General features: G+C 63.6%; 112 protein-coding genes and 1 riboswitch (2 of these 113 running past the window's edge). Of the genes, 10 read left to right on the forward strand and 102 right to left on the reverse strand.

All coding sequences use genetic code 11. The features are described 5' to 3' along the window. The 59 genes from infB to sucC all read right to left on the reverse strand — a co-directional run. A protein-coding gene (gene infB, locus HGI30_RS12195; protein WP_168907810.1) for a translation initiation factor IF-2 crosses the window boundary here: on the reverse strand, window positions 1-1,153 show its start. It extends 1,655 nt beyond the left edge of the window; the window shows 1,153 of its 2,808 coding nt (coding positions 1-1,153); it begins with the start codon at window positions 1,151-1,153; its stop codon lies off the left edge, out of view. Further along, window positions 1,146-1,472, reverse strand: coding sequence for a L7Ae/L30e/S12e/Gadd45 family ribosomal protein (locus HGI30_RS12200; RefSeq protein WP_407944987.1), 327 nt, complete (start codon window positions 1,470-1,472; stop codon window positions 1,146-1,148). Before HGI30_RS12200 ends, infB begins: the two co-directional genes overlap by 8 nt. After that, complete coding sequence (gene rnpM, locus HGI30_RS12205; protein ID WP_168907812.1) at window positions 1,462-1,779, reverse strand: RNase P modulator RnpM; 318 nt, start codon at window positions 1,777-1,779, stop codon at window positions 1,462-1,464. Before rnpM ends, HGI30_RS12200 begins: the two co-directional genes overlap by 11 nt. Before the next feature lie 23 nt (window positions 1,780-1,802). Continuing rightward, window positions 1,803-2,900, reverse strand: coding sequence for a transcription termination factor NusA (nusA, locus tag HGI30_RS12210; protein WP_168907813.1), 1,098 nt, complete (start codon window positions 2,898-2,900; stop codon window positions 1,803-1,805). A gap of 26 nt (window positions 2,901-2,926) precedes the next feature. Further along, a complete protein-coding gene (rimP, locus tag HGI30_RS12215; protein WP_168907814.1) occupies window positions 2,927-3,388 on the reverse strand; it encodes a ribosome maturation factor RimP in 462 nt (153 codons plus the stop codon). 177 nt (window positions 3,389-3,565) lie between these two features. Beyond that, window positions 3,566-7,870 carry a PolC-type DNA polymerase III gene (locus tag HGI30_RS12220; protein ID WP_168907815.1) on the reverse strand — a complete coding sequence of 1,435 codons (4,305 nt, stop codon included), beginning with the start codon at window positions 7,868-7,870 and terminating at the stop codon, window positions 3,566-3,568. Between the two features lie 166 nt (window positions 7,871-8,036). Beyond that, the gene (proS, locus tag HGI30_RS12225) at window positions 8,037-9,485 is read right to left on the reverse strand and encodes a proline--tRNA ligase (protein ID WP_168907816.1); all 1,449 of its coding nucleotides are present in this window, start codon (window positions 9,483-9,485) and stop codon (window positions 8,037-8,039) included. Between the two features lie 21 nt (window positions 9,486-9,506). Continuing rightward, on the reverse strand, window positions 9,507-10,781 hold the full coding sequence (gene rseP / locus HGI30_RS12230; RefSeq protein WP_168907817.1) for an RIP metalloprotease RseP: 1,275 nt from the start codon (window positions 10,779-10,781) through the stop codon (window positions 9,507-9,509). Window positions 10,782-10,859: 78 nt separating this feature from the next. Next, on the reverse strand, window positions 10,860-11,999 hold the full coding sequence (locus HGI30_RS12235) for a 1-deoxy-D-xylulose-5-phosphate reductoisomerase (RefSeq protein WP_168907818.1): 1,140 nt from the start codon (window positions 11,997-11,999) through the stop codon (window positions 10,860-10,862). Window positions 12,000-12,051: 52 nt separating this feature from the next. Then, on the reverse strand, window positions 12,052-12,846 hold the full coding sequence (locus tag HGI30_RS12240) for a phosphatidate cytidylyltransferase (protein ID WP_168907819.1): 795 nt from the start codon (window positions 12,844-12,846) through the stop codon (window positions 12,052-12,054). A gap of 25 nt (window positions 12,847-12,871) precedes the next feature. Continuing rightward, window positions 12,872-13,639: an undecaprenyl pyrophosphate synthase gene (locus HGI30_RS12245; protein ID WP_168907820.1), complete on the reverse strand. Its 768-nt coding sequence runs from the start codon at window positions 13,637-13,639 to the stop codon at window positions 12,872-12,874. A 56-nt stretch (window positions 13,640-13,695) separates the two neighbouring features. Beyond that, window positions 13,696-14,250, reverse strand: coding sequence for a ribosome recycling factor (gene frr, locus HGI30_RS12250; protein ID WP_168907821.1), 555 nt, complete (start codon window positions 14,248-14,250; stop codon window positions 13,696-13,698). Between the two features lies 1 nt (window position 14,251). After that, window positions 14,252-14,980 (reverse strand): UMP kinase, encoded by a 729-nt coding sequence (pyrH, locus tag HGI30_RS12255; RefSeq protein WP_168907822.1) that lies wholly within the window; start codon window positions 14,978-14,980, stop codon window positions 14,252-14,254. Between the two features lie 190 nt (window positions 14,981-15,170). Next, a complete protein-coding gene (tsf, locus tag HGI30_RS12260; RefSeq protein ID WP_168907823.1) occupies window positions 15,171-15,821 on the reverse strand; it encodes a translation elongation factor Ts in 651 nt (216 codons plus the stop codon). A gap of 153 nt (window positions 15,822-15,974) precedes the next feature. Continuing rightward, complete coding sequence (gene rpsB / locus HGI30_RS12265; RefSeq protein WP_028597406.1) at window positions 15,975-16,673, reverse strand: 30S ribosomal protein S2; 699 nt, start codon at window positions 16,671-16,673, stop codon at window positions 15,975-15,977. Between the two features lie 204 nt (window positions 16,674-16,877). Next, window positions 16,878-17,477 (reverse strand): endolytic transglycosylase MltG, encoded by a 600-nt coding sequence (locus HGI30_RS12270; protein ID WP_168907824.1) that lies wholly within the window; start codon window positions 17,475-17,477, stop codon window positions 16,878-16,880. Beyond that, window positions 17,470-18,063 (reverse strand): DUF6115 domain-containing protein, encoded by a 594-nt coding sequence (locus HGI30_RS12275; protein ID WP_168907825.1) that lies wholly within the window; start codon window positions 18,061-18,063, stop codon window positions 17,470-17,472. Before HGI30_RS12275 ends, HGI30_RS12270 begins: the two co-directional genes overlap by 8 nt. Before the next feature lie 46 nt (window positions 18,064-18,109). Further along, window positions 18,110-18,430 carry a hypothetical protein gene (locus HGI30_RS12280; protein ID WP_168907826.1) on the reverse strand — a complete coding sequence of 107 codons (321 nt, stop codon included), beginning with the start codon at window positions 18,428-18,430 and terminating at the stop codon, window positions 18,110-18,112. 2 nt (window positions 18,431-18,432) lie between these two features. Beyond that, window positions 18,433-19,836 (reverse strand): flagellar assembly protein A, encoded by a 1,404-nt coding sequence (locus tag HGI30_RS12285; protein WP_168907827.1) that lies wholly within the window; start codon window positions 19,834-19,836, stop codon window positions 18,433-18,435. 15 nt (window positions 19,837-19,851) lie between these two features. Beyond that, on the reverse strand, window positions 19,852-20,640 hold the full coding sequence (locus HGI30_RS12290) for a FliA/WhiG family RNA polymerase sigma factor (RefSeq protein WP_168907828.1): 789 nt from the start codon (window positions 20,638-20,640) through the stop codon (window positions 19,852-19,854). A gap of 85 nt (window positions 20,641-20,725) precedes the next feature. Then, entirely contained in the window at window positions 20,726-21,184 is a 459-nt protein-coding gene (locus tag HGI30_RS12295) for a hypothetical protein (protein WP_168907829.1), read from the reverse strand. Between the two features lie 4 nt (window positions 21,185-21,188). After that, window positions 21,189-21,683, reverse strand: a complete 495-nt coding sequence (locus HGI30_RS12300) for a chemotaxis protein CheD (protein ID WP_168907830.1) — start codon at window positions 21,681-21,683, stop codon at window positions 21,189-21,191. Continuing rightward, window positions 21,680-22,300: a chemotaxis protein CheC gene (locus HGI30_RS12305; RefSeq protein WP_168907831.1), complete on the reverse strand. Its 621-nt coding sequence runs from the start codon at window positions 22,298-22,300 to the stop codon at window positions 21,680-21,682. Before HGI30_RS12305 ends, HGI30_RS12300 begins: the two co-directional genes overlap by 4 nt. 5 nt (window positions 22,301-22,305) lie before the next feature. Beyond that, complete coding sequence (locus HGI30_RS12310) at window positions 22,306-22,767, reverse strand: chemotaxis protein CheW (protein ID WP_168907832.1); 462 nt, start codon at window positions 22,765-22,767, stop codon at window positions 22,306-22,308. A 19-nt stretch (window positions 22,768-22,786) separates the two neighbouring features. Then, on the reverse strand, window positions 22,787-24,832 hold the full coding sequence (locus HGI30_RS12315) for a chemotaxis protein CheA (protein ID WP_168907833.1): 2,046 nt from the start codon (window positions 24,830-24,832) through the stop codon (window positions 22,787-22,789). 36 nt (window positions 24,833-24,868) lie between these two features. After that, on the reverse strand, window positions 24,869-26,191 hold the full coding sequence (locus tag HGI30_RS12320; RefSeq protein ID WP_168907834.1) for a protein-glutamate methylesterase/protein-glutamine glutaminase: 1,323 nt from the start codon (window positions 26,189-26,191) through the stop codon (window positions 24,869-24,871). A 25-nt stretch (window positions 26,192-26,216) separates the two neighbouring features. After that, the gene (locus HGI30_RS12325) at window positions 26,217-27,101 is read right to left on the reverse strand and encodes a MinD/ParA family protein (RefSeq protein WP_168907835.1); all 885 of its coding nucleotides are present in this window, start codon (window positions 27,099-27,101) and stop codon (window positions 26,217-26,219) included. Beyond that, window positions 27,094-28,359, reverse strand: coding sequence for a flagellar biosynthesis GTPase FlhF (gene flhF / locus HGI30_RS12330; protein ID WP_168907836.1), 1,266 nt, complete (start codon window positions 28,357-28,359; stop codon window positions 27,094-27,096). The genes HGI30_RS12325 and flhF overlap by 8 nt, the downstream gene beginning before the upstream one ends. Continuing rightward, on the reverse strand, window positions 28,356-30,389 hold the full coding sequence (flhA, locus tag HGI30_RS12335; RefSeq protein WP_168907837.1) for a flagellar biosynthesis protein FlhA: 2,034 nt from the start codon (window positions 30,387-30,389) through the stop codon (window positions 28,356-28,358). The genes flhF and flhA overlap by 4 nt, the downstream gene beginning before the upstream one ends. Before the next feature lie 25 nt (window positions 30,390-30,414). Next, entirely contained in the window at window positions 30,415-31,515 is a 1,101-nt protein-coding gene (gene flhB, locus HGI30_RS12340; protein ID WP_168907838.1) for a flagellar biosynthesis protein FlhB, read from the reverse strand. Between the two features lie 20 nt (window positions 31,516-31,535). Continuing rightward, the gene (gene fliR / locus HGI30_RS12345; RefSeq protein ID WP_168907839.1) at window positions 31,536-32,327 is read right to left on the reverse strand and encodes a flagellar biosynthetic protein FliR; all 792 of its coding nucleotides are present in this window, start codon (window positions 32,325-32,327) and stop codon (window positions 31,536-31,538) included. 7 nt (window positions 32,328-32,334) lie between these two features. After that, on the reverse strand, window positions 32,335-32,604 hold the full coding sequence (gene fliQ / locus HGI30_RS12350; protein WP_168907840.1) for a flagellar biosynthesis protein FliQ: 270 nt from the start codon (window positions 32,602-32,604) through the stop codon (window positions 32,335-32,337). 22 nt (window positions 32,605-32,626) lie between these two features. After that, on the reverse strand, window positions 32,627-33,346 hold the full coding sequence (fliP, locus tag HGI30_RS12355) for a flagellar type III secretion system pore protein FliP (protein ID WP_407945041.1): 720 nt from the start codon (window positions 33,344-33,346) through the stop codon (window positions 32,627-32,629). A gap of 29 nt (window positions 33,347-33,375) precedes the next feature. Further along, a complete protein-coding gene (locus HGI30_RS12360; RefSeq protein ID WP_168907842.1) occupies window positions 33,376-34,017 on the reverse strand; it encodes a FliO/MopB family protein in 642 nt (213 codons plus the stop codon). A 2-nt stretch (window positions 34,018-34,019) separates the two neighbouring features. Beyond that, window positions 34,020-34,382 (reverse strand): response regulator, encoded by a 363-nt coding sequence (locus tag HGI30_RS12365; protein ID WP_028597425.1) that lies wholly within the window; start codon window positions 34,380-34,382, stop codon window positions 34,020-34,022. 24 nt (window positions 34,383-34,406) lie between these two features. Further along, window positions 34,407-35,627: a flagellar motor switch phosphatase FliY gene (gene fliY, locus HGI30_RS12370; RefSeq protein WP_168907843.1), complete on the reverse strand. Its 1,221-nt coding sequence runs from the start codon at window positions 35,625-35,627 to the stop codon at window positions 34,407-34,409. Beyond that, window positions 35,617-36,618, reverse strand: coding sequence for a flagellar motor switch protein FliM (gene fliM / locus HGI30_RS12375; protein WP_168907844.1), 1,002 nt, complete (start codon window positions 36,616-36,618; stop codon window positions 35,617-35,619). Before fliM ends, fliY begins: the two co-directional genes overlap by 11 nt. A gap of 33 nt (window positions 36,619-36,651) precedes the next feature. Beyond that, window positions 36,652-37,122 (reverse strand): flagellar basal body-associated FliL family protein, encoded by a 471-nt coding sequence (locus tag HGI30_RS12380; protein ID WP_168907845.1) that lies wholly within the window; start codon window positions 37,120-37,122, stop codon window positions 36,652-36,654. Window positions 37,123-37,127: 5 nt separating this feature from the next. After that, a complete protein-coding gene (locus HGI30_RS12385) occupies window positions 37,128-37,346 on the reverse strand; it encodes a flagellar FlbD family protein (protein ID WP_168907846.1) in 219 nt (72 codons plus the stop codon). A gap of 81 nt (window positions 37,347-37,427) precedes the next feature. Beyond that, the gene (locus tag HGI30_RS12390; RefSeq protein WP_168907847.1) at window positions 37,428-38,243 is read right to left on the reverse strand and encodes a flagellar hook-basal body complex protein; all 816 of its coding nucleotides are present in this window, start codon (window positions 38,241-38,243) and stop codon (window positions 37,428-37,430) included. A gap of 76 nt (window positions 38,244-38,319) precedes the next feature. Beyond that, complete coding sequence (locus HGI30_RS12395; protein ID WP_168907848.1) at window positions 38,320-38,814, reverse strand: flagellar hook capping FlgD N-terminal domain-containing protein; 495 nt, start codon at window positions 38,812-38,814, stop codon at window positions 38,320-38,322. 21 nt (window positions 38,815-38,835) lie between these two features. Further along, window positions 38,836-40,305 carry a flagellar hook-length control protein FliK gene (locus HGI30_RS12400; protein ID WP_168907849.1) on the reverse strand — a complete coding sequence of 490 codons (1,470 nt, stop codon included), beginning with the start codon at window positions 40,303-40,305 and terminating at the stop codon, window positions 38,836-38,838. Window positions 40,306-40,322: 17 nt separating this feature from the next. Beyond that, a complete protein-coding gene (locus HGI30_RS12405; RefSeq protein WP_168907850.1) occupies window positions 40,323-41,216 on the reverse strand; it encodes a MotE family protein in 894 nt (297 codons plus the stop codon). Window positions 41,217-41,281: 65 nt separating this feature from the next. After that, window positions 41,282-41,731 (reverse strand): flagellar export protein FliJ, encoded by a 450-nt coding sequence (gene fliJ / locus HGI30_RS12410; RefSeq protein ID WP_168907851.1) that lies wholly within the window; start codon window positions 41,729-41,731, stop codon window positions 41,282-41,284. An 8-nt stretch (window positions 41,732-41,739) separates the two neighbouring features. Beyond that, entirely contained in the window at window positions 41,740-43,059 is a 1,320-nt protein-coding gene (gene fliI, locus HGI30_RS12415) for a flagellar protein export ATPase FliI (RefSeq protein ID WP_168907852.1), read from the reverse strand. Beyond that, complete coding sequence (locus HGI30_RS12420; protein ID WP_235680117.1) at window positions 43,056-43,901, reverse strand: FliH/SctL family protein; 846 nt, start codon at window positions 43,899-43,901, stop codon at window positions 43,056-43,058. The genes fliI and HGI30_RS12420 overlap by 4 nt, the downstream gene beginning before the upstream one ends. Further along, a complete protein-coding gene (fliG, locus tag HGI30_RS12425; protein WP_168907854.1) occupies window positions 43,894-44,907 on the reverse strand; it encodes a flagellar motor switch protein FliG in 1,014 nt (337 codons plus the stop codon). The genes HGI30_RS12420 and fliG overlap by 8 nt, the downstream gene beginning before the upstream one ends. A 13-nt stretch (window positions 44,908-44,920) precedes the next feature. Next, window positions 44,921-46,486 (reverse strand): flagellar basal-body MS-ring/collar protein FliF, encoded by a 1,566-nt coding sequence (gene fliF, locus HGI30_RS12430; RefSeq protein ID WP_168907855.1) that lies wholly within the window; start codon window positions 46,484-46,486, stop codon window positions 44,921-44,923. 38 nt (window positions 46,487-46,524) lie between these two features. Next, window positions 46,525-46,833, reverse strand: a complete 309-nt coding sequence (gene fliE / locus HGI30_RS12435) for a flagellar hook-basal body complex protein FliE (protein WP_168907856.1) — start codon at window positions 46,831-46,833, stop codon at window positions 46,525-46,527. Window positions 46,834-46,878: 45 nt separating this feature from the next. Continuing rightward, a complete protein-coding gene (gene flgC / locus HGI30_RS12440; protein WP_168907857.1) occupies window positions 46,879-47,325 on the reverse strand; it encodes a flagellar basal body rod protein FlgC in 447 nt (148 codons plus the stop codon). 3 nt (window positions 47,326-47,328) lie between these two features. Next, window positions 47,329-47,742, reverse strand: a complete 414-nt coding sequence (gene flgB / locus HGI30_RS12445; RefSeq protein WP_168909857.1) for a flagellar basal body rod protein FlgB — start codon at window positions 47,740-47,742, stop codon at window positions 47,329-47,331. Window positions 47,743-47,960: 218 nt separating this feature from the next. Then, window positions 47,961-48,731 (reverse strand): GTP-sensing pleiotropic transcriptional regulator CodY, encoded by a 771-nt coding sequence (gene codY, locus HGI30_RS12450; RefSeq protein ID WP_168907858.1) that lies wholly within the window; start codon window positions 48,729-48,731, stop codon window positions 47,961-47,963. A gap of 33 nt (window positions 48,732-48,764) precedes the next feature. Continuing rightward, the gene (gene hslU, locus HGI30_RS12455; protein ID WP_168909858.1) at window positions 48,765-50,144 is read right to left on the reverse strand and encodes an ATP-dependent protease ATPase subunit HslU; all 1,380 of its coding nucleotides are present in this window, start codon (window positions 50,142-50,144) and stop codon (window positions 48,765-48,767) included. Window positions 50,145-50,211: 67 nt separating this feature from the next. Further along, complete coding sequence (gene hslV, locus HGI30_RS12460; RefSeq protein WP_328805104.1) at window positions 50,212-50,754, reverse strand: ATP-dependent protease subunit HslV; 543 nt, start codon at window positions 50,752-50,754, stop codon at window positions 50,212-50,214. Window positions 50,755-50,781: 27 nt separating this feature from the next. Beyond that, window positions 50,782-52,110 carry an FADH(2)-oxidizing methylenetetrahydrofolate--tRNA-(uracil(54)-C(5))-methyltransferase TrmFO gene (trmFO, locus tag HGI30_RS12465; RefSeq protein WP_168907859.1) on the reverse strand — a complete coding sequence of 443 codons (1,329 nt, stop codon included), beginning with the start codon at window positions 52,108-52,110 and terminating at the stop codon, window positions 50,782-50,784. Window positions 52,111-52,203: 93 nt separating this feature from the next. Then, window positions 52,204-54,300, reverse strand: a complete 2,097-nt coding sequence (gene topA, locus HGI30_RS12470; protein ID WP_168907860.1) for a type I DNA topoisomerase — start codon at window positions 54,298-54,300, stop codon at window positions 52,204-52,206. A 26-nt stretch (window positions 54,301-54,326) separates the two neighbouring features. Beyond that, window positions 54,327-55,454 (reverse strand): DNA-processing protein DprA, encoded by a 1,128-nt coding sequence (gene dprA / locus HGI30_RS12475; RefSeq protein WP_235680118.1) that lies wholly within the window; start codon window positions 55,452-55,454, stop codon window positions 54,327-54,329. 191 nt (window positions 55,455-55,645) lie between these two features. After that, window positions 55,646-56,575, reverse strand: coding sequence for a succinate--CoA ligase subunit alpha (gene sucD, locus HGI30_RS12480; protein ID WP_168907861.1), 930 nt, complete (start codon window positions 56,573-56,575; stop codon window positions 55,646-55,648). 49 nt (window positions 56,576-56,624) lie between these two features. Then, entirely contained in the window at window positions 56,625-57,785 is a 1,161-nt protein-coding gene (gene sucC, locus HGI30_RS12485; RefSeq protein WP_021879141.1) for an ADP-forming succinate--CoA ligase subunit beta, read from the reverse strand. Between the two features lie 267 nt (window positions 57,786-58,052). Between sucC and HGI30_RS12490 the strand changes: the two genes are divergently transcribed. Next, window positions 58,053-59,609, forward strand: coding sequence for a YifB family Mg chelatase-like AAA ATPase (locus HGI30_RS12490; protein ID WP_168907862.1), 1,557 nt, complete (start codon window positions 58,053-58,055; stop codon window positions 59,607-59,609). A 57-nt stretch (window positions 59,610-59,666) separates the two neighbouring features. On the opposite strand, the gene HGI30_RS12495 is transcribed toward HGI30_RS12490, so the two are convergent. The 24 genes from HGI30_RS12495 to HGI30_RS12610 form a co-directional block, all read right to left on the reverse strand. Continuing rightward, window positions 59,667-60,119, reverse strand: a complete 453-nt coding sequence (locus HGI30_RS12495) for a YraN family protein (RefSeq protein ID WP_168907863.1) — start codon at window positions 60,117-60,119, stop codon at window positions 59,667-59,669. After that, window positions 60,116-60,520, reverse strand: coding sequence for an EscU/YscU/HrcU family type III secretion system export apparatus switch protein (locus HGI30_RS12500; protein WP_168907864.1), 405 nt, complete (start codon window positions 60,518-60,520; stop codon window positions 60,116-60,118). Before HGI30_RS12500 ends, HGI30_RS12495 begins: the two co-directional genes overlap by 4 nt. Further along, on the reverse strand, window positions 60,517-62,652 hold the full coding sequence (locus HGI30_RS12505) for a TP0910 N-terminal domain-containing protein (RefSeq protein ID WP_168907865.1): 2,136 nt from the start codon (window positions 62,650-62,652) through the stop codon (window positions 60,517-60,519). The genes HGI30_RS12500 and HGI30_RS12505 overlap by 4 nt, the downstream gene beginning before the upstream one ends. Before the next feature lie 172 nt (window positions 62,653-62,824). Further along, window positions 62,825-63,583 (reverse strand): ribonuclease HII, encoded by a 759-nt coding sequence (locus tag HGI30_RS12510; RefSeq protein WP_168907866.1) that lies wholly within the window; start codon window positions 63,581-63,583, stop codon window positions 62,825-62,827. Then, window positions 63,580-64,458 (reverse strand): ribosome biogenesis GTPase YlqF, encoded by an 879-nt coding sequence (gene ylqF, locus HGI30_RS12515; RefSeq protein ID WP_168907867.1) that lies wholly within the window; start codon window positions 64,456-64,458, stop codon window positions 63,580-63,582. Before ylqF ends, HGI30_RS12510 begins: the two co-directional genes overlap by 4 nt. Window positions 64,459-64,499: 41 nt before the next feature. Further along, window positions 64,500-65,114: a signal peptidase I gene (gene lepB, locus HGI30_RS12520; protein ID WP_168907868.1), complete on the reverse strand. Its 615-nt coding sequence runs from the start codon at window positions 65,112-65,114 to the stop codon at window positions 64,500-64,502. Window positions 65,115-65,264: 150 nt separating this feature from the next. Then, window positions 65,265-65,609: a 50S ribosomal protein L19 gene (gene rplS / locus HGI30_RS12525; protein ID WP_168907869.1), complete on the reverse strand. Its 345-nt coding sequence runs from the start codon at window positions 65,607-65,609 to the stop codon at window positions 65,265-65,267. 157 nt (window positions 65,610-65,766) lie between these two features. Continuing rightward, a complete protein-coding gene (trmD, locus tag HGI30_RS12530) occupies window positions 65,767-66,576 on the reverse strand; it encodes a tRNA (guanosine(37)-N1)-methyltransferase TrmD (RefSeq protein ID WP_168907870.1) in 810 nt (269 codons plus the stop codon). A 4-nt stretch (window positions 66,577-66,580) separates the two neighbouring features. Further along, window positions 66,581-67,099 carry a ribosome maturation factor RimM gene (rimM, locus tag HGI30_RS12535; protein ID WP_168907871.1) on the reverse strand — a complete coding sequence of 173 codons (519 nt, stop codon included), beginning with the start codon at window positions 67,097-67,099 and terminating at the stop codon, window positions 66,581-66,583. A gap of 92 nt (window positions 67,100-67,191) precedes the next feature. Beyond that, the gene (rpsP, locus tag HGI30_RS12540) at window positions 67,192-67,464 is read right to left on the reverse strand and encodes a 30S ribosomal protein S16 (protein WP_028597456.1); all 273 of its coding nucleotides are present in this window, start codon (window positions 67,462-67,464) and stop codon (window positions 67,192-67,194) included. A 44-nt stretch (window positions 67,465-67,508) separates the two neighbouring features. Beyond that, window positions 67,509-68,909 (reverse strand): signal recognition particle protein, encoded by a 1,401-nt coding sequence (gene ffh, locus HGI30_RS12545; RefSeq protein ID WP_168907872.1) that lies wholly within the window; start codon window positions 68,907-68,909, stop codon window positions 67,509-67,511. Between the two features lie 25 nt (window positions 68,910-68,934). Further along, window positions 68,935-69,327 carry a YlxM family DNA-binding protein gene (gene ylxM, locus HGI30_RS12550; protein WP_168907873.1) on the reverse strand — a complete coding sequence of 131 codons (393 nt, stop codon included), beginning with the start codon at window positions 69,325-69,327 and terminating at the stop codon, window positions 68,935-68,937. Between the two features lie 150 nt (window positions 69,328-69,477). After that, window positions 69,478-70,476 carry a signal recognition particle-docking protein FtsY gene (gene ftsY, locus HGI30_RS12555; protein ID WP_168907874.1) on the reverse strand — a complete coding sequence of 333 codons (999 nt, stop codon included), beginning with the start codon at window positions 70,474-70,476 and terminating at the stop codon, window positions 69,478-69,480. A 109-nt stretch (window positions 70,477-70,585) separates the two neighbouring features. Further along, entirely contained in the window at window positions 70,586-74,170 is a 3,585-nt protein-coding gene (smc, locus tag HGI30_RS12560) for a chromosome segregation protein SMC (protein ID WP_168907875.1), read from the reverse strand. 118 nt (window positions 74,171-74,288) lie between these two features. Then, a complete protein-coding gene (rnc, locus tag HGI30_RS12565; RefSeq protein WP_168907876.1) occupies window positions 74,289-74,987 on the reverse strand; it encodes a ribonuclease III in 699 nt (232 codons plus the stop codon). Beyond that, a complete protein-coding gene (gene fabF / locus HGI30_RS12570; protein WP_168907877.1) occupies window positions 74,977-76,218 on the reverse strand; it encodes a beta-ketoacyl-ACP synthase II in 1,242 nt (413 codons plus the stop codon). Before fabF ends, rnc begins: the two co-directional genes overlap by 11 nt. A 244-nt stretch (window positions 76,219-76,462) precedes the next feature. After that, complete coding sequence (acpP, locus tag HGI30_RS12575; RefSeq protein ID WP_021880976.1) at window positions 76,463-76,696, reverse strand: acyl carrier protein; 234 nt, start codon at window positions 76,694-76,696, stop codon at window positions 76,463-76,465. Window positions 76,697-76,814: 118 nt separating this feature from the next. Next, window positions 76,815-77,564 (reverse strand): 3-oxoacyl-[acyl-carrier-protein] reductase, encoded by a 750-nt coding sequence (fabG, locus tag HGI30_RS12580; RefSeq protein ID WP_168907878.1) that lies wholly within the window; start codon window positions 77,562-77,564, stop codon window positions 76,815-76,817. 13 nt (window positions 77,565-77,577) lie between these two features. Continuing rightward, window positions 77,578-78,522 carry an ACP S-malonyltransferase gene (gene fabD, locus HGI30_RS12585; protein ID WP_168907879.1) on the reverse strand — a complete coding sequence of 315 codons (945 nt, stop codon included), beginning with the start codon at window positions 78,520-78,522 and terminating at the stop codon, window positions 77,578-77,580. 60 nt (window positions 78,523-78,582) lie between these two features. Beyond that, complete coding sequence (locus HGI30_RS12590; RefSeq protein WP_328805107.1) at window positions 78,583-79,569, reverse strand: beta-ketoacyl-ACP synthase III; 987 nt, start codon at window positions 79,567-79,569, stop codon at window positions 78,583-78,585. After that, on the reverse strand, window positions 79,566-80,567 hold the full coding sequence (plsX, locus tag HGI30_RS12595) for a phosphate acyltransferase PlsX (protein ID WP_168907880.1): 1,002 nt from the start codon (window positions 80,565-80,567) through the stop codon (window positions 79,566-79,568). The genes HGI30_RS12590 and plsX overlap by 4 nt, the downstream gene beginning before the upstream one ends. Continuing rightward, the gene (fapR, locus tag HGI30_RS12600) at window positions 80,564-81,169 is read right to left on the reverse strand and encodes a transcription factor FapR (protein ID WP_168907881.1); all 606 of its coding nucleotides are present in this window, start codon (window positions 81,167-81,169) and stop codon (window positions 80,564-80,566) included. The genes plsX and fapR overlap by 4 nt, the downstream gene beginning before the upstream one ends. Before the next feature lie 142 nt (window positions 81,170-81,311). After that, window positions 81,312-81,485 (reverse strand): 50S ribosomal protein L32, encoded by a 174-nt coding sequence (gene rpmF / locus HGI30_RS12605; RefSeq protein WP_028597468.1) that lies wholly within the window; start codon window positions 81,483-81,485, stop codon window positions 81,312-81,314. Between the two features lie 50 nt (window positions 81,486-81,535). After that, window positions 81,536-82,024 carry a YceD family protein gene (locus HGI30_RS12610; protein ID WP_168907882.1) on the reverse strand — a complete coding sequence of 163 codons (489 nt, stop codon included), beginning with the start codon at window positions 82,022-82,024 and terminating at the stop codon, window positions 81,536-81,538. 153 nt (window positions 82,025-82,177) lie between these two features. On the opposite strand from HGI30_RS12610, the gene HGI30_RS12615 reads away from it, so the two are divergent. Beyond that, the gene (locus HGI30_RS12615) at window positions 82,178-83,422 is read left to right on the forward strand and encodes a nucleotidyltransferase (RefSeq protein ID WP_168907883.1); all 1,245 of its coding nucleotides are present in this window, start codon (window positions 82,178-82,180) and stop codon (window positions 83,420-83,422) included. 133 nt (window positions 83,423-83,555) lie between these two features. On the opposite strand, the gene HGI30_RS23045 is transcribed toward HGI30_RS12615, so the two are convergent. Continuing rightward, a complete protein-coding gene (locus HGI30_RS23045) occupies window positions 83,556-84,416 on the reverse strand; it encodes a S16 family serine protease (protein WP_206109919.1) in 861 nt (286 codons plus the stop codon). 95 nt (window positions 84,417-84,511) lie between these two features. Between HGI30_RS23045 and HGI30_RS12625 the strand changes: the two genes are divergently transcribed. Next, on the forward strand, window positions 84,512-85,861 hold the full coding sequence (locus HGI30_RS12625) for a nucleoside recognition domain-containing protein (protein WP_168907884.1): 1,350 nt from the start codon (window positions 84,512-84,514) through the stop codon (window positions 85,859-85,861). A gap of 76 nt (window positions 85,862-85,937) precedes the next feature. Here HGI30_RS12625 and coaD read toward each other — a convergent pair whose 3' ends face one another. After that, window positions 85,938-86,441: a pantetheine-phosphate adenylyltransferase gene (coaD, locus tag HGI30_RS12630; RefSeq protein ID WP_168909863.1), complete on the reverse strand. Its 504-nt coding sequence runs from the start codon at window positions 86,439-86,441 to the stop codon at window positions 85,938-85,940. 37 nt (window positions 86,442-86,478) lie between these two features. Continuing rightward, window positions 86,479-87,102, reverse strand: a complete 624-nt coding sequence (gene rsmD / locus HGI30_RS12635) for a 16S rRNA (guanine(966)-N(2))-methyltransferase RsmD (RefSeq protein WP_407945042.1) — start codon at window positions 87,100-87,102, stop codon at window positions 86,479-86,481. Window positions 87,103-87,349: 247 nt separating this feature from the next. On the opposite strand from rsmD, the gene HGI30_RS12640 reads away from it, so the two are divergent. Further along, window positions 87,350-89,188, forward strand: a complete 1,839-nt coding sequence (locus HGI30_RS12640; RefSeq protein WP_328805109.1) for a fibronectin type III domain-containing protein — start codon at window positions 87,350-87,352, stop codon at window positions 89,186-89,188. Between the two features lie 485 nt (window positions 89,189-89,673). Here HGI30_RS12640 and mnmH read toward each other — a convergent pair whose 3' ends face one another. Both mnmH and selD read right to left on the reverse strand, forming a co-directional pair. Next, complete coding sequence (gene mnmH, locus HGI30_RS12645; RefSeq protein ID WP_168907887.1) at window positions 89,674-90,708, reverse strand: tRNA 2-selenouridine(34) synthase MnmH; 1,035 nt, start codon at window positions 90,706-90,708, stop codon at window positions 89,674-89,676. A 28-nt stretch (window positions 90,709-90,736) separates the two neighbouring features. Continuing rightward, window positions 90,737-91,786, reverse strand: coding sequence for a selenide, water dikinase SelD (gene selD, locus HGI30_RS12650; protein WP_168907888.1), 1,050 nt, complete (start codon window positions 91,784-91,786; stop codon window positions 90,737-90,739). A 189-nt stretch (window positions 91,787-91,975) separates the two neighbouring features. Between selD and HGI30_RS12655 the strand changes: the two genes are divergently transcribed. Beyond that, window positions 91,976-93,037, forward strand: a complete 1,062-nt coding sequence (locus tag HGI30_RS12655; RefSeq protein WP_168909864.1) for a permease — start codon at window positions 91,976-91,978, stop codon at window positions 93,035-93,037. Between the two features lie 85 nt (window positions 93,038-93,122). Here the strand turns inward: HGI30_RS12655 and HGI30_RS12660 are convergent, their stop codons facing one another. Further along, complete coding sequence (locus HGI30_RS12660; protein ID WP_168907889.1) at window positions 93,123-93,923, reverse strand: hypothetical protein; 801 nt, start codon at window positions 93,921-93,923, stop codon at window positions 93,123-93,125. Window positions 93,924-94,097: 174 nt separating this feature from the next. Here HGI30_RS12660 and HGI30_RS12665 point away from each other — a divergent pair, with 174 nt between their 5' ends. Further along, the gene (locus tag HGI30_RS12665) at window positions 94,098-94,553 is read left to right on the forward strand and encodes a NucA/NucB deoxyribonuclease domain-containing protein (RefSeq protein ID WP_168907890.1); all 456 of its coding nucleotides are present in this window, start codon (window positions 94,098-94,100) and stop codon (window positions 94,551-94,553) included. 242 nt (window positions 94,554-94,795) lie between these two features. On the opposite strand, the gene HGI30_RS12670 is transcribed toward HGI30_RS12665, so the two are convergent. From HGI30_RS12670 to HGI30_RS12685, 4 genes are all read right to left on the reverse strand, one after another. Next, window positions 94,796-95,524: an amino acid ABC transporter ATP-binding protein gene (locus tag HGI30_RS12670; protein ID WP_168907891.1), complete on the reverse strand. Its 729-nt coding sequence runs from the start codon at window positions 95,522-95,524 to the stop codon at window positions 94,796-94,798. Continuing rightward, window positions 95,517-96,968, reverse strand: coding sequence for an amino acid ABC transporter substrate-binding protein/permease (locus HGI30_RS12675; RefSeq protein ID WP_168907892.1), 1,452 nt, complete (start codon window positions 96,966-96,968; stop codon window positions 95,517-95,519). Before HGI30_RS12675 ends, HGI30_RS12670 begins: the two co-directional genes overlap by 8 nt. 237 nt (window positions 96,969-97,205) lie before the next feature. After that, a complete protein-coding gene (def, locus tag HGI30_RS12680) occupies window positions 97,206-97,736 on the reverse strand; it encodes a peptide deformylase (protein WP_168907893.1) in 531 nt (176 codons plus the stop codon). A 100-nt stretch (window positions 97,737-97,836) separates the two neighbouring features. Then, entirely contained in the window at window positions 97,837-98,937 is a 1,101-nt protein-coding gene (locus tag HGI30_RS12685) for a metallophosphoesterase (protein ID WP_168907894.1), read from the reverse strand. A gap of 148 nt (window positions 98,938-99,085) precedes the next feature. Between HGI30_RS12685 and HGI30_RS12690 the strand changes: the two genes are divergently transcribed. Continuing rightward, window positions 99,086-99,823: an MBL fold metallo-hydrolase gene (locus HGI30_RS12690; protein WP_168907895.1), complete on the forward strand. Its 738-nt coding sequence runs from the start codon at window positions 99,086-99,088 to the stop codon at window positions 99,821-99,823. Next, entirely contained in the window at window positions 99,804-100,370 is a 567-nt protein-coding gene (locus HGI30_RS12695) for a TetR/AcrR family transcriptional regulator (RefSeq protein WP_168907896.1), read from the forward strand. The genes HGI30_RS12690 and HGI30_RS12695 overlap by 20 nt, the downstream gene beginning before the upstream one ends. Before the next feature lie 72 nt (window positions 100,371-100,442). On the opposite strand, the gene HGI30_RS12700 is transcribed toward HGI30_RS12695, so the two are convergent. The 8 genes from HGI30_RS12700 to HGI30_RS12735 all read right to left on the reverse strand — a co-directional run bounded on the left by HGI30_RS12700 (window position 100,443) and on the right by HGI30_RS12735 (window position 109,033). Then, a complete protein-coding gene (locus tag HGI30_RS12700; protein WP_168907897.1) occupies window positions 100,443-101,297 on the reverse strand; it encodes a TatD family hydrolase in 855 nt (284 codons plus the stop codon). A 16-nt stretch (window positions 101,298-101,313) separates the two neighbouring features. Next, window positions 101,314-102,186 (reverse strand): ABC transporter ATP-binding protein, encoded by an 873-nt coding sequence (locus HGI30_RS12705; RefSeq protein WP_235680119.1) that lies wholly within the window; start codon window positions 102,184-102,186, stop codon window positions 101,314-101,316. After that, window positions 102,183-103,064, reverse strand: coding sequence for an ABC transporter permease (locus HGI30_RS12710; protein ID WP_168907898.1), 882 nt, complete (start codon window positions 103,062-103,064; stop codon window positions 102,183-102,185). The genes HGI30_RS12705 and HGI30_RS12710 overlap by 4 nt, the downstream gene beginning before the upstream one ends. Next, window positions 103,054-103,356 (reverse strand): thiamine-binding protein, encoded by a 303-nt coding sequence (locus tag HGI30_RS12715; RefSeq protein WP_168907899.1) that lies wholly within the window; start codon window positions 103,354-103,356, stop codon window positions 103,054-103,056. The genes HGI30_RS12710 and HGI30_RS12715 overlap by 11 nt, the downstream gene beginning before the upstream one ends. A 29-nt stretch (window positions 103,357-103,385) precedes the next feature. Next, window positions 103,386-104,408 (reverse strand): ABC transporter substrate-binding protein, encoded by a 1,023-nt coding sequence (locus HGI30_RS12720; protein WP_168907900.1) that lies wholly within the window; start codon window positions 104,406-104,408, stop codon window positions 103,386-103,388. A 179-nt stretch (window positions 104,409-104,587) separates the two neighbouring features. Continuing rightward, window positions 104,588-104,695: riboswitch (TPP riboswitch) on the reverse strand. Between the two features lie 141 nt (window positions 104,696-104,836). Next, entirely contained in the window at window positions 104,837-105,997 is a 1,161-nt protein-coding gene (locus HGI30_RS12725) for a GerAB/ArcD/ProY family transporter (RefSeq protein ID WP_168907901.1), read from the reverse strand. 7 nt (window positions 105,998-106,004) lie between these two features. Then, window positions 106,005-107,279 carry a Ger(x)C family spore germination protein gene (locus HGI30_RS12730; protein ID WP_168907902.1) on the reverse strand — a complete coding sequence of 425 codons (1,275 nt, stop codon included), beginning with the start codon at window positions 107,277-107,279 and terminating at the stop codon, window positions 106,005-106,007. Continuing rightward, complete coding sequence (locus HGI30_RS12735) at window positions 107,276-109,033, reverse strand: spore germination protein (protein ID WP_235680120.1); 1,758 nt, start codon at window positions 109,031-109,033, stop codon at window positions 107,276-107,278. Before HGI30_RS12735 ends, HGI30_RS12730 begins: the two co-directional genes overlap by 4 nt. Before the next feature lie 243 nt (window positions 109,034-109,276). Between HGI30_RS12735 and HGI30_RS12740 the strand changes: the two genes are divergently transcribed. Together HGI30_RS12740 and HGI30_RS12745 are read left to right on the forward strand one after the other, a co-directional pair. Further along, window positions 109,277-110,023 (forward strand): response regulator transcription factor, encoded by a 747-nt coding sequence (locus HGI30_RS12740; RefSeq protein WP_168907903.1) that lies wholly within the window; start codon window positions 109,277-109,279, stop codon window positions 110,021-110,023. Beyond that, a complete protein-coding gene (locus tag HGI30_RS12745) occupies window positions 110,001-111,404 on the forward strand; it encodes a sensor histidine kinase (RefSeq protein WP_168907904.1) in 1,404 nt (467 codons plus the stop codon). The genes HGI30_RS12740 and HGI30_RS12745 overlap by 23 nt, the downstream gene beginning before the upstream one ends. A gap of 44 nt (window positions 111,405-111,448) precedes the next feature. Here HGI30_RS12745 and HGI30_RS12750 read toward each other — a convergent pair whose 3' ends face one another. Continuing rightward, a protein-coding gene (locus HGI30_RS12750; protein ID WP_235680121.1) for a C39 family peptidase crosses the window boundary here: on the reverse strand, window positions 111,449-112,263 show its 3' portion. It continues 100 nt past the right edge of the window; only the last 815 of its 915 coding nucleotides appear in the window; the start codon falls outside the window, past its right edge; its stop codon occupies window positions 111,449-111,451.

Raw genomic sequence — 112,263 nt, forward strand, 5'->3', positions numbered from 1 at the left:
GGAAGATGAGCTTCTTGATGACCTCGGAAGCGTCCTTATGGAGCAGCTTCGCGAGCTCGCCCACCGTCATGCTGCCGCGGACGATGATCTTTTTCGGCGTGTTGTCGATCTTGTCGCGCTGCGGCTGGCTGCTCTTGCCGCCGCGGCCGTTCTTGCCGCGGCTGCGGAAGTTTCCGCCGCGATCGTCGAAGCGTCCGCCCTGGCCGCCCGGCTTGCCGCCGCCGCGGCGGTTGCCGCCTTGGCCGCCTGGTCCGCCGCTGCGTCCCGCGCCGCCGCTCGGTCCGCTGCGGCTGAAGTCGCGCTGCCCGCCGCCCGCCGGCTTGTTGTCGCCGAACGTGCGCGGAGCCGGAGCGGTGCTGCGGCTCTCGCCGCGGGAAGCCGTGCCTGCGCCTGCGCCTTGACCGGCTGGCCGGCTGCCGCCGTAGCCGCCGCCTTGACCTGCCGGGCGGCCTTGACCGCCGCCTTGGCCGCCCGGACGGTTGCCGCCGTAGCCGCCGCCTTGGCCTGCCGGACGGCCTTGGCCTCCGCCTTGACCTGCCGGTCGGCCTTGGCCTCCGCCTTGACCCGCCGGACGGCCTTGGCCTCCGCCTTGACCCGCCGGACGGCCTTGACCGCCGCCTTGACCCGCCGGACGGCCTTGGCCGCCGCCTTGACCTGCCGGACGACCTTGGCCGCCGCCTTGGCCTTGCGGACGGCCTTGGCCTTGACCGCTGCGATTTTGTCCGCCCTGTCCATTGCGGCTTCCGCCTTGGGACGAGCGCTGCTGAGTGCCGTTGCTGCTTTGGTTGTTGTTCGATGTCGTGTTCATAGTCACCTGTCGATCCTGTTGGTTTGGTTGTTGGGTTTGCTCTTGACGTGGAATAGTATGCACTCCTTGTTGCTCCGGCCGCTTTTCGGTCGGGCGGGCGGAGGACGTGCCGGCCTGCTGGCCGCCCTGCGCCCGCTTCGCCGCGGCGTTCGCTTTGATGTCGCGGAAGAATCCTTCCACCTTGCTGACCATGCCGCTTTCCATGACGCTCATGTGGTTGTTGACCGGCGTATCCAGACGCTTAAGAATCGTAATGATTTCCTTGCTGCTCATGTTAAGGGACTTCGCGTATTCGTAGACGCGAAGCTTCTCTTTGCCTTCTTTACCGTCTTGTGGTTTAGTCAATATTCTCCACCTCCGTATTCTGGCTCAAATGACCCCGAATCATGTCGGCAAATCCCCGATCCGTTATGGCGACGACCACCCTCTCTTCCTTGCCGAGGGCATGCCCGAGCGTATCGCGGGAAAAAGCTTCAGCCATAAATACGCCGTAGGACGAGCATTTGTCACGGTATTTCTTGAGGGTGTTGGCTGAAGCGTCCGCCGCTACGAGCACGAGCGCAGCCTTGCCCTGCCGAACGGCGCGCAGCACCGTATCGTCTCCGGTCAGGACCTTGCCGGCGCGCATCGCCATTCCCAGGCTGGATAAAGCCTTATTCGCCATCCGCGTCATCCTCCCGCGCCTTGGCGGCGAGGAACTGCTCCTCGACGGAGACGAACTCGCGCTCCAGCTGATCGTAGATTTCCAGCGGCACCGTCTGCTTGAGCGCGCGGTCGAGCGCCTTGGTCTTCTTGGCGAGGCGGAAGTTCTCCGCCGTGCCCTTCAGATAGGCGCCTCGGCCGGACTTCTTGCCGGTCAAGTCGATGCCGATCTGGCCGTCCGGCGTGCGGACGACCCGGATCAGCTCTTTTTTAGGCAGCATCTCCTGGCTCGCGACGCACTTGCGCAGAGGGATCTTTCTCGGTCTCATCGGCGAATTCCCTCCTTTCCCGCTCAGTCGATCGTGACGGAGTCCTGATGCATCGCGGCGCCTTGGGTCCGCTCGCGTCCGAACTCCTGCTCGGCCTGCGTCTCGCTCTTGATGTCGATCTTCCAGCCGGTCAGCTTGGCCGCAAGGCGCGCGTTCTGGCCCTTGATGCCGATCGCCAGCGACAGCTGGTAGTCCGGAACGATGACGCGAGCCATCTTCTCCTGCTCGAACACGATGACCTCAAGCACCTTCGACGGGCTGAGCGCGTTGGCCACGTACTCTTCGGTGTTGTCCGACCAGCGCACGATGTCGATCTTCTCTCCCTTGAGCTCGGAGACGATCGTCTGGACGCGCATGCCTTTCTGGCCGACGCAGGAACCGACCGGGTCGACCTCGTCGTTGCGGGAGTGGACCGCGATCTTCGAGCGGAAGCCCGCCTCGCGCGCTACGGAGCGGATCTCGACGACGCCGTCGTAGATTTCCGGCACCTCAAGCTCAAACAGCCGCTTCAGCAGCCCCGGATGCGTGCGGGAAAGAATGATCTGCGGGCCTTTTGTCGTATTCTCCACCTTGGTGATGAACGACTTGACGCGATCGCCATGCTTGAACTTGTCGGTGGGCATCAGCTCGGTCAGCGGCAGCACCGCCTCCACTTTGCCGAGATCGACGAACAAGTGGCGCGTATCCTGGCGCTGCACGATGCCGTTGACGATATCTTCTTCTTTATCGATATAAGCATTATAAATCAGGCCGCGCTCGGCTTCCCGAATACGCTGCGTGACGACCTGCTTGGCCGTCTGGGCGGCGATCCGCCCGAAGTCGCGAGGCGTGACCTCGATTTCGGCCACGTCGTCAAGCTGGTAATGCGGGTTGATCTCGCGCGAAGCCTCGACGCTGATCTCCAGGCGCGGATCGAGCACTTCTTCCACGACATTCTTGCGCGCATAGACCTTGATGACGCCGGTATGGCGGTTGATGTCCACGCGCACGTTCTGGGCAGTGTTGAAGTTGCGCTTGTAGCTGGAGATGAGCGCCGCTTCGATCGCTTCCAGAAGCACGTCCTTGGCGATTCCCTTCTCGCGCTCGATCTCGTTCAGCGCCTCTATAAAATCCATACTCATGAAACCGTCAATCCCCCTTTCGCGAATTAGAAAACGATAGCCAGCCGGGCGCTGGCCACTTTGGCATATGGAATCGAGTAGCTCTTGCGTCCGACCTGGACGGAAACGGTCTCTCCGTCAAAGGCGAGCAGCGGACCCTCGAATTCTTTTAATCCGTCGACCGGCTCGTACGTCGTGACGCACACCTGCTTGCCGACCGCCTTGCTTACGTCCTCGGGCTTCTTGAGCGGACGCTCCGCTCCCGGAGAGGAGACCTCCAGAAAATAAGCGTCTGAGACGGGATCGTTCTCGTCCAGGCGCTCGCTCAGGTATTCGCTGATTCGGCCGCACTCGTCGATGTCGATTCCGCCGTCCTTGTCGACGAACACGCGGAGGAACCAATGGCTGCCTTCCTTGACATAGTCGATGTCGACAAGCTCGAAGCCGTTTTCGTGAAGAAAGGGCGAGATCATCTCTTCGACGACCGCCTTGATTCGGGATGTGCTCAACTCCGATAGACCCCCTGATCCAAACGTAAAAAGTAGTGGACAAAACGTGAAGAGTGGGTTTCCCCACTCTTCAGAAAGTACTTCTATCCTCATGATTACCAAAAAAATTATACCATAACCCCAGATGACTGACAAGAATTGTTTTCCTCTAAAACGTTGGAAGAATCGGCGCCGCCGCTAGAAGAGCGACAGCTGATTGGACTCCGGAAGGCCGCGGAAGCAGCCCATTCCGCCGAGCACCTCGACGATCGTCTTGGTCGCCTTGGAGCGCTGCTGGAAGTCTTCGACCGAAAGGTATTCCCCGCCTTCGCGAGAGGCGGCGATGTTGCGGGCGGCGTTGTCGCCGATGCCGGCTATGGCCGCGAACGGCGGGATGAGGCTGTCGCCGTCGATCGTCCAGCGCGTCGACTCCGAGCGGTACAGGTCGATCGGCTTGAACGAGAAGCCGCGCGCCGTCATCTCGAGCGCCATCTCCAGGATGGAGATCGACGCCTTCTCCTTCGGGGAGGCGGCGAAGGCCTTCTGCTCGATCTCGACGAGCCGCGCCAGGATGGCGTCGTAGCCTTGGCAAAGCAGCTCGAGATCGAAGTCTTCCGCCCGTACGGTGAAATAAGTCGCATAATAGGCGATCGGATGATAGAGCTTGAAGAAGGCGGTGCGCACGGCCGAGATGACGTAGGCGGCGGCGTGGGCCTTGGGGAACATGTACTCGATGCGGAGGCAGGAGTCGATGTACCACTGAGGCACCTTGCAGCGCTTCATCTCCTCGATCCACTCCGGCGTCAGTCCCTTGCCCTTGCGCACGCTCTCGGTGATCTTGAACGCGAGGCCCGCGTCCATGCCGGCCTTGTAGATCAGGTAAAGCATGATCTCGTCGCGGCAGCCGATGACGGTTTTGATCGTGCAGGTGCCTTTCTTGATCAGCTCCTGCGCGTTCCCGAGCCAGACGCCCGTTCCGTGCGAGAGCCCCGAAATCTGCAGCAGGTCGGCGAACGAGCTCGGCTGCGTCTCCTCCAGCATCTGACGGACGAACTTCGTGCCCATCTCGGGCACGCCGTACGTGGCGACGCTCGAGCGGATCTGCTGCGGCGTCACGCCGAGGGCCGTCGTCGAGTTGAACAGGCTCATCACCTTGGGATCGTTCATCGGGATCGTCGTCGGGTCGATGCCGGTCAGATCCTGGAGCATGCGCATCATCGTCGGATCGTCGTGGCCGAGAATATCGAGCTTGAGCAGGTTCGCGTCGAAGGCATGGTAGTCGAAATGGGTCGTCATCCACTCCGCGTTCGTATCGTCCGCCGGATACTGCACCGGCGTGATGTCCTCGACCTCGATATAGTCGGGAACGACGACGATGCCGCCGGGATGCTGTCCGGTGCTCCGCTTGACGCCGGTGCAGCCGGACGCCAAGCGGCTGAGCTCCGCTCCGCGCCATTTGCGGCCCTTTTCCTCTTCATATTTTTTGGCGAAGCCGAACGCCGTCTTCTCCGCCACGGTGCCGATCGTGCCGGCGCGGAACACCGCCTTCTCGCCGAAGAGCACCTTCGTATAGTTATGGGCGATCGGCTGGTACTCGCCGGAGAAGTTGAGGTCGATATCGGGAACCTTGTCGCCCTTGAAGCCGAGGAACGTCTCGAACGGGATGTCCTGGCCTTCTCCGCGCATCATCGCGCCGCACTTGGGACACGCCTTGTCCGGCAGATTGAAGCCCGAGGAGACGCTGCCGTCGAGGATCCAGTCGCTGTGGCAGCAGCCGTCGGTCTTGCACAGGTAATGCGGCGGCAGCGGATTGACCTCCGATATGCCGAGGAACGTCGCCACGACGGAGCTGCCGACCGAGCCGCGGGATCCGACGAGATAGCCGTCCTCGTTGGACTTCTTCACGAGACGCTCCGAGATGAGATAGTTCGCCGAGAAGCCGTACTTGATGATCGGCACGAGCTCCTTTTCGAGCCGGTCGATGACGACCTGCGGCAATTCCTCGCCGTACATGCGCCGGGCCGTCGCGTAGCAGGTATCGCGGATTTCGTCGTCCGCTCCTTCGATGATCGGCGTGTACAGCTTGTCCGGAAACATCTCGTAAGCCTCGAAGCGCTCGGCGAGCTCCACCGTGTTGGTGACGACGACCCGGTAGGCGAGATCCTCCCCGAGGAAGCGGAATTCCTGCAGCATTTCCTCCGTCGTGCGGAAATGCGCGTCCGGCTTGCGCTGGTCCTTGAGCGGGCTGAAGCCGGTGATGCCCATGATGGTGATCTCGCGGTACATTTTGTCCCGGGGATGCAGGTAATGCACGTTGCCGGTGGCGATGACCGGCTTGCCGAGCTTTTCGCCGATCCGGCAAATCCTGCGCATCGCCTCCTCGATCTCGGCGCGGCTGCCGACGAGCCCTTTGTCGACGAGATGCATGTAGAAGTCGACGGGTTGAATCTCCAGCGCGTCGTAGAACTCCGCGACGTCCTCCGCTTCCTCGACCGTCTTGTTGAGCACCGATTCGAAAAACTCGCCCTTCTCGCAGCCGGAAATGACGAGCAGCCCGTCCCTCATCTCCTTGAGCTTGCTCTTGGGAATGCAGGCGACCCGCTTGAAATGCTTCGTATGCGACAGCGAGATCAGCTTGAACAAATTCTTCTTGCCGGCCGCGTTCAGCGCGTAGATGTTGCAGTGGAACGGCCGCGAGTTGGACAGGTCCATGCCGACATAATCGTTGAGCTGGTGCAGCCCCGTGATGCTGCGCTCGGCCGCGTCGCCGATGAGGCCGTACAGCACGCCGGCGAGCGCGACGGAGTCGTCGACGGCGCGGTGATGGCTTTCGAGCGCGATCTTATATTTGTCCGACAGCGTGTTCAGCCGGTGGTTCTTCATCGTCGGATGCAGGAAGCGCGCCAGCTCCAGCGTATCGAGCACCGGATTGTCCAGCTCGGGGATGCCGGTCGCCTTGCAGGCCGCCTGGATGAAGCCCATATCGAAGCGGGCGTTATGGGCGACGAGCACGCAGTCGGAGACGAAGGCGGCGAACTCCTTGAGCTTGGGGGCGAGCTCCGGCGCGCCGCGCACCATGTCGTCGGTAATGTTCGTCAGCTGCTGGATATGATACGGAATCTTCTCGTGCGGATCGATGAACGTGGCGAAGCGTTCGATCTCATGCCCGTCCTTGTACTTGACGCCGGCAAGCTCGATGATCTTGCAGGCCGTGATCGAAAGGCCCGTCGTCTCGATGTCGAATACGACATATGTCGCATCCTTCAGCGATTCCTCGCGCGGATTCAGCACCATCGGCACGGCGTCGTTGACGACGTTCGCCTCTACGCCGAACAGCACCTTCAGGCCGTTCTTCTTGCCGTGCTTGAATGCGTCGGGATAACATTGCACGTTGCCGTGGTCGGTGACGGCGATCGCGCCGTGCCCCCATTTGGCCGCTGTCTTGATGTACGCGTCCACGGGCGTGACCGCGTCCATCGTGCTCATCGTCGTATGGAGATGGAATTCGACGCGCTTGATCTCCGCCGCATCGGTCCGCTCCTTGGGCGGGAGCACCTCGTGCAGGTCATTCGGCATCATGACGAGCTCCGGCTCCTGCATGAACCGGTCGTACTCGACACGGCCGCGCGCCTTGATCCACTTGCCGTTGGACAGCTTGGACAGCACCTTGACGTCTTCCTTCGTCTTGGCGAACATCTTCATCGCCATCGAATCGGTGAAGTCGGTGACGTTGAACGTGAACAGCGTGCTGCCGTTGCGCAGCTCCTTGACGTCCAGGCCGAACACCGTGCCCTGCACGGCGATCTTCTTCTCTTCCTCGACGATGTTCATCATCGGCACCGGCTCGTCGCGGATGTCGTAGCCGACGGCGAGCTTGACGTCGCCGTCCTCCGGCTCCGGCACCGCCTCGGAGGCGACGCTCGTCATGATCTGCTGGACTTGCTCGCTGTTTTCCTGCACGACGCGCTTTTCGAACTGCTCGTACAGCTCGCGCGCGCTTTCGCCTGCAGCGAGCTTCACCCTGAGCGTGCGGCAAAAGCGCTCCTCGTAGAAGCTTACGATCGCCTCGTCGATCTTCTTGCGCTTGGCGAGCTCGAGTCCGGCCCGGTCCATCAGCAGAATCTGCAGCACGCCGCCGCTCGCGGACGGGGCGGCCTTGGCGAGCCAGCCGTTGACCGACGCCATCTCCCGCTGGGCCCATTCGACGAACAGCGGCCAATATTCCAGCGCCAGCTCGTCCGTCGAAATCGCTTCTTCATAAGTAAAGCAAAAGGTCACATCCGCCAGATGGCTGAGCTTCTGCTTGATCGTCTGACAGAATACCTTATAGGAATCCCGCTTCACGAGCTGGCTTTTCGTGATGCAAAACGTCCATTCGCGGTTGCTCGGACTGACGAGCACCTTCTCGATATGGCCGTCCTGAAAATGGGCTCCGATCATCTCCGGCGCCAGCTCCGCCTGCTTCATCAACAGCTCGAAGCGCTGCCGCTTGGCCTCGCTCATGTCATCCCTCCCTGCTTGAACCCTTGCCTTCAACAACCATAACCTCTATTATACCGTCGCAAAAAGGAGAAAGACATAAAAAATTGCTGCACTTTGGCGCACGAAATGCCGCCAAAAAAACGAAGCCAAGCCCCTGGCGGGACTTGGCTTCGGACAAGCCTGGACTTCAGTACGCCCGGGCGAAGACGACCGTATGCTCGGCTTTGTCGCCGCAGCAGAGGCAGGCCGCCTTGCGCTCCGAAGGCTCGAACGGAATGTTGCGGCTCGTCGCGCCCGTCTCTTCCTTTACTTGCTTCTCGCAAGCCTCGGAGCCGCACCAGCCGGCGGTGACGAAGCCGCGCTTCTGCTCGAACAGCGCCTTCATCTCGTCCAGCGTATCGACCGCGAAGGTGTTTTCCGTGCGGAACGAAGCCGCTTTGTCGTACATCTCGCGGTGCACCTGCTCCAGCATGTTCTCGATTTCGACGAGGAGATCGCTCTGGTTGACGACGCGCTTCTCGCCGCTGACGCGGGAAACGAGCACGCAGACGCCGTTGTCCATGTCGCGAGGGCCGAGCTCGAGTCGGATCGGCACCCCGCGCATCTCATACTCGTTGAACTTCCAGCCTGGGCTGACGTCGGAACGGTCGTCGACGCGCACGCGCACGCCGGCCTGCTTGAGCTGGCCGAACAGCTCGTCCACCCGAGCAAGCACCGCATCGCGGGACTTCGGCGGTCCGATCGGAATCATGATGACCTGCGTCGGAGCGACCTTCGGCGGCAGGACAAGGCCGCGGTCATCGCCGTGGACCATGATGAGCGAGCCGATCAGGCGCGTGCTGACGCCCCAGGATGTCGTATGCGCGAACTGCAGCTGGTTCTCGCGGTCGAGATATTTGATGTCGAACGCGACGGCGAACTTGTTGCCGAGATAGTGCGACGTGCCGGCCTGCACCGCGCGACCGTCCTTCATCATCGCTTCGATGGAATAGGTGTCGACAGCGCCGGCGAACCGTTCGGACGGCGTCTTCTCGCCGCTGATGACCGGGATCGCCAGGTAGTCCTCGACGAACGAGCGGTACACGCCCAGCATGCGCATCGTTTCCTCGCGCGCCTCCGTCTCGGTCTCATGCGCCGTGTGGCCTTCCTGCCAGAGGAACTCGCTCGTGCGCAGGAACGGCAGCGTGCGCTTCTCCCAGCGGACGACGTTCGCCCACTGGTTGATGAGCACCGGCAGATCGCGGTACGACTGGATCCATTTGCTGTACATATGGCCGATCATCGTCTCCGACGTCGGGCGGATGGCCAGCCGCTCCTCGAGCGGCTCTCCTCCCGCCTCGGTCACCCACGGCAGCTCGGGATTGAAGCCCTCGACATGCTCCTTTTCCTTTTGGAAGAAGCTCTCCGGGATGAACAGCGGGAAGTAGGCGTTGCGGTGCCCGGTTTCCTTGAAGCGGCGGTCCAGCTCTTCCTTGATATGCTCCCAGATCTCATAGCCCTCGGGACGGAACACGATGCAGCCCCGTACCGGCGAGTAGTCCATGAGCTCGGCTTTTTTGATGACATCGATATACCAGCGGGAGAAGTCCTCCGCTTGCGGCGTAATTTCCGTGACAAACTGCTTTTCTTTCGACATGGCTGAACCGACAGCTCCCCTCTACCCTTTGACAAGTCGCAATATATCGTTGTAGGTCACGGCCAGCATCAGCAGCATGAGCATCATGAAGCCGATGACATGGACCATGCTCTCGCGGGCCGGATCGATCGGCCGGCCGCGAAGCGCCTCGATGCCGATGAACACGAGGCGGCTGCCGTCGAGCGCCGGGATCGGCAGCAGGTTGAAGATCCCCAAGTACAGGCTGAGCAGCGCCGCCCAGCTCGTCAGCTGCGTCAGTCCCTGGCGGGCGATCTGGCCCGTCACTTCGGCCGTGCGGACCGGACCTCCAAGGTCATCCAGCTTGAAGTCGCCGGTAATCAGCTTGCCGAAGCCCTGGAAGATGCTCACCGTCATATCCTTCATCAGCGTAAACGTGCCGGTGAACGTTTCCGCGATCGTCGCCGAGCGGCGCGGCGTGCCGGCCGTGACGCCGACCTTGCCGGTCTTGGTCTCGGCATCGAGCTTAGGGGTCATCCTGAACGACAGCGTCTCTCCGCCCCGCTCGACGACGATGTCGAGCGGCTTGCCGGCCGAAGCGCCGATCATCTCGATCATCCGGTTGAAGTCGACGCCGATGTCCTCGCCTGCCACTTTCTGGATCGTGTCTCCCTTTTGGAGACCAGCCTGCTCCGCCGGCATGCCTTCGACGACGCTGTTCACGATCAGATGCCGCGGATTGTCGACCGGAACGCCGGCCATCTGGATGTAGGCGGCGAAAAGCACGATCGCCAGGATGAAGTTCATGAACGGACCGGCCGCGATCGCCAGCGCGCGCTGCCCGACCGTCTTGCTGCCGAACTGGCGGTCCACCGGCGCGATCTGCGTCTCCCGTCCCTTGGCGATCATGAGCGCTTGAGGATGCACCTCGTAGCGTTCGGATTCGCCCTCGACGAGCAGCTGCACGAACAGCCCGCGCTCCAGGTCGATCGCCTCGACCTCGCCGCGGATGACGCCGCTGCGCTCATCCAGCTTGTCGAGGTAAAGCCGCGTCGTCTTGCCGTTCTTGACGCGGATCGCGATCGTCTGCCCTTCCTGGATCTCGACCAGCTCCGGATCCTCTCCCGCCATGCGGACGAAGCCGCCCGCCGGCACGAGACGGAGCGTGAAGCGGGTCTCGCCCCGTTTGATGGAGAACAGCTTGGGACCGAAGCCGATGGCGAACTCGCGGACGAGGATGCCCGCGCGCTTCGCAAAAAAATAATGTCCCCATTCGTGAATGGTGACAATGACGAAAAACACGAGAACGGTCATGAAGATGACCTGCAATGTACCCATCGATGTCGGTGCCTCCTGTCGCTTTAGGCCTGTACCTTAGATTATCATTATTCTCCAGCCCGGCACAAGAGAACCGACTTAGAGGGCGGCCGCCAGACGGCGGGCCCACCGGTCCGCCTCGGCGATCGATCCGAGATCCGGATCGGATGCAGGATCATGCTTCTCCATCACTTGCTGCAGGATGGACTCGATGGCGAGGAATTCGATCTCGCCGCGCAGGAAGCGCTCGACCGCGATCTCGTTGGCGGCGTTGAACACCGTCGTCGCGGTCCCGCCGATGCGGCCGCACTCGTACGCGAGGGCGAGGCAGCGATAGCGGTCGAAGTCCATCTCCCGGAACGTGAGCCGGCCCAGCTCGGCCAGGCTCAGGCGGCCCGTCGGCGAAGGAAGCCGCTCGGGATAGGACAGCGCGTACTGGATCGGCACGCGCATGTCCGGCAGTCCCAGCTGCGCGACGATGCTGTGGTCGTTGAACTCGACATAGGAGTGGATGATGCTTTCGGGATGGATGAGCACGCCGATGTCGTCGTAGTCGAGTCCGAACAGCCAGCGGGCTTCGATCACTTCAAGCCCCTTGTTGACCATCGTCGCGGAATCGATCGTGATCTTGGCCCCCATCGACCAATTCGGATGGTGGAGGGCCTCCTGCACGGTGACGCCGCGCAGCTGGTCGCGGGTACGGTCACGGAACGACCCGCCCGAGGCCGTCAGCGTGATGGCTTTGACATCCTCGCGACGTTCTCCGTTGAGACATTGGAAGATGGCCGAATGCTCGCTGTCGACCGGCAGGATCGAGACGCCCTTGCGCCTGGCCTCCTCCATGACGAGATGGCCGGCGGTCACGAGCGTCTCCTTGTTGGCGAGCGCGATGTCGCGCCCCGCCTCGATCGCCGCCAAGGTCGCCTGCAGGCCGCGGCTGCCGACGAGCGCGGTGACGACCGTGTCGGCCTTGCCGCCGGCGGCAAGCTCGACCAGCCCCTCCTCGCCTTGCAGCACGTCGATCTCGCGAGGGAGCGCCTCGCGCGCGGCGCGGGCCGCCTCCTCCGTTGCCAGGCAAACGCGCTTCGGCCGGAAGCGGAGCGCCTGCTCGATCAGGAGCGCGGCGTTCGATCCCGCTGCAAGGCCGTCCAGCGCGTACCGGTCCGGGTGATGCGCGACGATGTCCAAGGTTTGCGTTCCGATCGAGCCGGTCGATCCGAGCACCGTGATTGTTTTCAAAGCGATCGACTCCTTGTGTGGCAAGTATGTACCCGAACGGCGCAGGGCCGTCCTAGAGCGGCAGCAGTCCCGTCAGCACGAGCAGCGGGAAGACGATGATCCAGCTGTCGCAGCGGTCGAGCACGCCGCCATGTCCCGGCAGCAGCTTGCCGCTGTCCTTGACCCCCCGATGCCGCTTGTAAGCCGATTGGATGAGATCGCCGAACTGTCCGGCTACCGCCGCGACCGCTCCGATCGCGACTGCCCGGCCGAAGCCGATCGTTTCCGGCGCGGCAAGCTGGAAGGCGATCGCGACCGCGATCGCCGCGATGATGCCTCCGAGCGAGCCCTCGATCGTCTTGTTCGGGCTGATCGATGGCCACAGCTTGCGCTTGCCGATCGCCTTGCCGATGAAGTAGGCTCCGATATCCGAAGACCAGATGCAGGCAAAGCTGAGGAAGCTCAAGTACAGGCCATGCTGCTCGATGCTTCGGACATCGCCCATCGCGGCGAAGCCGAAGCCGACATAGACGGCGCCGAGCAGCAAGAGAGCGGCCCCGTCGACAGCGAAGCGATTCTTGCTGACGACCGTAACCGACAGCAGCAACAGCAGCAGCAGCCATATCGCCGCGCTGCTGGATGGAACGTCAACGCCCAGCTCTTCCCACGGAACCATAAAAAAAAGCACCCCGGCGAAGCCGAGCAGCCCAGCCGGGTGGAAAGGGGATATGCCGTTCAGGCGCGCGAATTCAAAAAAACCGATCAAGGCGAGCAGAAGCAGCAGCAGCTCGTAAGGCACGCCGCCGATGACGAGCAGCAGCAGGAACAGGGCGCCTGCTCCGAGGCCGGTTAAAATCCGTTGTTTCATCGCAATTTTCCTCGCTTGGAGCGGGCTAGGACAATCCTCCGAACCGTCTGCCCCGCCGCTGGTATTCGATGATGGCCTCCTGGAACTGCTCCTCCGTGAACGAAGGCCAATAGACATCGGTAAAGTAAAGCTCGCTGTAGGCAAGCTGCCAGAGCATGAAATTGCTCAGCCTCAGCTCGCCGCTGGTCCGGATCAGCAGATCCGGATCCGGCAGATCGCTGCTGAGCAGACGGCTTTCGAACAACGACTCGTCGATTCGCTCCGGATCCAGCTTGCCTTCGGCCGCCTCGCGGGCGATGGCCCGGACGGCGTCGGCCATTTCGGCCCTGCTGCCGTAGTTGAGCGCGAAGTTGAGCACGAGGCCGGTATTTTGCCGGGTCTTCTCGATCGCTTCCTCAAGAGCTTCGATCGTATAAGACGGCAAATGCTCCCGGTATCCCATCATGCGCACCTGCACGTTGTTCTCGATCAGCTCTTCCAGCTCCAGCGCGAGAAACTCCTGCGGAAGACGCATCAAAAAATCGACTTCCGTCTTGGGACGCTTCCAGTTTTCCGTGGAGAAAGCGTACAAGGTCAAATACTTCACGCCGGCTCTGTCCGCAGCCATCGTGACTTTTTTGACCGCCTTCATTCCGGTATGATGGCCGGCGATGCGCGGCAAGCCGCGATTCTGGGCCCATCGCCCATTGCCGTCCATAATAATGGCGACATGCTGCGGCACATTTTCCCCGGACGGAAGCTCCGCTTCCTGCGGAGATGCCTTGCCCCGTTTTGACCACAGTCTGTCGATCATCTTCCTTCCTCCCCGCAGGCGTTGAAGCCCGTTCTGCAGCCTGGCTTTCGCCGCAATCAGACTTCCATGATTTCCTTCTCTTTGGCGGCAAGCACCTTATCCACCTCGGCGACGAATTTGTCCGTCGTCTTTTGGATGTCGTCTTGATGGCGCTTGGATTCATCCTCGGAGATGTCCGTCTTCTCCAGCTTTTTGATGGATTCGTTGGCGTCGCGGCGAATGTTCCGGATCGCCACTTTCGCCTCTTCGCCGAATTTCTTCGTCATCTTGACGAGCTCCGTGCGGCGCTCCTCCGTCAGCATCGGCACCTGGATGCGGATCGACGCTCCATCGTTCGATGGCGTCATGCCGAGGTCAGACTTCATGATGGCGCGCTCGATTTCGGCCAGCGACGATTTGTCCCACGGCTGGATGAACAGCGTGCGCGAATCGGGCGTGTTGATGTTCGCCAGCTGGTTGAGAGGCGTCAAAGCGCCATAATACTCGACCGAGATGCGGTCGAGCAGAGCAGGAGTCGCACGGCCGGCACGAAGCGTCGCGAGATCGCGCTTCAGCGCTCCGATCGCTTTCTCCATGCGGTCGGCAGCATCGGTTTTAATCGTTTGCGGCATGTCAGTTGGCACTTCCTTTCACGATGGTTCCGATCTTCTCTCCGAGCACGACCCGCTTAATATTGCCAGGGATCGTAATCGCGAATACGACGAGCGGAATGTTGTTGTCCATGCAGAGCGAGGTGGACGTGGAGTCCATGACGCCGAGATTGCGGTTGAGCACGTCCAGATAGGTCAGCGTTTCGAATTTTTCGGCAGTGGAATCCTTGAACGGATCGGCGGAGTATACGCCGTCCACTTTGTTCTTGGCCATCAGGATGACCTCGGCTTCAATTTCGGCTGCGCGCAGCGCGGCTGTCGTATCCGTCGAGAAGAAAGGATTTCCGGTTCCGGCCGCGAAGATGACGACCCGACCTTTTTCCAGGTGGCGGATCGCGCGGCGGCGAATATAGGGCTCAGCAATCTGCTGCATGGCGATGGAGGTCTGAACGCGCGTCGGAACGTCAATGGATTCCAAGGCGTCCTGGAGGGCGAGCGAGTTCATGACCGTTGCGAGCATGCCCATATAGTCGGCCGTGGCCCGGTCGATGCCTTTTTCCGTGCCGGCAATGCCGCGCCAGATGTTGCCGCCGCCGACGACGATGGCTACCTCTACGCCCAGCTCCACGACTTCCTTGATTTGCTGCGCGATCGACGAGATGATTTCAGCTTCGATGCCGTAGCCGGCCTGACCGGACAGCGATTCTCCGCTCACCTTCAGTACGATGCGCTTATAGACGGGATTCTCCAACGTCAATACCCCCATGTTCAAGACAGATTTCGGTGCAAAAAAAGTTTTGGCAGTGCGGCGCTGGACAAAAGCTTCGCATAAAAAAAACAGGCGGGGGCGGAAGCCCCGCCCCGCCTGTCCTCGCGTTCGGTATCGGTTCGGAGACCGCCGGCCGATAGGACCGGCAGCGTCTCCAGCAATGGATAGTGGCTTACAGCTTCGCTTGCGACATGACTTCTTCAACGAAGTTGTCGACTTTTTTCTCGAGGCCTTCGCCAAGCTCGAACCGAGCGAAGCGACGGATGGAGATGTTCTCGCCGATCGTGCTGATCTTTTCGTTCAGCAGCGTCGTAATCGTCTTGTCCGGATCCTTGATGAAAGGCTGTTCCATCAGGCAGAACTCTTCGTAGTACTTGCTCAGGCGGCCTTCGACCATCTTCTCGACGATGTGGGCCGGCTTGCCTTCGTTGAGCGCTTGAGCTTTCAGAATCTCGCGCTCTTTTTCCAGCTCGTCTGCCGCCACTTCTTCACGGCGAACGTATTTAGGACCTACAGCAGCGATCTGCATGGCGATATCCTTGCAGAATTCGCGGAACTGGTCCGTCTTGGCGACGAAGTCGGTCTCGCAGTTGATCTCGACCAGCACGCCGATGCGTCCGCCGGCATGGATGTAGGATTCTACGACGCCTTCCGTAGCGACGCGGCCGGCTTTGTTCGCTGCCGCGGCGAGGCCCTTCTCACGAAGCAGCTCAGCCGCTTTCGTCAGGTCTCCGCCTGCTTCTTCCAGCGCTTTTTTGCAATCGAGCATGCCTGCTCCCGTTTTTTCACGCAATTCTTTGACTGCACTCGCATTGACTGCCATCTGATGTTCCTCCCGATGCCTGCATGCAGGCCAAGTTGTCCGCTTCGAGCGGGTTGTTTCCTCTATGGTCCCTCAAAAAAAGGGCGGCGAGGAGGCTTTCACCTTCTGACCACCCTTATCGTTCACCGTGTTGGGAATTCCTTCAAAGCCAGCTTAGGCAGTCGTTTGCTCGCCTTGGTTGGCTTCGACGATGGCGTCAGCCATCTTGCCCGTCAGCAGCTTGACTGCGCGAATCGCGTCGTCGTTGCCCGGAATGACGTAGTCGATCTCGTCCGGATCGCAGTTCGTGTCGACGATGCCCACGATCGGGATGCCCAGCTTGCGGGCTTCTGCGACGGCGATGCGCTCTTTGCGCGGATCGATGATGAAGAGGGCGCTAGGCAGCTTGCGCATGCCCTTGATGCCGCCGAGGAACTTCTCGAGACGATCCTTCTCCTTGCGGAGGATGATGACTTCTTTTTTAGGCAGGACGTCGAACGTGCCGTCGCCTTCCCATTTCTCCAGCTGGCGCAGACGATCGATGCGCTTTTGGATCGTGGAGAAGTTGGTCAGCGTGCCGCCGAGCCAGCGTTGGTTGATGTAGAAGTTGCCGCAGCGCTCCGCTTCTTCCTTGACGGAGTCCTGAGCTTGCTTTTTCGTGCCGACGAAGAGGATGGAGCCGCCGTCTTCCGCAATGGAGCGGACGAAGTTGTACGCCTCTTCTACTTTTTTGACCGTCTTTTGCAGGTCGATGATGTAAATGCCGTTACGTTCGGTGAAGATATAGCGATCCATTTTCGGGTTCCAGCGGCGAGTTTGGTGGCCGAAGTGAACACCAGCCTCGAGCAGCTGTTTCATGGAAATCACTGCCATCTTCAACACCTCCTAAGTGGTTTTTATTTGTGTCCTCCGCCGATGTCATCTTCGCCCAAGACTCCCGCTTCCGGAAGCACCCTTGACCAAATTAACCGGCGTGTGTTTTTAACACCGTCAATTACTATAGCATACCGGGCTTGCCAGCGCAACTGTCCGCTCGTCCTAGAAAAGAGGCGTTCTCGCTCGAAAGCGTGCGTCTCTTCACCGCTCTTGCTTGTCCAGCCAGGCCTTGCCTTCGCCGGGATCCATCGGCTGACCGGCCAGGATCGCCTTCAAGTCTCCGAGGCCGGGCTTGCCTTCGATCTTGAAATAGCCGGCGCGTACGAGCGGAACCGGCCTCTGCTTCTCCATGTAGTCCAGAAAGCCTTTCTCGCTTGCGATCAAACCGTGTTTCTTCAATAAAGAAGCCGTATCGGTCAGGCTGCTTCCCGGCTCGATCCGGATGACGACAGCCGCGGTTTTCTTGGACGGCGTCGCGCTCGGCTTAGCCTCCGCTTTTGGAGGAGACGCGGCCGGTGGCGCGGAGGGCGTAAGCTTCGGACTGCCGGAGGGCGGCAAGGAAGGCTCGGGCTCGGCCTGCGGGCCCGAGCTGGCGGCAGCTTCCGCCGCTTCGGCCATCTCCGCCTTGGCCCGCTCGACCGCCGCCTGGACGAGCAGGTCCGCTTCCTCGGCCGTGTAGACCGCGTCTGGCGGCGGATCCGGCAGCGGCTCGCCGGCCTGACCGGCCAGCAGCAGCTGCAGCAGCAGAGCGCCGGCCATGATGCCGAGGCCGAGGCCGGCCCAGAACGGACGGCTAAACATGGCGGGCCTCCTCCTGCTTGGCCAGCTGCTGGATCAGCAGCACCTCGCCTTTGTTCATCCCGAGCCGCTTCGCGATCTGCTCGATGGACAAGCCTTGCTCATGCAAGTCGAAGAGCACCCGGAACCGCTGCCGGATGCTCGAGCTCCCCCCCTGCGCATCGCGAGCAGGCTCGGCGGCGGCACCGGCATCCCGCTTCGCGACTTGGGGCGAAGCATCTGCGCCCAGCCGAGCCGGTCCTTCCTCGGCTTCGGCAGAGGCCGCAGCGGCGATCGACGCCTCTTGCTGCTCGATCGAGCGCTGCAGCCGGGCGCAGCGCTCCTCTAGCTCGGCGATCCGCTCCTCGCGGCGTTTCGCTGCGTCCATGTCCTGTTCCTTGGACGACAGCACGAGGCCGGTCAGATCGCGCTGGCTCTGCTCCATGTTTTCCATGAATTGCTCTAGTGCAAGCTCCATCTGCTGAAGTCCCGCTTCCGAAGCGCCGCGACTCTCCTTCTTTTTCGCGCCGCGTCCGCGCGACAGCAGATTGGACCAGACGAGCACGACCGCTCCGACGAGGACAATATAGTGCCAGGGCTGCATGTTCATCGTCCGTCTTCCTCATTTCCCTTTCTTTTTCGCGATCCCTCGCGCTTTACAAGCGGATGTCCAGACGGCGGCCTTTGTACGGGTGCGCCGGCTGATCCTCCGGCGGCTTCGCGCTCTCCGGCTGCCCGCTCCTATCCCCGTTGTTTGAAGCGCCGGCTCCGCCTTCTCCATGCCGATAGCCGATTTTGGCGTCAGCCCGGCTTTCCAGCTCGGTGCTGCGGCTTCGATCCTGTTCCGTCTTTTTGGCCGCCTGCTCCGCCTGCAGCCGCGCCTCTGCGGCCAAGCGGCTTTGAAGCTGGCTTTGCTGCATGCCCGTTTCCTGCGTCTTCGGCACCGACACCTGAAGATCGACCGGTCGATAAGGCATGGCTAGACGATGGACCCCATCTGGATTTCGCCTTCAAGAAAGCGGAATTGCACGCGGGACGTCGGCTCTTTAATGAAGCGCGTGTAACGTCCGATCATCACTTTCGTGCCTCCGAATACGGTGCCCCGCACCTCGACCTTCGCCGAGCTTGAGTCCTCGAGCGAGCGCTCGATGTCCAGGATGCGCTCCCGCGCCTCATCCATCTCCTGCACCGCCTGCTTTTTCGTCGCGGCCAGCTTGATCCGAAGAGCCAGCTTGTCGGGAGCGATCGTTCCCGCAGCCGCCAACTGATCGAGAAGCGCCAGCGCCTTGTCGGTCTTGTCGAGCGCTTCCGCTTTCGATTTCACGGCGAGGCGCAGCTCCTTGAGCTCCTCGCGCAGCTCCGGCTTGACGCCGACCTCGATCGACGTGGCGGTGGACATCGAATTGCCCGCAGTGCGCACCTGCACCGTTTCTCCGGCCTGCACGACGCCTCCGACCAGCAGCCCTTTGGCGCCGCCGCAGACGACATGCCTTCCAGCCCGCACCTGCGAATGCATGATGCTTTGGCTGACGAGCACGTCTTCCCCGGCGAACACCGTGCCGTCCTGGATGAACGAGCAGCGAACCGCATGTCCCGCCTTCACGGACCCTTTGCCGCCGCCCATGATGCCGCCGGTGATCTCGATCGATCCCTCCGTCTCCAGCTCCGCTCCCTCGACTCCGCCGACGATGCGGATGTCTCCCGCCGCCTTGACCCGGAAGCCCGTCAGCACGTTGCCGCGGATGACGACCGTGCCGACGAAATCGATATGGCCGGTATGGTAATCGACATCTCCGTTGACCTCGTAGACGGGGAACACGTTGATCGTATCGGATCCGGTTATCGTGAACAACCCGTCGATGGCCGCGTAAACGAGAGTCCGATCCGCGTTGCACACGACATTTTTACCCGCTTTGATGCGGGCTTCCTTTCCTCTGCGGCCAGGAACCTCCGTTCCGGTCACCGTCTTGCCGGGCTCGCCATCCGTCGCGGGCAGCCTGCGGGCAATCAGCTGGCCTTTTTGAACGTTGAGCAGTCTCGACGTCTCCTTGTAGTCGACCTTGCCGTTGTCCGATTGTTCGGGCTTCGGCTCCGCGCTGCTCTCGATCGTAAGCTCGATCCTCCCATCCTTGCCCGTCTTCGGCGGGAGGCCCTTGGCGATAGGAGTCTGCTGCAAGCTATACGAGGATGGATCGTTCGAAATCGCATGGAGCAGATCGTATTGGATTCCATATGTAATGCCGCAAGCTCGCAGGAAACGCTCGAGCTCGGCGGCGGTGCAGGCAAAATCCTCTTCGCAGCGAATGAACTGCAGCAGCGCCGTCATCTGGTCGGGAGCGACGTTCACGCTCAGCTGCTGCTGCAAGTCTAGCTGTTCCTTCATCGTTCGAGCCTCCTTCTAGGAGTTCTGCATCAATTGGTCCTTCTGCTTGGAAAGCGCGCCTCTCAGCCGAAGGATCGCCTTGGAGTGCAGCTGGGAGATGCGGGAAGGCGAAAGGGACATGACCTCGGCAATCTCGCTCAGCGACAACTCTTCGTAGTAAAAGAGGGAGACGACGATGCGCTCTTTCTCCGTCAGCTTCTCGATGCCTTTCACCAGCGACTCTTTCAAAAAGAATTCGTGGACCTTATGGTCGGGATTCTTGGCCTTTTCATCCACGAGCAGCGACATGCGGGTCTCGCTCTCTTCCTCCCGGATCGGATCCTCGAGCGAGCAGACCGTCGTGACGGCGATTTCCTGCAGCATGACCGTGAATTCCTTTTCCGACACCTGCAGATAGGTGCTGATTTCCGAATCGCTCACCGATCTGAGGTAGTGCTGCTCCAAATGCTGATAGGCTTCTTCGATCCGCTTCGCCTTCTCGCGGACCGACCTCGGGACCCAGTCTCCTTGCCGAAGGCCGTCGATGATCGCACCGCGAATTCTCCAGGAGGCGTAGGTCTCGAACTGCAGGCCGCGCTTATAATCGAATTTATCGATCGCGTCGATGAGGCCCATGACTCCGTTGCTCGCCAAATCATCCTTCGAGACGTTTTTGGGAAGGCCGATCGCCATCCGGTTCGTGACGTAGTCCACGAGCGGCAGATACTGCTCGATCAACGCTTTTTTCGCGTCGAGATCCTGCTCCTCTTTCCACTTTTCCCACATAGGCATGTTGGATAAATGAGGCGCCTTAGGCTCAATCATCGTCCTCAAGCCTCCTTCGCTTTCGCCATCCGGCAGGTCTGATCGGACCTTGCCTGACTTCGTCTGCTCGGACTCCAGCCGAGCGTCATTTGTCTTCCGAATTCCACTGTCGCACCGCCTGCAGCAGGTCTTGCTCGGCCGGCTGCTCCCGCGCCGCGCTCAGCTGCGGAGGGGACAGCCGCTGGAAGGAACCTGCTTCCTCGCGGACGGCATGGGGCTCCCGCTGGCCATGCACCCGCTCGCCATCGGGCGCCTTCCACCCCTCGCGCAGCAGCTCCTCCAGCTCCTCGCTGCCGGCAGCCTCGAGGTCGAGCGCCGCTCCCCGCCCTGCGTAGGACTCGTCCGCCCCCGCTGCGGACGCCGGATCCGGAAGGGTGAACGTGAGCAGGAAGCGCAGCGCGTATGCGAGCAGCCAGAACGCTGCCGCCGCTGCGAGCGCCCGCACACCGCCGACGTCCCAAGGATTGCGGCCGGCATTCAGCACCAGCGTGAGCAGCGCTCCTCCTGCCGCGATCCAGCCGTTGATTCGCCATGAACCTACCATGCCCTCACAGCTCCTTTGTGCCTTTCTGGGCCGAGCGGACCGTCAGGATGCCCGTCTCCGAGTCCAGCTCGATCGTGCGCCCATAGTTCCCTCCGGTATCCTCGGCGACGACCGGAATGCCGATGCGGGTAAGCAGCTGCGCGCAGCTCTCCACGTTCCGAGGACCGATGCGCAGCGAGTCGTTTTGCGCAAGGGAGGCGAACATCTGGGCTCCGCCTGCCATCTTGGCCGTCAATCGCTCCCGCTTCGCGCCTGCCTTCTCCAGCTCCTCGATGAGCAGCGGAACCGCCGTATCGGCATATTTGGCCCGGTTGAACGGAAACTCGCGGGCTATGGAAGAATCCGGAAGCATGACATGCGCCATGCCTCCGATCTTCCGCTGAGCGTCGTACAGCGTCAATCCGACGCAGGAGCCGAGACCGGTCGTTCGGATGCATTCTCCGCCCGCGGCAACGTTCAGATCGGCCATGGCTACCTTGACGATCGGCTGCTGGATCATGGCACGTCCACTCCGAGCGAGCGGAACAGCGTTGCGAAGGAGTCGGGGTCCGGAATGAGGAAGAACTGTCCATCGATCTCCTCGCCTCCGCCCAGGAAGCGCGTCTCGACCAGCAGGGCCGCGTCTCCCATCTCGCCGTACTGCATGAGTCCGTAAGCGAGCACCGCGCCGGCCATGTCCAGCGCTACCGCCGGCACGCTCGGCGCAAGGTTGAGCCGCGTCAAGTCGGCGAGCGAGGATAGATAAGATCCGGCCAGGATGTTGCCGATCTCGCTCAAGGCGGACAGCTCCATGTCCGAATACTCGAGATCCTCCTCGACCTCCATCGCGGCCAGCCTGCGCAGCAGCCGCTTGGCGGCGACCGGATTCATGATGTAGAACAGGTTGCCGGGAGCGTCGCCGTCTACCCGCAGGAATACGGCTACGACAAGCTCTTCGGCTCCTCCCACCCGCTCGGCCACTTCCTCGAACGGCACCAGGCTCACCTTGGGCACCGCCATGTCGACCGGGCGATCCAGCAGCGTGGACAGGGCGGTCGCCGCATGGCCCGAGCCGATATTGCCGACTTCCTTGAGCACGTCCAGCTCGAACTCGGCGAGCTTGTCGAATGGCTTCACGCCGATCAAGCCTCCATCTGTTCCAGCTGCACGAGCTCCGATTTGTTGAGCACTTCAGACAGGTTGAGCATGACGAGCAGCCGTCCGCCCTCGGTCTTGGCGACGCCGCGAAGGTACTTCGCCTGGATGCCCCCCACGACTTCCGGCGGCAGCTCGATTTGATCGCTGCCGATGTCCGTCACGTCGTTCGCCCGATCGACGATGAAGCCGACCTCCATCTCGCCGGAATTCACGACGATGATTCGGGTCGCTTCCGTCGCTTCCGTCTCCGCCAGCCCGAACCGGCCGCGCAGGTCGATGACCGGAACGACGACGCCGCGCAGGTTGACGACGCCTTTGATGAACGGCGGCGTCTTCGGAACTCGCGTGATCGGCATGAGCCGTTCCACCGTCTTCACTTTTTCGACCTCGATGCCGTACTCTTCTTCCCCGAGCGAAAACACGATCACTTTGATGTCTTCAGCCATAATTCATTTCCTCCTTCGCTTATTTGAAGAGCGCGTTCGGGTCGATAATCAGGGCCACTTGCCCGTCTCCCAATATCGTCGCGCCGGATATGGCCGGCGTCTGTCCGAGATAGGCTCCCGTCGACTTGAGGACGATGTCGCTCTGGCCGATGAAATCGTCGACGATGACGGCGGCCCACTTGTCTCCCTTGCGGATGACGATGTACTCGCTCTCTTCCTCGTCGTCCTCGCAAAAATCGGGTGCGCCCAGCACGCGGCTGAGGGAGACGACCGGAATGACCGCGTTGCGATAGGACATCATCCGATTGCCGTGCACGGTCAGGATCGCCTCCTTCTTCACGATGCCCGTCTCGACGATCGACGTGAGCGGCACCGCGTATTTCTCGGAGCCGAGCTTCACGAGCATCGCGGTAATGATCGACAGCGTGAGCGGCAGCTGGATGCTGAACTTGGAGCCGGCGCCTTCTTTGCTTTCGACGGAGACGTTGCCGCCGAGGGAAAGAATTTTCGAGCGCACGACGTCGAGTCCGACGCCCCGCCCCGAAATATCCGATATCTGGTCGGCCGTGCTGAAGCCCGGCGCGAAGATGAGGTTGTTCACCTCGTCGACCGTGAGCTTCGCCGCCTCGTCGAGCGAAAGCACTCCATTCTCGACCGCTTTGGCCTTCACCTTGGCGGAATTGATGCCGCGTCCGTCCTCTTCCACTTCGATGAACACATGGTTGCCGCTATGGTAGGCGCGCAGCCAGATCGTGCCGGTTTCCGGCTTGCCGGCCTGCAGGCGCCCTTCCGTCGTTTCGAGCCCGTGATCGAGGGAGTTGCGCAGCAGATGCACGAGCGGGTCGCCGATTTCGTCGATGACCGTACGGTCGAGCTCGGTGTCCGCTCCCGTCACGACCAGCTCGACTTTTTTGTCGAGCGAGCGGGCAAGATCGCGGATCATCCGCGGGAAACGGTTGAAGACGGTATCGACGGGCACCATCCTCAGCTTGAGGACGATGCTCTGCAGGTCGCCGCTGATGCGGGATAGATGCTCGACCGTTTCCGTAAGCTCGCCGCGACCGATCTCGGTCGCCAGCTGCTCGAGGCGAGAGCGGTCGATGAGCAGCTCGCTGAACAGGTTCATCAGCGCGTCCAGCCGCTCGATGTCGACGCGGATCGTGCGGGAAGCGGCTGGCGCTCCTCCTGCCGGCTTGCGGGCTTCGCCGGTAGAAGCCGCTTCGGCCGGCTTGCCTGGCTGCGCGGTCGGCGCAGCCGCGGAGGAGGCCGGCTTGGCGGCAGGCTCCGGACGGGCCAGGCTCTCGAGCGTCCCGGCATCCAGCTCCTCGGCGCGAGCGGCCTCGACCTCGGAGATACCGGCTACGGCTTCCTCCAAGCCCTTGGCGTCATGCTCGGTGACGAAGATGACCGTGAACGAGCGGTCGAACTGCTCCTGCTCGAGCTCGGTGACGGAAGGAATCGCTTTGACGACTTCTCCCTTTTCCTCCAGCAGGTTGAACACCATGTACGCTCGCGCGGCCTTGAGCACGCAGCTCTCCTCGAGCGAGACGTCGATGCGGAGCGCTTTGAGGCCGCTGTCCATCGACTGCTTCAGCACGGACAGCTGGAATTCGTCGATCGCAGCCGCAGGCGCGGCCGGCGCTGCGGCCGCGGCTGTCGCCGCCGTCTGAGACCGGGTCAGATAGCTGCCGTCGACGATCGACTTGAGCGCGCCGACGATCGTTCCGACGTCGGCCTTGCCCTGGCCCCCTGCCGTTATGTCGCCGACCATGCTTTCGAGCGCGTCCAAGCCTTTGAACAGCACGTCGAAGATGAACGCATCCATCGCCAGCTTTCCATTGCGGACCAGATCGAGCACATTTTCCATCTCATGGGTGAGCGAGGCGAGATCCTCGAATCCCATCGTCGCGGACATCCCCTTGAGCGTATGCGCCGAGCGGAAGATGACTTGAACGATGCTGAGATCGTTCGGATCGCCTTCGAGCTTGAGCAAGTTCTCGTTGAGGGCTTGCAGGTGATCCTGGGATTCATCGATAAACATGGAGAGATAAGCGTTCATATCCATAATCGGGTCCACACCTCCTGTAAGTTGACGGTTCGGTTAGCCGAGGCAGCGGACGGCAAGCTCCTTGGCGATCGACGCGAGCGGCAGCACCGTGTCGCAGCTTCCGTTTTCGACGCAGCTGCGGGGCATGCCGTACACGACGCAGCTTTCCTCGGATTCGGCGATCGTGCTGACGGCTCCGCTATCCTTCAGCTCCAGCATGCCTTTGGCTCCATCGCTACCCATGCCGGTCAGGATGACGCCATGGCGCTTCAGCGCGCCATGCGGAACGAGGGAGCGATACAGCACGTCGACCGAAGGCCGGTGCCCGCTTACCGGCTCGTCCTGGGACAGCCGGATGACGAATCCCTGCTCGTCCCGGTCGAGGCGCATATGATTGCCGCCCGGCGCAAGGTACACATGGCCGGCCCGCACCGGCTGGCCGTCGACGGCCTCGTGGACCGCAAGCGGACCGGCTGCGTCCAGCCGCTTCGCCAGGGAGGCCGTAAAGCGCGGCGGCATATGCTGCACGATCAGCACCGGCGCCGGCAGATCCTCGGGCAATCCCGCGATCAGCTGCTGCAGCGCGCGCGGTCCGCCCGTCGACGTGCCCACGGCGATGAGATGCTTGAAGGCGCGGCTGCCGGCCTCCGCTCCCTTCGGAGCGGCGGGCGGCTTCGGCGGCCGGGACGGGGCGAGGCCTCGGGCCGGGCGCCCGGCCGCCGCTTCCGACTGCGGCGGTACGGCTTCCCGTCCGGCCGGCTTGTCCAGCTTGGGCGCCGCGCGCTTCGGAGCCGGTGCCGAAGGCGCGCCGGGCGCCGTGCCGCTCCGCTTGGCCGGAGCTTTCGCCCGCTCTGCCTCTCTTGCTCCCCGGTCGGCCGCCGGAGCGGCGGGCTTTTCCGGCTGAGGCGGCACGGCGGCTTTCGCCTGCGCTGCCGCCAGCTCCGCCTCTTTTTGCTGCCGCCTGATTCGCTCGCGGATCAGGACGGCCGTATGCAGCTTCTCCCGAAGCAGCCGGCCGATCGTGCTGATCTCGCCCGGAGGGGAGCTGGCCGCCGGCTTGCGGATGAAGTCGAACGCGCCTTGCTGGAGCGCGGCGATCGTCAGCGAGGCGTGCTCCTCGCTCATTCCCGAAAACATGATGACCGGCAGCGGATTCGAGGCCATGATCGCCTCCAGCGCATCGATTCCGTTCATTTCGGGCATTTCCAAGTCCAGCGTCATGGCATCCGGGTTGAGCCGGGAGGCCGCCTCGACCGCTTCGATGCCGTTGCGGGCCATGCCCGCCACCTCGAAGGCCGGGTCCTCCTCGATCAGATCCTTGATGACGGCTCTCATGAAGGCCGAATCGTCTACGACGAGCACTCGATAGGGGGACATCTGCCGATCTCTCCTTGTCTTGAAGTCAAAGGTTGCGTTTGCGATTGAACCATTGATGAAAGAAGCCTTTGACTGTGCGGGAGGCATCCCCGGCAGGGAGCTCCAGATAGCTTCTGGCCGCCGCCAGCACGTCGCGCGACGCCTTGCAGTCCGGATAAGCCAGCGTGAATGGCGTCTGCCGCCGGACCGCCTTGCCGACATGAGGATCGTCGGCTACGCTTCCTCCGAAAGGAAGGCCGATGCCGAGAAACCTCCGCGCGGCAAGATCCATCTTCTCCGCGGTGTCGCGTCCCTCCCGTTCATCCGCTGCCCGGTTCACGAGCAGCCGGAAGCTGGCGTCCGGGCGGCTGTGCGTCACCATCTTGACGAGCGCATAAGCATCGGTGATGGAAGTGGGCTCCGGAGTCGTCACGATGATGCTCTCGTGGGAAGCGCCGATGAACCGCTCCGCTTCCTTGCTCAGGCCCGCTCCGGTATCGAACAGGATGAAATCGTAGTCCGCCTGCAGCCGCTCGATCTCCCGATCGGCCTGCTGCAGCTGCTCCTCGCTCAGATGGAGCAGCTCGCGGAATCCGGAGCCGCCTGCGATGAAGTGAAGTCCGCCCGGACCGAGCTGGACGATGTCGCGGATCGGCCTCTCGCCGCGGAACAGATGATACAGCGAATACGGAGCCGATACGCCCATCAGCACGTCGAGATTGGCCATGCCGATGTCGGCGTCGAAGAGCAGCACCTTGCGGCCGAGCTTCTGCAGCGACAGCGCGAAGTTCAGGCTGAAATTGGACTTGCCGACCCCGCCTTTGCCGCTTGCTACCGTCACGATGCGCGTCGCTCTTGACGGCTCTGCCGCTTCCGAGGCCGCATGGCGGCGGCGGATGAGGTCGCGAAGCGCCTGCGCCTGGTCAGCCATCCGCGCCGTCTCCGATCAGCAGGGCGGCATAGCGCCGACTGCTGAAGCGCTCCAGATCGTCCGGCACGGTCTGGCCGGAGGCGACATAGAGCGGCTGGAGGTTATGCGACAGCGCCAGATTGAGCAGCGCGCCGTAGACGCGGGTCTCGTCGAGCTTCGTGAAGATCGCCTTGGTCACGCCATGCTCGAGGAACGGCAGCGCGACCGCCTTCATGTCCGATGTCCTCGCCGTCAGGCTGAGCACGAGGCAGGTCTCGCTCGCTCCCCCTGTCCGCAGCATGCTGCTCACTTCGTTGATCTGCAGCTCGCTGCGGTAGTTGCGTCCGGCCGTGTCCATCAGGATGAGATCCTTGTCGGCCAGCTGCTGGTAGGCCCGGGCCGCTTCGGCCGGAGAAAAGACGACCTCGAGCGGAATTCCGAGGATGTCGGCGTAGGTGCGGAGCTGATCGACCGCCGCGATGCGGTACGTATCGGCCGTAATGAGGCCGACCGAGCGCTGCCGCTGCAGCGTCTCGCAGGCGGCCAGCTTGGCGATCGTCGTCGTCTTGCCGACGCCGGTCGGCCCGACGAAATGAATCGTCCTCGCCTCGTCGAGAATGCCGCCCCCAGACTCGAAAGGCGACAACCACCGTTCGATCGCGCCTCGGGCCGCTTCCCGCACTGCTTCGGGCTGCTGGGAAAAGGAATCGAAATCCGGCTCGGCCTGAAGTTCCTGAAGAAGCTTGTCACGCCACTCGGCGGCGACTTCCTGCCGCTCCAGCCGCTCCATGAGCTGGCGGATCGGCCCGCTGCGTCCGTCCGTCTCCTGCTGAAGCCCAAGCTGGCGAATCCAGCTCATGAGGCCGCGCATCTCCTGCAGCAGCTCGTCATTCAACGCTTCGGACGCTGGCGCGGAAGCCGCTGCCGGCGGGCGGACCGGAGGCTTTGCCGCAAGCGGCGGAATCGGAGCCTCCTGCGGCGTGAGCTCTGCACGCGGCTTGCCTGCAGCCGCAGCCAGGTTCGTTTCCCGCGGCGCATCCTCCGCCTGCGCTTCCGCCGCCGGCCTTGCCGGAACAGGCTTGGCAGCGGCTGCCGCTCCTCCGCTGGATCGGCCATCCAGCGCTGCGATGACTTCCATGCGGCGTTTGCCGAACAGGCCGAGAATGCCGCCGGTCTTGATCTCCTTCGTGCTGAGGATGACCGCATCGTGGCCGAGATCGCCGCGGATGAGCGGCAGCGCTTCCGGCAGGGAGGCGACGACATATCGCTTCACCTTCATAGGCTCACCGTCCCTACGCTCTGGACTTCAACCGACGGCTCGAGCTCGCTGTAGGACAGCACCGGCACGTCGCCCATGACCCGCTCGATCATCTGCCGCAAATACATGCGGATGGTAGGCGATGCAAGCACGACCGGCTGATGCCCGGACTGGATCTGGCGGGACACCTGCTCGCTGATGCGGCTGCAGATCTGCTGGGAAGCGACCGGGTCCATCGCGAGGTAGCTGCCTTGCTCCGTCTGCTGCACCGATTCGGCGATGCGCTTCTCGAGCGCCGGACTGACGGTGATGACCTTCATCGACCCTCCGCCGGAGCTGAACTGCTGGGTAATCTGGCGCGACAGCGCCTGTCTCGCGTACTCGGTGAGGATGTCGGGATCTTTGGTGTAGAGGCCGTGGTCGGCCAACGTTTCGAAGATCGTCACCAGATCGCGGATCGAAATTTTTTCTTTCAACAGCTTGGCCAGCACCTTCTGCACGTCTCCGACCGTCATGATCGACGGAATCAGCTCGTCGACGAGCGCCGGATACGCCTCGCGCACGTTGTCGACGAGCGCCTTGGCCTCTTGGCGGCCGAGCAGCTCGTGCGCATGGCGCTTGATGATCTCGGTCAGATGCGTGGCGACGACCGACGGCGGGTCGACGACCGTGTAGCCGGACATCTCCGCGCGCTCCTTCGTCGCTTCGTCGATCCACAGCGCCGGAAGTCCGAACGCCGGCTCCGTCGTCTCGATGCCGATGATCGACTCGTCCTCGAAGCCCGGGCTCATCGCCAGGTAGTGGTTCAGCAGCAGATCGCCGCGCGCCACCTGATTGCCCTTGAGCTTGATGACGTACTCGTTCGGGCGCAGCTGGATGTTGTCGCGGATGCGGATGACGGGCACGACGAGACCGAGCTCGAGCGCGCATTGCCTGCGGATCATGATGATCCGGTCCAGCAGGTCGCCGCCTTGCTGCGTGTCGGCGAGCGGGATGAGTCCGTAGCCGAACTCGAATTCGATCGGATCGACCTGCAGCAGGCTGACGACGCTTTCCGGACTTCGGACCTCCTCGATCTGCTGCTCCTCGACGAGCTGCTCCTGCTCCTGCAGCTGCTTGCTCTGCGCCCCCTGCATCTTCCAGCCGAGGAAGGCGATCAGGATGGCGATCGGGAACGTGCGGACGATGCCGATCGGCGTGAACAGCCCGAGCAGCGCGACCGTGCCTGCCACGACATAAAGCAGCTGCGGGTAGCGCATCATCTGCGAGCTGAGATCATGGGCCAGGTTGCCCTCGGATGCCGCTCTCGTCACGATCAGGCCGGCTGCCGTGGAGATGAGCAGCGCCGGAATCTGGCTGACGAGACCGTCGCCGATCGTCAGGATCGAATAGGTCTGAAGCGCTTCGCCGAAGCCCATTCCCTTGACGGTCATGCCGATGATGAAGCCGCCGAGCAGGTTGATGATGAGGATGATGATGGAGGCGATCGCATCGCCCTTGACGAATTTGCTCGCGCCGTCCATCGATCCGTAGAAGTCCGCCTCGCGCTCGATCTTGGAGCGGCGCGTCCGCGCCTGCTGCTCGTTGATGAGCCCGGCGTTCAGGTCGGCATCGATGCTCATCTGCTTGCCGGGCATCGCATCGAGGGTGAACCTCGCGGCGACCTCGGCGACGCGTTCGGAGCCTTTGGTGATGACGATGAACTGGACGACGACGAGGATGAGGAAGACGACGAAGCCGATGGCGACCTGGCCGCCGGCGACCCAGTTCCCGAAGGTCATGACCACTTCGCCCGCATGGGCATGCACGAGAATGTTGCGCGTGGTCGATACGTTCAGGGCAAGCCTGAACAGCGTCGTAATCAGCAGCAGCGCGGGGAAGATCGAGAAGTCCAGCGCCTCTTTCGTGTTCATCGCTATTAAGAGAATGATGAGCGCGACCGATATGTTGATTACGAGCAGGACGTCCATCAGGAAAGTAGGCACAGGGATGACCATCATCATGACGATGCCGATAACCCCCACCAAGACTGCCAGGTCCCTCAGTTTCATGACGAATGCCTCCGGTTCACTCAAGTTAAGATGATTTGCTGCGGCCCTTCAGCTTGTACACGTAGGCCAATACTTCCGCGACCGCTTGGAACAAGTCCGCGGGAATCGTATCCCCGATCTCGGCCCGATCGTACAACGCTCTTGCCAGCGGCCGGTTTTCCATGGTCATGACCCCGTTCTCCTTGGCGATTTCCTTGATCCTCAGAGCGACGTAGTCCATTCCCTTCGCCAGTATGACCGGAGCCTCCATCTTCCCGCCCTCGTACTTGATCGCGATCGCGAAGTGCGTCGGGTTGGTGATGACGACATCGGCTTTCGGCACCTCCTGCATCATCCGCTGCAGCGCCATCCGGCGCTGGCGCTCCTTGATCTTGCCTTTGATGAGCGGGTTGCCTTCCGTCTTGACGTATTCGTCCTTGACGTCCTGCTTGGACATGCGCAGGCTTTTCTCGTGCTCGTAGCGCTGATAGAAGTAGTCCAGCACCGCGATGACGATCAGCAGAGCGCCGAACTGCAGGCCGAGCTTGAGCACGAGCCCGGCGGTAAAGGAAAAGATCTGCTCCACCGGCACATGGGCGAGCAGCAGGATCCGGTCCCATTCTCCCCAGATCGCCGAGAAGACGAGAACGCCGACGACCGTAAGCTTGAGGATGCTCTTGAGGAACTCGACCAAGGATCGGGCGGAAAAGATGTTCTTGAACCCCTTGATCGGATCGAGCTTCTTGAAGTCCGGCTTGAGCGGCTCTCCGGTGAACAGGAAGCCGATCTGAACGTAGTTCACGACCAGGCCCGCAAGGAACACGAGCCCCAGGATCGGCGCGATCAGGATGAGGATCTGAATCATGATGTCGTAAAACAACGACATCGTGTTCGCCTCGGTCAGCGGCATGTAGAGCCAGTCGTTGAACAGACTCCCGAACAGCCGGTACATCCTTTCCTTGTAGAAGCCGCCAAGCATGTAGAAGCTTCCGAAGACGAACAGGATGATGAACGCTCCGCCAAGCTCCTGCGTACGGGCTACCTGTCCCTTGTCCCGAGCCTCCTGCTTCTTTTTCGGCGTGGCGTCTTCGGTCTTTTCTCCGTTGAACAGCTGGAGGTCGACCTGAAAGCGCAGCCTGCGGTCCATAGGCTCCCTCCTTTCGCCGATCACGGCGGCGCTCCGCCTTGTATCTCTCCGAACAGCTCGCCGATAAAATCGAACACGACGGAGAAAATGTGGCCGAACAGCACGCCCAGCGAAGGCATGAGCAGCACGAGAAGCAGCACGCCGAGCAGGATCTTGAGCGGCGCTCCGATGACGAATACGTTGTACTGCGGAGCCGTCTTGGCCAGAAATCCGAGTCCAACGTCGGTCAAGAACATCGCGACGATGATCGGCGCCGATATCTGCAGGGCGAGCAGGAAGGACTGGGAGAAGCCCCGGATCAGGAACTCGCTGATCGTTCCGTCTGCGATCGCCGCGTACAGGTGCAAGTCGAGCGGCATCCAGCGATAGCTGTTCATGAGCGCTTGGAGCATGTACAGATGGCCGTTCATCGTCAGGAACAGAAGCAGCAGCACCATGTACTTGAAATTGCCTGTAATCGGAGCCGATACGCCGGTCAGCGGATCGACGACGTTCGCCATCGCGAATCCGACCTGCAAGTCGATGAACGCTCCCGCCGTCTGGACGAGCGTGAAGAACAGGTAGACGATGAAGCCGAGCAGCAGTCCGACAAGGATCTCCTGCAGGACGGTCAGCACGTAGACGGCGTTCGGCACGACTTCCTGTCCGGTGCCGTAGGTCAGGAACACCAGGTAAGAGACGAACAAGCCGAGCCCGATCTTGATTCTCGCCGGTACCGTGCGGGAGGCGAACACAGGCGCGACGACAAAAAAAGAAGTGATTCGACAAAAAATCAGCAGAAAGACAGGGAATCCTTTCAGGAATACGTCCATCTCTCGCCTACCCGACGTATTGATGCAGGTTGTTCAGCAAGTTGTACGTGAAATCAACCAGCGTGCTGAGAATCCAAGGTCCGAACAGGAGCAGCGCCGCGAACACCGCCACGATCTTGGGCACGAAGGCGAGCGTCTGCTCCTGGATTTGCGTCGTCGCCTGGAAGATGCTGATGACGAGACCGACCACGAGGCCGAGAATGAGCATCGGCGCGCTGGCCTTCAGGACGACGAGAACGGCTTGCCCGGCCAAGCCGATGATAAAGTCTGAATTCATGCCTTATTCCCTCCTGCTGATCTCATGAGGTTCCGAAGCTGAGCAGCAGCGACTTCACGATCAGATACCAGCCGTCCACAAGCACGAACAAGAGGATCTTGAACGGGAGCGAGATCATGACCGGCGGCAGCATCATCATGCCCATCGCCATCAGCGTGCTGGAGACGACCATATCGATGATGAGAAACGGAATGAAGATCATGAAGCCCATCTGAAACGCGGTTTTCAGCTCGCTGATCGCATAGGCCGGCACGAGCACGGTCATCGGGATGTCCTCGTACGTCTCCGGTTTTTCCGCTTGGGAATAGTTCAGAAACAGCAGCAGGTCCTTCTCTCGCGTATGCTTGAACATGAACTCCTTCATCGGAACCGATGCTTCTTCCAGCGCTTCGGTCTGCGTCAGCTCGCCCTTCAGATAGGGCTGCAGCGCGGTCTCGTTCACCTGCGACAGCGTCGGCGACATGATGAACAGCGTCAGGAACAGCGCGAGTCCGATCAGCACCTGGTTGGGAGGCATCTGCTGCGTTCCGAGCGAGGTGCGCACGAACCCGAGCACGATGACGATGCGCGTGAAGCTCGTCATCAGGATCAGGAACGACGGGGCAAGCGTCAGGACCGTAATCATCAGGACCAGCGAGATCGCGCTCGACCCTCCTGATTCTCCTCCGCCGATGCTGATATCGATGCCCGGCAAAGGCTCGGCAAAAGCCGTAGCGGCTGCGGCTGCCGATAAGGCGAGCATGGCGGGCAGCGACAGCATCCATTTCCTTTTCATTCTTCTCTCAACCGTTCCCTGTCCGTAGATTGCTGCAGCAGCCGCTCGAGTTGCTCTTGCTGGCTGGACTGCTGCTCCAGCTTTTGTTGAAGCATCCGTTCGAACCGCTTGGCCTCGTCGGTCTCCTCCGGAACTTGTCCGTCCTTGCGGCCGGCCCGCCTCTCCTGCAGCCCTTTCAGCCAGTCGCCGATCGGGCTTTTCCCCATCCCCTGCTCGACGAGCTTTTCTTTGAGCGCCGACACCTGGTCCGAATCGACGATGACATCCAGCACCGCGACGTCGTCTCCTACGCCCAGCACGTAGATTTTCCCTCCCGCCTCCACCAGCTGCATCGATTTGTTGGGCGCGAGCGTAAGGCCGCCCAGCGACTGCAGCGTTCGCCCTCCGTTCCAGAGCTGGTTGCGTCTCGACAGGAAGCGGATCAGCAGGACGATGAGGCCGATGACGAGCGCAAGCGCGACGATCATCCAGACCAGGCTCCCTGTCACGCTTCCGGCCGTGAACTGAGGGGCTGCGTCGAGCTGGCCGGCGGGAGAAGGGAAGAGCAGGCTGCTTTCCGGCTTGGGAGAAGGGCTCGCCGCCGCGGCTCCGGACGCGGCCGGGGCCGCCTGCAGCGAGGCGATGATTCCGCTGTTCACGTTCAGCCCAGCGTTTTCTTGATCGCCTCGATGACCCGATCGGCTTGGAAAGGCTTCACGATGAAGTCTTTGGCGCCGGCCTGGATCGCATCGATGACCATGGCTTGCTGGCCCATCGCCGAGCACATGATGACCTTGACATTGGCATCCATCTTTTTGATTTCCTTCAGGGCGGCGATGCCGTCCATTTCGGGCATCGTGATGTCCATCGTGATGAGGTCCGGCTTGAGCTCCTTGTATTTTTCGATCGCCTGCGAGCCGTCCTGCGCCTCTCCTACGACCTCGTAGCCGTTTTTGGTCAGGATATCGCGAATCATCATTCGCATGAAGGCTGCATCATCCACGATAAGAATACGGTTTGCCATTGTCATTTCCTCCCAGGATGTAAGTTACTGTATTTTCGCGATGCGGTCCCACTGGCTGACGATGTCGGTCACGCGGACGCCGAAGTTCTCATCGATGACGACGACTTCGCCTTTTGCGATCAGCTTGTTGTTGACCAGGATGTCAACCGGCTCGCCGGCGAGCTTGTCCAGCTCGATGATCGAGCCTTGGGACAGCTCGAGAATATCCTTGATCTGCTTCTGCGTGCGTCCGAGCTCGACCGTCACCTTGAGCGGGATGTCGAGCAGCAGGCCCAGGTTCGTCTCTTCCGGCTGGGCGAAGCCTCCTTGCTGGAAGCCGCCGAACTGGACCGGCTGCACGCTGACGTTGCGGCCGGCAGGCGTGCCGAGCGTCTGCGGACCTGCCGCTGCGGCCGGCATCATCGGGTCCGGGTAAGGAGCCGAATACGCTTGCTGCGGAGCAGGCGACGGCGCGTGGGCGGCTGGCGCGGCTTGCGGCGATTCCATCATCGGCGCTGGCGTCGGGGCTGGAGCCGATGGCGCTGGCGCTGCGGCTGGAGCCGCTTCCTCCACGCCGGAGCCGCCCATCAAGGAGTCGACCATCTGCTTGGCGAAATTGACCGGAAGCAGCTGCATGATCGTGGAATCGATCAAGTCGCCGATCATGAGGCGGAAGCTGATCTTGATGAACACGTCGTCGGGAGGCAGCTGCTGCATCCCTCCGCCCTGCTCCACATCGAGAATGTCGATGCCTGGCGGGGAGATGTTCACCATGCGGTTGAAGATCGTCGACATCGACGTCGCGGAGGAGCCCATCATCTGGTTCATCGCTTCCTGAACCGCGCTGATATGGATGTCGTTCAGCTCCTGCTGGCCGACTTCCCCTTCCCCTCCAAGCATCAGATCGGCGATGACGCCTGCGTCTCTCGTCTTGATGACGAGGGAATTGATGCCCTCGAAGCCTTCGACATAGCTGACCGACACGGCGACATGCGGCTTCGGAAATGCGTCCCCGAGCTCCGAGCGCCGAATGAGGGCCACCTGCGGCGTCGTAATGTCGACCTTGCGGCCGAGCAGCGTAGACAGAGCCGTGGCCGCGCTGCCGAACGTGATGTTGCCGATCTCGCCGAGCGCGTCCTGCTCGATGCCGGTCAGGTAATCCTCGATCCGGTCGCTGCCGCCGGACGGTGCTTGCTCCGCTTCGCCGGAGCTCTGCCGGAGCAGCGCGTCGATCTCTTCCTGCGACAGGTAATCCTTACTCGTCATAATCTTCTTCCGCTCCTTCACGTACGATCTCCTCGACCTGAACCGCGAGCCGGTCGCGGACCGATCCCGGGCTGCCGATGAACTTCAGCTTTTCTCCTACCTTGATATGCAGCCCTTCGCCAGCCGACTTGTTGAGGGAGATGACGTCCCCGACCGCCAGGCTCATGAACTCGCTGACCGTGATCGAGGACTCGCCCAGCTCGGCGATGATCGGAAGCTTCGCTTTATGCACCCTCTGCTCCAGCATCTCGACTTCTTCCGGAACTCTGGATTTTTTCTGCGAGACGAACCAGTGATGCACCGAAAGCCTCGGCATGATCGGCTCGATGACGACATGAGGGATGCACAGGTTGATCATCCCCGTCGTGTCGCCGATTTTCGTGCTCAGCGAGATGAGAGCGATCGTCTCGTTCGGGGATACGATCTGCATGAATTGCGGATTCGTCTCGAGCGAATCCAGACGAGGAGAGATATCGATGACCGTCTTCCACGCTTCCTGAAGGCTTTCAAAAGCACGGCTGAAAATCTTCTCCATGATCATCGTCTCGATTTCCGTCAGCGCCCCGATTTTCGAAGGCGCGGTCCCGGCACCGCCAAGGAGCCGGTCCACCATCGCGAAGGCCACGTTCGGATGCACCTCGAGCACCATCCGTCCTTCGAGCGGCTCCGCCTCGAAAATGTTCAGAATCGTCATTTTCGGAATCGAACGGATGAACTCGTCATAAGGCAGCTGCTCGACCTGCACGACGTTGATCTGCACGAATGTGCGGAGCTGCGCGGAGAAATACGTCGTCAGGAACCGCGCAAAGTTCTCGTGAATGCGCGTGAGGCTGCGAATATGGTCCTTCGAGAACCGCACCGCGCGCTTGAAGTCGTACGAGCGGATTTTGCGCTGGCTCTCTTCCTTCTTGAGCTCTTCCGCATCCATCTCGCCGGACGAAAGAGCGGCCAGCAGCGCGTCAATCTCATTTTGGGACAGAACATCTACCAATCTCTCTCACCTCCTTGCCTGATGCTCCGGGCCTCAAATGTCCGTGAGAAGATAGTCGGTTATCGAAACCTTGACCAGCTTGCCCTCCGGCAGAATCTTGTTGACTTCGTTGAGCAGCTTCGCTTCAAGCGCGTCCTGGCCGGCCGAGCCTTGAAGATCCGCGGCTGCCGTATCGGCCAGGATGCGGTTGATGATCGGCTTGACCGCGATGTCCTTGATCTGGTCCAGCTCTTCTTTGGCCGCTTTTTTGTCCAGTTGGAACGCGAAGCTGATGATGACGAGCTTGTTCTCGTCCTTCAAGTTCCGCTTGATGTCCTTCAGCTCGAGCGTCACGCCGAGACGCTCCTCCGCCGACATCGGCTTGGCCGCGGCGGCGACAGGCTTGCCTTCGCCTTCGGCCGTCTTCGGATCGCCGAGGACCGAATTCCACAGAAACACCGCCACGACGGCAATCAGAGATATGGCCAGCAAGGTCGTAATCAACCAGGGAAGCATTTTTTTCATCGCGGTTATTCCTCCGTCACTGCGCCCTTCACGGAAGCGGCCAGCAAGCCGATGGACCGTTGATACTCGACGATCCGGGCTGTCAGCACCTCGGCCGATTCCTGAATGACCATTTTTTTGCCGGTGGTCAGCGTAAGGAGCGTATCCGGCGTTTCTTCGATCAGCTCGATCAGCAGCGCGTTGATGGTGAGGCGGCTGCCGTTCAGCCTCGTTACTTGTACCATGGGACTCCCTTCTCGATGAACGGCCCCGCGTCGCCGCCGGCTCTGCCGGCGATGCAGGCGCGAGGCCCGAAGCTTCATCCGTTAGCGCTTGAGATTGACCAGCTCCTGCAGAATCTCATCGGAAGTCGTAATGATGCGGGAGTTCGACTGGAAGCCGCGCTGGGCCACGATCATCTCGGTGAACTCGCTCGTCAGGTCCACGTTGGACATTTCCAGCTGTCCGGCCACGATCGTGCCGGTGCCGGTCTCGGCGTCACCCGGCACGCCGATCGCCAGCTCCTCCACGTTGGAGTTCACGGTCGAGCGGTACAGGTTGGCGCCCATCTTCTCGAGTCCGTTCGGGTTCTGCACCTGCACGACGCCGATCGTCGCGATCTCGTCGCCGGTCGTGCCGTCGGCGTTGATGCCGACGATCGTGCCGCTCTTGCCGATCGAATACGCGCTTATGCCGGCGAGCGAGATCGGCTCTCCGTCGGAGCTGAGCACGAGGCCGCCGTCGGCCGTCACGAGCTGTCCTGCCGCGTCGACGGAGAAGTTGCCGGCGCGGGTCAGGTAGAAGCCGTCTTCCATGCCGGCCGGACGGACGGCGAAAAATCCGTCGCCGTCAATGCGCAGGTCGGTCGGAACGTTCGTCGTCATCGCGCTGCCCGCCGTGTGGAGCGTGTCGACCGAAGCGACCGTGACGCCGAGTCCGATCTGCTGCGCGTTCTTGCCCCCGCGCACGCCGTCTTCCGACTGGCTCGCCCCGGAGACCGTCTGGCTGAGGATGTCCTGGAACATGACGCGTCCGGCTTTGAAGCCGACCGTATTGACGTTGGCGATGTTGTTGCCGATGACATCGAGCTTCGTCTGGAAGCCGCGCATGCCGGAGACGCCGGAGTACATCGATCTAAGCATTTGAAAACCCTCCTGAATGAGTGATGTTGTTGACCTGCTTGCATGGATTCATCGCGATCCCCCAAGGATCGTCCGTTCAAGCCTCAGCCGAGTCCGCCGCTGCGGGCTCCGTCTCGGAACCGTCCGGCTCCGCTTCCGCCTCCGCGCCGTCGACCTGCTTGACGGCATCGAGCGGGATGCTCGAGCCGGCAGAGATGATATATTGCATGCCGTCCTTCAAAATGATCGACTCCACGATTCCGCTTTCCGTCACCAGCTTGCCGGCCGCGTCATACACGTCCCACTGGACGGTTCGTCCGATCAGGTCCGATGTCAGGCCGAGATTCTGCCCCTGCAGATTGAGCTGGCCGGAGATGTTGGACAGCTGCTCGACCGACGAGAACTGGGCGAGCTGAGCGATATAGGTCGTATTGTCCGCCGGCTTGAGCGGGTCCTGATATTTCAGCTGCGCGACGAGCAGTTGAAGGAACGCGTCCTTGCCCATCGTCGAGTTGTCCATGCTCGTCGCCGCTGCGGAAGCGTTTTTCTGGCTGATGTAAGGATAGATCGCGTTTACAGAGCCTTGAGCCATGCTGTCATTCCTCCGTTCGGCCTAAGCCGTCTCATTGACCGATCGCCCGACCCCGAGCTCCCGAATCGCCGTTTGCGTCGCGAAATCGGCTTCTCGCAGCGCCGCCGACGGCTCCGTCGAGCGGCCGCCGTCTCCAAAGTTCTGTCCCCGGCCGCCGCTTCCGCCTTGCTGCTGGCCGAAGGAAAGGCTCGTCTGCAGCTCGCCGCTTCCGACCTCCATCCGATCGACCTGGATCCCTTGAAGCTGCAGCGACTGCCGAAGCTGGGCCAGCTGATTCTCGATCGCTTCGCGCGCTGCGGGAGAGTCTGCGAGGAAAATGGCGGTCAGCTGGCCTTGATGCAGCTGAAGCTTGATGTCGACCTGTCCCAGATGCTCGGGGTTGAGCAGGATCCGCGCTTCGCTCGTCTGTCCGCTTGCCGTGATGTCGAGCTTTTGGAGCATGACGTCCGCCATTTCCTCGGCGAACCGTCTCATCGATACGACCGGCATCGCGGCTGCCTGCGGCCCGGATGAAGCCGCCTGCGGCTGAACCGCTGCGGCAGGAGCGTTCGTCGGCGGCGCTTGCTCCGCCGAAGCGGAAGCCGGAGCCGCGGCCGGCGAGGCATCGGCGGCAGAAGTCGCTTCCGCGGCCGGAGCTGCCGACGGCTTCGCTTCCAGCGCGGCCCGGACTTGGGCCGAAGAGGCGCTGAGCCGCTCCAGGAAAGCGGCCGGTGCCGTCTTCACGGTGATGGCTGCCTGTCCGTCATCGGCAGCTTCGGCGGAGGCTCCGGAGGAGGACCGCTCCGATCCGTCCAGCAGCTCGCCGAGCTTGGCGAGCTGCTGCCGAACGAGCGCGGAGGCGTCGAAAGCTCCGAGCTTGAGCGGCTTGCCGTCCTGCAGCGCTTGATGCAGCACGAGCAGCGATTCCAGCACGAGCGCCTTGCCCGCCGATGCCCCTTGCACCGGTTCTGCCGAGCCGGCCTGTTCCGTGCCGGCGGATGCCGGCTGAACCTGCGGGACGGGAAGGCCGAGCAGCGCCAGCAGCGCTCCAAGCTCCGAAGCGGCTGCGTCCATCGCCTCGTCCGAGAGCGGGGCGTCCGCCTGCTGCTGCTCGGCCAGCTGGTCGAGCAGCTCGTCCAACCGGCCGAGCAGCGCGCTTGGCGCCGTTTCGCCGGCTTCGCCGCCCGCTGCCGCATCCAGCGTCTCAGCCCCGGTCGCTTGCGTCGCGTCGGCTGCTGCGGCTTCTGCCGAGCCGGGCATCATCCCGGCCAGCTGCGCGATCGCCGCCTGCAGCAGAGACGCCGCATCTCCTTGCCCAGCAAAGGCTGCCGCGCTGACGGCACCGGCTTGTCCCGCCGCAGAGGCGGATGGTCCGCCGAGCTGCACCGAGCCGATCAGCTGCTGAAACGAAGTTCCGGCGGCCGAGCCTGATCCCGGCTTTGCCGCGGCGGCTCCGCCCGTCGCCGTTGTGCCGGCTGTCGGAACCGCTGTCGGCGTCATCGCCATTTCCATGCGTCATCCCTCCTCGATCATTTCCCGGCCATCAGCTTGGAGACCAGCTGGGAGGTGAGTTCATTGTTCGTCTTGGACATCTCCGCTACGATCGCAGACCGGGTCGCATCGCTCACCGAGCTGAGGATGCGCAGCACCTTGCTCGCGCTCACGTCGGCCATCTTGAGCAGAAGCGGCGCAGCCTGGGCGGCGTTCATGCTCTCGAACGTCTTGGTGAGCTGCTCCTGGTTCAAGACGGCCGAAGCCGTCGCCGTCGAGGTCGCCTCCAGTTGAAGACGCGACTGCAGCGCGGCGATCTGCTGATCCTTGACCGGTTCGCTGTCCTTCATGCGAGCGGCGGTTTGAGCCGCACGCTTTGGATCCATCTTCGCCAGGATCGCTCCCTGCGCCCGGCTGTCCATCGTGCCGAGCACGAGCACCGATTCCTCCAGCGTCATGTTCTCGAGGATCGGGGCCGCCTTGCTGGCCGTCATCGAGGCGAACATGCCGGCGAGCTCGCCGATTTTGCTTTGATACTGTTCGGCGCTGAGCTTCTCGGCGTCGCTCGTTGCGATCAGGCCGTCGATCTGCTGCTGCAGCGACTTCACCTGAGCTTCAAGGCCGATCTTCTCGGAATCCGCCGCTTCAAGCTTCGTCTTGGCAGCGGCCAATTCCGCCTGCAAGCTCGACAGCTTCTTCTCGTCCTGCGCCTGCTCCAAGGCAGAGCCTTCCTCGCTGGAAGCATCCCCGGGCAGCAGCGCTCCGACGACCGGAACGTCCCTCCCGGCATCGAGCAGCCTATCCCTCAGCGACGGATTGAAGACGACGAACAGCACCATTACGAGCACTAGCGTAAAGAGAAGCGGCGTAACGAAGAACAGCATTCGTTCGATTCCGCTGTAGCCTTGCTTTTCCATCTCATCTTTTGCCACTTGTCATCCCCCCCGGGGGCGCTGCGCTTCCCCGTCTTCCTGCGCCCGAGCGCTTCTGGCACCTGTCAGGACTGAGCCATGCGGGCATGCCGCTGGACCGCGATCTCGTCCAGCTCGGCCTGCTCTCCGGCCAGCAGGGCGCTTTTGAATTTCTGCCACGCCTTTTCCTTGGACCTCATCCAGATCTTCTCCTGGACCTTCCGCTCCGACAAGATTGTCCGGGACTGATCGACTTCCTTCTCCGCCTCCTGGACCTTCTTCTCCTTGAGGCAGATCGTCTTGTCCAGATGGCGGATGAAATGCTGGATCTGCTGCAGCTCGTCCAGCGTGCTTCCACGCTCTCCCTGCCGGATCAGCTTCTCCTCCCATCGCCTGCGCTCGCTTCTCAGCTCCTCAAGGGACATCTCTTCCGCTTTCAGCTGGCCGAGAGCGGCGCTGAGTCCCCATTCGGCTTGCGTCGTTTCGCTTTGCTTGAGATTGACGATGCTTTGATAGGCATATCGGAATGCCGCCATAGGTTCGTTCAGCTCCTAGTGAAGTGATCCGTCAGCTGTCGGACGGTCTCATCGAAGTCGTCCTTTTCGTCTGTCCGCTGCCGGGTGAAGCTCTGGATGAAGTCCATCTGCGCGACCGCCTCGTCGATATCGGCGTTGGACCCGCTCTGGTACGCCCCGATATGGATGAGGTCCTCCGAATCTCTATAGACAGCGAGCATGCGCTTGAGCGCCGTCGCCGCCTGCTTGTGGCGCTCGACGACGATCTCGTTCATGACGCGGCTCACCGAACTCAGCACGTCGATCGCCGGAAAATGTCCTTTGTGCGCGAGATCCCGGCTCAGCACGATATGTCCGTCCAATATGCCCCGCACCGCATCCGCCACCGGCTCGTTCATGTCGTCCCCGTCCACGAGCACCGTATAAAAAGCGGTGATCGACCCGCTCGGCCCCGTGCCGGCTCGCTCCAGCAGCTTCGGCAGACCTGCGAACACGGATGGCGTATAGCCTCTCGTCGCAGGCGGCTCGCCGATGGCCAGCCCGACTTCACGCTGCGCCATCGCATATCGCGTCACCGAGTCCATCATGAGCATGACGTTCAAGCCGCGGTCTCGGAAGTATTCGGCGATCGTCGTCGCGATGACGGCGCCCTTGATCCGGATCAGCGCCGGCTGATCCGATGTCGCGACGATGACGACCGAGCGGGCAAGCCCTTCGGGACCGAGATCCTTCTCGATGAACTCGAGCACCTCCCGGCCCCGTTCGCCGATGAGCGCGATGACGTTCACGTCGGCCGCCGTATTGCGGGCGATCATGCCGAGCAGCGTGCTCTTGCCGACGCCCGATCCGGCGAAGATGCCGACCCGCTGGCCTTGTCCGACCGTCAGCAGCCCGTCGATCGCCCGAATCCCGATGCCTAGCGGCTCCTTCACGCGCGGACGGAACAGCGGGTTGCTCGGCGGTGCCGTCGTCGGGTAGCGCACCATCCGGCTGGGGATGAAGCTCCCGTCCAGCGGCCGGCCCAGGCCGTCAAGCACCTTGCCCAGCAGCTCCGAGCCGACCTGCACCGTAAGCGGCTTGCCGGTCCCGACGACGTCGCAGCCGGGGCCGATGGCGTTGAGCTCGCCAAGCGGCATGAGCACGAGACGGTTGTCGCGGAAGCCGACGACCTCGGCCAGCAGCGGCGGCGCTCCCTTACCCGGATAGATTTGACAGACGTCTCCGATGCTCGCATCCGGCCCTTCGCTCTCGATCGTCAGTCCGATCACTTGCGTCACTTTGCCGTTGACCCGCACCGGATCGATGCCGCCGAGATGCTCGATATAGCGGGATGCCTCAAGCTTGCTCATGAAGCCGCCTCCTGGCTCTCCCGCTGCTGCGCCAGCTGCACGAGCTCGCGCTTGATCTCGGCAAGCTGCGTATCGATCCGGGCATCGATGCTGCCGAAAGCGGAGCGGATGACGCAGCCGTGATCTTTTACGCTGGCATCGGGCAGTATCTGCAGCTCGGCCTGCGAATCGATCGACAGCTCGAGCTCGTCCCGCGCCGCCTGGACGGCAGCCAGCTGCGCCGGCGCGACGCAGAGCACGATGACGCCGTGCTCCTTGCGGCGGGAGAGCGCCTTTTTGACAAGCTCCGCCGCCCAGTCGGGCTCAAGCGTCAGCTGCCTGCCGACAAGCTTCTCGGCGATCGCGCAGCTCAGCTCGATGAGAAAGGGCTCCGCTTCCTGGATGATCTGCTCTCTCATGGCGTAGGATGATTCCAAAATGCTCGACGCCTCCTGGATGCGCTGCTCCCACTCTTCGCGCAGCTGCTTCTCGGCTTCGTCGCGGCCTGACTGAAATCCGGCTTCGTAGGCTGCCGCTCGAACCTCTTCGACCAGACGGTCGTCGTCCGCTCGTCTCGCATGCCACCATTCATCCAGTTCGCGCTGGGCCTGATCCAGCACCTCGGCTGATTTTCGCGCCGCATCCGCGATGGTGTCGTCGGCAACGCTGCGGGCGTCGTCCAGCACCTGCCTTCGCAGCCGATCCGTCGCCTCGTCGAGGGTAGGCTGCGGCAGAAGCGCTTCGCCCGCCTCGCCGTCGCCCGTTGGGAGAGGCGCCGACAGGCCGGCACGGACATAGAATCGGTCGAGCGGCTGAATGCCGCCCTTGGGCCGGACATAGGAAGATTTGATGAGATTAGACAATGATGTCATCTCCTCCGCCGCGGGCGATGATGATGTCTCCGGCTTCTTCCAGCCTGCGGATCGTCGCTACGATGCGGGTCTGAGCTTCTTCGACGTCACGCAGCCGCACCGGACCCATGAATTCCATCTCTTCCTTGAACGTCTCGGCCATCCGCTTGGACATGTTGCGGAAGATCGCTTCTCTGACCTCCTCGCTCGCGACCTTGAGCGCGAGCTGCAGGTCCGCGTTCTCGATGTCGCGGATGATGCGCTGGATCGAGCGGTTGTCGATGCTGACGATGTCCTCGAAGACGAACATCCGCTTCTTGATCTCCTCCGCAAGCTCCGGGTCCTGGATCTCGAGCGAGTCGAGGATCGTCCGCTCGGTGCCGCGATCGACGCCATTCAGGATCTGCACGATCGAATCGATGCCGCCGGCATTCGTGTAATCCTGCGTGACCGTCGCCGAAAGCTTCTGCTCGAGCACGCGCTCGACCTGGGCGATGACGTCCGGCGAGGTGCTGTCCATCAAGGCGACCCTGCGGGCGACATCCGCCTGCTTGTCCTGCGGCAGCGAGGAAAGGATGTGCGACGCTTGATCCGGCTGCAGATAGGACAGCACGAGCGCGATCGTCTGCGGATTCTCGTTCTGGATGAAGTTGAGGATCTGCGTCGGCTCCGCCTTGCGGGCGAAGTCGAACGGCCGAACCTGCAGCGTCGCTGTCAGGCGGCTCAGCACTTCCTGTGCTTTCTGCGAGCCGAGCGCTTTTTCGAGAATGTCCTTCGCGTAAGCGATGCCGCCTTGAGAGATATACTCCTGAGCCAGGCAAATCTGGTAAAACTCGCTCATGATCTGGTCGCGCTCCGAGCTGTCGACCTTGCGGACGTTCGCGATCTCTAGCGTCAGCTGCTCGATCTCTTCCTCTCTCAAATTCTTGAAGATCTGAGCGGACACCTCAGGGCCGAGCGTAATGAGGAGAATGGCTGCTTTTTGTCGCCCGGTCAGGGCCTGCATCGATTTTGACATCGCATGAGCCCTCCTATTCTTCTACAAGCCACGTGCGGAGCAGATTGACGAATTCATCCGGCTTACGCTTGGCGAGAGTTTCCAGATTTTTGCGCACCTGACTGTCGTTGTTGACGCTGTCCAGATTGATCGAAGGATACTCGACTCGCGGTGGCAGCTCCTCGATCATTTCTGCGGCCGCATTCTGCCGTCTTTTGCGGATCGCGAAGATGATGCCTGCCGCGAGCGCCGCTGCCGCGACTCCGATCGCTGCCCACCAGGCTCCGGACAGCCCTGCCGCGCCGGACGGCGAAGCCGCTTCGGCGAAGTTCTGGCCGATGACCGCAACTTTTTTGGAGATCAGCTCGTCATTGGTTACATCCTGGCCGGAATCGATCAATTGCGACCGGACGAAAGAAGTCAGATACTGGGTGATTTGATCCTGCGTTTCCTGGTTTAATAAGGTAGTGGGCAGCCCTACGCTGATGCTGAGATCCTTTACCGCATAAGGACCGCCGACGACGGTATTCTTGATGCGGTTCACGTCGTAGTTGGTCGTGCGGTCGCTTCTTTCGGAGGTGCTTGACCCCGTCGAGGACGAGGAGTAGTTCGGCACATCCGTCTCGCCCGTGCCCGCGATGCCTCCAGGCTGTCCCGACGAGCCTTCGGAGCTTTCGGTCGTTTCCTGCTGGCTGATGATGATTCCGTTGTTGCCGTTGTCGTCCAGCGGCTTGACGAGATCCTCGACCCGATTCGTTTGGTCGAAGTTCAGGCTGCTGGTGACGCTGACGACGAGGTTCTCGCTCCCGAGCATCGGCCCGAGGAATTGTTCGATCGTGCGTTTCAGCTCCGCCTCATATTTCTTCTTGATCTGGAAGAGCGAATCCGCGCTTCCCGAATTGCCGAGGACGCCGCCCGCTTTGTCGGAGGGGGCGAGCTCGCCTTGCGGGCTCGTGATCGTGATGTTCTCTGCCATCAGGTTAGGCACGGAGGTTTTGACCAGATTGAAGTACCCGTCGATCTCATCCTGACTCGGGCGGAAGCCCGGCTTGAATTTCATGACGACGGAGGCGCTTGCTCCGGACTCATCTTCGGTTTGCGCGAAGACGCTCTCCTTCGGCAGATTCACGACCACTTTCGTGGAGGAGACGCCTTGCATCGCGTTCAGGAGCTGCTGGATTTCGCCGTTAAGCGCGTTTTTATAGCGGACATTGAACTCGTTGTCCGTCATGCCGAATTGCGACGAGCTTGCACTGAATGCCTCGAAGCCGATCGAGCCGTTTTGGACGAGGCCTTGCGATCCCGCTCCTACGCGGACCCGATCCGCCTCGCTGCTCGGCACCGCGATCGAGCTGCCGCCGTTTTCGAGCTTGTAGGCGACACTGCTGCTGTCCAGATAATTCATGATGGCTTGCGCATCCGTCGTATCCAGCTCGTTGAATACCGTCTCGTATTGCGTCTTGCTCAAGATCGACGTCAGCAGGATTATGGTGATGACCAGCACGCCGAGCGTGGCGCCGAGCCAGATTTTCTGCCTTTTCCCCATCGCGCCCCAATAATTCTTCACCGATGCGCTATATCGGGCTATCGTTTCATTCACGTTTTCACCCCGCAGATTGCTGTACCCTCAGGCAGATCCTAGATTTGCATGCGCATGATTTCCTGATAAGCCTCCACCGCTTTGTTCCGGACCTGCGTGACGAGCTGCAGGTTCAGCTGCGCTTGCTGCGAGACGATCATGACCTGCGAGATGTCCGTTTGGCCAATCAAATACTCATTGTTGACCTTATGTACGGCATTCTCCTGCGCGCTTGCTCCGTCGATCGCGTTTTTGAGCATGCTTGCAAAGCTTTCGGTAAGCTCGCTCGGACTTCCGGCCGCAGGCTTGGACGCCTGGGCGATCGATGCCGGCTGGTTCACCTGCGAGAGGGCGATCGGCTGAATCATCGTACGTTTCCTCCTCCATCCTGTTTCGACGGGATCATGCCCGGCTTACTTTCCGATTTCAAGCGCCTTGACAAACATGGCCTTCGTCGCGTTCAGCGCCGTCACGTTTGCCTCGTAAGCTCTCGAAGCCGAGATCATATCGACCATTTCTTTCATGACGTCGACGTTGGGCATCCTGACATAACCGCTCGCGTCCGCATCCGGATGGCTCGGGTTATAGACAAGCTTCTCCGGCGACTGGTCCTCCACGATCCGTGTCGCTTTCACGCCTTTGCCCGCCTCGCCCATCTCGCTGCGCAGCATGGAGTCGAAGCTTCCGTTTTTCATCGGCTCCAGCACGACCATCTTGCGCTTGTAAGGCTGGAACTGCCCGTCGACGAAAGAGCCGCGCGTCGTCTCGGCATTGGCGATATTGGAGGAGATGACATCCATCCTCAGCCGCTGGGCCGTCAGCGCGGAGGCGCTGATATCGAATCCGTTGCTCAGCTTCATCGCTTATCCCCTCCCGTCCATGGCAGTCCGCATCATCGCAATCTCATGATTGATCTGCTGGACGTAGGAATTGTATTTCAACTGGTTTTTGGCCTGCAGCGCCATTTCCCTTTCCACATCGACATTGCTGCCGTTGTTGTTCATGACGGAAGTTTCATCCGTCACGAGAAGCGGAGTCGGAATATGGGTCCCGAGGCCTGCCGGAAGATGTCTCTCATTGATTTTTTTTAGGTCTAAAGTCCTTCTTTCTGACGTCCCAAGCTGGTCTGCCAGCAACTCTTCGAACACGAGCTCCGAGCGTTTGAAAAACGGAGTTTCCGCATTGGAAATGTTGTTTGAAATCACCTGCTGTCTGGATTCGGCAGCCCGCATCGCGCCGACCAGCCTGCTGAAATCCGCGCCTCCCAAGACATTCAACGCCTCTTCACCACTTTCTACGACGTTATCTATAACTTGATATTCCACATTTCTTTCGACAATCCTTCTTTCTTCGACATCGAAAATTAAAAAAATGAGAATTCAATGTCGAGATTTGCCGACACGCTTATCTTCCTAAATTTCCATATTTATTACAATGAGAAAAAAGCCCTATCTTTATATGAAGATAGGGCTTTTTTGGGTCTTTCGTCCTGTATTCAATTCTTTAATTTGCTTAATTCTTCCAAAAGTTGATGATTCAGGATGCGGATATAGGTCCCTTTCATCCCAAGCGATCGCGTTTCGATAACTCCGGCGCTTTCAAGTTTGCGTAGCGCGTTTACGATGACGGATCTAGTAATTCCGACCCGGTCTGCGATCTTCGATGCGACGAGCAGGCCTTCCTTCGCCTCGAGCTCGTCGAAAATATGCTCGACCGCCTCCAGCTCGCTGAATGACAGGGAACCCATCGCGACGGCGACGACGGCCCGGCTTCTGGCCTCGAGGGCCAGTTCTTCCGCCCGCTCGCGCAGAATCTCCATTCCGACGATCGTCGATCCGTATTCGGCCAGGATGAGATCGTCGTCATCGAACGCTCCGCTCGGCCGGGAGAGGACGACCGTCCCCAACCGGTCCCCGCCGCCCGTCACCGGTACGACGCTCATGATCTCCTGCGTCCCCATGAACGGAAAGACGGACGAGATGCCTGGATCTGGCTCGACATTGGTCGCCGGCTCGCTCATGATCAGAAACCGGCTGTTGCTGTCGGCGGGAAAGCGCGGTTCATCCGCCGCCATGCTGCGGAACTGCTCATGATCGAATCGATCGACCGCCGCGCAGCCGAGAATTTTGCCCCTGCGGCTGACGACGAATACGTTGGCTTGAATGACCGTGCTTAGCACCTCTGCCATTTCCCTGAAGTTCAGCGCCTTGCCTGCCGCTCGCTGCAGCAGGCGATTGAGCGTCCTTGTCTTGGTCAATAAAGTCATTGGTATGGTTGCCCCCCGAACCCCTCTGCTTCTCTACAGAATGTATTGGCTTAGATCGCGGTTCTGAGCGATCGAGCCGAGCTTCTCTCTGACGTATTCCGGCGTGATGTTCAAGCTCTCGAGCGTCATGTCCGGCGCCTCGAAGCTCAAGTCCTCCAGCAGCTTTTCCAGAATCGTATGAAGGCGCCTTGCGCCGATATTTTCCGTATTGCGGTTCACTTCCGCAGCGATGGACGCCAGCTCGGCGATCGCCTCATCGGAAAACGTGACCTCTATGCCCTCCGTGGACAGCAGCGCCGCATACTGCTTGGTCAGCGCGTTTTTCGGCTCCTTGAGGATCTGGATGAAATCCTCGAGGCTGAGCGAGGTCAGCTCGACGCGGATGGGAAAGCGTCCTTGAAGCTCCGGGATGAGATCCGCCGGCTTGGATACGTGGAACGCGCCTGCCGCGATGAAGAGCATGTAATCCGTTTTGACTGCGCCATACTTGGTCATGATCGTCGAGCCTTCGACGATCGGCAGGATGTCCCGCTGCACACCTTCCCTCGACACGTCCGGGCCGGAGCCTTTGGACGGACTCGCGATCTTGTCGATCTCGTCCAGGAATACGATGCCGGACTGCTCGGCGCGGCTGACCGACTCGGCGATCACGTCGTCCATGTCGATCAGCTTCGCGGCTTCCTCCTGGGTCAGCACCTTGCGCGCGTCCTTGACGGACAGCTTGCGGCGCTTGGTCCGCTTGGGCATGAACTGGCCCATGATCTCCTGCATGTTCATGCCCATCATGTCGTTGCCCTGTCCGCCGAGCATATCCAGCATGTTCGGCGACGTATCCTCCACATCCAGCTCCAGCATTTCCTTCTCGAGCTCGCCGGCCTGCAGCTTGACACGGACCGCTTGCCGCTTGGCCGCCAGCTCCGGCTCGGACGAGCGGTCCTCCGGCTCCGGCTCGCGAGCGCCGCCGAACAGCATCTCCAGCGGATTTTTGCCGTTCTTCGGCTTGGAGCGGGACGGCTCAAGCAGCTCGACGAGCCGCTCGTTCGCCAGCTCCTCCGCTTTGTCCTTGACCTTTTCCATCCGCTCGGCTTTCACCATGCGGATGGACACCTCGACCAGATCGCGAATTATCGCTTCGACGTCGCGGCCGACGTAGCCGACTTCCGTGAACTTCGTCGCCTCGACCTTGACGAACGGGGCTCGGACCAGCTTGGCCAGCCGACGCGCGATTTCCGTCTTGCCGACGCCGGTCGGCCCGATCATGAGGATGTTCTTCGGCACGATCTCGTCTCTCAAGCTCTCCTCGAGGCGGCTGCGCCGATAACGGTTGCGCAGCGCCACAGCGACAGAGCGCTTGGCCTGCTTCTGCCCGACGATATATTTGTCCAGCTCGGCGACGATCTGACGCGGGGTCATGGCTTCCTTCACCCGAGATCACTCCTTTTCGTGTAGGGGACAGCTGCTCCGGCACGACCGGTCAGGCTTAGACTTCTTCGACAATGATGCTATGGTTCGTGAACACGCAAATCTCCGCAGCGGTCTCCAGCGCCGCTTGAGCCATCTCGCGCGCGCTCAGGCTCGGAGCATGCTTCTTGAGCGCCCTGGCCGCAGCCAAGGCAAAGCTGCCTCCCGATCCGATCGCAAGGATGCCGTCGTCCGGCTCGATCACCTCGCCGTTTCCGGAGATGAGCAGCAGTCCGGTGTCGTCCATGACGAGCAGCATCGCCTCCAGGCGACGCAGCACTCGGTCTGATCGCCATTCCTTGGCCAGCTCGACCGCGGAGCGCTGTAGATTGCCGTGATGCTCCTCCAGCTTGCTCTCGAACTTCTCGAACAGCGTGATCGCATCCGCGACCGATCCGGCGAAGCCCGCTACGACCTTGCCGCGGTAGAGGCGCCTGACCTTCTTGGCGGACCCTTTCATAATCATGCTGTTTCCGAAAGTGACCTGCCCGTCGCCCGCGATCGCGCCTTTGCCGTCATGTCGCACCGCGCAGATCGTCGTCGCGTGAAACTGCATCTCCACGTCCAATTCCTCCTTTGGCTTGCCGTGTTAGTGGCCGCCGCCGAGCCGCTCCAGCTTGAACTGCTCCAGGGAGGACAAGGCGCGGCTCGCAATATGCTCGTTTTTCTCCTTCTTGTTGCGGATGCGCTGCTCCGGCGGAGGGAACAAGCCGAAGTTCGCGTTCATCGGTTGGAAGTGGCGGAAGTCGGCCGTCGTGATATAGTGGGCCATGCTGCCGAGAGCCGTCTCTTTCGGCAGCACGAGCGGTTCGAGCCTGCGCGCGAGACGGCCGGCGTTGATGCCGGCAAGCATGCCCGATGCGGCCGACTCCACGTATCCCTCGACCCCGGTCATTTGGCCGGCGAAGAACAGGTTTTCCCGTCCTTTGAATTGATAGGTCGCCTCCAGCAGCTTCGGCGAGTTGATGAACGTATTGCGGTGCATGACGCCATAGCGGACGAATTCGGCGTTCTCCAGTCCGGGGATGAGCGAGAACACCCGCTTCTGCTCGCCCCATTTGAGATGCGTCTGGAAGCCGACCAGGTTGTACAGCGTGCCTGCGGCATTGTCTTGACGCAGCTGGATGACCGCATGCGGCTGCTTGCCCGTGCGCGGATCGACGAGGCCTACCGGCTTCATCGGGCCGAACAGCACCGTCTGCTTGCCGCGCTGGGCCATCACCTCGATCGGCATGCAGCCCTCGAAGTACACTTCCTTCTCGAAGTCCTTGAGCGCGGCCGTCTCCGCCGAGACGAGCGCCTCATGGAAGCGCTCGAACTCTTCCTCGTTCATCGGGCAATTCAGATAGGCGGCTTCCCCCTTATCGTAGCGGGAGGCCAGGAACACCTTATCCATATCTATGGAATCTTTCTCGACGATAGGAGCGGCAGCATCATAAAAATAAAAATATTCCTCGCCCATGAGCTCCTTGATCTGAGCGGACAGGCTCGGCGCAGTGAGCGGTCCTGTCGCGACGACCGTAATGCCGTCCTGCGGAATATCGGCGATCTCCTCGTTGACTACCGTAACGAGGGGATGCTCGCGCAGCGTGCCGGTGATATCGCCGGAAAACCCGTCGCGATCGACGGCGAGCGCTCCGCCGGCCGGCACGGCGTTGCGGTCGGCCGCCGCCAGCACGAGCGAGTTCATTCGGCGCATTTCTTCCTTGAGGACGCCGACTGCGTTGGAAAGTCCGTTCGCCCTCAAGCTGTTGCTGCAGACGAGCTCGGCGAATTTATCGGTATGATGGGCGGGAGTCTGCTTCACCGGACGCATTTCGTAGAGCTTCACTTCGACGCCCTGGGATGCGATCTGCCAAGCGGCCTCGCTCCCTGCAAGTCCGGCTCCGATGACGGTAACTGGGGGAATGGATGACAAGTGCGATTCCTCTCTTTCCTAAAGTCAAAAACGGCCCGAACAACCGCAGGGAAGCGGAAAGCCGATGCCCGCTTTCCGCTTCCCGCTGTTGGATTATCCGAGATCTTGATCCTCCGGCAGCTCTTCGTTGAAGTCGCAGGATGGACATTGATACCTGGCGCCGCTCTTGTTGCGCTTGATGACGAGCATGCTGCCGCATTCCGGGCACGGCTTGCCGGCGGGACGGTCCCACGAGACATAGTCGCAGCCCGGGTATTGGTCGCAGCCGTAGAAGATGCGCCCTTTTTTGCTGCGGCGCTCGATGATCTGGCCTTCCGCGCATTTCGGGCAGGCGACGCCGATGTTCTTGACGATCGGCTTCGTGTTGCGGCAGTCCGGAAAACCGGAGCAAGCGAGGAACTTGCCGAAGCGGCCCATCTTGTACACCATCGGGCTTCCGCATTTCTCGCAGACTTCGTCGGACACCTCGTCCTGAAGCTCGACTTCCTTCATTTCTTCCTCGGCGACCTCGAGCCGCTTCTCGAACGATTCATAGAACTGGGCGAGCACGCGAACCCAGTCCTCCTTGCCCTCTTCGACATGGTCGAGATCGCCTTCCATATGGGCGGTGAACTCCGCATCGAGAATCTCGGGGAAGAACTCCTCCATGAGCTGGATGACAAGCTCTCCAAGCTCGGTCGGGAAGAACTTCTTCTCCTCGATCGCCACGTAGCCGCGCTTCTGGATCGTCTCCAGCGTCGGCGCGTACGTGCTCGGGCGGCCGATGCCCAGCTCCTCGAGCGTGCGCACGAGCCGCGCCTCCGTATAGCGCGGCGGCGGCTGGGTGAAGTGCTGCTTCGGATCGATCGATTCGGCCTTCAAGCTTTCTCCCTCCGCCAATGCGGGCAGGAACTTGTCCTCGTCCGCCGCGGTGCCGTCGTCATTGCCTTCCACATAGACCTTCATGAATCCGGCGAACTTGACTTTGGAGCCCGAAGCGCGGAACATGGCTTCGCCGGCGTTCAGGTCCACCGTCATCGTATCGAGCACGGCCGAGCTCATCTGGCTGGCGACGAAGCGTTCCCAGACGAGCTTGTACAGCCGATACTGGTCGCGGCTCAAGTACTCCTTGACCGCATCCGGCTCCCACTCCATCGATGTCGGACGAATCGCTTCATGCGCATCCTGGGCGTTGGCGTTCTTCTTGAGATAGACGCGCGGCTGCTCCGGGTAGAACTCCGGTCCGTACTTCTCGACGATATAGACCTTCGCTTCTTCTTGGGCGACTGGAGAGATCCGCGTGGAGTCCGTACGCATGTAGGTGATGAGACCGGCCGTGCCTTGCTTGCCGAGATCGACGCCCTCGTACAGCTGCTGGGCGACCGACATCGTCTTGGAAGCGCGGAAGCTGAGCTTGCGCGCCGCTTCCTGCTGCAAGGAGCTCGTGATGAACGGCGGAGCCGGATTCCGCAGCCGCTCCTTTTCCTTTACCTCGGCCACGGTGAAATCGCGGCCCTTGATCGCCGCGAGCACGACGTCGACCTCAGCCTGGCTGCCGAGCTCCGACTTGTCTCCTCGGTAGCTGTGGAACTTCGCTTCGAAGGCCGACTTGCCCTTTTGCAGTCCGGCCGTGATGGACCAATACTCGACCGGCTCGAACGCCTCGATCTCGTTCTCCCGGTCGCTGATGAGCTTGACCGCGACCGACTGGACGCGACCGGCAGACAAGCCCTTCTTGACCTTCTTCCATAACAACGGACTGATCTTGTAGCCGACAAGACGATCCAGGATGCGGCGCGCCTGCTGGGCGTTGACCAGATCCATGTCGATCTTGCGCGGCGTCTTGAACGCGTCCTTGACGGCCTGCTTCGTAATTTCGTTGAAGACGACACGGCAGTCGTCCGTCTCGTCCAAGTCCAGGTAATGCGCCAGATGCCAAGCGATCGCTTCGCCTTCGCGATCCGGGTCAGCCGCGAGATAAACGCGCTTGACCTTTTTGCTGGCATCCTTCAACTCCTTGAGAACAGAGCCTTTGCCGCGGATCGTAATGTATTTGGGATTGAAATCGTTCTCGACTTCGACGCCGATCTGGCTTTTCGGCAAATCGCGGATATGGCCCATCGAGGCTTTCACGATAAATTTGCTTCCCAGGTATTTGCCAATCGTCTTCGCTTTTGCCGGTGATTCGACAATGACAAGTGAATCGGCCATGTTGGCGTCCTCCTTTCGCAAGCTGCTTACAATGCCATATATATGGAACCGTGATGCAGTTCAATCTTACGTTTTAAACATAAATTTATCAGAACTGTTTGCAAAAGTCCAAAAGCGAGTCCGGAAGCCTCGAACAGCTCGTCCGCCGAGCGCGGCTCGTCCCGCAGCAGCATGTAGATGAACTGCTCGTCTGCGCTCAGCTGCGGTTCCTCCGGAAGAGCGGACGCCTGCGGCTTGGCCGGCTGAAGATGGGAGAAGTCGCGCGCGATCGTTTCCGAGCTGTCCGCCAGTTTCGCCCGTCCATCTCGAATCAAGGCGTTGCAGCCGATGCTTTTGGGCGAGTGGATCGGTCCCGGCACCGCAAAAACCTCTCGGTTCATATCCAGCGCTTGATCCGCCGTAATCAGCGAGCCGCTCGCCGCAGCCGCCTCGATGACGATCGTGCCGAGAGACAAGCCGGCTATGATGCGGTTGCGCTGCGGGAACATCCCCGGCTTGACGGGAGTCCCGATCGGAAACTCGGACAGCACGAGACCCTCTCGGCAAAGCCGACGGTACAGCGCTCGGTTGTCCGGAGGATAGGCGGTGTCGACCGGCGTGCCGAGCACGGCGATCGTCGCTCCTCCCGCATCGAGCGCGGCTTCATGGGACAAGCCGTCGATGCCGCGCGCCATGCCGCTGACGATGGCGAAGCCGGCGGCGGCAAGCTCCCTGCTCAGCTTGGCCGCAGCCTGCCTCCCGTAAGCGGTCGGTCCACGCGTGCCTACGACGGCCAGACATGGACGCTCCAGCAGCTCCATTCGGCCGACGGCATACAGCACCCAAGGCGGCTGCGGGATGCGCTGAAGAAGCGGTGGATACTCCGCATCCAAGATCGTCATCCTGCGACCAAGAAGCCCTTGCAAAGCCCCTTCCCCAATCGGCACATGCCGCTCTCTCCAGCGGCGAGCCGCTTCTGCGGCCGGCGCTTGCCGGATGCCCAGCCTGGCCAGCTGGGCGGTCGCCAGCTCCGGCTCCCGCCACAGCTCCGCTTGCATCGCGCGATAGAGCGACTGCCATCCGATGCCAGGCGTTTCATGCATCGAGATCACGAATTCACGCATGCGTTCAAGCTCCGCATCCGTCCATTGCTGTTCCAGCCATTCGTCCATCATCGGCTACCGTCCCTTTCTTCTATTATAAAGGACGGCACCTGCGCCAATCCCTATTGTGCGGCACAAGAATGCAGATTGCAAGCGCGCAGGCGCCGTCAGCGCCGCCAGAGCTCGCCAGGCGGCAACAAAAAAGCAGCCTTCTTCCCCGATATGGAGAAGAAGGCTGCCTGCCTTCCGTTCAAGCGATTCGATTAGTGAGTCTTGCACTTTTCGAGCAGGCCCTTCTCTTCCAGCACGCTCACGAGCGTGGAGCCCATGTCAGACGGAGTCGGAGCAACCTTGATTCCGCAAGCTTCAAGCGTGGAGATTTTCTCCTTCGCCGTGCCTTTGCCTCCGGAGATGATCGCGCCGGCGTGGCCCATGCGCTTCCCTGGAGGAGCCGTAGCGCCGCCGATGAAGCCGACGACCGGCTTCTTCATGTTCGCCTTGACCCACTCGGCGGCTTCTTCTTCCGCCGTGCCGCCGATCTCGCCGATCATGATGACCGCGTACGTGTCCGGATCCTCATTGAACAGGTTCAGGATATCGATGAACTCGGAGCCTTTGACCGGGTCGCCGCCGATGCCGACTGCGGTCGACTGGCCGATGCCGCGGGTCGTCAGCTGATGGACCGCCTCGTAGGTAAGCGTTCCGGAGCGGGATACGACGCCGACATGGCCTTTCCGATGGATATAGCCCGGCATGATGCCGATCTTGATTTCGTCCGGCGTGATGACGCCGGGGCAGTTCGGTCCGATCAGGCGGGTCTTCTTGCCTTCCATGTAGCGCTTCACGCGCACCATGTCGAGCACCGGAATGCCTTCCGTGATGCAGATGACCAGGTCCAGCTCGGCTTCCACCGCTTCCAGGATGGAGTCGGCCGCGAACGCCGGCGGCACGTAGATGACGGACACGGTCGCGCCGGTCTCGTCGATCGCTTCGCGTACGGAGTTGAATACTGGCAGCGATTTCGTCTCGCCGTTCTCCAGCTCGATGTCCACCGTCGTGCCGCCTTTGCCAGGCGTTACGCCGCCGACCATCTGGGTTCCGTATTCAAGGGCGCCCTTCGTATGGAACAGGCCGGTCTGGCCGGTAATGCCCTGGGTGATCACTTTGGTATCCTTGTTGATCAAAATGCTCATCGCACATTCACATCCCCTAACAGAATTCGTCTCTGCAGCCCCGAGGGCGTTATTTTACGAGCGCAACGATTTTTTGGGCGCCGTCGGACATGCTGTCCGCCGCGACCAGGTTCAAGCCCGATTCGTTCAGGATCTTCTTGCCGAGCTCAACGTTCGTGCCTTCGAGGCGCACGACGAGCGGACGCTCGAGTCCGAGCTCACGGGCCGCCGCGACAACGCCTTCTGCGATGACGTCACAGCGCATGATGCCGCCGAAGATGTTGACGAAGATGCCTTTGACGTTGGCGTCCGAGAGCAGGATCTTGAAGGCTTCCGTAACCTTCTCCTTCGTCGCGCCGCCCCCTACGTCGAGGAAGTTGGCCGGGTCGCCGCCATAGTGCTTGATGATGTCCATCGTCGCCATCGCAAGGCCTGCGCCGTTGACCATGCAGCCGATGTTTCCGTCAAGCGCGATGTAGCTGAGGTCATACTTGGACGCTTCGATTTCCTTGGCGTCCTCTTCCTCGAGGTCGCGCAGCGCCAGGATGTCCTTGTGGCGGAACAGGGCGTTGGAGTCGAAGTTCAGCTTGGCGTCGAGCGCCATGACGTTGCCGTCGCCGGTGACGACGAGCGGGTTGATCTCGGCGATCGAGCAGTCCTTGTCCACGAACGCCGTATAAAGGGCCGTCATGAACTGAACCGCCTTGCGGACGAGCTCTTTTGGAATATTGATAGCGTATGCAAGACGTTGGGCTTGGAATGGCAGCAGGCCGACGGCCGGATCGATGACTTCCTTGATGATCTTCTCCGGGGAATGCTCGGCGACTTCCTCGATTTCCGTGCCGCCTTCCTCCGATGCCATCATGACGACGCGGCCCGTAGCGCGATCGACGACGACGCCGACATAATATTCCTTCTTGATGTCGCAGCCTTGCTCGATCAGCAGGCGCTTGACTTCCTTGCCTTCCGGACCCGTCTGATGCGTGACGAGCGTCTTGCCCAGGATCTCGGATGCATAGGCGCGCACCTCGTCGAGGTTTTTCGCCACCTTGACGCCGCCGGCCTTGCCGCGGCCGCCCGCATGGATCTGCGCCTTGACCACAACGACGGAAGTGCCCAGTTCCTTGGCTGCCTCAACAGCCTCGTCCACCGTGAAGGCGACCTTGCCTTCCGGGACTGCGACCCCGTATTGTTTCAAGACTTCTTTGCCCTGATACTCATGAATATTCATTCACGACATCCTCCAATCCTCTGACTCGGGTGGAAACAGCTAGAACTAATCAAACAAACATCTGTCATTATATCACAATCCCTGACTCGCTTCGCGCAAAAAAGCGCCCCGCCCGTAAAATATTTTTTGCGTTTCGGTAAATTTGGAACGGCCTGGAAGAGCGGTTGACAGCTCGGACGGACCTGGATTAATCTATCCTTATCCATATACTTTTCAGGGAAGTAAGGAAGCACCTTCGCCCGTCATTCGGGGAGGGTGCTTTTTGTCATGTCCTACAGTTCGTTCACAAGCGCCAGCGTGCAAGGCGTCGACGGGCGGCTCGTCGCCGTCGAAGTCGATCTTGCCAGCGGCTTGCCGCAGATCGCCGTCGTCGGATTGCCCGACCCGGCCGTACGCGAGTCGGTCGAGCGCGTCCGCGCCGCGCTGCGCAATTGCGGCTTCCAGTTTCCGATGCAGCGCATCACCGTCAATCTGGCCCCGGCCGACATGCGCAAGGAAGGGACCGCGTATGATCTGGCGATCGCCGCCGCCATCCTGTCGGCAAGCGGCCAACTGGAAGGGCGGCCGTTCGAGGAGACGCTCGTCATCGGAGAGCTCGCCCTCAGCGGCGAGCTGCGCTCCGTGCCCGGCGTGCTGCCGATGGCGGCCGAGGCGCGCCGGCTCGGCCTGCGGCGCGTGCTCGTCCCCGCCGCCAATGCGGCCGAGGCGGCGCTTGTCGGCGGACTCGACGTCTACTCGGCGCGCAGCCTCACCGAGCTCGCTGCCGCCTTCCGCAGCGGCGGGGGCTGGGGCGCGCTGCTTCGGGACCGCGAGGAGGAGACGGCTTCGGGAGCATCCGCAGAGCCTGGCCTCGGCGCGGAATTGGACTACGCCGACGTGATCGGCCAGCATGCCGCCAAGCGCGCGCTTGCCATCGCCGCTGCCGGCAGGCACAACCTGCTGCTGTCGGGTCCACCGGGCACGGGCAAGACGATGCTCATCCGCAGGCTGCCCGGCATTTTGCCTCCCATGAGCCGCGAGGAAGCGCTTGAGGTGACGAAAATAGGCAGCGTCGCCGGCAAGCTGCAGAGGCGAGGCGCGCTGATGGACAAGCGTCCGTTCCGCTCCCCGCATCACACGATTTCGGCAGCCGGTCTGATTGGAGGAGGCTCGATTCCGCGGCCGGGCGAAGCGACGCTCGCCCATCGAGGCGTGCTTTTTCTCGATGAGCTGCCGGAATTCCCGCGAGGCGCGCTGGAGGCGCTGCGCCAGCCGCTCGAGGACCGCGAGGTGACGCTTGCGAGGGCGAGAGCCGTTTATCGCTTCCCGGCTTCGTTCCAGCTCGCCGCCTCGATGAATCCTTGCCCCTGCGGCTACCTTGGGGCGCAGGCCGGGTCCTCCGGCCAGCCGGAATGCAGCTGCTCCCAGACGGCGATCGACCGATACCGCGCCCGCATCTCTGGCCCCTTGCTCGACCGGCTCGACCTGCTCGTCGACGTGCAGCGGCCGCCGGCTCTCGACGGCAGCCAGAGCGGCATGGGCAGCGCAGAGATGAGAGGGCTCGTGGCTCGAGCGGTCCAAGCGCAGGAGGGGCGATCGCCCGCTAGCGGCACCGCATGGAACGGCGAGCTGTCCGGCCCGGCGCTGCGCCGGGCCGCGACGCTGGAGCCCGAGGCGGCCCGCCTGCTGCAGCAGGCGTTCGACCGGCTCGGCATCAGCGTCCGTGCTCACGACCGAATACTCAAGCTGGCGCGGACGATCGCCGACATGGAAGGCTTCGAGAGGATCGAGGCGCCGCATGTCGCGGAGGCGATTCATTATCGGCGCCTGCCCGGCTGGAGCTGAAGCCTCTAAAAACGGCTTTAAAAAAAAACGCCTTTTGGAGAAGCGGCCACCGCTTCTTCAAAAGGCGTTTTTGATATGCACGACCTCGACCGCCCGGAGGCCAGAGGCATCCAGCGTGACGGCCGCCGCATCGAAGCGGATCGTCCTGCCGTTCCATCCCCGCTGCTGCAGGTAGACCCCGGCGACCCGGCGAACCTTGAGCTGCTTGCGTCCATGCAAAGCCTCGGCCGCGGTACCGTAGCGGCTGCCTGTCCTCGCCGACCGCACCTCCACGATGACAAGCGTTCCGCCGTCTTCCGCGATCAGGTCGAGCTCGCCCATCCGGCAGCGCCAGTTCCGCTCCAGCAGGCGCATGCCGTGGCGCTCCAGCCAGGCGGCGGCCGCTTCCTCGCCGATCCGTCCGGATTCTCTCCGGCGATCGCTTCCCGGCGAGCCGGCTGGAGTAGCGTCCCCGGACCCGGAACCGCGCTGCCCGCTCCGCCCCGCCTTGCCGATCGGCCGTTCGTTCATCCGAGCGCGCCTCCTTCGGATCCGCGAGGAGCGGCCAGAGCCCCCGAGAGAGCTCCGGCTTTGCGGTCCGTCTGATAAATGAAGCTCAGCAGCTCCGCCACAAGCTCGTACAGCTCCGCCGGAATCTGCTGATTCAGGTCAAGCTTGGACAGCACCTCTACGAGCGAACGGTCCTCCTGGACGGGCACGCCGTTCTCGCGGGCTCGCTGCACGATTTCGTCGGCGAGCTGTCCCTTGCCCTTGGCGACGACCGCAGGGGCGCCGTCCGCCGGGTCGTACCGGAGCGCGACCGCCGCACGCGGAGCGTCATCCCCTTCGGAACGAGGCCGGCGCTCGCCGCTTCTGTCCTCGCCTCCCGATAAGGCATCGGCGCCTGTATCGGCTTGTCCATTCCCGCTCATATCTTCATATCCACCCCTCGATAACGATCCGTCACCCACTCCGGTCTGGTCGGCAGCGACGCTCCCGGATCGGCCCCCCCGCCCCCGGCCTGCGGGCGGCTATCGGCCGCCCGCAGGCCAAGCAGCCGGTAGCCGGCTTGATGCACTTGCTCCGTCAAGCTCTGACGGCCCGCTTCGAGCAACTCCGGAACAGCCGGATGGTCGGCGTAAACGGTCAGCGAGACGACCTTGTCGACGACCGCGACATCGACGAGCGTCGTCCCGAGCTCCCCGAGCTCGAGATCGAACAGCAGGCGGCAATTCGACGCGTCCACTTCGCCCTTGGCTCCTCGGCGCGCCTGCACCTGCACGGTGGCGGTCGCCGCTCCGTCCGCCGTGCGCACCGGCAGCTGCAGCGTCAGCTGGGAAAAGAACGCGCCGCTGCGCTCCGGCGTCAGCAGCAGCTGCTGGCCGGTAATCTGCTGCAGCAGTTGGGTCGCCGCTTCCCGCGCGCCCGGAGGCACGTCCGATGCCGCAAGCAGCTGCAGCAGCGCCGGCTTGAGCGCGGCTTCCTCCGTCCGATCCAGCGCGACGCCAGCCGCAAGCGGCAGCGGCCCGGGGCGGACGGTTGCCAGCGGTTGCTCCAAGCGGATGCTGCCGCGCGAGCCGGCGGCATCCCCTTCCTCCGTGCGGGCCGCTGCGGCTGAGGCGGTCGCGGCAGCCTCCGAGCCGCTTCGAGCCGTTTCGCCGGCAGCAGCCCTTGCCGACGCAGAGGCGTCCGCGTGTCCTGCGGCCGATCCTCGCACGTCTACGGCTCTCGTCGCGGCAGCTTCCCCGTCTGCCGCCCTCGACCCGAGAGGAGATCCGGCCGCTTCCCCGCCGGCTTCCTTGAGGCTGGCGGCCTGCTGATGCTGGACGTCGGCAAAGGCTGGCGAAGGCTGGGAAGAGGAGCGGGCCAGCTGTTGCTCGTGGCCGACTCCCAGCCATTGCAGCAAAGTTTTGACCGCACCTTGAGGCGACGGCTTCGCGGCGGCAGGAGCCTCACCGCCTTCGGAAGCAGGCCCGGCGGCCGGAGCTCCCGCTCCCCCTCCAGCCGGAGACCCGCCCCCCTGCGGAGAAATCAAAGCCACAGCCGAACCGTACGCCGCCGCGCCGCCCCCCTTGGCTCCGGCGGCTGCGGTCGTTCCGTCCGCTCCGGCCGTCGCGCCCTTCCCGGACGGAGCTTCCGCCGGGACGCCGCGAGCCGCTTGCGCTCCCACGGAAGCACCGTCCGCAGCCGGCTCCAGCCAAGGCCCGCTCTGCAGCAGCGCGAGCAAGCGCGCGGCATGGTCCGCCGCCTTAACCGGGACGGCGCCTCCCTTCGCGGCTTCCGCTTGCGGCGCCGCTTCTGCGCCGGACGGATCTGCCGGCGCAGCTGCCGGGACCGCACCCCCTTGCGGCGCGGCTCGTCCGCCCGCAGCCGAGGCTACCGGCGCCTGCCCTGCCGATGCAGCGCCCGAGCCACGCTTCGCGGCGGCATCCGCTTCGGCTGCTTCGCCGGCTTGCGCCGGCTTGGCCACGCCCCTATTCACCAGCTCCTGCTCAAGCCGCTCCAGCAGCTCATGCACCGGGGGACCGGCAAGAGCCTGCCGCAGCGCCAGCAGCGTCTCGCTCGTCAGCGGCATGCCACGCTGCAACGCGCTTGCTGCCGCTCGCAGCCACTCCCCGGGATCGATGCCCGACGGCTTCAGCGCTGCAGCCGTCCGCAGCCCGTCCGCCGTCTCCGCCGACAGCGGCAATCCCGCCGCCCGGATGGCCTTGACGAGCTCGGCCGCTCCTTTGTCGCCCGCGCCGAGGCCGAGCCGTCCGGCCAGCTCTTTCCACTGCGCCGCTTCCGGCTCCGCCGCCGACTTCGTCGCTCTGGCCGCCAGCTGCAGCACGAGCACGCCCTCGTCCGTCTCCCCCTTCACCTGAAGCACGGCCGTCTGTCCCGGCTGAAGCGGCGTCTCCAGCTTCGCGAGCAGCTGGCTCTCTCCGATCTGAAGCAGCGCTCCATCCTTCCCGTGCGCCTCCAGCACCGTCGCGCGCACGGTCTGTCCCGGGCGCAGCTCCAGCGGCCGGCTCGAAGCCGGCTGGAGGTCGCCGACCGCTTTAAGAAACGATCCGATATTCATCTGCTGCCTCCCCGCTCGATGCAATGCTTCCGCCTCGTCCGCATGACTGCGCCGGCAAGGCGGCTAACTCTATCCCGTTATATCGACCGCGGCGCTCCCGTTTGTGAGCCGCCGTCCCGGCCTGCATGCAAAAAAAAGCCCCGCCTGCACGGAATGCAGGCGAGGCCTCAAGCTATCCGAACAGCTGGAGCTGCTGTTCCGGCAAAATCTTGCCGAGAAAGGACCGTCGATGCAGCGCGGTCGGTCCGTACTGCGCCAACGCCTCGCGATGGCGCGCCGTCGCATAGCCTTTATGTATCGCGATGCCGTACTCCGGATAATGCAGGTCCCAAAGCTCCTTGCAAAGCCGATCCCGCGTCACCTTGGCCATGATTGATGCGGCGCCGATCGATTGGCTGAGCGCATCGCCGTGAATGATCCGCGTCTGCGGCAGGTCGAGGTCGACCGTCTCCGCATCGACGAGCAGATGGTCCGGCTTCACGCCCAGCGCCTCGACCGCCCTTTTCATCGCAAGCCGGGAAGCCTGGCGGATGTTGATCCGGTCGATCTCCGCCGCGTCGATGCGGGCGACCGCCCAGGCGACGGCCGACTCCGCGATCGCGTCGTACAGCAGCTCGCGCTTCTTCTCGCTCAGCTTCTTGGAGTCGTGGACGCCGTCCAGCACGAGGCCCGCCGGCAGCACGACCGCCGCCGCGACGACATCGCCGAACAAGCAGCCGCGCCCGACCTCGTCCACGCCGCATACGAGATCGGATCCTTGCATCCAGAGATCCTTCTCGTAAGCAAGCCGGTCCTCGGACTCCTCCAGCGCCGGGCGCTCCGACGGACCACCGGGCCCGGCGTCGTCCGCACCCGCGCAGGCGTCAGCTGCCGCTCCTAGCGCAAGCTGCGCTTCCGGTTCGGCTGCGCCGGAGGCTTTGCGACGGCTCATTCGCGCCCTGCAGGCGGAGCCGCCTCCAGCGTAAGCCGTCCAAGCTTGCCGGCGCGCATCTCCCGCAAGATGATGCCGGATACCTTTTCGAGGTCGACCCTTCCTCCGCTGACCAGACAGCCGCGATTGCGGCCGATCTGCTCCATGACCGCCACGATCTGCATGTTGTCATCCAAGTCGGACGGCGGCTCGCCGAGGCCGAACCGCTCCTGCATCTCCGGCCAGTATCGCTCGGCGAGCACCCGCGCGGCAAAGTAGGCGACGTCCTCGATGTTGAGCACCTGCTCCTTGATCGCGCCGGTCATCGCCAGCTTGTAGCCGACCAGCTGATCCTCGAACTTGGGCCACAGGATGCCCGGCGTATCGAGCAGCTCCATCTCGCTGCCGACCTTGATCCATTGCTGACCCTTCGTCACGCCGGGGCGGTCGCCGGTAGCGGCGATGTGACGGCCGGCAAGGCGGTTCGTCAACGTGGATTTCCCCACGTTCGGAATGCCGACGATAAGCGCCCTCATGGCGCGCGGATTCATGCCGCGGTCCAGCATGCGCTGAATCTTCTCGTGGAGGATCTCCCGCACTTTGACGGGAATCTCGTTCACGCGCGAGCCCGTGGAGGAATCGACGGCGATGCTCGCGAAGCCGCGTGCGGAGAAGTAGGCCATCCAGCGCTCGGTCTCCTTCGGATCCGCCAGATCCGCCTTGTTCAGCAGGATGAGCCGCGGCTTGCCCTTCAGGATGTCGTCGACCATCGGGTTGCGGCTGGACATCGGCACGCGCGCGTCCAGCAGCTCGATCGCGATGTCGATGAGCTTGAGCTTGTCCTCGATCTGCCTGCGCGCCCTTGTCATATGTCCCGGGAACCACTGAATCGTCATACGGACACCTCTTCATGAAAAAATGTAGGGCAGGCTTTCGCCTACCCATGCTTGATGATCTGAATATCGTTCAGCGGCCAGAAAATGACATCGGCCCGTCCAATCAGCTGATCGTACGGAATGTAGCCGATCCGGCGGCTGTCCTCGCTGTTGCTGCGGTTGTCGCCCATGGCCAGGAACGAATCGGCAGGCACCGTGCCTTCCGTCACGAGCTCGTTCGGAAAGTTCGGTCCCGTCTGGTTCCATAGCTCGCCTTTTGCCTGAGCCTCGGCGATCGCCTGCTTCAGATAAGGCTCGTCCTGCTTCTCGTCGTTGACGAACACCTCGTCTCCCTCGACGCGGACCGTGTCGCCCGGAAGGGCGATGACCCGCTTGATGAAGTCTCGGTTCTCCTGAGGGACATGGAACACGACCACCTCGCCGCGCTTCGGCTCGCGCATCTCGTACAGGATCTTGTTGACGATTAGCCGCTCTCCCGTATGGAAGTTCGGCTGCATGGACGGACCGTCCACTGCGAATGGCGCGAACAGGAACCAGCGGATGATCCACACGAGCAGGGCCGCGATCGCAAGCGCCTTGACCCACTCAAATATCTCTTTCCGAGCCTTGTTGCCGCCGGATTCCGGCTGCTGCTCCTGGAGCTGCTCGTCCACCATCTGTGCTCCGCCTTCTTTCTCGGACCCGTGAGGGGTGCTTTCTCTATCTGCTCTCGTTCGTCTTCAGCTGCAAGTAGAGCGGGCTTCGTCTGTACACGAAAAGGGGCTTGTTTTCGGCAAGCCCCTCTTTGCATTTCATCTTGTGGCGGACTAGCGGCGGATCTCTTTGATCCGTGCTGCCTTGCCGCGCAGTTCGCGCAGGTAGTACAGTTTCGCGCGGCGCACTTTACCGCGGCGGGTCACCTCGATGCGATCGATCTTCGGCGAGTTGATCGGGAACGTACGCTCCACGCCAACACCGTAAGAAATCTTGCGGACGGTGAACGTCTCGCTGATTCCGCCGCCGCGGCGCTTGATGACGACGCCCTCGAACAGCTGAATCCGCTCGCGGGATCCCTCGATAACCTTTACGTACACTTTAAGCGTGTCGCCTGGACGGAAGCTCGGGATGTCCTTGCGCAGCTGCTCTTGCGTAATCGCTTGTACAATGTTCATGAGTAGTGCCTCCTTCCACCATAGACGTTCATATAAGCTACCCAGGCTCGCCTTATGAGCCGGATCATTGCCGATAGAGGACCGTCCGAGTTTGCAAACAACATTTCAAATCATAGCATATTCCAGGCTGCATGACAAGAGCCTGGCGTTGGATCGACTACTTTTTCCCATGATCCGCGGCACCCTGCTGCTCCTCGAGCCGCCGCTGCTCCAGCCAGCGGCGCTCCTTGTCGCTGAGCGGCGCTTCCCCCAGCAAATCCGGGCGGCGCCGCAGCGTACGGAGCATCGACTGCTCCCGGCGCCACTGGTCGATCCGGCTGTGATGGCCGGACAGCAGCACTTTCGGCACTTCCCAGCCCCGGAAGCTCGCTGGACGCGTATAGTGAGGGTACTCCAGCAGCCCGGTGCTGTAGGAGTCCGTCACCGCCGACGACTCGTTGCCGAGCACGCCCGGCAGCAGGCGGACGATGCTGTCGATCATCACCATCGCGGGCAGCTCCCCGCCGGTCAGCACGTAGTCGCCGATCGACAGCTCGTCCGTGACGAGATGCTCGCGGATGCGCTCGTCGTAGCCCTCGTAATGGCCGCAGATGAAGATCAGCCGATCTTCCTGCGCCAGCTCCTCGGCCTTGGCCTGGGTGAAAGGCTGTCCTTGCGGACACATCAGGATGACGCGAGGAGGACGAGCCGCTGCAGGGGGAGTAGCTTCTGCCTTCGGCAGCGCTAAATTCGCGCTTGCGCCAAGCAGATCCTCGACTGCGGCGAACACCGGCTCGGCCTTGAGCACCATGCCGCCTCCGCCCCCGTACGGGTAATCGTCCACCGTGTTATGCTTGTTGCCGGAGTAAGCCCGGAAGTTAACCGCCTGCAGCGAGACGATGCCCTTGTCCCTCGCTTTGCCGAGGATGCTCGCGCCGAAGACGCCATCGAACATCTCGGGAAAAAGCGTCAACACATCGATCTGCATGGCGCTACATCAGCCCTTCCAGCAGCCGTACCGTAATCTGACGGGCGCGCACGTTCACCTTGCGGACGACGTCGTCGATGTAGGGCAGCAGCAGCTCCTTGCCGTTCTCCAGCTCGACGACCCAGACGTCGTTCGCGCCGGGGCGCAGAATCTCGGTCACGACGCCGAGACGCTCGCCTTCCTCGGTGACGACCTCGCTCCCGATGATGTCCGAATAGTAGAACTCGCCTTCCTCCAGCGCGTCGCGCTGCTCCGCCGAGATTTTGAGCAGGCTTCCCTTGAACTTCTCGACGTCATTGATGGTGTCGAAGCCCTTCAGCTTGACGATATAGACGTTTTTATGCGATCTCGCATTCTGCACCTCGACCTGAACCCCGCCCGGCTGCCCGTCCTTTTGGACCGAGAGCCTGCTGCCCGGCGCGAACCGCCGCTCCGCGAAGTCCGTATGCGGCACGATCTTGATCTCGCCGCGGATGCCGTGCGTATTGGCGATCTCTCCGACCGTGAACCATTGATCCGCCATCCCATTCACCTCGCCTTGGATGCAAAAGGGGCTAGGATATTCATCCTAACCCGTTTGCGTTGCTTCTATTCGGTTGTCCCGAAAGGGAAACCTTACTTCTGGTGCTTCTGCTCATGGAACTTCGTGAGAACGCCTGCTTTGGAAAGCAGGTTGCGGACGGTGTCGGAAGCTTGCGCTCCCGTTTGCAGCCACTTGAGGGCTTTCTCTTCGTCGATATTCACTTGAGCCGGTTGAGCAACCGGATTATAAGTACCGATTTCTTCGATGAAACGGCCATCGCGCGGGGAACGGGAATCCGATACCACGACGCGGTAGAACGGAGCCTTGTGCGCACCGATGCGTTTCAGACGGATACGTACTGCCATTATACTTCACCTCCTTGAAAGAATCAGAGCAGACCCGGCGGCGCTCAGCCGAACGGGAACTTGCCTTTCTTGCCTCCGCCGAACATGCCTTTCAGGCTGCCCAGGCCGCCCTTGGGCATCTTCGGCCCCTTGCCTCCGGGTCCGCCCATCATCGAGCTGAACTGCTTCATCATCTTGCGCATGTCGTCGAACTGCTTGATGAGACGGTTGACCTCCGCGATCGACGTGCCGCTGCCGGAGGCGATGCGCTTGCGCCGGCTGTGGTTGAGCAGCTCCGGCTTGCGCTTCTCCTCGGTCGTCATCGACTTCACGATCGCTTCGATCCGTCCGACCTGCTTGTCGTCGACCTTCAGGTCCTTCATGCCCTTCATCTTGTTCATGCCGGGCATCATCTCCAGGATCTGATCGAGAGGGCCCATGTTGCGCACCTGCTCCATCTGTTCCAGGAAATCCTCGAAGGTGAACTCCGCATTGCGCATCTTGCGCTCCATCTCGGCCGCCTTGTCGGCATCGATGCCGGCTTGCGCCTTCTCGATGAGCGACAGCATGTCGCCCATGCCGAGAATTCGCGAGGCCATCCGTTCGGGATGGAAAGGCTCGAGCGGCTCGATCTTCTCGCCGGTCGCCGCGAACTTGATCGGGCAGCCGGTGACCGCCTTGACGGACAGCGCGGCGCCGCCGCGCGTATCGCCGTCGAGCTTGGTGAGCACGACGCCGGTCAGCGCCAGCTGCTCGTGGAAGCTCTGGGCGACGTTGACCGCTTCCTGGCCGGTCATGGCGTCGACGACGAGCAGCACCTCGTCCGGCTGCGTCACCTCATGGATCTGCTTGAGCTCTTCCATGAGCGCCTCGTCGATGTGCAGCCGTCCTGCCGTGTCGATGATGACATAGTCAAGGCCGTTGTCCTTGGCGTGCTGCACGCCCTGGCGGGCGATCTCCACCGGCGACGTCTGGTCGCCCAGCGTGAACACCGGCACGTCGATGCCGCTGCCGACGACCTGCAGCTGCTTGATCGCGGCAGGACGGTAAATGTCGCCCGCGACGAGCAGCGGCTTGTGGCCCGACTTCTTGAGCATGAGGGCGAGCTTGCCCGACGTCGTCGTCTTGCCCGCGCCTTGCAGGCCGGCCATCATGATGACGGTCGGAGGCTTGCTGGCCTTGGCCAGCTTGCTCTGAGTGCCGCCCATCAGCTCTGTCAGCTGCTTGTTGACGATGTCGATGATGACCATGCCCGGCGTGAAGCTCTTCTGCAGCTCCTGGCCGAGCGCCTTTTCCTTGACGCTCGCGATGAACTCCTTGACGACCTTGAAGTTGACGTCCGCTTCGAGCAGGGCCAGCCTGACCTCGCGCATGGCGTCGTTCAGATCGTCCTCGGTCACCTTGCCTTTGCCGCGCAGCTTGCCGAACACGTTCTGCAGCCGGCTCGACAATCCTTCAAATGCCATATGCCGCCACCTCCCGTCCTCGTGTCTATCGCTTGTCTCGTTCTTGGTCGATCTCCAGCAGCGTCTCCCGCAGCTTCTGTCCCAGGGCGCGAATCCGCTCTCCGGGACCGGACGGAACGTCCGTCCGGGACGCCTCTGCGTCCAGCTCGTCCAGGAGGCGTCCCGCGGACGTCAGCCGGGCGAGCAGGCCGAGCTTGCTCTCATAGTCCTCGAGCAGCAGGCCGCCGCGCTTCACGTGCTCGTATACGGCCTGCCGGCTGACGCCGAGCTCCGCCGCAATCTCTCCGAGCGAGAAGTCCTCTCGAAAATAAAACGTCAGGATCTCGACCTGCTTGTCCGTGAGCAGCGCTCCATACCGATCGAACAGCTGGTTGATCCGCGTCGTCTTCTCCAGCGAGTCGCGGCTTTCCGTCGCCATCCGAGCAGCTCCTTCATCCGAGGCTTTTCTTCGCGAGACCTATCATACCTCAGCGCGCGGCAAGTGTCAAGGGATGAACCTTGTCACCTGAGACGGCCCTGAAACGGTCCCCTGCACGAAGGCCTCGCCGGATTCGTCCCTCCGCCGCGACTACTCTTCTCCGTCCCGCGTTTCCTGATCGCGGATCAAGCCGGCGAACAGCGCATGCACGAACTGCTCGCTGTCGAACTGCTGCAGATCCTCCATCTTCTCGCCGAGGCCGACGAACTTGACCGGCAGGCTCAGCTCGTGGCGGATCGCGATGACGATGCCGCCCTTGGCGGTGCTGTCGAGCTTCGTCAGCACGAGCCCGGTCACGCCGCTCTTCTCGCCGAACAGCTTGGCCTGGCTGAGCGCGTTCTGCCCGGTGTTGGCGTCGAGCACGAGCAGCACCTCGTGCGGCGCGCCCGGAATCTCCCGCTGGATGACGCGGAAGATCTTGTTCAGCTCCTCCATGAGGTTGTTCTTGTTCTGCAGCCGTCCTGCCGTATCGCAGAGCAGCACGTCGACCTTGCGCTGCTTGGCGGCCTGCACCGCGTCGAACATGACGGCCGCCGGGTCGGAGCCCGACTGCTGGCGGATGACGTCCACGCCGACGCGCTGGCCCCATACCTCGAGCTGCTCGATCGCGCCGGCGCGGAACGTATCGCCCGCCGCCAGCAGCACCGATTTGCCCTCGCTCTTGAAGCGGTGGGCCAGCTTGCCGATCGTCGTCGTCTTGCCGACGCCGTTGACGCCGACGAAGAGGATGACCGTGATGCCCTCCTCGGCCATGCGCAGGCCGTTGTCCTGATCGCCGCCGAGCAGCCCGACCAGCTTTTCCGAGAGCACCGGCTGCAGCTGCGCCGCGTCCTCGATCCGGCGCTTCTTCACCTCGGCGCGCAGGTCGTCGATCAGGTCCATGACTGTATTGACGCCGACATCGGCGCCGATGAGGATCTCCTCGAGCTCCTCATAGAATTCCTCGTCGATCTTCTTGCGGCGCGTAATCAGCTCCTCGACCCGTTCGACGAGCGCGGTGCGCGTCTTGGCGAGCCCTTCCTTGAAGACGTTCGTGACCGATTCCGTCTTGCTCGCGATGCTTTCCTTCAGCTTTTTGAAAAAGCCCATGCCTATCCCTCCGAAGCTCTAGCTTATCCCTCTATGCGGACCTCCGCCGGAGGTCCGTAAACCATCTAGCGCGGCCGTCCGTTGACCGGACCCGCGCCGCCAGCCGTTGTCAAGCCGATACCGACTCGCCGCCGAGCTCGTCCTCGAGACGGACGGAGACGAGCTTGGAGACGCCGCCTTCCTCCATCGTGACGCCGTACAGCACGTCGGCCTCTTCCATCGTTCCTTTGCGGTGGGTGACGACGATGAACTGCGTCAGCTCCGAAAACTCGCGCAGGTATTGCGCGAAGCGGGAGACGTTCGCCTCGTCGAGCGCCGCTTCGACCTCGTCGAGCACGCAGAACGGCACCGGCTTCACCTGCAGGATCGCGAACAGCAGCGCGATCGCCGTCAACGCCCGCTCGCCTCCGGACAGCAGCTGCAGGTTCTGCAGCTTCTTGCCCGGAGGCTGGGCGAGGATGTCGATGCCCGTATCGAGGATGCGCTCGGGATCGGCCAGCGTCAGGTCGGCGCGGCCGCCGCCGAACAGCTTGGCGAAGACGACGACGAAATGCTTGCGGATCTCCTCGAACGTCTGCCGGAACCGCTTGGACATCTCGTCCTCCATCTCGCGGATGACCTCGTACAGCGTCGCCTTGGCTTCCATCAGGTCCTGCCGCTGGCTGTCCAGGAACTCGAAGCGCTCGCGCACCCGCTGATACTCCTCGATCGCGCCGAGATTGACCTCACCCAGTCCGGCGATGCGCCGCTTGAGCTCCCGCACCGCCGTCTGCGCCTCGGCCGGATCGCCATCGAGCGCATAGCGGGCTTTGGCCAGCTCGTAGCTGAGCCCGTATTCCTCGCTCAGCTTGCGCAGCAGGTTGTCGAGCTCGACGTCGAGCCTGTTCACGGCAATCTCCGTCTGCCTCAGCTGCTCCTCCACCCGCTTCAGGCCGCCGCGCTGCTCGCGCGTCTCGCTCTCCATCTGCTCCAGCTCGCGGCTCTTGTCCGCCCGCGCGGAACGGGCAAGCTCGGTCTGCTCCGCCGTCTCCTGCTTGCGCAGGCGCAGCCGGTTGAGCTCCTCGATCTGCGCGACAGACGCCGCCTCCAGCTCCTCCTGCTCCGCGCTCCGCTGCCGCTGCTGCGCCTCCAGCGCAGCCGCCTCGGAGCGGGCGCGGGAGCTCTCCGAACGCAGCCGGGACATCGTGTCCTGCAGCGCGAGCCGCTCCTGGTCGGCCTTGGCGACATGGATCTTGAGGTCGGTAAGCTGCACCTGCAGCTCCTCCTTCTCCGACTCGCTCGCCTTGCGCCGCTCCTCGGCGAGGCGGATCGCCTCCTGCAGCCCCGCCTCGCGGATGCCGAGCTCGTCCAGACGCTCCGCCGCGGCGGCGGCCGACTGGACGAGCTGCCGCTCCTCCTCCTCGAAGCCCGACCGGTCGGCGGTGAACACCGCCCCCTGCTCCTGCAGGCCGGCCAGCTCGCTCTCGGCATGCTGAAGCTCGGCGCGCTGCTGCTGCTCCTGGAGCTTCAGCCGTTCCGCCTGCTCGCGCAGCTCGTCGCGGTTCTGCGCGGCGATGGAGCCCTCCTTGCGCAGGTCGTCCAGCTCCGCGCGGACGCGCGCCAGCTGCCGCTGCAGCTCGGCCGATTCCTCGTCCAGCTGCTCGATCTGCCGCTGCCGGCCGAGCAGGCTCGCGCCTTTTTTCTGCAGGCTGCCTCCGGTCATGGAGCCGCCGGCGTTGACGACGTCTCCCTCCAGCGTCACGACGCGGAAGCGATAGCCGCAGCGGGCGGCGATCCGGTTGGCCGCCTCCAGGTTCTCGGCGAGCAGCACGTTGCCGAGCAGGTTGCCGACGATCGCCTGATAGCGCGGCTCGCTGGTCACGAGCTCGGCGGCGATGCCGACATAGCCCTCCATCGCCGCAACCTGCCGCTTCTCCTGCTCCGGGACGCCGCGGCTCTTGATGACGTCGAGCGGCAGGAACGTCGCCCGTCCGAGCTGACGCTGCTTGAGGAAGGAGATCGCCGCGCGCGCGGAACGCTCGTCCTCCATGACGACATGCTGCATCGCGCCGCCCAGCGCCGTCTCGACGGCGACCTCGATGCGCTGCGGCACCCGCACGAGCTCCGCGACGGCGCCGTGCACGCCGGACAAGCCTCCGGAGCTGCGGCGCGACGCCTTGAGCACCTCGCGGACGCCGTGCATGAAGCCGTCGAGCGCGTCCTGCATCTCCTTCATCGTATCGCGCCGGGAGACGAGCGCCTCCTTGCGCTGCTCCCAGGAGCGCAGCGCGGCCGACGCCTCCTCCTGCCGCTTCTGCAGCTGCTGCGTCCGCTGCGATTCTTCTATGTACTTGCTTCGGATGCGCTCCAGCTCCGCCGACGAGGCGGCCAGCGCCTCGCTCAGCTCCGAGCGGCGCGCGTTCAGCCGGCCGGACTGCTCCTGCCACCTGCCTTCCTCGCCGCCGAGCCGCTCCTTGCGCCGCTGCAGCGCCTCGCGCTGCTGCTCCGCATAACGGATCTCGTTGCGCAGCTGCGCCATCGCGCCGAGCACTTCGAGCAGCTCGCCCTTGAGCGATTCTCCCGCTTCCAGCGACGTGCCGCCCGAGACGCCGCGCAGCCGGTTCTCCTCGCTGCCCATGCGGCTGCGCAGGTCGATCAGCTCGGCCTCGAGCGCGCCGGCCTTCGACCGCGCCTGCTCCTCCTCCGCGGCGAGCTCCGCTTGACGGGCGGCGACCGTCTCCAGCGCCTGCGCCAGCTGCTCGCGGCTGTCCGCCAGGTAGCGGCGGCGCTCCCTCAGCACCTCGCCCTGGCCCTCGCATTTTTCGAATTCCTCGCTGTAGGCGAGCATCTGCCCGTGAAGCTCCTCCAGCCGCTCCTCCAGCCGGCGCAGCTGCAGCCGGTCCTGCTCGAGCGACGCATCATGCCGGCTGACGATCGCCGACAGCTCCAGCTCTTCCTTCTTGAGCGCCTCCATGCGGGCGCTGTTCTCGTTCCAGCTCTTGTGCACGCCCTCGATCTGATGCACGTAAAGCGCGATCTCGCGGTGCTTGAGCTCCTCCCGCAGCGACTTGTACAGCATGGCGCGCTCGGACTGCTCCCGCAGCGGCTCGACCTGGTCCTCGAGCTCCGAGACGAGGTCATGGATGCGCAGCAGGTTGCCCTCGGCGTCGTCGAGCTTGCGCTGCGCCTCGCGCTTGCGCGATTTGTACTTGACGATGCCGGACGCTTCCTCGAAGATGCCGCGGCGGTCCTCCGAGCGCGTGCTCAGAATCTCCTCGATCCGGCCCTGCCCGATGATGGAGTACGCCTCCTTGCCGATGCCGGTGTCCATGAACAGCTCCGTGATGTCCTTGAGCCGGCACGGCTGGCGGTTAATCATGTATTCGCTGTCGCCGCTGCGATGCACCCGCCGCGTCACGGTCACCTCGTCGTGCTCGACGGACAGCGCGCCGTCGGAGTTGTCCAGCGTGAGCGAGACTTCCCCGAAGTTGACGGCCTTGCGCGCGTCGCTGCCGGCGAAGATGATGTCCTCCATCTTGCCGCCGCGCAGGCTTTTGGCGCTCTGCTCGCCGAGCACCCAGCGGATGCCGTCGGATATGTTGCTCTTGCCGCTGCCGTTCGGACCGACGACGGCGGTGATGCCCCTTACGAACTCCATCTCGGTCTTGTCGGCGAACGACTTGAAGCCGGACAGCTCTATGCGTTTCAACAACATCGGTCGATGTCACCTCTTGCGGCTATTGTACCATAAGGACAAAAGCCCCGGCACCTGATGCGGTTCAGGCTGCCGGGGCTTTCGGCCATGCGGTCCGGGCGCCATGCGCCCGTCCTTCCTACTCTTCCTCGCGCGTCTTTTCCCATGCTTCCTCGGCGGCACGCTGCTCGGCTTCTTTTTTGGTGCGGCCGGAGCCTACGCCGAGCACCTGCTCCCCGACGAGCACCTCCACCACGAACTCGCGGTCATGCGCCGGACCTCGCTCCTCGGCCACGCGGTATTCCACCGTGCCGAGCGCCAGGTTCTGCGCCCGTTCCTGGAGCTTGGACTTGTAGTCCTTGCCGGACAAGCCCGGCGTGTCCTCCAGCTTGGGGAACATCTCCCGCCGCAGGAAGTCGCGGACCGCATCGACGCCCGCATCGAGGTACAAGGCGCCCACGAACGCCTCGAACAGGTCGGCGAGCAGCGCCGGGCGCTGGCGCCCGCCGAGCTGCTCTTCGCCTTTGCCCAGCCGGACATAGGAGCCGAAGTCGAGCAGCTCCGCGAACCGGGCGAGCGAGGGCTCGCAGACGATGGCGGCGCGCATCCGGGTCAGCTCGCCCTCCGGCCGATCCGGATGGGTGCCGAACAGATGCTCGGATACGAGCAGCTGCAATACGGCGTCGCCGAGGAACTCCAGCCGTTCGTTGTCCTCCGAGACGCTGCTGCGGTGCTCGTTGACGTACGAGGTATGGGTAAAAGCGAGCCTCAGCAGCTGCGGCTTGCGGAACGGAAGGCCCAGCTGCCGCTGAAGCTCCTGGATTCGATCACGCTTCATGCTTCTTCATGATGATGGTGGCGTTGTGGCCGCCGAAGCCGAACGAGTTCGACAGCGCCACCCGCACGTCCGCCTTGCGGGGCTCGTTGGGCACATAATCGAGATCCAGCTCCGGATCCTGGTTGTCGAGGTTGATCGTCGGCGCGATGACGCCGTTCTCGAGCGTCATCGCGAGGATGACGGCTTCGACGCCGCCTGCGGCTCCGAGCAGATGTCCCGTCATCGACTTGGTCGAGCTGACGGCCAGCTTGTACGCATGGTCGCCGAACGTATTCTTGATCGCCGTCGTCTCCGACTTGTCGCCGACCGGAGTCGACGTGCCGTGCGCGTTGATGTAGTCGACCGCCTGCGGCTCGATGCCGGCATCGCGGATCGCCATGCGCATGCAGCGCGTCGCTCCGTCCGGATCGGGCTCGGTCATGTGGTGCGCGTCGCCGCTCATGCCGTAGCCGATCACCTCAGCGTAGATATGGGCTCCGCGCGCCTGCGCATGCTCCAGAGACTCCAGAATGAGCACGCCGGCTCCCTCACCCATGACGAAGCCGTCGCGGTCGACGTCGAACGGACGGCTGGCCTTATGCGGCTCGTCGTTGCGCACGCTCATCGCGCGCATGCTGCAGAAGCCGGCCATCGCCATCGGACGGATCGTCGACTCGGCTCCGCCGCAGATCATGACGTCGGCGTCGCCGCGCTGAATCATCTTGTACGAGTCGCCGATCGTATGCGTGCCGGTCGCGCACGCCGTCACGACGGTCGTGTTCGGGCCTTTCGCCCCGGTCGCCATGGAGACCTGGCCGGAGGCCATGTTCGCGATCATCATCGGGATGAAGAACGGACTGACGCGCTTAGGGCCCTTTTCGAGGAGGACGCTGTGCTGATCCTCCCAGGTGCCGAGTCCGCCGATGCCGGAGCCGACCATGACGCCGGTGCGCTCCGCGTCGGAGTTCTCGCCGATGCGCAGGCCCGCGTCCTCGACCGCCTTCAGGCTGGCGACGACAGCGAGCTGCACGAAGCGGTCCATGCGGCGGGCTTCCTTCTTGTCCAGGCCGTAAGCCTCAGGCTCGAAGCCCTTGATCTCGGCGGCGATGCGGGTCGTGTACTCGCTTGCGTCGAACGACTCGATGGTCGAGACGCCCGATTTGCCCTCGAGCAGATTGCCCCAGAACTGTTCCTTGCTGTCGCCCAGGCTTGTCAGCACGCCCAGGCCGGTTACTACGACTCTATTTGTCATTGGAAGGGTTTCACCTCGGGAAACGGCAAGATGGACGGCCGGATGCCGGACCGTCTTGAAGCGTCTTGTCATGCGGTGTATGGAATTCCACGCCCGAGACGGGCAGGAAGACGATTCGTGGTCAAAAACGGATGCGCGGTGCGCATGCGGATGAAGCGGGATGATTCCGGGCGGGAAAGGACGAGCGGAAATTCGCCTGACGTAAGAGAGAAGTCCCGTCGTGAAACGGGACTCGGTGTGACAATTACGTATGAGATTGTATGTAATTGACTACTTCTCCCACCGTCGTGATCTTCTCTGCATCTTCATCAGAGATCTCCAGGTCGAATTCATCCTCAAGCTCCATGACCAGCTCGACTACGTCTAGCGAGTCAGCGCCGAGGTCATCCTTGAAGGAAGCTTCGAGGGTCACTTCCGCTTCATCAACGCCAAGGCGATCAACTACGATGCGTTTGACGCGATCCACTACTTCGGACATCCGGTTCACCTCCTCCATCGTATTATACGAGAATCCTATTCAAAATGCCATACGCAAACGGTTCCTCGGAGACGGATCGAAAGCAGGCGGCCGCTATAGAATGGCCGCGCCGCGTCCATTACATGTACATGCCGCCGTCCACATGCACCGTCTGTCCGGTCATGTAAGCGGCCGCATCGGAAGCCAGGAAGCGCACTGCGGCCGCGATGTCCTCCGGCCGGCCGAGACGGGCGAGCGGAATGCCGCCGAGCATCGACTCGCGGGCTTCCGCAGGCAGCTTGTCCGTCATGTCCGTCTCGATGAAGCCTGGCGCGACGCAGTTGACGGTGATGCCGCGCGAGCTGAGCTCACGCGCCGACGATTTGGTGAGCCCGATGACGCCGGCCTTGGCCGCGACATAGTTGGCCTGTCCGGGATTGCCGAGCGCGCCGACGACCGAGGAGATGTTGATGATGCGGCCGGAGCGCTGCTTCATCATCGGACGGCTGACGGCCTTGATGCCGTTGAACACGCCCTTCAGGTTCGTTTCGATGACTTGGTCGAACTCCTCTTCCTTCATTCGCATGATGAGGTTGTCGCGCGTGATGCCGGCATTGTTGACGAGGATGTCGAGCTTGCCCCAGGCGTCGAGCACGCTTTTGACAAGGCCGTCGAAATCGGCCGACTTGCCGACATCGCCCTTGAGCACGAGCGCCTTGCGGCCGAGCGCCTCCACGGCCGCGGCCGTCTCGGCTGCGGCGGCCTCGCCGCCGGCGTAGTTCACCGCGACGTCGGCGCCCGCCTCGGCGAGCGCGATGGCGATCGCGCGGCCGATGCCGCGCGAGGCGCCCGTGACGAGAGCGGTCTTGCCCGTCAGATCTGCAAACATATCCGGTTCCTCCTTATGCTTCGTTGGTCAGCTCCGCGGCTGCCGCCTGCAGCGACTCCACGCTGTTCACGGACAGGACGCGGACGCTGCGGTCCGTCTTCTTGATAAGGCCGGCCAGGACGGCGCCCGAGCCGAGCTCCACGAACGTATCGACGCCTTCTTCGATCAGACGCCGGACGGTATCCTCCCACAGCACCGGGGAATAGACCTGCTCCACGAGCAGGCGGCGGATGTCCTCCGCGCCCGTCGCCGGAGCTGCCGTCACGTTGGCGACGACCGGCACCGACGCGTCCGCGATCGCGACCTCGCCGAGCACGGCGGCCAGCTTGTCCGCCGCCGGCTTCATGAGCGAGGAGTGGAACGGCCCGCTCACCTCCAGCGGAATCGCGCGCTTCGCGCCCGCTTCCTTGATGCGCTCGCCTGCCTGGGCAACGCCATCGGCGCTGCCGGAGATGACGATCTGGCCCGGGCAGTTCACATTGGCCAGCTCCACCGGATGGCCGCCCGCCGATACCGACGCGCACAGCGCCGCCAGCGCATCGCGCTCGGCGCCGAGCACGGCGCTCATCGCGCCTTGTCCGCCCGGCACCGCCTGCTCCATGAACTCGCCGCGGCGGCGCACCGTGCGCACGGCGTCGGCGAAGCCGATCGCGCCCGCAGCCGTGAGCGCGCTGTACTCCCCGAGGCTGTGCCCCGCGACATAATCGGGCTTGATGCCCGTCTCGCGGAACGCTTCGAGGAAGGCGGCGCTCACCGTGAGCAGCGCCGGCTGCGTGTTGGCCGTCTGCTTGAGGGCTTCATCCGGCCCATTGAAAATCAGCTCGCTCAGCGCGAAGCCGAGGGCGGCGTCCGCTTCCGCGAAGACGCCGCGCGCCGCAGGACTGGCGTCGTACAGGTCCTTGCCCATGCCGACCGCCTGGGCGCCTTGGCCCGGAAATACAAATGCGATTTTGCTCATGCTGAAGCCGCCTTTCCTTGCTTGTCGGTTGAATGCCGCTCGAGCGGCTGGAACGTCCGTTTACCAGACGAGGACGGATGCTCCCCAAGTGAGGCCGCCGCCGAAGCCGACGAGCAGCAGCTTGTCGCCTTCGCTCACCTTGCCCTGCTCGACCGCTTCCGCCAGCGCGAGCGGGATCGAGGCGGCCGATACGTTGCCGTACCGGTCGAGGTTGACCATCGCCCGCTCCTCCGGCAGCTCCAGCCGGCTGAGGGCGGACTGGATGATGCGGATGTTCGCCTGGTGCGGGATGAGCAGGTCGATGTCGCTTTTGCCGAAGCCGGCCTTGGACAGCGCCTGCTCTGCGGAGGCGCCCATGACGCGCACCGCGAACTTGAACACGTCGTTGCCCGCCATCTTGAGATAATGCTGCTTGGCCTCGACGCTGTCCGCCGTAGACGGCAGGCGCGAGCCTCCGCCCGGAATCTTGAGCAGCTGGCCCCCGCTGCCGTCGGAGCCGAGCTCGAACGACCGGAATCCTCGGCCCTCCGGCACTTCGCCCAGCACGACCGCGCCTGCGCCGTCGCCGAACAGGATGCAGGTGTTGCGGTCCGTATAGTCGGTGATGCGCGAGAGGCATTCGGCGCCGACAAGCAGCACATGCTTGTACAGGCCCGCCTGGATCATGCTCGAGGCCGTCGCGAGGCCGTAGATGAAGCCCGAGCAGGCCGCCGACAGGTCGAACGCCGCGGCGCGGGACGCGCCGAGCCGGTCTTGCAGCAGGCTCGCCGTAGACGGGAAGAACATGTCCGGCGTAATCGTCGCGACGATGACCAGATCGAGCTGCTCGGCCGTGATGCCGGCGCTCTCCAGCGCCTTCACGCTCGCCTCGTAGGCAAGGTCGGACGTCGCTTGGTCGTCCGCGGCGATGCGCCGCTCGCGGATGCCGGTGCGGGTGACGATCCATTCGTCGTTCGTCTCGACGATCCGCTCCAGGTCTTGGTTCGTAAGCACCTTTTCGGGGACGTACTTGCCGGTGCCGATGATGCCGACCGATATGGGCTTCATGACAGGACCTCTTTTCCTTTGATCTCAGCGGCCACCGTCGGGATGAGCCGGGCCTGCAGAGCGATCCGCGCCTGGCGGACGGCGTTCTTGACCGACTCGGCGTCCGAGGAGCCATGGCACTTGACGACGAGGCCGTTCAGCCCGAGCAGCGGCGCTCCGCCGTACTGGGCGTAGTCCATCTTGTTCTTCAGCCCCTTGAGCCCGGGCATGAGCACGGCGGCGGCCAGCTTCGTCAGCAGGCTGCTCGTGAAGGCGGACTTCAGCTCCTTCATCATCGCTCCGGCCGTGCCTTCCATCGTCTTGAGCAGGATGTTGCCGGCGAAGCCGTCGCAGACGAGCACGTCGCAATTGCGCTGCATGACGTCGCGCGATTCGACGTTGCCGACAAAATCGATCGGCGCCTTCTCCAGCAGCTCGAACGCCGCCTTCGTCAGCTCGCTGCCTTTGCCCGGCTCGGTGCCGACGTTGAGCAGGCCGACGCGCGGACGCGCGATCCCATGTACTTTTTCCCGGTAGATGCTGCCCATGACGGCGTACTGCGCCAGATGCTCCGGCTTCGCGTCCATGTTGGCGCCGAGGTCGAGCGCCAGCACGCCGACGTTGTCGAGCGTCGGCAGCACCGGCGCGAGCGCCGGGCGCTCGATGCCGTCCATGCGGCCGACGACGAGCAGGCCCGTCGTCATGAGCGCGCCCGTATTGCCGGCGGACAGCATCGCGTCCGCCCCGCCCTCGCGGACGAGCCGGCCGGCCACGACCATGGAGGCGTCCTTCTTGCGTCGCACGGCGCGCACCGGCTCGTCGTCCGCTTCGATCTTTTCGCTGGCGGGATGGATGCTCAGGTTGGACGGCCGCGAGCCGTCCAGATGCGCTTCAATCGCCTCCGGGACGCCGACCAGCACGAGCTCCGTATCCGGCCATTCTCGGGCTGCCGCCAGCGCCCCCTTGACGATCTCCGCAGGCGCGCGGTCTCCGCCCATCGCGTCAATCGCGATCTTCAATGCTCGTCTCCTCCTTCTATGCCTGCCGCTTCGCCGCCCGAGCGGTGGATCATGAACTGGCCTTCGAACACCAGCTCGTCCCCCACGTAGGAGAACACCTCCACCTTGGCCTTGCTGCGCTGCCCCGCCCGGCGTACATACGCCTTGGCGATGCATTTCTCCCCGAGGCGGACCGGCCGCAGGAAGCGGATGTCTGCCGTCGCGGTGAGCGCGACCTCGTCGTTGATGACGGCGACGGCAAGCGAGTTCGCTTGCGCGAACAGATGATGTCCCCGCGCGATGCCGCTGCGGGAGAAGGCATGCTCCTCCCCGATCTCGAAAATCGAGATCGCGCTGCGGTCGAGCTGCAGATCGACGATCTCGCCGATCACCTCGTCCGCCTGCAGCGAGCGGACGGGATCGTAGGAGCGCTCCGCCATCAGCTTGAGCCGCTCCCGAAGCTCGGGGATGCCGAGCTCCATCCGATCCAGGCGGACGGTCTGGATGCTTACTTTCAGCAGGCGGGTCAGCTCGCGGTCCGTCATGAAGGGGTTGTCCTCCATATGCTTCAGTAGCTGCTGATGCCGCTGCTTTTTCGGAAGGCGTTCGATGACCTGCACCACCTTTGATCTTATCCCTATGCACGATTCCGAAGTTTAACACCTGGTACCAATTCAGTATAGTAGAATTGCCATCAGCCCGCAAACCAAAAAAACGCCCGCCATGACGGCGGGCGCTTCGTTTCCCTTGCGGGACGGAAGAGGACTATTGGGAAATAACCTCTTTGGTTTTGTAGTATCCGCAAACTTTGCAAACATGGTGAGCCAGCTTGAGCTCTCCGCACTGCTCGCATTTCACCATGCCCGGCACAGTCAGCTTGAAGTGCGTGCGGCGTTTGTCGCGGCGCGTTTTGGACGTTCTGCGTTGTGGTACTGCCATTGTCTAACACCTCCTTCAAAGATCGGCGTTGCCTCAATCATGAGCCGCTTCTACTCCAGCAGCTTTTTAAGCGCCTCGAACCGGGGGTCGATGACATCCCTGGAACAGCCGCATGATTGCTCGTTCAAATTCGTTCCGCAATCCGGGCAAAGCCCCTTGCAGTCGTCGCTGCAAAGCGGCGCCATCGGCAGGTAGATGAGCAGGGTGCCCTCCACGTAAGGCTGAAGGTCGACCTTGTCCTCTTTCACGAGGATGAGATCCTCGTCCGCCTCCGGATCCTTGACCATCGTGGCGAGCGCGAAGCGCTCCTCGATCGGGATGCGCAGATGCTCCTCCACCGGCTCCAGGCAGCGCGAGCAGACCATCGTCACGTCGGCGCGCAGCTCTCCGGCCACCTGCGCCGTGCCCTCGTAGGGCCGCACGTCAAGCTCCACGGACATAGGCTTGGCCGAAACGACGTCCTTGCGGTCCTGCAGCAGCTCGGTCACATCCAGCTTCTCCCGGAAGCTAGGCTCCTGTCCTTTAGACACGACTTCCATGACACGAAATTCCATAAGATCACTCCAAACAAACAAAATTTATTATATCGAGCCTAGAAGCTATTTGTCAACCAAATCTCCTTGTCATTCACCGCTCCGAGCCGGCCATGCTATAGTTAGGAATGAAAACGCTGACCGAATCGAGGTGCCAGGATGCGGACTGTAGGCCTTATCGTCGAGTATAACCCTTTTCACCATGGCCATGCCTATCATCTCCAAAAATCGAAGGAGGCTGCCGGAGCCGACGCAGCCGTCGCCGTCATGAGCGGCAGCTTCCTGCAGCGCGGCGAGCCCGCGCTCATGGACAAGTGGGCCCGAACCCGCACCGCCCTCGAAGGCGGCGTCGATCTCGTGCTCGAGCTGCCGCTCGCCTACGCCGTGCAGCCAGCCGAATGGTTCGCCTACGGCGCGGTCTGGACGCTCGAGGCGGCGGGCGTCGTCGACGCGTTCTGCTTCGGCAGCGAGAGCGGCGAGCTCGGCCCGCTGCGGGCCGCCGCCCGCCTGCTCGCGGAGGAGCCGGATTCGTTCCGCGCGGCGCTCGCATCCGGGTTGGAGCGCGGGCTTCCGTATCCGACCGCTTATTCCGCGGCGGCTGCGGAGCTGCTGCGCCGGGAGGGCGGCGCGGAATTCCCGCCGCTCGCGGCGGAGGAGCTCGCGCAGCCGAACATGACGCTCGGGCTGCATTATCTGCTCGCGCATGAGCGGCTCGGCGGCCGCATGCAGCCGCTCACGATCCGCCGCGAAGGCGCCGGCTACCATGAGGAGGCCGGCAGCGGCTCCATCGCCAGCGCGACCGCGATCCGCCGCATGCTGGAGCAGGCCGGCGGCGCGTCCGGCATCGCGCGCTACGTGCCGGCTTCGACGCTGGGCATCGTGGAGGAGCAGCTTGCCGCCGGAGAGGCGCCTCGGCGATGGGACGACTACTTTCCGCAGCTGCTGCACCGGCTGCTCACGGAGCCGCCTGCCTCGCTGGCAGGCACGCTCGGCTTCGGCGAGGGACTGGAGCGGCGGATCGCCGCGCAGCTCGCCGGGCTGCCGGAGCTCGGCTTCGAGCCGCTGCTCGCCGCCGTCAAGACGAAGCGCTACACGCGCACGAGGCTGCAGCGGGCATTGCTCGGCGTGCTGCTGAACCTGCGCGCCTCCGAGCTCAGCCGCGAGCGTCTGGCCGCCGGTCCCGGCTACCTTCGCGTGCTCGGCTTCACGCCGCGCGGCCGCGAGCTGCTCGCGCGCATGCGTCGCGAGGCTTCGGCGCCGGTGCTGACGAGTGCGGCGCGGGCGGAAGGCCTGCCGCTGCTGGAGCTCGACGTCCGCGGCACGGCGGTCCATGCCGCCGGCGGGGGCTGCCGCGACCCGAAGCGGCTGCTGCGGGACTATTACGAGCCGCCGATCCGCCTCTAGCGGACGGCCAAAGCGGCGCCTGCGCCTCCCGGCAGGCGCAGGCGCCGTCGATGGACGTCCGGCCCGGCCGGCTCGGCGGACCGCCGAGCCGTATCAGCACCGATCGAGACGTGTTTCCTTCTCGCAGGGAACGTCACCTCTGCCGGAGCAGATCGACCGCCTCGCCGAGCGAATCCGCGCCGACGATCATCATGCCCCCTCCGGCTCGACGCGCCGCTTCCGCCGCTTCGCCCGCTTCCGCCTTGGGCGCGACGAACAGGTCGGCGCCGGCCGCGGAGGCCGCCTCCGCCTTGCGGCCCACGCCCCCGACCGCTCCGATGCGGCCCTCCGCGTCCATCGTCCCGGTGCCCGCGATGCGCCTGCCTCCGAGCAGGTCGGCTTCCGGCGTCAGCCGGTCGTACAGCGACAGCGCGGCCATCAGGCCTGCGGACGGACCGCCTGCCCCCGCAGGCCCCAAGCGGATCGGCTCAGACGAGCCGTCCCCGACGACCCGGCCGATCGGCCGCGAGTCCGGCTCCGATCGCGGCGCGCCTCGCTCAGGCTCAGGCGTCTCCTCCCTAATCTCCTCGATCCATCCCCGCTCGGCCTCGCCCGCCGCCGCCCGCGCCGCCTCCAGCAGCGCCTGGCGCATGGCCTCGTCCATGCGCTTGCGGTAGGCGTCCTCCGTCTCGCCGCCGAGCACCGCGCGGACGGCGCGCGCGTCGCCGCGTCCCGTCAGCTCCGCATACGCCGCCTGGAGCAAGCTCGCCCGCTCCAGCTTGACCGCGGTGTACAGCCATGCCGGCCCTTCTCGCGCGGCAGCCTCTCCGGCAGCGCCCGTCCCGGCGGCCGTCCCGACCCGGATGAGCGGCTCGGCGTCGCGCGCGAATCCAGCCGTCTGCACGTAATACGGCTTCGGCAGCACGGCGGCCGCGACGATGCCCGCAAGCGCCAGCGCGGGCAGCCAGCGGGGGAGCGCCCGGCGCGGCGCAAGTTCCGTCCTTTTCCGCAGCATGCTCGTTCCTCCCGCCTTCCTCTTCTTCTAAGCCCGTCCTCCGGCGCGTATACATACAGGAGCCTGCCCGTCCCAGATCGAAGGAGGATCGCCCCATGCTCCGTACCCTAGTGACCGCCTGCGCCGCCATCCTCGTCGTCGCCGCCATCGTCGGCGGCACGTCCGAGGCCTTCCAGGCATCGCTTTCCGGACTTTCGCTGTGGTGGAATTTCGTCTTCCCCGCTTTGCTCCCTTTTCTCGTGCTCGCCGAGCTCATGCTCGCCTTCGGCCTCGTGGACGGCCTCGGCGTCCTGCTCGCGCCGCTCATGCGGCTGCTCCGCCTGCCCGGGGCAGCCGGCTGGGCGCTCGTCCAGGGCTGGACGAACGGCTACCCGGCCGGCTCGAGCGCGGCAGCCGGGCTCGTGCGCTCCGGGCGCCTCACTCCGGCGCAGGGGCAGCGGCTGCTCGCGCTTGTCCATTCGCCGAATCCGCTGTTCGTCATCGTCGTGCTCGGCGCAGGCTTCCTCCAGCAGCCGCTGTTCGGACTGCTGCTGCTGCCGCTCCTCTGGGCCGGCTCGCTGCTCGCCGCCTGGACGACGAGCCTCTTCGCGCCTCGTCCGGCGTCGGAGTCGGAGTCGGCAGCGACGGGCTCGGACGGCGCGCAAGCCCCGGGCGGAGCCGTCGTAACGGACGGCGCGACGGGCGGCGTCCCGCGCGTCGCTCCCGGCACGGAGGGCGCCAGCGGAGCGCTGCCTGGCGGAGCGCCTCCCTCCCGCAGCAAGCCTTCGGCCGCGGTCCGCTTCCTGCACGCGGTCGAGGACGGCCGCCTGCGCGACGGCCGCAGCTTCGGCAAGGCGCTCGGCGACGGCGTGAGCGGCGCCGTCCAGCAGCTCATGGCGACAGGCGGCCTCATCATCCTCGCCTCCGTGCTGCTGCGCCTGCTGCAGCCGCTGCTGCCCGCCGCCATCGCCGGCCCCGGCTTGACCGCCGCGGCCGAGGCGCATCTCGGCGCGGCGGCCCTCGCCAGCTGGCATGCGCCGGAGCCCGCCTCCCTGCTGCAGGCGGCCGCGCTCGCCGCCGCGCTCGGCTGGGGCGGGCTGTGCGCGCTGCTGCAGGCGGGCGCCGCCGCCAGCGACGGCGGCCTGCGCCTGCTCCCGCTCGCCGCCGCGCGCCTGCTCGCCGCCGCCTATTCCGGCGGCCTCGCGCTGCTGCTGTGGCGGCCGCTGTCGGCGCTTGGCGGCGCTGCCGCGCCCGCCTTCGCCGGCGCAGGCGGCGCGCCGGCCGCCGGCTGGCTCGCCGAAGCGCAGCGGCTGCTCCAGGAGCCGGGCGCCTGGAGCGACGTGCTGCGCGGCGCGCTGCTGCTGCAGCTGCCGCTCGCCGCCGCGCTCGCCTCGGCGCTGCTGCTGCTCTCGGCCGCGGCCGCGCTGGCGACCCGCCTGCGCCGTCCCGGCCGGTCCGGCGCCTAAACGCAAGGCGTCTTCGGCGATGCGGCGCCCGTCAGCCGGTCCTCCAGCCGCGCCGCAGGGACGAATAAAACCGGCCTTACAAAGGCCGGTCCGGGTATTTGAGCAGCAGCTCCCTTTCGACCGCAGGCGGCACCAGATCCTTGACGCTGCCTTGGAACCGGGCGATTTCCTTGACGATGCTGGAGCTCAAATAGGAATATTTCGGATTGGTCATCATGAAGATCGTCTCGATCTCCTCGTCGAGCCGATGGTTCATGGAAGCCAGCTGCAGCTCGTACTCGAAGTCCGTCACCGAACGGATGCCCCGCACGATCGTGCGCGCGTCCCGGGAGCGCATGAACCGCACGGTCAGATCGCGGAAGCTGTCGATCTCCACATTGGGGATATCCTTCGTAATCTCCGCCAGCAGCCGCTTCCTCTCCTCCACGGAAAACAGCGGATTCTTGCTCGTGTTGTTGAGCACGGCGACGATCACCGTGTCGAACTGCCTCGCCGACCGCTGGATGATGTCCAGATGGCCGCAGGTGACCGGGTCGAAGCTGCCCGGGTAGACCGCGATGCGCCCCTTTCCCGCCGCCATCGGCGCCGCTTCGTCGCGGCCCGCTTCTTCTTGATGCCTATCGTTCTTGTCCATCTGCAGCCTCCGTATTCCCGTCTTCGCCCCGTCGGTACACCGTGACCGCCGTCTCGCCATACTCTGCCCGCTTGCCTTGCCGCCATGCCCCGATCCGCTCCGGATAGGCATGGGAAGCGTCGTGCTCCACGACGACGACCGCATCGTCCGCCAGCAGCTCCCGTTCCTGGAGGTCGGCGATCAGCTCGTCCATATGCGTCAGCCGGTAGGGCGGATCGAGAAAGACGGCCGAAAACCGCTGCCCCCGCTTCTGCAGCGCCTTGACGGCTCGTCCCGCCTCATTGGTGTAAATCTCCGCCCGCGCGGCCATGCCGGCCGCAGCGACGTTGGCGCGCACGACCGACACGCTCGCGCGGTCCATATCGACGAACACCGCCTTGTCCATCCCCCGGCTCAGCGCTTCGATGCCGAGGCCTCCCGTGCCGGCGAACAGATCGAGCGCCCAGCCTCCGTCGAAATAGGGACCGATCATGCTGAAGATCGCTTCCTTGACCTTGTCGGTCGTCGGCCTCGTATTCATGCCGGGCACCGCTTTGAGCGCGCGCCCTTTCGCTTCGCCCGCGATCACTCTCATCGTGGTCCGCTCCTCCTGTTGCTTGCGGCGAATCGCCGCCAAAATGGCCTTCCTATCGTACCACAACCGCGTCGCGCGATGAAAGCGCTGGCTCGGATCGCGGCAAGCGTCGCGGGGAGAAGCTCCGCCAAGCGGACGGAGCCCCCGTCCAAGGCCGCTTTCCGACGGCAGGACCGGCGGAATTTGTCCCTCCGTCGAAGCGATTTTCCCCTTACCGGCCCGCGCGGGCCGCCGGATAATGGAAGGGAACTCATTTCCCAATCCAAAGGAGGAAAATCATTTGACCCTACCCCGGTTCCGGCTGCCGCGCCGCCTCGCGGCCGCCTGCCTGTCCCTCGCGCTCGCGGCCGGCCTGAGCGCCGCAAGCCTGTCCGCTCCGAAAGCCGTCGATGCCGCCCCGGCCGGCGGCTACAAGATCGTCGGCTACTGGCACAACTTCGACAACGGCTCCGGCTTCATCCGCCTGCGCGACGTGTCGCCCGACTTCGACGTCATCAACGTCAGCTTCGCCGAGCCCGTCGGCGGCAGCGCGACCGGCAACATCGGCTTCGCTCCGTACAATTATACGGAAGCGGACTTCAAGGCCGACGTCGCCTATCTCAAGAGCAAAGGCAAGAAGGTGCTCATCTCGATCGGCGGAGCGAACGGCCAGGTGCAGCTCGCCTCGACCGCAGCCCGGGACACGTTCGTCAGCACCGTCTCCGGCATCATCGACAAGTACGGCTTCGACGGCCTCGACGTCGACTTCGAAGGCCATTCCCTGTATCTGAACGCCGGAGACTCGGACTTCAAAAATCCGAAAACGCCGGTCATCGTCAATCTCATCGACGCGCTGAAGACGATCAACAGCCGCTACGGCAGCGACAAGTTCGTGCTGACGATGGCGCCGGAGACGTTCTTCGTGCAGCTCGGCTACTCGTTCTACGGCGGCAGCTGCATCAGCTGCGACAGCCGCGCCGGCGCCTACCTGCCGGTCATCTACGCCACACGCGACATCCTGGACTGGCTGCAGGTGCAGAACTACAACTCCGGTCCGATCACCGGCCTGGACGACCAGTACCATACGATGGGCAACGCCGACTTCCATGTCGCCATGGCCGACATGCTGCTGACCGGATTCCCCGTCGCCAAGAACGCGGCCCAGTTCTTCCCCGCGCTCAAGCAGGAGCAGGTGCTGCTCGGCCTCCCGGCGAACGGCAACGCGGGCGGCGGCTTCACGTCCGTCGCCGAGGTGCAGAAGGCGCTGGATGCCCTCATCAAGGGCCAGCAGCTGAGCACGTACAAGACGCGCGGCAGCGCCACGGGCTACCCCAACCTCGGCGGCCTCATGACCTGGTCGGTCAACTGGGACAAATTCAACAACTTCGAATTCTCCAAGCAGCATCGCGCGTACCTGAACGCCATCGCGCCGACCGCCCCGGACACGCAGGCGCCGACCGCGCCGGGCAGCCTGGTCTCGACCGCCAAGACCGCCTCGAGCGTCAGCCTCGCCTGGAGCGCTTCTACGGATAACCGCGGCGTAACGGGATATGTCGTTTCTTACGGCAGCAGCTCGCTCGAGACGACCGGCACGTCCGCGACCGTCACCGGACTATCGGCCAGCACCGCCTACACCTTCACGGTCAAGGCGAAGGATGCCGCCGGCAACCTCTCCGCCGCCAGCTCGCCGCTTGCCGTCACGACAAACGCTCCGTCCACCGACACGACGCCTCCGACCACGCCGGGCTCGCTCGCCGCGACCGCCAAGTCGTCCACCGGCGTCACGCTCGGCTGGAGCGCTTCGACCGACAACGTCGGCGTGAGCGGCTACGTGGTAGCCTACGGCTCGACGTCGGTCGAGACGTCCGGCACGAGCTACGCGGTCTCCGGCTTGACGCCGAACACCGCCTACACCTTCACCGTCAAGGCCAAGGACGCCGCCGGCAACCTGTCCGCCGCCTCCTCGCTGACCGTGACGACGGATGCCGCTTCCGGCGCTGCGGCATGGGCCGCCGGCGTCAGCTACAAGACGGGCGACCTCGTGACGTACGGCGGAAAGACGTATTCCTGCCGCCAGCCGCACACGTCGCTGCAAGGCTGGGAGCCGCCGAACGTGCCGGCTCTGTGGCTGCTGAAGTAAGGGGCGTATCGCACAGGCACGGCCCGGGCGGGACGAGAGCAGGCGCAGCGCTCTCGTCCCTCCAAGCACAGGCACGGCAGGAGCAAGCGCGGCAAAGCCGCCGCTCAGCCTCCTCGCAAGGCCCGCAGGATGAGGACGAAGCCGGGAGCGTGCTCTCGGCCTCGTCTTTTTTCTTCTTATCGCAAATTTTTTGGAAAGAAGCATGTATAAGCCGCCGTGGGGGCGGACATCCTTGTATTACCGGCGTCGAGAGATGCCGTAGACACCGCGGAGAAGGCTTACGTTTCCCCATAAGCTCTTCGTCCGGTTTCTCCTCTCCCATGAAAGAGGCCCCCGCAAGGGGGCCTCGCTTTTTTGCGTCCGGACGTTATTCAACCGGCAATTCCAGCAAGCAGCTCTACTCGACATGCCGATCCGCCCGCCACAAAAAACACGGGACGAAGCCGAGCAGACACGGCCTCGTCCCGGATCCGGAAGCAGCGGATTCAGGTCGCGTCCGGCAAAGCCGCCCTCACGCCGTCGAGCGCCTCCTGCTCCGTGCGCGCCCGCACGAGCTTCTCCCGCTCCTGGTCGTAGCGGTCGGCTCCATGCTCGTAGCGCGGATCATAGTAATGCTCCAGCAGCAGCTCGGCCGCGACGTCGAATCGGTCCTGCTCGATGCTCGCCTGGATCTCCTTGGCCACGGGCGTGTGCATGCGCGGCTTGATGACCTTGAACGCGTGCAGGCAGGCGTCCTTATGCTCCTTGGGCCGGTAGTCCTGCACGATATGCCGCACGCGCACCGGCATCGGCAGCTCGAGCCGGATCGGCACGCCGCTTTCCTTCGCATCCATCAAAAATTGCGGCATCGAGCACTTGCCGATGCGGCGGCTTTCCGCCTCCATGATGACATATGGCGCCCGCTCGAAGCGCAGCAGCGCCTCCAGCAGCTCGGCGTCGAACGTCTTCTGGTTGCTCCCCCGCAGCCCGACCTCGCCGAAGATCGAGCCCCGATGGCTCGCGAAGCCCTCGAGATCGAGGACCGGATAGCCTTCTGAGGCGAGCTGGCGCAGGATCGCCGTCTTGCCGGTGCCGGTATTGCCGTGCAGCACGTAGGCCGGCTTGTCCAGCCGGTACGTCTCCAGCGTCTCCACGACCCAGCGGCGGTACTCGCGGTAGCCGCCCGCCAGCCGGTAGCAGTGGATGTCCATGAGGCCGAGCAGCGTCGCCGTCGTCCGGCTGCGGCCGCCGCCGCGCCAGCAGAACAGCGCGATCTTGCCCGGCAACGCCGCGAATTCGCCGATGAACGCCGGCAGCTTGGCGCTCATGAGCTCGAGCCCGCGCCGCTTGGCCTCCGCCATGCCGCGCTGCTTGTACAGCGTGCCGACCTCCGCCCGTTCGGCGTCGTCGAAGAACGGGATGTTGACGCTGCCGGGAATCGTCGCCTCCGCGAATTCCGAGGGCGAGCGGACGTCGACGATCGTCAGCTCCTTGCGGTCCCTCATGTCCCGCAGCTTGGGTACGGTCAAGTCCTGAAACATCGCCATTCCTTCTCTCTCTATAATACGGTTATACGGTCCGGATCCGTCCGGCCTGCTCGGCCGACGCCTCGCCGATGAGGGCGGCCTCGACGCCGCCTTCGCGCAGCTCGGCGAGAAGCGCCTGCGCCTGCTCCGAGCCGACGGCGATCAGCAGGCCGCCCGACGTGACCGCATCGCACAGGATGAGGCGGTCGATCTCGTCATGCTCGTCGGCGAAATCGACCGACGGGCTCACATGCGCATGGTTGTTGCGCGTGCCGCCGGGGATGAAGCCGGCTTCCGCCAGCTCGCGGGCGCGCGGCAGCACCGGCACGTCGTCCTTGACGATCGTCAGGCCGACGCCGCTGCCTTTGGCCATCTCCATCGCATGGCCGAGCAGTCCGAATCCGGTCACGTCCGTGCACGCATGCACGTCGTAGCCGTCCATGATTTCGGCGGCGCGGCGGTTCAGCATCGACATGACGCGGGTCACCTGCGCGACTTCGTCCGGCGAAAGCTGATCCTTCTTGATCGACGTCGTGTAGATGCCGACGCCGATCGGCTTCGTCAGCAGCAGCGCGTCGCCCGGCTTCGCGCCGGCATTGGTCCGCACCCGGTCCGGATGCACCAGCCCCGTGACGGCCATGCCGAACTTCGGCTCTTTGTCGTCGATCGAATGTCCGCCGAGCAGCGTCGCGCCGGACTCGGCCAGCTTGTCGCCCGCTCCCCGCAGGATGTCGGCCAGAATCGACTTGTCCAGCGCCTGGATGGGGAAGGCGACGATATTCAGCGCCGTCAGAGGCTTGCCGCCCATCGCGTAGATGTCGCTGATCGCGTTGGCCGCGGCGATCTGCCCGAACGCATACGGGTCATCGACGATCGGGGTGAAGAAATCGACCGTCTGCACGAGCGCCATGTCGGCGCTCAGCCGGTAGACGCCGGCGTCGTCGCTCGTATCGAGCCCGACGAGCAGGTCGGGATTGGGCACCGACGGAGGGAGCTGGCGCAGCACCTGCGACAGGTCGGCCGGTCCGATCTTGCAGCCGCAGCCTCCCTTGCTGGACAAGGACGTCAGTTTGACGCTTGGGGATATCGACATAGGTTTCCCTCTTTTCCGTAAGCTATCGTTCAACCCCTTCATTATACGACAACCTTTGTCCGGCTCCAACTCCGACCGGCCGCTGCCTGGAGCTTCATTTCCTGCTTCCGCTTTAGGAGCGCTGTGCTATAATGGTCGAGCACTGACACCATTCGAGGAGGTTTTTCCGTCTTGAGCCCTTCTTCCACGATGCCCTCCCGGCGTCCGAACGACGGCCGCAAAGCGCTGTGGCTCGCCGTCCTGTTCATCCTCATCGCCGCCGCCGGCCTCACTTATATCAAGTGGTGGCCCTACTACGGCAAGGCGATCAAGGCGATCACCGAGCATACGATCGGCAGCTCGATCCTGACCGGCGGACAGGAAGCGATTCCGAATCCTTCCTGGCAGTCCGCGTGGGACTACGCCGTCGTCTATTATAAAGCCGTCTGGAAAGCCGCCGTATTCGGCATCCTGCTCGGCTCGCTCGTGCAGGTGCTGCTGCCGGCGAACTGGCTCATGCGCGTGCTCGGCCAACGCACGTTCCGCAGCACGGTGTGGGGCGGCGTCGCTTCGCTTCCCGGCATGATGTGCTCCTGCTGCGCCGCGCCGATCGCCGCCGGCCTGCGCAAGAAGAACGTCTCCGTCGGAGCCGCGCTCGCCTTCTGGCTCGGCAATCCGCTGCTCAATCCGGCGACGCTGATCTTCATGTTCTTCGTGCTCGGCTGGGACTTCACGCTGCTGCGCCTCGCCTTCGGGCTGGCGATCACGTTCGGCGTCAGCTACCTGGCGAACCGCTTCGCGGGGGAAGCGTCCGTCTCCGAGGACAAGCTGCCGGCCGAGGCGCTCGCCCCGGCCCAGGCGGATCATCGGCCGTTCCTCGTCCGCTGGGGACGCAGCCTCGGCACGATGCTGCTGAACGTCATTCCGGCCTACATCCTCGCCGTGCTGCTGCTCGGCGCCGCGCGCGCCTGGCTGTTCCCGACGCTGGGCGAAGGAGCCGGCACGACGGTGCTGGCGCTGCTCATCTTTGCGATCGCGGGCACGCTGTTCGTCATCCCGACCGCAGCGGAAATTCCGATCGTGCAGTCGTTCCTGTCGCTCGGCTACGGCGGCGCGGCTGCCGGCGCGCTGCTCGTCACGCTGCCGACGGTCAGCCTGCCCTCGCTGCTCATGCTGCGCCGCGCCTTCCCGGCGCGCGTGCTCTGGCTCGTGTTCGGCTCCGTCGTCGCGTCCGGCCTCTTGAGCGGCTTGATCGGAGCATTCCTGTTCTGATCGGCAGCATGCCAAAAAAGACGGAAGCCCGGCTTGATGCCGGCCGCTTCCGTCTTTTTTGTCGTTGTCGCCGCTCACCCGCCGCTCATCCCCCGCCGTCCGGCTCGAGGCAGGCGGCCGCTTCGCTGCGGCTCTCCCGGGAAAGGCGCCCAAGCAGGCGCGCGACGACGATGAACAGCGCGACGGCGAACAGCACCGCGGCGAGCGGATGCTCCGGCAGCGCCATGTAGCCGAACATCGGCCCCATCAGGCCGCCCATCGCGCCGCCGAGCAGCCCTTCCAGCGCCGGCGCGGCTCCGTGGCGGCTGCCCGCCGCATAGCCGGCCCAAGCTGCGGCAGCTCCTGCGCCGATCGCAGGAAGCGCGAATTGGCCGAGCAGCACCGACAGGATCGTGCCTCCGGCCAGCCCCGCCGCCATCGAAAAGCCCATGCAGCACATCATGAGCGGCATCTCGGCCGGCCGCTCCATGTAGCGCAGCCGCAGCATCTGACGAATCGTCAAGGCGGCGATCAGCAGAAGCGAGAGGATCTCGAATAGCGCCCTAGCAAGCGCCCAGCCCTGCAGCGGCGCCTGCAGCCCGCCGGCTCCCATCTCTTCGCCGTGGTCCATGGCGTGCCCGGCCGGAGCCGCGTCCGGCGCCGGCGCTTCCTGCAGCGCGACAGCCTGCGTCGTCTGGCGGATCGGCGCGGCTCCTGCCGCTTCGGCCAGCCCCGTCGCGGCCGCGCCCCAGCCGAAGGCGAGCCCGAGCAGCAGGCCCGCCGCAGCGACGGCGATCCGCCCTTTTGCGATGGCGGCCATGAAGCGACGAGGCAGCCGCAGCCGTCCGCCTGCGGCTTGTCCCGCCGCAGCGGAAGCCAAGCGCGGCGCAGAGATCCCAGTTCGCATATCATCCCCTCCTCTGACCCGATGCGCGGAGTCCGTCTCTCATCTCTATGCGAGTCGAGGCGAGGCTAGAAGCTTGCGAAGCCCTTTCCAGATCCTGGTCTTCCCAAACGTACGTTCCCTGTTATACTGGAGGCGTAGGCTCCGCACAGGAGAGAACCGATCAGGAGGACGACCATGACCCGCACCGACAGACGACGACCGCTTCGCCTGCTCCCCTCCCTGCTTGCCGCGCTGCTGCTGGCGGCGCTGCTCGGCGGCTGCTCCTTCGAGCTCAAGCTGCCGCAGCCTTCCGCCGCGCCCTCCGGCCACGACGCGACGATCTATTTCCCGTCGGACCGATATCCCGATACGGCCGAGCATATCCGAGCCGCGATTGCCGCCGGGGCTTCGGCCATCTGCACGATCGACCGGGACGGAGCGGACGCCAACCGCCGCGAGTCGCTCCAGGGCATCCCGACCCGCAAGAACTATGACCGCGACGAGTGGCCGATGGCGATGTGCCGCGAAGGCGGGGCCGGGGCGGATGTCGCCTACGTCAAGTCCTCGGACAACCGCGGCGCCGGCTCCTGGATCGGCAACCAGCTGCGCGAGTACGAGGACGGCACGCGCATCCGCTTCGTCTTGCCTTGACCCTAGGCGGGGCCGGACTTGCACGAATCCGGGAGCCGGCGCCGCCCGATGAAGCCGGGCCAGCGGCGTCTCGCAGCACTTTCCGTACGCATGCAAAAATCCCGCTCCGTCCGCGCATATGCGGATGAAGCGGGATTTTTGCGCGCCTCGCCTAGGCGGGGTCCTGGATAAGCCCGGCCCATGCGGCCGGGTCCGGCTCGCGATGAACCGCCTGCCGCTTTGCGGCCGGAGCGGCAGCTTGTTTACAGCACCTTTTCCAGGAAGCTGATCGTCCGCTCCTGCTGCGGCCGGCCGAACAGCTCCTCCGGCGGGCCTTCCTCGACGATGTAGCCGCCGTCCATGAAGACGGCCCGATCGGCGACCTCGCGGGCGAAGCCCATCTCATGCGTGACGACCATCATCGTCATGCCCTCGCTCGCCAGGTTCTTCATCACGCCGAGCACTTCCCCGACCATCTCCGGATCGAGCGCCGACGTCGGCTCGTCGAACAGCATGATGTCCGGGTTCATCGCCAGCGCCCGGGCGATCGCCACGCGCTGCTTCTGGCCGCCGGACAGCTGCGCCGGATAGGCGTCCGCCTTGTCGGAGAGCCCGACCCGATCCAGCAGCCGCAGCGCGGTCTGCCGGGCTGCCGACTCGTCGAGCTTGCCGAGCTCCGTCGGCGCGAAGGCGATGTTGCGGAGCACGCTGAAGTGCGGGAACAGGTTGAAATGCTGGAACACCATGCCGATGTTCTCGCGCACCTTGTTGATGTCCGTGTCCTTCGCGTTGATGTCGACGTCGTCGACGACGACGCGGCCGGCGGTGATGTCCTCCAGCCGGTTCATGCAGCGCAGCAGCGTGCTCTTGCCGGAGCCGGACGGTCCGATGACGCAGACGACCTCGCCGGGCCGCACCTGCAGGTCGATGCCCTTGAGCACCTCGTTCGAGCCGAAGCTCTTCTTCAGCCCTTCGACGCGGATCTTACCCATGGCGCACCTTCCTTTCCATACGCTCCGCCAGCTTCGTCAGCGCGATGATGACGATCAGGTAGAGCACCATGACCGTCGTCCAGATCGTGAACGACTCGAACGTGCGGGCGATGATGATCTTGCCGGACTGCGTCAGCTCGACCAGGCCGATGACCGACAGGATCGACGTATCCTTGAGCGTGATGACCATCTGGTTGATGAACGAAGGCACCATGACGCGGATCGCCTGCGGCAGGATGATCTTGCGCATCGCCTTGCCGTAAGGCAGGCCGAGCGAGCGCGCCGCCTCCATCTGGCCGCGATCGATCGACTGGATGCCGCCGCGGATGATCTCCGTCACGTATGCGCCAGCATTGAGGCTGAGCGTGAGGATCGCCGCGAGGAACAGCGGCATCGTGAAGCCCAGCGCCTGCGGGATGCCGAAGTAGATGAAGAAGGCCAGCACGATGAGCGGAATGCCCCGGAACACGTCGACATAGACCGTCGCAACGCCGCGCAGGAAGCGGCTGCGCCCTACCTTCATGAATGCGAACAGCAAGCCGAGCAGGAAGGCGAAGAAGAGCGAGACGATCGTGTACAGCAGCGTCTTGCCGAGACCTTGAAGCAGAACGGGGAGCGACTCGGAGATGAGGCCCCATCCGCCGCCGCTCGCCTGCTGCGCGCCCTCGCCCAGATACGTCTCCTGGATGCGCGCATGCTCGCCGCTGTTTTTCAGGTTGGCGAGGCCGTCGTTGAACATGCGCAGCAGCTCGGCGTTCTGTCCTTTGCGCACGGCGAAGCCGTAGGAAGCTCCGGCGACCTTCTCCTCGTCGGTCAGCTGCAGCCCGTTGCCCTGCTGGATGCCGTAGGCGATGACCGGATAGTCGTCGAAGCAGGCGACCGAGTTGCCGCCCTTGACATCGTCGTACATCTGCGCCGAATCGTCGAACGGCACGATCGTGAACCCGTACTCGCCGGCGATCGACTCCGCGTAGCGATAGCCCTCGGTACCGGTCTTGACGGCGACCTTCTTGCCCCGCAGATCCTCGTACGTCCGCGTCTGGCTGTCGTTCTCGCGCACCGCCATGATGACGCCGGAGTCGAAGTACGGCTCCGAAAAATCGAACTTGAGCTTGCGCTCGTCCGTGATGCTCATGCCGGCGATGACGCCGTCCACCTGTCCGGACTCCAGCGCCTGCACGGCGGCGTTGAAGCCGAGCGGCTTGATCTCGTAGCGGAAGCCCTGATCGCGGGCGATCGCCTCCATCAGATCCATGTCGATGCCGACGAAGGTGCCGCTCGCATCCTGGAACTCGAACGGCGCGAACGTGACGTCCGTTCCGATCTGGTACACCTTGCCCGAGGCAGGCTCCGACGCCGCGGCGCTGCCGCTCCAGCCGGCCGCGCCCGTCACCGTCAGGATCAGGAGAAGCCATGTCAACCCAAGCGCGCGAATCGTTCTCATATTGCCCTCCCTTGATGTGTCAACTCCGATGTTCGTTACCCGCCCAAAGGAATATTGTAACAGGCCGCATCCACTTCGATGCCGGAGGCTTGTTCCGTTAGAATATCCGGAACGAAAAAAAGGGATTCCCGGCCGGCATGATGCCGAGCGGAAATCCAAGTCTGCCTGCGCGAAAAAGCGCCGATGGGCACTCGCGCGCCGCGCTCGCTCGCTCCAGGATGCGGCCGATGCCATGAATCAGACACGCCGCGCGCCCTGCCCCCGGCTGAGCGCAAGAAAAGGCACCAGCGGCGACTGGCGTCCGGTGGCATCCTCATAAAGCCATCCATCCTGGATATGGTCGACATAGAGCACGCCGTTCAGATGATCCATCTCATGCTGGATGCAGCGAGCCAAGCCTCCCTCCGCTTCCAGGACTGCCGTTTCGCCTGATCTCCGCATCGTGCGGACCGTGATGGACATGGCACGCTTCACGAAGCCGTAATATCCGGGCAGGCTGAGGCAGCCTTCGGTGCCGGTCTGCTCGCCGGAGGCGCGGATCAGCTGCGGATTGATGAGCTCCACGAGTCCGTCGCCGACATCGATCACGATCAGCCGGCGCAGGAGGCCGATCTGGGGCGCGGCGAGGCCGGCCCTTCCTTCTTTGGCGTACAGCGTCTCCCTCAAGTCATCCAGCTGCCTGTGCGTGCGCGGATCCGTCGGATCGGCATCGCGGCAGCTGCTGCGCAGCGCGGATTCCCCGAATGGAACAATCGTTCGAACGGTCATATGCCGGTTCCCCTCTCTTTCAAAGGCATGGATAAATCCATTTTATCCCATCCGTCCGGCGCTGAACAGCCATGCGCGCGGTCCAAGGGCAAGCTCCGTTTCAAGAAAAGACGAGGCGCAGCTGCACGACCTCGGAGCGGCTGCCCAGACGGATCGGCGGCCCCCAGAAGCCGAAGCCCGAGGTGACGACGGACGTCATCTGCTCCTTGCGCAGCACGCCCCAGTCGTTCTCGTAGATCGCCCCCGTGATGAGATGGCCCGGCGCGATCTGTCCGCGATGCGTATGGCCCGACACCATCAGGTCGATGCCGCTCTGCGCGGCGATGTCCAGCTCGTACGGCTGATGGTCCAGCAGGATGACCGGCTTGGTCGGGTCGGCCTGCTCGGCCAGCTGCGCAACCTCCGCCCGGTTCCGCTCGGTGCGGTCCTTGCGGCCGATCAGCGTCAGCCGGTCCTCTATGGTCACGACCTCGTCGTACAGCACCTGCATGCCGCTCGCTTCGAGCGACTCGATGATGCGCTCCGTCGGGCCGTCGAACTTGTCGTGGTTGCCGAGCGTCGCGTAAACGCCGTACGGAGCCTGGATCTTGGCGAGGATCTCTCCGATGCCGCTGCTCTCGTACAGCTCGAGATCATCGTCGATGATGTCTCCCGGGAACAGCACGAGATCCGGCTGGAGCCTCTCGATCTCCCGGACGAGACGCTCGGCGTGGGCCGGTCCGGAAAGCAGGCCGAAGTGCATGTCCGCCGCCATGACGACATTCAGCTCCTTGAGTCCTCCCGCCGGCTTGTCGATGCGCACCTCGTACGTGCGGACGACCGGGCTGTACGCCTGGTACGAGCCGTAGGCAAGCAGGCTGAGCAGCGCGGCGAGCGTAATCGCTCCGCCCCATTTTTCCGCCCGATGGCGAGGAATCCGGGTGAGCCTCAGCAGCAATAGCAGCAGCTGCGCGACCGGCAGCACCAGAAGCAGCAGCGCGAACAGCGCGAGCCAGTACGAGCCGACGCGGCTGATCAGAGCATAGTCGGGGAAGAAGCGCCCGAGGAAAAACGACAGCGCCAGAACCGACAGCCCGGCGATGTAGAGGATGCGGAACCAGGCCGCCGCGGCCGGCTTCAGCCAGCGCCACCCGCTCCAGCCGACGTACCAGACAAGCCCTCCGTAAAGAAGCAGAAAAACGATCCCTAGCATGATGTGCACCAGCTGCAGCTCTCCTTTGATCGCATGACCTTATTGCTATCGTACCGGAATGGCGGAGGCGAGGTCAAAAAACGGGCTTGCAAAAACGAATCCGATTCGTTATATTAAAACTAATTAGATTAGTTTATTTGAAACGGAGGCCTCTTTCATGAAGATGATCCGCTCCCGACACCTCGTTCAGCTCGCTTTCCTGCCGCGCCTGTTCCCTGTCAACGCCTATCTCGTCGAAGAGGAGGACGGCCTGACGCTGATCGACGCCGCATTGCCCTACAGCGTCAAGGGCATCCTCGCTGCCGCCAGCCGGATCGGCAAGCCGATCACGCGCATCGTCCTGACGCATGCCCACGGCGACCATGTCGGAGCGCTCGACGCGCTCCAGGCGGCGCTGCCGGACGTGCCGGTGCACTTGTCGGCGCGGGATGCGCGTCTGCTGGACGGCGACCTGTCGCTCGATGCCGGCGAGGCGCAGTCTCCGATCCGAGGCGACGTGCCGCGCAAGCTGCGCACGCGCCCGGATGTCCTGCTGCGGGACGGCGACCGGGTCGGCTCCCTGCTCGCCGTCGCCGCTCCGGGACACACGCCGGGCTCGATGGCCTTTCTCGATACGCGCAGCGCGGCGCTCGTCGCCGGCGACGCTTTCCAAGTGCGAGGCGGCTTCGCCGTCAGCGGCCAGGTGCAGTGGCGGTTTCCTTTTCCCGGGATGGCGACCTGGGATGCCAGAACCGCGCTCGCGTCCGCCCGCAGGCTGGCCGAGCTGAATCCGTCGCTGCTCGCCGTCGGCCACGGCCGCATGCTGGAGCAGCCGTCGGCCGCGCTCCAACGAGCGATCCATGCGGCAGCCGCCCGGGTCGAAGGAGGTGCCGGCCATGCCGCGCATCGGGCTTGATCGCGGCTCGCTGCTCGCCGCCGCCGCGGAGCTGGCCGACGAACGAGGCTTCGAGGCGCTGGCGCTGAACACGCTCGCGCAAAAGCTCGGCGTCCGCTCGCCCTCGCTGTACAACCATGTCTCCGGGCTGCCGGAGCTGCGGCGCCTGCTTGCCGTCCGCGCGCTGGAGCGGCTGGCGGAGACGCTGGAAGCGGCCGTATCGGGAGCGGAGGAGGACGCTGCCTTGGCCTTCTCGCTCGCTTATCTCGCGTTCGCGCGAGCCCATCCGGGCCAGTACGAGGCCATCCAGCGGGCTCCCGAGCCGGATGAGGCCGACCTGCAGGCTGCCGCCGGACGGCTCGTCCGGCTCATGGTCCGCTCCTTGTCCGGCTACGGGCTGACGGACGACGAGGCGATCCATGCCGTGCGCGGCATCCGCAGCCTGCTGCACGGCTTCGTCTCGCTCGAGCGGCTGGGCGCCTTCGGCATGCCCCAGGACCGGGACGCCAGCTTCCGCTTCATGCTGGAGGCTTATGTGCGCGGCTTGCGTCCTGGCGGCAGGGACTAGAGGCGGCAAGCCTCCCTCGCCCCATCGAGCAAAGCCCCTGGCGCCGCATCGCGCCAGGGGCTGTTTGCCCTCTTATCCAAAGCCGTAAAACCGTCTCGCGTTGTCCGCCAGCGCCCCGACCGCCTCGTGCTCGCCGAGCCCGCGCAGGCGGGCGATCTCGCGCGCCGCCTCGCGCACCAGGAGCGGATGCGTCGGCCGCCCCGAGAACGGGCCTTCGAACGGCCAAGGGCCGTCCGTCTCAGTCATCAGCTGTCCGAGCGGATAGCTCGCCGCGAGCTCGCGAATCTCCGGCTCGTACAGCACGTCGGGCGTCACGGACACGCTCCAGCCGGCCTGCGCCAATACGCCCGTCGTCTCCGCGTCGCCTTTGTACCAATGGAAGTGCGCCCGCCGCACCCCATGCCTCAGCAGCAGCTTCGCCGCCTTGAGCGCATCCTCGTACACGGCGTGCAGGACGAGCGGGCGGTCCAGCTCGGCCGCGAGCGCCGCGAAGCGGTCCAGCGTCCCGATATGGCCGCTCTCGTCGAACGAGGCGCCTGCGCTCTCCGCCTCCGTTCGCGTGTAGTACGGGAGGCCGACTTCCCCGATCGCGAACCGCTCGCCCGCCGCATGCCGCTCCCTAATCCAGCCGATCAGCTCGTCCAGCTCCCCGTCCTGCGGCAGCGCCTGCTCCGGATGCCAGCCGTAAGCCGGCAGCACGAGCTCCGGATGGCGCAGCGCCAGCTCCCGGGTCCGGCGGCTCGACGCCAAGTCCATCGAGACGGCGACGATGCCGCGCACGCCCTCTTGCCCGGCTTCCTCCAGCATCCGTTCCCTTTCCCGCTCGCCGTACTGCTCCAGATGCAGATGCGTGTCGTACAGCGCGGCGGCCGCCGATCCGCGCTCCCCCAGCCCGGAGGCTTGACCGTCCTTGCCGATGCCTATCATCTTCTCCGCTCCTCTCTCAAGCCGAATCGCCGCCGATCCCGCCGCCCTGCTCGCGGCGAAGCGCCCGATACAGCTCCTCCTTGAGCTCGCCGAACGCCGGCTCGCTCCAGAGCTGCCGCCGGCGCGGCCGCCCGAACGGCACGATCAGCTCCCGCACGATCGCCGCCGGCGCGGACGAGAGCACCAGAATGCGGTCCGACAGCAGCAGCGCCTCCTCGATCGAATGCGTCACGAGCAGCACCGAGCGCCGGTCCTGCTCCCAGAGCGACAGCAGCCACTCCTGCATCTCCTGCCGCGTCAGCGCGTCGAGCGCGCCGAACGGCTCGTCGAGCAGTATGAGCGGCTGCGGCGACAGCAGCGCGCGCAGGAACGAGACGCGCTGCTGCATGCCGCCGGACAGCACCTGCGGATAGCTGCGCGCATGCCGCGCGAGTCCGAGCCGCTCCAGTCCTTCCCGCGCGAGCCTCCGCGCCTCGTCCCGGCCGCGCCCGGCGATCCGCAGCGCCAGCTCGACGTTGCCTTGCACGGTGCGCCAGGGCAGCAGCGCCGCCTGCTGCGGCATGTACGCCGCAAGGCCCGGCCGGCTGCCGGCGGGCTCGCCGGCGACGAGGATGCGGCCCGAATCCGGCCGCTCCAGTCCGCCGACGAGCCCGAGCAGCGTCGTCTTGCCGCTGCCCGACGGACCGAGCAGCGATACGAACTCGCCCGCGCCGACGCTCAGGCTGACGCCGCCGAGCACGACCGTCCGCCCGGACCCATGCGGATACGACAGCGACACCTGGTCGACCTCGAGCACGGGAGTCGACGGCTTGCCGCCAGCGGACGATGCCCGAGCTCCTCCCGACCTGCCGCTCTCCAGCGGCGTCTCCATGAATTGCCGTCGCGTCATGCCGTTCCCCCCCTCTCCGCGCGCCAGCGCAGCGCGAGCCGCTCGGCCCCCGCGACGGCGGCGACGAGCAGCAGGCTGAGCCCGACGACGATGGCGACGCCCGCGAACACGAGCGACGTCTTGAAGCCCTTGGACGACAGCAGCATGAAATAGCCGAGGCCGCGATCCGAGCCGATCCACTCGGCCACGACCGCGCTCGTCACGCTGTACGACGCCGCGAGCTTGAGCCCGGAGAAAAGATGCGGCGCGGAGCTCGGCAGCTCAAGGCTCGCGAAGCGCCGCCAGCGGCCCGCCCCGATCATGCGCAGGTAGCGCTCCAGCGCCGGATCGGCCCCGCGCAGGCCGCCGAGCATCGCGACGCAGACGGGAAAGAAGCAGACGAGCATGACGAGCAGCAGCTTGGGCAGCAGTCCGAAGCCGAACCAGATGACGAGCAGCGGGCCGAGCGCGATGATCGGCACGTTCTGCGACAGCACGAGCAGCGGGTAGACGCCCGCGCGCACGAGCGGGAGCAGATGCAGCAAGGCGGCGAGCGCGAAGCCCGCCGCCGATCCTCCCGCGAAGCCGAGCAGCGTCAGGCTCAGCGTCGCGCCGGCATGGCCCGCGAGCCGCTCCCGCGCCTCCCACGCATCGGCCAGGATGCGGCTCGGCGAAGGCAGCAGCCAGGCCTCGACGCCCCACAGCCGCACCGCCGCCTCCCAGAGCAGCAGCAGCGCCGCAAGCACGACGAGCGGCGGTCCTGCCGCTTTCAGCCGCGCGCGCCCCCGCCCGCCGCCCGCACGCTCTGCCGGAGCGGCCCCGGCTGCCGCTTCGCGCCGGACGGCATCGCTCCCGCCCGGCCCGGTCCGCTCCGGCTCGCGTCGGCCGCTACTGGCCATCCGGGTAGTTTTCAAGCAGACGGTCCATCGAGGCCCCGTTCTCCGGATTGTAGTAGATCTTGACCTGGGAGATGACCGACGGGCAGCCGAGGTCGGCCATCGCCTCGCTCATGCGGGCGACGACCGCGAGCAGCTCCTGCAGGTCGCCCTCCATCGTCGTCTCCAGCGGGGCGACGCGGTACGGCACGCCGGCCTCCTTGATGATGTCGATCGCACGATCGACGTAAGGCAGGACGCTCTGTCCTCCCGGCGTCGTCGGCAAAATCTGGATGCTAACCAGCGCATTGGCCATGTCGATGCACTCCTCTCGATGTCTGGGAATCACTTGCCTTCAGGCAGGAACTCGTTCGTGAACGCCTTCGCCAGATCCGGCTTGGCGTCCATCAGGCCGTGCTCGACCATCCAGTCGGCGTACCCGTTCCATACCTCGGCCTTCTGCTCGCCCCAGCGGGCCGCGTCGTCCTGGTACTTGGGACTCAGCCACTTCTGGCTGGCGCGCACGAGCTCCGGATTCAGGTCGGGCACGGCCGCGATCAGCACATCCGCCGCTCCCTCGGGATCGCGGATCGCCTCCTCGTAGCCTTCCGAAGCGCCGGCGACGAACGCGCGCACCAGCTCCGGCTGCTCGGCGATCAGCTTCTCGCTCGTCTGCAACAGCGGCGTATAGTAGTCGAGCTTGTCGCTGTAGTCGGTCAGATACACCATGTTCAGCTGCTCGCCGCGAAGCTCCGCCTCGACGCCCGTCCACCCGTAGAAAATCCAGGCGAAGTCGATGTCGCGCTTGACGGCGGTGAAGAAGTCGGCGTTGCCCATGTTGACGATCCTGACCTTCCCGACTTCCGCCTGCTGCTCCTGCATGAGCGAGGCGAGCACCTCCTGCTCGACCGGCGCTCCCCAGCCGCCGTACGTCTTGCCTTCGAAGTCCTTCGGCTCCTTGATTCCTTTGTCCGCCGGCGAGGCGAACCCCGACGTATTGTGCTGGATGACCGCCGCGACCGAGACGAGCGGCAGCTCCTGCGTGCGCGCCAGCGTCAAGTTCTCCTGGTAGCCGACGCCGAACTGCGCCTCTCCCTTGGCGACGAGCGTGTCGGCGGCCGTCCCCTCCGGCGGCTGCACGATCTCGACGTCCAGGCCATGCTCCTTGAAATAGCCCTTGTCGCGCGCCACATACAGTCCCGTATGATTCGTGTTCGGCGTCCAGTCGAGCACGACCTTCACCTTTTGCAGCGGCGCGTCCGTCGCCGCCGCTCCGCCGTTCTCCTCGGCCGTGCCGCCGCAGCCGGCCAGCCCGATCGCCAGCGCCGCCGCCAGCACGCCGCTTGTCCATCTGTTCCTGTTCCCCATTGCTCTCCCCTGCTTTCTTCTCTCGATCCGCTTCGCCTGGGTTCGCGGTCCGCCTTCCCTTCCTCCGCGCACCTGAGCCCGTCCAACGAAAAAAGACGCCTCCCCCAAGGAAGACGTCATGATGTCATGGCAGATCGCGCTGGGACCTCGGCAAGCTCCCCCAAGGGGCTTGCCGCCGGTCAGGCGGCTGCATACGGTTCCTACGCTGGCATTATCCAGATCAGGTGTACGGGTCGGGATGCTTCTCCCCTCTCAGCCGGCGTGCGCCAGCTCCCCAGCTATGCGGTTGTCAATAGAGCCATTATAGCAGAGAGCGGGCCGATTGCAACCGGATTGTCGAACGATGGCGAAGCTCGGAGCGAAAAAGCGGAAGCCGCCGAATCCTTCGTTCGGCGGCTTGGTCGCGGTTCGCGCTTTCGACCGGAGCTTCATGCGGACGGCTGCGCCCGGGGAGCAGGCTCCGCTCCGCCCTGCCCTTCTCCGGCTTTCTTTTTCCGCTGCCGCTCGGCCTTGCGCTTCACCCAGCCGACGCCAGTCAGCAGCATGATCCCCGGCAGCACGAGCTGATAGAACGGCGTCAGCTTGAGTCCGAGCTCCAGGCCGAGCCATAGATGGAACGTATTCGTCGGTTCAAGAAAAGAGGTCCCGTAGATGAGGGCGCCGAGCCCGATCGCGCCGGCAGGCAGCGGCAAGCGGCAGGCCGAGCGCAGCAGCAGCGCGGAGGCCAGATACAGCGCGGATATTTTGACGTAGAGCCCGATGTAGAGCAGCAGCGTCACCAGGATGTCCAGCCGTTCGATGAAGTTCGCCAGCCGAATCAGCTCGACCGCCTCCAGCGTCGGCAACGCCTTGATCGACGCCATGGCCGGGCCGAGCACCATCATGATGACGGCATTGACCGCGATCAGGAAGATGGCGACGAGCCCGTATGCGGCATAACTGGCCGCCCCGGTCTGCTTGTTGGCCGCCGCGTATTTCCAGAAGACGAGCAGCACGATCGTCTGGCTGAACGGAAAGGCGATCAGGTTCGGAAACGCCGCCTGCAGCACCGGCATCGGTCCATGCTCCAGCACCGGCCTTAGCCGGTCCGGATCGATCCGGCCCGAGGCCAGCAGCAGCACGAGCAGCAGCATGTAGCTTCCGGCGAGCACCGGCAGCAGCACTTGCGCGATCCGAAAGAACGTATCGACCCCTTTGGTGACCGTATAGAAGCCGATCCCGACGATGAGCAGCATCGTGCACCAGAGCGGCGTCTCCGGGAGCAGCGTCATCGCCGTCAGCTCGCCGAAATCGCGGACGTTGCGCATCGACTCGTAGGCGATCAGCAGCGCGAATGCGATGCCGAGCAGCGTGCCCAACGCCTTGCCGAAATGAAGCTTGAACAAGCCGGCCAGATCCTCCTCGGGCGCCCGGTTCTGCAGCGTCCGGTACACCCAAAGCACGCCCAATCCCGCCGCTGCCGCCGCGCTCAGGGCTATCCAGGAATCCTGGCCCGCCTCGATGCCGAGCTCGAACATCGGCGTGCTGCCGATGCAGAACAGGATCAGGAAAATCGCGATCTGTCCGGCGCTTACCCCGCGGTTGTCCATAGGCGACTCACTCCTTCCGGCGCGCGTCCTCCGCCGCCTGTACGTACGACCGGTTGCTTCGGCCCGTGCGGGCGATCTTAACGTGCAGGTCGAACTCGGACCGAACCTGCGGGTACACCTGCTCGTTCCATTCCTTCTCCACTTCCTTCCATCCGCGCGGATCGCTCAGCCGAAGCGCCTGGCCGAAGCCGGCCAGGTCCGCTCCCAGCCGCTGCGAGGCGCGGATGCCGCTTTCCATGTCGTTCCGCAGCTCCCGCTCGATTCGCTCCTCCAGCCTTTCCAGGTCCTGCGGCTTGTCCAAGGAGCCCTCGCAATTGTACTCGAGCAGCGTCCCCTCGGCGCTCTCTTCGATCCGCATCCGCCAGCCTTCGCCTTCTCGATAGGGCCTTACCCGCGCATGCGTCCTCCGCAGCCGGATGCTGTTGCGCTTGAGCTTCTCGTCCGGGCAAGAGAACGAGACGGTCGTCTCCTTGGCCTGGCCCCGCACCCACAGCAGCCCCCTCGCCTCATGCGTGCTGAGCCATCCGACGAGCCGGCCCTCCTTGAACGCACCGAGCCGCTGCAATCTAATCTTGGCGCCGGTGTACGTCTTTTTGGCCGCATCGACGCTGTCCACCGGCTCATCCGAGCCGCTCAGCCCGATGCCCGGCACGCCCGTCACCCGCACCGGGCCGAGCAGATCCTGAGCGACATTGAACACCGTCATCTGGCGGAAGTTCCCGCCGTGGTTCCCCTCCTGCGTGATGAGCCGCACGATGCCGGCTCCGGATATCTTCTCCATCGGCAGCAGCTGCTCCAGCAGCTTTCTTGCATTGCCCTCGGTCACGAACATCATGACCGTCTCGCGGGAATCGCCGTTGCGCATGTAGGCTTCGATCAGCTCCGAGATGCCTTTGCGCGCGGCCTCTTCGCTGACGACGACGATCTGGTTATGGCCGAAGTAGAGCCGCCTCGACATCTCCTGAGTAGCGCGGGACACCGCTCCCCGAAAGCTTTCTCCCTCGGTGGTGAACACGTTGAACGGAGCGGACGACAGCCCGACATATGCGCCTTGGGCCGAGATCGCGCTCGGAATGACGAGCTGGTAGCTGATCCGCCAGCGGCCGCTCTCCGTCACGTCTACCGCGGTGGCCGAGATGATGCCGAGCTCGTTGAGCTCCTGGCGGTCCCAGCAGCCCGCCGCGCCGATCGGCAGGAGCGTCAGCAGCAGCGCGAGCGTCAGGCGGCGCAGCGTCATCCGCCTGCGGGGCGATTCCCTGCGCCGCCTTCTCCGCGCCCTCATGGTCCTCCGCCCCCCGGCTTCACGCCCGACTGCCGCTTGCGGTTTCCTTTGCGGGCCAGCAGCGGGCGCAGCGTCATCGTCCAGCGCGGCATGCGCAGGATCGTATCGCGCCAGCTGCCCTTGACCCACGGCGCCATCGGCGACAGATAAGGGACGCCGAAGGAATACAGCCCCGCCAGATGGATGATGAGGATGAGGTCGAGCGAAATGATGCCGACGAACCCGAGCACGCCGGCGCTCAGCATGAACAGGAACCGCATGAGGCGGGCGGCACTGGCGATGTTCACCTGCGGAGCGACGAAGCTCGAGATCGCCGTGAACGCCACGATGATGACCATGGCCGCCGAGACGAGGCCCGCCTGCACGGTCGCCGTGCCGATGACGAGCGCGCCGACGATCGAGATCGCCGGCCCGATCGCCCGAGGCATGCGCACGCCCGCCTCCCGCAGCACCTCGAACGTCAGCTCCATGAGCAGCGCCTCCATCAGCGCAGGGAACGGCGCCCCCTCCCGCTGCGCCGACAGGCTGATGAGCAGATTGGTCGGCATCATCTCTTGATGGAACGTCGTGATGGCGATGTACAGGGCGGGCAGATGCAGCGAGATCAGGAAGGCGCTGAAGCGGAGGACGCGCAGGAAGCTCGCGATGTCCCAGCGCTGGTAGTAGTCCTCCGGCGACTGGAAGAAGCGCACCATCGTGACCGGAGCGAGCAGCGCGAACGGGCTGCCGTCGGATAGGACCGCCACATGGCCCTCCAGCAGATAGGCGGCCGCCTGGTCCGGCCGCTCCGTACTGAGCAGCGTAGGGAAGAACGTGAACGTCTTGTCCTGGATAAATTCCTCGATATAGCCGCTGTCGACGATGCCGTCGACGTCGATCGCCGCCAGCCTGCGGCGCGCCTCGGCGACCAGCTCCGGGCGGACCGCGTCTTGAAGGTAGACCAGCGCGACCTCCGTGCAGGTCTGCCTGCCGATGCGCGTCGACTCCACGGTCAGCCGCTCCGAGCGGATGATGCGGCGCAGCAGCCCGAGGTTCGTGCTGAGCGACTCGGCGAATCCTTGCTGCGGGCCGCGGATGACGGTCTGGGAGATCGGCTCCGATACGGGACGCCGCTCTCCGCCGTCCGCGTCCGCGGCCAGCGCCGTGCCGATGCCGTCGATCAGGACGAGGCAGCAGCCGAGCAGCAGCGCATCCAGCGCCTGCTCCAGCGTCGGGACCGATTGGGTCAAGCCGGACGTAATCGTTCCCGAGCGCAGGCGCTCCGCCGCCGCGGCCAGCCCGATCCGCTCCGGCCGGCTCCCTTCCTCCGGCGGGGCAGCGCTCTGCAGCTTGCCCAGGATCGTCTCGCTGATGACGCTCTCGTCTACGATGCCCTGCACATAGAGTACGGCGAGCCGGACGTCCGGCAGAGCCGGGGAGCCCGTCATGCGCAGGCGCAGATCGGCCGAGTCCCCGAACTGCCGGCGGATCGCCTGCGCGTTCGCCGCCAGCGACGTGCTGAGCGGCGTCGCGCTCTTGCGCCGGCCGGGCGAGGACGCGCCTTTGGCAAAGCCGTCCCGGCTCCTGTCTTTCCCGGCGCGGCCGGCGCCTTCGCCGCCGGCGCCCGGCTCGTCGCCGCTTCGTCCGTCGCCCGCACCGCCGCGCGCATCGGTCGGCATGCCGGCGCTTTTGCCGCTGCCCTCCCGATCGACGCCGCTGCTGGCGGACCTGACGCCGGCTTCAGCCGCTGCTCCGTTCCCGTCCTCGCTCGCCATCGCCACCCCTCCTTTGCCAAGTTGTCCTTATTTTGGACTGGCGCCGAAAAAGTATGCGGACCTTCGCATGCGCGTCGAGAGCCCGATTTCCGTCCGCTTCAAATCAAAAGACCGGACTGCGGGAGTCCGGTCTTCCATCTGCGCTGCCGCGCTCTTTGACAGCTTTCGCACTTCTTGGTTTCCATCACGAATTCTTCGTAAAATAAGGTTAAACTAGAACCATCCGCTGAAGGAGGATTGGACATGCCCTCGTATCTCTCTGAACCGGCTCGCCGTATTTTGATCGTCGATGACGAGCTGCCCATGCAAGACTTGCTTCAAGTCTATCTTCATTCCGAGGGATTTCAGACCCGGACGGCTTCCAATGGGTTGGAGGCCTTGGAAAAAATAAAAGAAGATGAATTCGACTTGATTTTGCTGGATCTCATGCTTCCCGGCATGGACGGGTTTGACATTTGCAAAGCCGTCCGAGAAATTTCCACCGTCCCTATCATCATGCTGACGGCGAGAGAAGGCACCGTCGATAAAGTCGTAGGCTTGAAAATGGGAGCCGATGACTATATCACCAAGCCATTCGAAGCAAGAGAGATGCTTGCCCGAATGGAAGCGATTTTTCGAAGACAGCACTTCCAAGAGAAGCAACGGAGACGCTCCGACCGTCAGGAAGCCGGCGTCACGCTTTTTTTCAAAGGCTTGCAGCTGAACTTGCGCACTCATCAGGCTTATCTGGACGATCAGGAGCTGCTGTTCACGCCTAAAGAATTTGCCATTTTAAAATTGTTCTTGTCCAACAAAGGCCGCATCTTTCACCGGGAGGACATATTGGGAATGTTATGGGGCGATCGGCAGATCAACGACGATCGGACCGTCGATACCCATATCAAGAACATCAGGGAGAAGCTGACCAAAGGCGGCCTGAAAGGCAGCGATGTCATCAAAACCATTTGGGGGACGGGATATATCTGTCATGATACGAAACAGGCTGAATAGCATCTCGGTCAAGCTCGGCGCGGTTTGGATCCTTTTGTTCATGGTGCTGCTGATGTGCATCGGGTCGCTTCTGTACATGTTCTTTATTCGCTTTTATACCGAAAATGCTCTGAGCGAGCAAGTTCAGCGCAATGAGAGCTATGCCGCCGTCCTCAACGATCATTTCGATCAAACGACGATGGCCCATGTTCTTTTAACCGAAAGCCGTACCGACAATCTTTTGATCGTCGTGGATCAGTTCAACACGATCAAAGGCGCTTCGAAAGCGGTAGAGAGCCTGCCCGACGACTATCGGTCCGACATCATTTATCATGGACAGAACAAGGATCGGCATGGGCCCGTCATCAACTCGGACTGGAAGAACGAACCTTATTTCGTGACGGAAGCTTTCGTGGAAGACGACGGGAAGACGATCGGCCGCATCATCCTGCTGTATCCGACCGAGCCGATTCAAAGCGCCATCAAAACGCTGCGAGAAACGTTCGTCGGCATCGCCATCCTGGCGGTTGTTTGCTCCGCCGTTCTTATTTTTTTGATTTCCGGAAAAATCGTTCAGCCTCTTTTGCGGATGATTCGGATTACGAAGCAGATTTCGGAAGGGAGGCATGACTGGGACCTGGGCATCCGCGGCTCGGATGAAATTGCCCAGCTCGCCAATGCCATCCGCCGAATGTCGGCTAATCTGCAGCAGTACAAAGAGCAGCGAAGACAATTCCTGGCTGATATATCCCATGAATTGCGCACGCCGCTTACCTACATGAAAGGCTACTCCGAAGTGCTCCATCTCGGATTGGTGCAAGAAAAGCAGGATCGCGACAGGTATCTGCAGCTTCTTTATCATCAAAGCGTCCAGATGCAGCGGCTGGTCGAGGACTTGTTCGAGCTGGCGCACCTGGAGCAAGATTCGTTTAAGCTGACCTTGAAGCGGGTGTCCCTGGACAAGATCATCCATCACGCCCTGGAGCTGATGGCCGGCCCGTTGGATCAAAAGAACATCGCCCTGTCGTATTCGCCCTCTCCTACGCCGCTTTACGTCGAAGGCGACGACCGCAGGCTGCATCAGGTCATCGTGAACCTGCTTGACAACGCCTTGAAATATACTCCCTCGGGAGGAGAGATCGCGGTGTCGACGTCTCAGGACGGCCATCTGGCGATCGTCCAGATCACCGATACAGGCGTGGGAATTCCTCACGAGGAGCTTCCTCGCATTTGGGAACGGCTGTACCGGGTCGACAAGTCGCGCTCGCGGGCAACCGGCGGAACCGGCCTCGGGCTCGCGATTTGCCATGAGATCATCCAGCTGCATCACGGGAGCATCGCCGTGGAGAGCGAGGAGGACAAGGGATCCCAATTCCGAGTGGGAATCCCTCTGAGCCGCTAGCGATGCCGGCCTCATCCTGCAACATCCAACCGGCGTCCCGCTGTTCAACTATACGTGATCGCTTGCCTCCCCATCTGTTCCCAGGCCTCTTGGAAAGAAGCCCGCTGCGCCTTGCGCGGGCTTTGCTCGGCCAACGGATCGTTGAAGTAGACGAAGCGGTCATCGAAGCCCGTCAAGAGGACCGAATGCTCTCGATACGTAATACGGATCGGTCCCGAGGGAGTTTGCCACGTTTGGAACATCGATTCCGGCAAGGCGCTGAACCGGCTGTTGATGATGACCCACACCGGCTTTCCTTGCTGGAGAGAGTACAGCGCGCTCTCCAGATCGCTCCCCGTCAAATCGATGACTCGGCCAGGCAAATAGGCTTCCGCCAGCTTACTTATAGGCTTGTGGTAGACGCCGTAGCCAGGGTTGGAAAAGCTGTACATGTCTCCCACAAAACCGGTATTGGGATGACCAAAATGGACCACGCCATTTTTTCGGGAGTAGGGCGTCGGATCTTTTTGAATTTCCCGTGCAAGCTGCATTTTATCCGCGTCGATACCGGCATGCTGGAGCATCATGGCAAGACTGGTCACTTCGCATCCTCGCGCCAGCTCAGGCATTTGTTGGAGAAGAGGGGCATCGATCAAGGCCGCTTCGGCATAGACCTGGCCGGACTTCCATACCGTTCGTTCTTTATACCGATGGGTTATGCTCGCATTTTCCAACGATTCGGCCAATCGGAACGCTTCGGCAAAAGTGGAATAGGAATGTATGACCCGTCCGTTCTGAAGCACCGTGAAGGGTCCGGCCTCCTTGCCGGGCTCTTCCATTCGTTTTTGATCCGTAAGGGAAGGTGCCGGCAAGGGTTCGG

Source organism: Paenibacillus albicereus (assembly GCF_012676905.1).
Taxonomy (GTDB): Bacteria; Bacillota; Bacilli; order Paenibacillales; family Paenibacillaceae; genus Paenibacillus_O; species Paenibacillus_O albicereus.

Excerpts from the sequence above, each read along its gene's own strand:
- HGI30_RS12285 (WP_168907827.1), bottom strand. The coding sequence starts at position 19,836 with ATGAAGGAACAGCTAGACTTGCAGCAGCAGCTGAGCGTGAACGTCGCT.
- hslU (WP_168909858.1), bottom strand. The coding sequence starts at position 50,144 with ATGACCCCGCGTCAGATCGTCGCCGAGCTGGACAAATATATCGTCGGG.
- rnpM (WP_168907812.1), bottom strand. The coding sequence starts at position 1,779 with ATGAGACCGAGAAAGATCCCTCTGCGCAAGTGCGTCGCGAGCCAGGAG.
- codY (WP_168907858.1), bottom strand. The coding sequence starts at position 48,731 with ATGACTTTATTGACCAAGACAAGGACGCTCAATCGCCTGCTGCAGCGA.
- ftsY (WP_168907874.1), bottom strand. The coding sequence starts at position 70,476 with ATGGGCTTTTTCAAAAAGCTGAAGGAAAGCATCGCGAGCAAGACGGAA.
- sucC (WP_021879141.1), bottom strand. The coding sequence starts at position 57,785 with ATGAATATTCATGAGTATCAGGGCAAAGAAGTCTTGAAACAATACGGG.
- fabF (WP_168907877.1), bottom strand. The coding sequence starts at position 76,218 with ATGACAAATAGAGTCGTAGTAACCGGCCTGGGCGTGCTGACAAGCCTG.
- HGI30_RS12655 (WP_168909864.1), top strand. The coding sequence starts at position 91,976 with ATGCCCTCCCGGCGTCCGAACGACGGCCGCAAAGCGCTGTGGCTCGCC.
- HGI30_RS12200 (WP_407944987.1), bottom strand. The coding sequence starts at position 1,472 with ATGGCGAATAAGGCTTTATCCAGCCTGGGAATGGCGATGCGCGCCGGC.
- HGI30_RS12730 (WP_168907902.1), bottom strand. The coding sequence starts at position 107,279 with ATGAGGGCGCGGAGAAGGCGGCGCAGGGAATCGCCCCGCAGGCGGATG.
- HGI30_RS23045 (WP_206109919.1), bottom strand. The coding sequence starts at position 84,416 with ATGCTGCGGAAAAGGACGGAACTTGCGCCGCGCCGGGCGCTCCCCCGC.
- fliQ (WP_168907840.1), bottom strand. The coding sequence starts at position 32,604 with ATGAATTCAGACTTTATCATCGGCTTGGCCGGGCAAGCCGTTCTCGTC.
- HGI30_RS12720 (WP_168907900.1), bottom strand. The coding sequence starts at position 104,408 with ATGGGGAACAGGAACAGATGGACAAGCGGCGTGCTGGCGGCGGCGCTG.
- HGI30_RS12690 (WP_168907895.1), top strand. The coding sequence starts at position 99,086 with ATGAAGATGATCCGCTCCCGACACCTCGTTCAGCTCGCTTTCCTGCCG.
- mnmH (WP_168907887.1), bottom strand. The coding sequence starts at position 90,708 with ATGTTTCAGGACTTGACCGTACCCAAGCTGCGGGACATGAGGGACCGC.
- def (WP_168907893.1), bottom strand. The coding sequence starts at position 97,736 with ATGACCGTTCGAACGATTGTTCCATTCGGGGAATCCGCGCTGCGCAGC.
- coaD (WP_168909863.1), bottom strand. The coding sequence starts at position 86,441 with ATGGCGGCGGGAAAGGGGCGCATCGCGGTCTACCCGGGCAGCTTCGAC.
- HGI30_RS12715 (WP_168907899.1), bottom strand. The coding sequence starts at position 103,356 with ATGGCCAATGCGCTGGTTAGCATCCAGATTTTGCCGACGACGCCGGGA.
- smc (WP_168907875.1), bottom strand. The coding sequence starts at position 74,170 with ATGTTGTTGAAACGCATAGAGCTGTCCGGCTTCAAGTCGTTCGCCGAC.
- rpsP (WP_028597456.1), bottom strand. The coding sequence starts at position 67,464 with ATGGCAGTACGTATCCGTCTGAAACGCATCGGTGCGCACAAGGCTCCG.
- rnc (WP_168907876.1), bottom strand. The coding sequence starts at position 74,987 with ATGAAGCGTGATCGAATCCAGGAGCTTCAGCGGCAGCTGGGCCTTCCG.
- proS (WP_168907816.1), bottom strand. The coding sequence starts at position 9,485 with ATGTCGAAAGAAAAGCAGTTTGTCACGGAAATTACGCCGCAAGCGGAG.
- HGI30_RS12505 (WP_168907865.1), bottom strand. The coding sequence starts at position 62,652 with ATGAATATCGGATCGTTTCTTAAAGCGGTCGGCGACCTCCAGCCGGCT.
- ylqF (WP_168907867.1), bottom strand. The coding sequence starts at position 64,458 with ATGACGATTCAGTGGTTCCCGGGACATATGACAAGGGCGCGCAGGCAG.
- fliI (WP_168907852.1), bottom strand. The coding sequence starts at position 43,059 with ATGAGCAAGCTTGAGGCATCCCGCTATATCGAGCATCTCGGCGGCATC.
- HGI30_RS12710 (WP_168907898.1), bottom strand. The coding sequence starts at position 103,064 with ATGGCCAGTAGCGGCCGACGCGAGCCGGAGCGGACCGGGCCGGGCGGG.
- HGI30_RS12735 (WP_235680120.1), bottom strand. The coding sequence starts at position 109,033 with ATGGCGAGCGAGGACGGGAACGGAGCAGCGGCTGAAGCCGGCGTCAGG.
- fabG (WP_168907878.1), bottom strand. The coding sequence starts at position 77,564 with ATGTTTGCAGATCTGACGGGCAAGACCGCTCTCGTCACGGGCGCCTCG.
- HGI30_RS12310 (WP_168907832.1), bottom strand. The coding sequence starts at position 22,767 with ATGGCTGAAGACATCAAAGTGATCGTGTTTTCGCTCGGGGAAGAAGAG.
- frr (WP_168907821.1), bottom strand. The coding sequence starts at position 14,250 with ATGCCGCAAACGATTAAAACCGATGCTGCCGACCGCATGGAGAAAGCG.
- HGI30_RS12660 (WP_168907889.1), bottom strand. The coding sequence starts at position 93,923 with ATGCGAACTGGGATCTCTGCGCCGCGCTTGGCTTCCGCTGCGGCGGGA.
- HGI30_RS12590 (WP_328805107.1), bottom strand. The coding sequence starts at position 79,569 with ATGAAGCCCATATCGGTCGGCATCATCGGCACCGGCAAGTACGTCCCC.
- HGI30_RS12280 (WP_168907826.1), bottom strand. The coding sequence starts at position 18,430 with ATGCCTTATCGACCGGTCGATCTTCAGGTGTCGGTGCCGAAGACGCAG.
- HGI30_RS12705 (WP_235680119.1), bottom strand. The coding sequence starts at position 102,186 with ATGACGCGACGGCAATTCATGGAGACGCCGCTGGAGAGCGGCAGGTCG.
- HGI30_RS12295 (WP_168907829.1), bottom strand. The coding sequence starts at position 21,184 with ATGGTAGGTTCATGGCGAATCAACGGCTGGATCGCGGCAGGAGGAGCG.
- HGI30_RS12325 (WP_168907835.1), bottom strand. The coding sequence starts at position 27,101 with ATGGCTGACCAGGCGCAGGCGCTTCGCGACCTCATCCGCCGCCGCCAT.
- fliJ (WP_168907851.1), bottom strand. The coding sequence starts at position 41,731 with ATGGCGGCATTCCGATATGCCTATCAAAGCATCGTCAATCTCAAGCAA.
- HGI30_RS12665 (WP_168907890.1), top strand. The coding sequence starts at position 94,098 with ATGACCCGCACCGACAGACGACGACCGCTTCGCCTGCTCCCCTCCCTG.
- HGI30_RS12275 (WP_168907825.1), bottom strand. The coding sequence starts at position 18,063 with ATGAACATGCAGCCCTGGCACTATATTGTCCTCGTCGGAGCGGTCGTG.
- HGI30_RS12220 (WP_168907815.1), bottom strand. The coding sequence starts at position 7,870 with ATGAGCGAGGCCAAGCGGCAGCGCTTCGAGCTGTTGATGAAGCAGGCG.
- HGI30_RS12245 (WP_168907820.1), bottom strand. The coding sequence starts at position 13,639 with ATGATCGACAGACTGTGGTCAAAACGGGGCAAGGCATCTCCGCAGGAA.
- lepB (WP_168907868.1), bottom strand. The coding sequence starts at position 65,114 with ATGGTGGACGAGCAGCTCCAGGAGCAGCAGCCGGAATCCGGCGGCAAC.
- fabD (WP_168907879.1), bottom strand. The coding sequence starts at position 78,522 with ATGAGCAAAATCGCATTTGTATTTCCGGGCCAAGGCGCCCAGGCGGTC.
- flhF (WP_168907836.1), bottom strand. The coding sequence starts at position 28,359 with ATGAAGGTGAAGCGATATGTCGTCGCCTCCCTGCCGGAAGCGCTGCCG.
- HGI30_RS12725 (WP_168907901.1), bottom strand. The coding sequence starts at position 105,997 with ATGGACAACCGCGGGGTAAGCGCCGGACAGATCGCGATTTTCCTGATC.
- flhB (WP_168907838.1), bottom strand. The coding sequence starts at position 31,515 with ATGGACCGCAGGCTGCGCTTTCAGGTCGACCTCCAGCTGTTCAACGGA.
- HGI30_RS12615 (WP_168907883.1), top strand. The coding sequence starts at position 82,178 with ATGCGGACTGTAGGCCTTATCGTCGAGTATAACCCTTTTCACCATGGC.
- HGI30_RS12240 (WP_168907819.1), bottom strand. The coding sequence starts at position 12,846 with ATGAAACAACGGATTTTAACCGGCCTCGGAGCAGGCGCCCTGTTCCTG.
- HGI30_RS12380 (WP_168907845.1), bottom strand. The coding sequence starts at position 37,122 with ATGAAAAAAATGCTTCCCTGGTTGATTACGACCTTGCTGGCCATATCT.
- HGI30_RS12625 (WP_168907884.1), top strand. The coding sequence starts at position 84,512 with ATGCTCCGTACCCTAGTGACCGCCTGCGCCGCCATCCTCGTCGTCGCC.
- HGI30_RS12365 (WP_028597425.1), bottom strand. The coding sequence starts at position 34,382 with ATGGCAAACCGTATTCTTATCGTGGATGATGCAGCCTTCATGCGAATG.
- fliG (WP_168907854.1), bottom strand. The coding sequence starts at position 44,907 with ATGTCAAAATCGATGCAGGCCCTGACCGGGCGACAAAAAGCAGCCATT.
- HGI30_RS12740 (WP_168907903.1), top strand. The coding sequence starts at position 109,277 with ATGCCCTCGTATCTCTCTGAACCGGCTCGCCGTATTTTGATCGTCGAT.
- HGI30_RS12400 (WP_168907849.1), bottom strand. The coding sequence starts at position 40,305 with ATGGAAATGGCGATGACGCCGACAGCGGTTCCGACAGCCGGCACAACG.
- ffh (WP_168907872.1), bottom strand. The coding sequence starts at position 68,909 with ATGGCATTTGAAGGATTGTCGAGCCGGCTGCAGAACGTGTTCGGCAAG.
- fliP (WP_407945041.1), bottom strand. The coding sequence starts at position 33,346 with ATGCTCGCCTTATCGGCAGCCGCAGCCGCTACGGCTTTTGCCGAGCCT.
- rplS (WP_168907869.1), bottom strand. The coding sequence starts at position 65,609 with ATGAACATTGTACAAGCGATTACGCAAGAGCAGCTGCGCAAGGACATC.
- HGI30_RS12270 (WP_168907824.1), bottom strand. The coding sequence starts at position 17,477 with ATGTTTAGCCGTCCGTTCTGGGCCGGCCTCGGCCTCGGCATCATGGCC.
- HGI30_RS12300 (WP_168907830.1), bottom strand. The coding sequence starts at position 21,683 with ATGATCCAGCAGCCGATCGTCAAGGTAGCCATGGCCGATCTGAACGTT.
- flgC (WP_168907857.1), bottom strand. The coding sequence starts at position 47,325 with ATGAAGCTGAGCAACGGATTCGATATCAGCGCCTCCGCGCTGACGGCC.
- tsf (WP_168907823.1), bottom strand. The coding sequence starts at position 15,821 with ATGGCAGTCAATGCGAGTGCAGTCAAAGAATTGCGTGAAAAAACGGGA.
- HGI30_RS12315 (WP_168907833.1), bottom strand. The coding sequence starts at position 24,832 with ATGGATATGAACGCTTATCTCTCCATGTTTATCGATGAATCCCAGGAT.
- HGI30_RS12670 (WP_168907891.1), bottom strand. The coding sequence starts at position 95,524 with ATGGGTAAGATCCGCGTCGAAGGGCTGAAGAAGAGCTTCGGCTCGAAC.
- HGI30_RS12675 (WP_168907892.1), bottom strand. The coding sequence starts at position 96,968 with ATGAGAACGATTCGCGCGCTTGGGTTGACATGGCTTCTCCTGATCCTG.
- rimM (WP_168907871.1), bottom strand. The coding sequence starts at position 67,099 with ATGGCGGATCAATGGTTCACGGTCGGAGAGATCGCCAATACGCACGGC.
- HGI30_RS12745 (WP_168907904.1), top strand. The coding sequence starts at position 110,001 with ATGATACGAAACAGGCTGAATAGCATCTCGGTCAAGCTCGGCGCGGTT.
- HGI30_RS12290 (WP_168907828.1), bottom strand. The coding sequence starts at position 20,640 with ATGATTGAGCCTAAGGCGCCTCATTTATCCAACATGCCTATGTGGGAA.
- HGI30_RS12390 (WP_168907847.1), bottom strand. The coding sequence starts at position 38,243 with ATGCTTAGATCGATGTACTCCGGCGTCTCCGGCATGCGCGGCTTCCAG.
- fliR (WP_168907839.1), bottom strand. The coding sequence starts at position 32,327 with ATGGACGTATTCCTGAAAGGATTCCCTGTCTTTCTGCTGATTTTTTGT.
- rseP (WP_168907817.1), bottom strand. The coding sequence starts at position 10,781 with ATGGGTACATTGCAGGTCATCTTCATGACCGTTCTCGTGTTTTTCGTC.
- HGI30_RS12700 (WP_168907897.1), bottom strand. The coding sequence starts at position 101,297 with ATGATAGGCATCGGCAAGGACGGTCAAGCCTCCGGGCTGGGGGAGCGC.
- topA (WP_168907860.1), bottom strand. The coding sequence starts at position 54,300 with ATGGCCGATTCACTTGTCATTGTCGAATCACCGGCAAAAGCGAAGACG.
- ylxM (WP_168907873.1), bottom strand. The coding sequence starts at position 69,327 with ATGGCGACGGAAAGCCGCGACTCGCTGGAGAAGACGACGCGGATCAAC.
- fliY (WP_168907843.1), bottom strand. The coding sequence starts at position 35,627 with ATGACGAGTAAGGATTACCTGTCGCAGGAAGAGATCGACGCGCTGCTC.
- flhA (WP_168907837.1), bottom strand. The coding sequence starts at position 30,389 with ATGAAACTGAGGGACCTGGCAGTCTTGGTGGGGGTTATCGGCATCGTC.
- HGI30_RS12610 (WP_168907882.1), bottom strand. The coding sequence starts at position 82,024 with ATGGAAGTCGTGTCTAAAGGACAGGAGCCTAGCTTCCGGGAGAAGCTG.
- sucD (WP_168907861.1), bottom strand. The coding sequence starts at position 56,575 with ATGAGCATTTTGATCAACAAGGATACCAAAGTGATCACCCAGGGCATT.
- HGI30_RS12695 (WP_168907896.1), top strand. The coding sequence starts at position 99,804 with ATGCCGCGCATCGGGCTTGATCGCGGCTCGCTGCTCGCCGCCGCCGCG.
- HGI30_RS12490 (WP_168907862.1), top strand. The coding sequence starts at position 58,053 with ATGTCCTACAGTTCGTTCACAAGCGCCAGCGTGCAAGGCGTCGACGGG.
- selD (WP_168907888.1), bottom strand. The coding sequence starts at position 91,786 with ATGTCGATATCCCCAAGCGTCAAACTGACGTCCTTGTCCAGCAAGGGA.
- trmD (WP_168907870.1), bottom strand. The coding sequence starts at position 66,576 with ATGCAGATCGATGTGTTGACGCTTTTTCCCGAGATGTTCGATGGCGTC.
- rpmF (WP_028597468.1), bottom strand. The coding sequence starts at position 81,485 with ATGGCAGTACCACAACGCAGAACGTCCAAAACGCGCCGCGACAAACGC.
- HGI30_RS12500 (WP_168907864.1), bottom strand. The coding sequence starts at position 60,520 with ATGAGCGGGAATGGACAAGCCGATACAGGCGCCGATGCCTTATCGGGA.
- acpP (WP_021880976.1), bottom strand. The coding sequence starts at position 76,696 with ATGTCCGAAGTAGTGGATCGCGTCAAACGCATCGTAGTTGATCGCCTT.
- rpsB (WP_028597406.1), bottom strand. The coding sequence starts at position 16,673 with ATGGCAGTGATTTCCATGAAACAGCTGCTCGAGGCTGGTGTTCACTTC.
- HGI30_RS12395 (WP_168907848.1), bottom strand. The coding sequence starts at position 38,814 with ATGGCTCAAGGCTCTGTAAACGCGATCTATCCTTACATCAGCCAGAAA.
- fliE (WP_168907856.1), bottom strand. The coding sequence starts at position 46,833 with ATGATTCAGCCGATCGCCCTCTCGCAGGTGAACCAGCCGGCATCGATC.
- HGI30_RS12385 (WP_168907846.1), bottom strand. The coding sequence starts at position 37,346 with ATGGTACAAGTAACGAGGCTGAACGGCAGCCGCCTCACCATCAACGCG.
- HGI30_RS12320 (WP_168907834.1), bottom strand. The coding sequence starts at position 26,191 with ATGTCCCCCTATCGAGTGCTCGTCGTAGACGATTCGGCCTTCATGAGA.
- dprA (WP_235680118.1), bottom strand. The coding sequence starts at position 55,454 with ATGATGGACGAATGGCTGGAACAGCAATGGACGGATGCGGAGCTTGAA.
- HGI30_RS12510 (WP_168907866.1), bottom strand. The coding sequence starts at position 63,583 with ATGAGCCGTCGCAAAGCCTCCGGCGCAGCCGAACCGGAAGCGCAGCTT.
- HGI30_RS12495 (WP_168907863.1), bottom strand. The coding sequence starts at position 60,119 with ATGAACGAACGGCCGATCGGCAAGGCGGGGCGGAGCGGGCAGCGCGGT.
- nusA (WP_168907813.1), bottom strand. The coding sequence starts at position 2,900 with ATGAGTATGGATTTTATAGAGGCGCTGAACGAGATCGAGCGCGAGAAG.